This is a genomic window from Lysinibacillus piscis (genome assembly GCF_026012395.1).
In the GTDB taxonomy this organism is placed as follows: Bacteria; Bacillota; Bacilli; order Bacillales_A; family Planococcaceae; genus Lysinibacillus; species Lysinibacillus piscis.
Genome location: NZ_BRZA01000001.1, coordinates 692060 through 807402 on the forward strand (window position 1 = coordinate 692060; position 115343 = coordinate 807402).

The 115343-nt window shown below is 37.7% G+C and carries 101 protein-coding genes and 1 riboswitch (2 of these 102 running past the window's edge); of the genes, 29 read left to right on the forward strand and 72 right to left on the reverse strand.

Annotation, left to right across the window (positions count from 1 at the left end; translation table 11 throughout):
• The 3 genes in view from pyc to OPF91_RS03590 are tightly spaced (at most 59 nt apart) and all read right to left on the reverse strand, a layout consistent with a single transcriptional unit that may run on beyond the window.
• Nucleotides 1-3298: the 5' portion of a pyruvate carboxylase gene (pyc, locus tag OPF91_RS03580; RefSeq protein ID WP_264987310.1), read on the reverse strand. Its footprint begins 137 nt before the window's first position; the window shows 3298 of its 3435 coding nt (coding positions 1-3298); the start codon lies at nt 3296-3298; the stop codon falls past the left edge of the window.
• Between the two features lie 11 nt (nt 3299-3309).
• Nucleotides 3310-4491 carry an FtsW/RodA/SpoVE family cell cycle protein gene (locus OPF91_RS03585; protein WP_264987311.1) on the reverse strand — a complete coding sequence of 394 codons (1182 nt, stop codon included), beginning with the start codon at nt 4489-4491 and terminating at the stop codon, nt 3310-3312.
• 59 nt (nt 4492-4550) lie between these two features.
• Nucleotides 4551-4832 (reverse strand): Fpa/YlaN family protein, encoded by a 282-nt coding sequence (locus tag OPF91_RS03590; RefSeq protein WP_264987312.1) that lies wholly within the window; start codon nt 4830-4832, stop codon nt 4551-4553.
• Nucleotides 4833-5176: 344 nt separating this feature from the next.
• Here OPF91_RS03590 and OPF91_RS03595 point away from each other — a divergent pair, with 344 nt between their 5' ends.
• Together OPF91_RS03595 and OPF91_RS03600 are read left to right on the forward strand one after the other, a co-directional pair.
• Complete coding sequence (locus tag OPF91_RS03595; RefSeq protein ID WP_264987313.1) at nt 5177-5677, forward strand: peptidyl-prolyl cis-trans isomerase; 501 nt, start codon at nt 5177-5179, stop codon at nt 5675-5677.
• 11 nt (nt 5678-5688) lie between these two features.
• A complete protein-coding gene (locus OPF91_RS03600) occupies nt 5689-5895 on the forward strand; it encodes a YlaI family protein (RefSeq protein ID WP_264987314.1) in 207 nt (68 codons plus the stop codon).
• Between the two features lie 43 nt (nt 5896-5938).
• Here OPF91_RS03600 and OPF91_RS03605 read toward each other — a convergent pair whose 3' ends face one another.
• From OPF91_RS03605 to typA, 5 genes are all read right to left on the reverse strand, one after another.
• On the reverse strand, nt 5939-6706 hold the full coding sequence (locus tag OPF91_RS03605) for an ABC transporter permease (protein WP_373877032.1): 768 nt from the start codon (nt 6704-6706) through the stop codon (nt 5939-5941).
• A gap of 19 nt (nt 6707-6725) precedes the next feature.
• Nucleotides 6726-7493: an ABC transporter ATP-binding protein gene (locus OPF91_RS03610; protein ID WP_264987316.1), complete on the reverse strand. Its 768-nt coding sequence runs from the start codon at nt 7491-7493 to the stop codon at nt 6726-6728.
• Nucleotide 7494: 1 nt separating this feature from the next.
• On the reverse strand, nt 7495-8481 hold the full coding sequence (locus tag OPF91_RS03615; protein WP_264987317.1) for an ABC transporter substrate-binding protein: 987 nt from the start codon (nt 8479-8481) through the stop codon (nt 7495-7497).
• 128 nt (nt 8482-8609) lie between these two features.
• Complete coding sequence (locus OPF91_RS03620; protein WP_264987318.1) at nt 8610-9005, reverse strand: YlaH-like family protein; 396 nt, start codon at nt 9003-9005, stop codon at nt 8610-8612.
• 30 nt (nt 9006-9035) lie between these two features.
• A complete protein-coding gene (typA, locus tag OPF91_RS03625; protein ID WP_264987319.1) occupies nt 9036-10880 on the reverse strand; it encodes a translational GTPase TypA in 1845 nt (614 codons plus the stop codon).
• 114 nt (nt 10881-10994) lie between these two features.
• Between typA and OPF91_RS03630 the strand changes: the two genes are divergently transcribed.
• Nucleotides 10995-11180: a DUF5325 family protein gene (locus OPF91_RS03630; RefSeq protein ID WP_264987320.1), complete on the forward strand. Its 186-nt coding sequence runs from the start codon at nt 10995-10997 to the stop codon at nt 11178-11180.
• A 70-nt stretch (nt 11181-11250) separates the two neighbouring features.
• Here OPF91_RS03630 and OPF91_RS03635 read toward each other — a convergent pair whose 3' ends face one another.
• Together OPF91_RS03635 and OPF91_RS03640 are read right to left on the reverse strand one after the other, a co-directional pair.
• On the reverse strand, nt 11251-12045 hold the full coding sequence (locus tag OPF91_RS03635) for an inositol monophosphatase family protein (RefSeq protein WP_264987321.1): 795 nt from the start codon (nt 12043-12045) through the stop codon (nt 11251-11253).
• A 134-nt stretch (nt 12046-12179) separates the two neighbouring features.
• Entirely contained in the window at nt 12180-12377 is a 198-nt protein-coding gene (locus tag OPF91_RS03640; RefSeq protein ID WP_264987322.1) for a YkzI domain-containing protein, read from the reverse strand.
• A gap of 103 nt (nt 12378-12480) precedes the next feature.
• Here OPF91_RS03640 and OPF91_RS03645 point away from each other — a divergent pair, with 103 nt between their 5' ends.
• Nucleotides 12481-13107, forward strand: coding sequence for a YktB family protein (locus OPF91_RS03645; protein ID WP_264987323.1), 627 nt, complete (start codon nt 12481-12483; stop codon nt 13105-13107).
• A gap of 130 nt (nt 13108-13237) precedes the next feature.
• Here OPF91_RS03645 and OPF91_RS03650 read toward each other — a convergent pair whose 3' ends face one another.
• Together OPF91_RS03650 and OPF91_RS03655 are read right to left on the reverse strand one after the other, a co-directional pair.
• Nucleotides 13238-13525: a UPF0223 family protein gene (locus OPF91_RS03650; RefSeq protein WP_264987324.1), complete on the reverse strand. Its 288-nt coding sequence runs from the start codon at nt 13523-13525 to the stop codon at nt 13238-13240.
• 20 nt (nt 13526-13545) lie between these two features.
• Nucleotides 13546-14505: an NAD(P)H-dependent flavin oxidoreductase gene (locus OPF91_RS03655; RefSeq protein ID WP_264987325.1), complete on the reverse strand. Its 960-nt coding sequence runs from the start codon at nt 14503-14505 to the stop codon at nt 13546-13548.
• Nucleotides 14506-14649: 144 nt separating this feature from the next.
• On the opposite strand from OPF91_RS03655, the gene OPF91_RS03660 reads away from it, so the two are divergent.
• Nucleotides 14650-16119, forward strand: a complete 1470-nt coding sequence (locus OPF91_RS03660) for an aminotransferase class I/II-fold pyridoxal phosphate-dependent enzyme (RefSeq protein ID WP_264987326.1) — start codon at nt 14650-14652, stop codon at nt 16117-16119.
• 37 nt (nt 16120-16156) lie between these two features.
• Here OPF91_RS03660 and OPF91_RS03665 read toward each other — a convergent pair whose 3' ends face one another.
• The 7 genes from OPF91_RS03665 to pdhA all read right to left on the reverse strand — a co-directional run bounded on the left by OPF91_RS03665 (nt 16157) and on the right by pdhA (nt 23206).
• Entirely contained in the window at nt 16157-16837 is a 681-nt protein-coding gene (locus OPF91_RS03665) for an LrgB family protein (protein ID WP_264987327.1), read from the reverse strand.
• A gap of 3 nt (nt 16838-16840) precedes the next feature.
• Nucleotides 16841-17206: a CidA/LrgA family protein gene (locus OPF91_RS03670; protein ID WP_264987328.1), complete on the reverse strand. Its 366-nt coding sequence runs from the start codon at nt 17204-17206 to the stop codon at nt 16841-16843.
• A 43-nt stretch (nt 17207-17249) separates the two neighbouring features.
• Nucleotides 17250-18032 (reverse strand): SDR family NAD(P)-dependent oxidoreductase, encoded by a 783-nt coding sequence (locus OPF91_RS03675; protein WP_264987329.1) that lies wholly within the window; start codon nt 18030-18032, stop codon nt 17250-17252.
• Between the two features lie 102 nt (nt 18033-18134).
• Nucleotides 18135-19550: a dihydrolipoyl dehydrogenase gene (gene lpdA, locus OPF91_RS03680; protein WP_264987330.1), complete on the reverse strand. Its 1416-nt coding sequence runs from the start codon at nt 19548-19550 to the stop codon at nt 18135-18137.
• Nucleotides 19551-19554: 4 nt separating this feature from the next.
• Nucleotides 19555-20850, reverse strand: coding sequence for a dihydrolipoamide acetyltransferase family protein (locus OPF91_RS03685; RefSeq protein ID WP_264987331.1), 1296 nt, complete (start codon nt 20848-20850; stop codon nt 19555-19557).
• A gap of 259 nt (nt 20851-21109) precedes the next feature.
• A complete protein-coding gene (locus tag OPF91_RS03690) occupies nt 21110-22087 on the reverse strand; it encodes an alpha-ketoacid dehydrogenase subunit beta (protein ID WP_264987332.1) in 978 nt (325 codons plus the stop codon).
• Nucleotides 22088-22090: 3 nt separating this feature from the next.
• Complete coding sequence (gene pdhA / locus OPF91_RS03695) at nt 22091-23206, reverse strand: pyruvate dehydrogenase (acetyl-transferring) E1 component subunit alpha (RefSeq protein WP_264987333.1); 1116 nt, start codon at nt 23204-23206, stop codon at nt 22091-22093.
• 447 nt (nt 23207-23653) lie between these two features.
• Here pdhA and def point away from each other — a divergent pair, with 447 nt between their 5' ends.
• Nucleotides 23654-24211 carry a peptide deformylase gene (def, locus tag OPF91_RS03700; RefSeq protein WP_264987334.1) on the forward strand — a complete coding sequence of 186 codons (558 nt, stop codon included), beginning with the start codon at nt 23654-23656 and terminating at the stop codon, nt 24209-24211.
• Between the two features lie 49 nt (nt 24212-24260).
• Here the strand turns inward: def and phnX are convergent, their stop codons facing one another.
• Genes phnX through OPF91_RS03725 form a run of 5 tightly spaced genes read right to left on the reverse strand, consistent with a single transcriptional unit; the run spans nt 24261 to nt 29520 of the window.
• On the reverse strand, nt 24261-25067 hold the full coding sequence (gene phnX / locus OPF91_RS03705; RefSeq protein WP_264987335.1) for a phosphonoacetaldehyde hydrolase: 807 nt from the start codon (nt 25065-25067) through the stop codon (nt 24261-24263).
• On the reverse strand, nt 25057-26157 hold the full coding sequence (gene phnW, locus OPF91_RS03710) for a 2-aminoethylphosphonate--pyruvate transaminase (RefSeq protein WP_264987336.1): 1101 nt from the start codon (nt 26155-26157) through the stop codon (nt 25057-25059). The genes phnX and phnW overlap by 11 nt, the downstream gene beginning before the upstream one ends.
• A 12-nt stretch (nt 26158-26169) precedes the next feature.
• The gene (locus tag OPF91_RS03715) at nt 26170-27153 is read right to left on the reverse strand and encodes an extracellular solute-binding protein (RefSeq protein ID WP_264987337.1); all 984 of its coding nucleotides are present in this window, start codon (nt 27151-27153) and stop codon (nt 26170-26172) included.
• Nucleotides 27150-28775, reverse strand: coding sequence for an ABC transporter permease subunit (locus OPF91_RS03720; RefSeq protein ID WP_264987338.1), 1626 nt, complete (start codon nt 28773-28775; stop codon nt 27150-27152). The genes OPF91_RS03715 and OPF91_RS03720 overlap by 4 nt, the downstream gene beginning before the upstream one ends.
• The gene (locus tag OPF91_RS03725; RefSeq protein ID WP_264987339.1) at nt 28768-29520 is read right to left on the reverse strand and encodes an ABC transporter ATP-binding protein; all 753 of its coding nucleotides are present in this window, start codon (nt 29518-29520) and stop codon (nt 28768-28770) included. The genes OPF91_RS03720 and OPF91_RS03725 overlap by 8 nt, the downstream gene beginning before the upstream one ends.
• A 145-nt stretch (nt 29521-29665) precedes the next feature.
• Here OPF91_RS03725 and OPF91_RS03730 point away from each other — a divergent pair, with 145 nt between their 5' ends.
• The gene (locus OPF91_RS03730; protein ID WP_264987340.1) at nt 29666-30424 is read left to right on the forward strand and encodes a DeoR/GlpR family DNA-binding transcription regulator; all 759 of its coding nucleotides are present in this window, start codon (nt 29666-29668) and stop codon (nt 30422-30424) included.
• Nucleotides 30425-30581: 157 nt separating this feature from the next.
• On the opposite strand, the gene OPF91_RS03735 is transcribed toward OPF91_RS03730, so the two are convergent.
• Nucleotides 30582-31358 carry a Cof-type HAD-IIB family hydrolase gene (locus tag OPF91_RS03735; protein ID WP_264987341.1) on the reverse strand — a complete coding sequence of 259 codons (777 nt, stop codon included), beginning with the start codon at nt 31356-31358 and terminating at the stop codon, nt 30582-30584.
• A gap of 348 nt (nt 31359-31706) precedes the next feature.
• Between OPF91_RS03735 and OPF91_RS03740 the strand changes: the two genes are divergently transcribed.
• The 3 genes from OPF91_RS03740 (at nt 31707) to OPF91_RS03750 (ending at nt 34662) form a co-directional block, all read left to right on the forward strand.
• Entirely contained in the window at nt 31707-31916 is a 210-nt protein-coding gene (locus OPF91_RS03740; RefSeq protein WP_264987342.1) for a DNA-dependent RNA polymerase subunit epsilon, read from the forward strand.
• Nucleotides 31917-31921: 5 nt separating this feature from the next.
• On the forward strand, nt 31922-33589 hold the full coding sequence (gene rnjA, locus OPF91_RS03745; protein ID WP_264987343.1) for a ribonuclease J1: 1668 nt from the start codon (nt 31922-31924) through the stop codon (nt 33587-33589).
• A 296-nt stretch (nt 33590-33885) separates the two neighbouring features.
• Entirely contained in the window at nt 33886-34662 is a 777-nt protein-coding gene (locus tag OPF91_RS03750) for a serine/threonine protein kinase (RefSeq protein ID WP_264987344.1), read from the forward strand.
• A 41-nt stretch (nt 34663-34703) separates the two neighbouring features.
• Here the strand turns inward: OPF91_RS03750 and OPF91_RS03755 are convergent, their stop codons facing one another.
• Nucleotides 34704-35537: a TetR/AcrR family transcriptional regulator gene (locus OPF91_RS03755; protein WP_264987345.1), complete on the reverse strand. Its 834-nt coding sequence runs from the start codon at nt 35535-35537 to the stop codon at nt 34704-34706.
• A 99-nt stretch (nt 35538-35636) separates the two neighbouring features.
• Here OPF91_RS03755 and OPF91_RS03760 point away from each other — a divergent pair, with 99 nt between their 5' ends.
• Nucleotides 35637-38732 (forward strand): efflux RND transporter permease subunit, encoded by a 3096-nt coding sequence (locus OPF91_RS03760; protein WP_264987346.1) that lies wholly within the window; start codon nt 35637-35639, stop codon nt 38730-38732.
• 50 nt (nt 38733-38782) lie between these two features.
• Here OPF91_RS03760 and OPF91_RS03765 read toward each other — a convergent pair whose 3' ends face one another.
• The 4 genes from OPF91_RS03765 to OPF91_RS03780 form a co-directional block, all read right to left on the reverse strand.
• The gene (locus OPF91_RS03765) at nt 38783-42205 is read right to left on the reverse strand and encodes an InlB B-repeat-containing protein (protein ID WP_264987347.1); all 3423 of its coding nucleotides are present in this window, start codon (nt 42203-42205) and stop codon (nt 38783-38785) included.
• A 132-nt stretch (nt 42206-42337) separates the two neighbouring features.
• Nucleotides 42338-45586: an InlB B-repeat-containing protein gene (locus OPF91_RS03770; protein ID WP_264987348.1), complete on the reverse strand. Its 3249-nt coding sequence runs from the start codon at nt 45584-45586 to the stop codon at nt 42338-42340.
• Between the two features lie 106 nt (nt 45587-45692).
• Entirely contained in the window at nt 45693-46808 is a 1116-nt protein-coding gene (locus OPF91_RS03775; RefSeq protein ID WP_264987349.1) for a response regulator, read from the reverse strand.
• Nucleotides 46805-48535, reverse strand: a complete 1731-nt coding sequence (locus OPF91_RS03780; protein WP_264987350.1) for a sensor histidine kinase — start codon at nt 48533-48535, stop codon at nt 46805-46807. Before OPF91_RS03780 ends, OPF91_RS03775 begins: the two co-directional genes overlap by 4 nt.
• A gap of 407 nt (nt 48536-48942) precedes the next feature.
• On the opposite strand from OPF91_RS03780, the gene OPF91_RS03785 reads away from it, so the two are divergent.
• On the forward strand, nt 48943-50157 hold the full coding sequence (locus tag OPF91_RS03785) for an MFS transporter (RefSeq protein WP_264987351.1): 1215 nt from the start codon (nt 48943-48945) through the stop codon (nt 50155-50157).
• A gap of 316 nt (nt 50158-50473) precedes the next feature.
• Here the strand turns inward: OPF91_RS03785 and OPF91_RS03790 are convergent, their stop codons facing one another.
• The 9 genes from OPF91_RS03790 to OPF91_RS03830 all read right to left on the reverse strand — a co-directional run bounded on the left by OPF91_RS03790 (nt 50474) and on the right by OPF91_RS03830 (nt 58608).
• Complete coding sequence (locus tag OPF91_RS03790; protein WP_264987352.1) at nt 50474-51814, reverse strand: LLM class flavin-dependent oxidoreductase; 1341 nt, start codon at nt 51812-51814, stop codon at nt 50474-50476.
• A 12-nt stretch (nt 51815-51826) separates the two neighbouring features.
• A complete protein-coding gene (locus OPF91_RS03795; RefSeq protein WP_264987353.1) occupies nt 51827-52630 on the reverse strand; it encodes an ABC transporter permease in 804 nt (267 codons plus the stop codon).
• A gap of 4 nt (nt 52631-52634) precedes the next feature.
• Nucleotides 52635-53465, reverse strand: coding sequence for an ABC transporter permease (locus OPF91_RS03800; RefSeq protein WP_264987354.1), 831 nt, complete (start codon nt 53463-53465; stop codon nt 52635-52637).
• Nucleotides 53466-53491: 26 nt separating this feature from the next.
• Nucleotides 53492-54502, reverse strand: a complete 1011-nt coding sequence (locus OPF91_RS03805; protein ID WP_264987355.1) for an aliphatic sulfonate ABC transporter substrate-binding protein — start codon at nt 54500-54502, stop codon at nt 53492-53494.
• 34 nt (nt 54503-54536) lie between these two features.
• Nucleotides 54537-55313 (reverse strand): ABC transporter ATP-binding protein, encoded by a 777-nt coding sequence (locus tag OPF91_RS03810; RefSeq protein WP_264987356.1) that lies wholly within the window; start codon nt 55311-55313, stop codon nt 54537-54539.
• A 464-nt stretch (nt 55314-55777) separates the two neighbouring features.
• Nucleotides 55778-56257 carry a hypothetical protein gene (locus OPF91_RS03815; RefSeq protein WP_264987357.1) on the reverse strand — a complete coding sequence of 160 codons (480 nt, stop codon included), beginning with the start codon at nt 56255-56257 and terminating at the stop codon, nt 55778-55780.
• Nucleotide 56258: 1 nt separating this feature from the next.
• Nucleotides 56259-56921 (reverse strand): potassium channel family protein, encoded by a 663-nt coding sequence (locus OPF91_RS03820; protein WP_264987872.1) that lies wholly within the window; start codon nt 56919-56921, stop codon nt 56259-56261.
• Between the two features lie 624 nt (nt 56922-57545).
• Nucleotides 57546-57998 (reverse strand): TlpA family protein disulfide reductase, encoded by a 453-nt coding sequence (locus tag OPF91_RS03825; protein ID WP_264987358.1) that lies wholly within the window; start codon nt 57996-57998, stop codon nt 57546-57548.
• Between the two features lie 67 nt (nt 57999-58065).
• A complete protein-coding gene (locus tag OPF91_RS03830; protein WP_264987359.1) occupies nt 58066-58608 on the reverse strand; it encodes a peroxiredoxin in 543 nt (180 codons plus the stop codon).
• Nucleotides 58609-59163: 555 nt separating this feature from the next.
• On the opposite strand from OPF91_RS03830, the gene OPF91_RS03835 reads away from it, so the two are divergent.
• The 5 genes from OPF91_RS03835 to OPF91_RS03855 are packed head-to-tail and all read left to right on the forward strand — an operon-like array spanning nt 59164 to nt 63493.
• Complete coding sequence (locus OPF91_RS03835; RefSeq protein WP_264987360.1) at nt 59164-59706, forward strand: helix-turn-helix domain-containing protein; 543 nt, start codon at nt 59164-59166, stop codon at nt 59704-59706.
• Nucleotides 59707-59723: 17 nt separating this feature from the next.
• Nucleotides 59724-60830, forward strand: a complete 1107-nt coding sequence (locus OPF91_RS03840) for an ABC transporter ATP-binding protein (protein WP_264987361.1) — start codon at nt 59724-59726, stop codon at nt 60828-60830.
• The gene (locus OPF91_RS03845; RefSeq protein WP_264987362.1) at nt 60820-61629 is read left to right on the forward strand and encodes an ABC transporter permease; all 810 of its coding nucleotides are present in this window, start codon (nt 60820-60822) and stop codon (nt 61627-61629) included. Before OPF91_RS03840 ends, OPF91_RS03845 begins: the two co-directional genes overlap by 11 nt.
• Nucleotides 61626-62423, forward strand: a complete 798-nt coding sequence (locus OPF91_RS03850; RefSeq protein WP_264987363.1) for an ABC transporter permease — start codon at nt 61626-61628, stop codon at nt 62421-62423. The genes OPF91_RS03845 and OPF91_RS03850 overlap by 4 nt, the downstream gene beginning before the upstream one ends.
• Nucleotides 62420-63493 (forward strand): ABC transporter substrate-binding protein, encoded by a 1074-nt coding sequence (locus OPF91_RS03855; protein WP_264987364.1) that lies wholly within the window; start codon nt 62420-62422, stop codon nt 63491-63493. The genes OPF91_RS03850 and OPF91_RS03855 overlap by 4 nt, the downstream gene beginning before the upstream one ends.
• Nucleotides 63494-63556: 63 nt before the next feature.
• Here OPF91_RS03855 and OPF91_RS03860 read toward each other — a convergent pair whose 3' ends face one another.
• Nucleotides 63557-64870 carry an MFS transporter gene (locus OPF91_RS03860; protein WP_264987365.1) on the reverse strand — a complete coding sequence of 438 codons (1314 nt, stop codon included), beginning with the start codon at nt 64868-64870 and terminating at the stop codon, nt 63557-63559.
• A 33-nt stretch (nt 64871-64903) separates the two neighbouring features.
• Nucleotides 64904-65896 (reverse strand): metallophosphoesterase family protein, encoded by a 993-nt coding sequence (locus OPF91_RS03865; RefSeq protein WP_264987366.1) that lies wholly within the window; start codon nt 65894-65896, stop codon nt 64904-64906.
• Between the two features lie 195 nt (nt 65897-66091).
• Between OPF91_RS03865 and OPF91_RS03870 the strand changes: the two genes are divergently transcribed.
• The 3 genes from OPF91_RS03870 (at nt 66092) to thiW (ending at nt 68991) form a co-directional block, all read left to right on the forward strand.
• Complete coding sequence (locus tag OPF91_RS03870) at nt 66092-66739, forward strand: GntR family transcriptional regulator (protein ID WP_264987367.1); 648 nt, start codon at nt 66092-66094, stop codon at nt 66737-66739.
• Nucleotides 66740-66959: 220 nt separating this feature from the next.
• Complete coding sequence (locus OPF91_RS03875) at nt 66960-68153, forward strand: MFS transporter (RefSeq protein WP_264987369.1); 1194 nt, start codon at nt 66960-66962, stop codon at nt 68151-68153.
• Nucleotides 68154-68193: 40 nt separating this feature from the next.
• Nucleotides 68194-68301, forward strand: a riboswitch (TPP riboswitch).
• 99 nt (nt 68302-68400) lie between these two features.
• Nucleotides 68401-68991: an energy coupling factor transporter S component ThiW gene (thiW, locus tag OPF91_RS03880; protein WP_264987370.1), complete on the forward strand. Its 591-nt coding sequence runs from the start codon at nt 68401-68403 to the stop codon at nt 68989-68991.
• Here thiW and OPF91_RS03885 read toward each other — a convergent pair whose 3' ends face one another.
• From OPF91_RS03885 to ykzS, 20 genes are all read right to left on the reverse strand, one after another.
• On the reverse strand, nt 68992-71577 hold the full coding sequence (locus OPF91_RS03885; protein ID WP_264987371.1) for a VWA domain-containing protein: 2586 nt from the start codon (nt 71575-71577) through the stop codon (nt 68992-68994).
• Nucleotides 71561-73309 (reverse strand): vWA domain-containing protein, encoded by a 1749-nt coding sequence (locus OPF91_RS03890; RefSeq protein WP_264987372.1) that lies wholly within the window; start codon nt 73307-73309, stop codon nt 71561-71563. Before OPF91_RS03890 ends, OPF91_RS03885 begins: the two co-directional genes overlap by 17 nt.
• Before the next feature lie 8 nt (nt 73310-73317).
• A complete protein-coding gene (locus OPF91_RS03895) occupies nt 73318-74190 on the reverse strand; it encodes a DUF58 domain-containing protein (protein WP_264987373.1) in 873 nt (290 codons plus the stop codon).
• The gene (locus OPF91_RS03900; protein WP_264987374.1) at nt 74190-75185 is read right to left on the reverse strand and encodes an AAA family ATPase; all 996 of its coding nucleotides are present in this window, start codon (nt 75183-75185) and stop codon (nt 74190-74192) included. Before OPF91_RS03900 ends, OPF91_RS03895 begins: the two co-directional genes overlap by 1 nt.
• Nucleotides 75186-75196: 11 nt before the next feature.
• A complete protein-coding gene (locus tag OPF91_RS03905; RefSeq protein ID WP_264987375.1) occupies nt 75197-76615 on the reverse strand; it encodes a DUF8809 domain-containing protein in 1419 nt (472 codons plus the stop codon).
• 12 nt (nt 76616-76627) lie between these two features.
• Nucleotides 76628-77467, reverse strand: coding sequence for an ABC transporter permease (locus OPF91_RS03910; protein WP_264987376.1), 840 nt, complete (start codon nt 77465-77467; stop codon nt 76628-76630).
• The gene (locus tag OPF91_RS03915; protein ID WP_264987377.1) at nt 77464-78399 is read right to left on the reverse strand and encodes an ABC transporter ATP-binding protein; all 936 of its coding nucleotides are present in this window, start codon (nt 78397-78399) and stop codon (nt 77464-77466) included. Before OPF91_RS03915 ends, OPF91_RS03910 begins: the two co-directional genes overlap by 4 nt.
• Nucleotides 78399-80783, reverse strand: coding sequence for a DUF8725 domain-containing protein (locus tag OPF91_RS03920; protein ID WP_264987378.1), 2385 nt, complete (start codon nt 80781-80783; stop codon nt 78399-78401). Before OPF91_RS03920 ends, OPF91_RS03915 begins: the two co-directional genes overlap by 1 nt.
• A gap of 179 nt (nt 80784-80962) precedes the next feature.
• Complete coding sequence (gene ccpC / locus OPF91_RS03925; protein WP_264987379.1) at nt 80963-81850, reverse strand: transcriptional regulator CcpC; 888 nt, start codon at nt 81848-81850, stop codon at nt 80963-80965.
• Nucleotides 81851-81918: 68 nt separating this feature from the next.
• Nucleotides 81919-82359 (reverse strand): cyclic-di-AMP-binding protein CbpB, encoded by a 441-nt coding sequence (cbpB, locus tag OPF91_RS03930; RefSeq protein WP_264987380.1) that lies wholly within the window; start codon nt 82357-82359, stop codon nt 81919-81921.
• A 160-nt stretch (nt 82360-82519) separates the two neighbouring features.
• Entirely contained in the window at nt 82520-82759 is a 240-nt protein-coding gene (locus OPF91_RS03935) for a short-chain dehydrogenase (RefSeq protein ID WP_264987381.1), read from the reverse strand.
• 64 nt (nt 82760-82823) lie between these two features.
• Complete coding sequence (gene fadH / locus OPF91_RS03940) at nt 82824-83591, reverse strand: 2,4-dienoyl-CoA reductase (RefSeq protein ID WP_264987382.1); 768 nt, start codon at nt 83589-83591, stop codon at nt 82824-82826.
• Nucleotides 83592-84407: 816 nt separating this feature from the next.
• On the reverse strand, nt 84408-86420 hold the full coding sequence (locus OPF91_RS03945; RefSeq protein ID WP_264987383.1) for a sensor domain-containing protein: 2013 nt from the start codon (nt 86418-86420) through the stop codon (nt 84408-84410).
• A 233-nt stretch (nt 86421-86653) separates the two neighbouring features.
• On the reverse strand, nt 86654-88816 hold the full coding sequence (locus tag OPF91_RS03950) for an RNA degradosome polyphosphate kinase (protein ID WP_264987384.1): 2163 nt from the start codon (nt 88814-88816) through the stop codon (nt 86654-86656).
• On the reverse strand, nt 88794-90359 hold the full coding sequence (locus tag OPF91_RS03955) for a Ppx/GppA phosphatase family protein (RefSeq protein WP_264987385.1): 1566 nt from the start codon (nt 90357-90359) through the stop codon (nt 88794-88796). Before OPF91_RS03955 ends, OPF91_RS03950 begins: the two co-directional genes overlap by 23 nt.
• 114 nt (nt 90360-90473) lie before the next feature.
• Nucleotides 90474-91376 (reverse strand): chemotaxis protein, encoded by a 903-nt coding sequence (locus OPF91_RS03960; RefSeq protein WP_309297406.1) that lies wholly within the window; start codon nt 91374-91376, stop codon nt 90474-90476.
• A gap of 69 nt (nt 91377-91445) precedes the next feature.
• Nucleotides 91446-92786 carry an MFS transporter gene (locus OPF91_RS03965; RefSeq protein ID WP_264987386.1) on the reverse strand — a complete coding sequence of 447 codons (1341 nt, stop codon included), beginning with the start codon at nt 92784-92786 and terminating at the stop codon, nt 91446-91448.
• 59 nt (nt 92787-92845) lie between these two features.
• Nucleotides 92846-93718: an NAD(P)-dependent oxidoreductase gene (locus tag OPF91_RS03970; protein WP_264987387.1), complete on the reverse strand. Its 873-nt coding sequence runs from the start codon at nt 93716-93718 to the stop codon at nt 92846-92848.
• 262 nt (nt 93719-93980) lie between these two features.
• Nucleotides 93981-94157 carry an aspartyl-phosphate phosphatase Spo0E family protein gene (locus OPF91_RS03975; protein ID WP_264987388.1) on the reverse strand — a complete coding sequence of 59 codons (177 nt, stop codon included), beginning with the start codon at nt 94155-94157 and terminating at the stop codon, nt 93981-93983.
• A gap of 91 nt (nt 94158-94248) precedes the next feature.
• On the reverse strand, nt 94249-94437 hold the full coding sequence (gene ykzS / locus OPF91_RS03980) for a protein YkzS (RefSeq protein ID WP_264987389.1): 189 nt from the start codon (nt 94435-94437) through the stop codon (nt 94249-94251).
• A 121-nt stretch (nt 94438-94558) separates the two neighbouring features.
• On the opposite strand from ykzS, the gene OPF91_RS03985 reads away from it, so the two are divergent.
• The 3 genes from OPF91_RS03985 (at nt 94559) to OPF91_RS03995 (ending at nt 96170) form a co-directional block, all read left to right on the forward strand.
• Complete coding sequence (locus OPF91_RS03985) at nt 94559-94741, forward strand: YkvS family protein (protein WP_264987874.1); 183 nt, start codon at nt 94559-94561, stop codon at nt 94739-94741.
• A 79-nt stretch (nt 94742-94820) separates the two neighbouring features.
• A complete protein-coding gene (locus OPF91_RS03990; protein ID WP_264987390.1) occupies nt 94821-95438 on the forward strand; it encodes a CPBP family intramembrane glutamic endopeptidase in 618 nt (205 codons plus the stop codon).
• Nucleotides 95439-95498: 60 nt separating this feature from the next.
• Complete coding sequence (locus OPF91_RS03995) at nt 95499-96170, forward strand: hypothetical protein (RefSeq protein ID WP_264987391.1); 672 nt, start codon at nt 95499-95501, stop codon at nt 96168-96170.
• A gap of 88 nt (nt 96171-96258) precedes the next feature.
• Here OPF91_RS03995 and OPF91_RS04000 read toward each other — a convergent pair whose 3' ends face one another.
• The 3 genes from OPF91_RS04000 to OPF91_RS04010 form a co-directional block, all read right to left on the reverse strand.
• Nucleotides 96259-96705: a MarR family winged helix-turn-helix transcriptional regulator gene (locus tag OPF91_RS04000; protein ID WP_264987392.1), complete on the reverse strand. Its 447-nt coding sequence runs from the start codon at nt 96703-96705 to the stop codon at nt 96259-96261.
• A gap of 98 nt (nt 96706-96803) precedes the next feature.
• Nucleotides 96804-97493 carry a sensor histidine kinase gene (locus tag OPF91_RS04005; protein ID WP_264987393.1) on the reverse strand — a complete coding sequence of 230 codons (690 nt, stop codon included), beginning with the start codon at nt 97491-97493 and terminating at the stop codon, nt 96804-96806.
• Nucleotides 97471-98250, reverse strand: coding sequence for a PAS domain-containing protein (locus tag OPF91_RS04010; protein ID WP_264987394.1), 780 nt, complete (start codon nt 98248-98250; stop codon nt 97471-97473). Before OPF91_RS04010 ends, OPF91_RS04005 begins: the two co-directional genes overlap by 23 nt.
• Before the next feature lie 213 nt (nt 98251-98463).
• Here OPF91_RS04010 and OPF91_RS04015 point away from each other — a divergent pair, with 213 nt between their 5' ends.
• The 4 genes from OPF91_RS04015 to OPF91_RS04030 all read left to right on the forward strand — a co-directional run bounded on the left by OPF91_RS04015 (nt 98464) and on the right by OPF91_RS04030 (nt 102920).
• A complete protein-coding gene (locus OPF91_RS04015; protein ID WP_264987395.1) occupies nt 98464-100203 on the forward strand; it encodes a B12-binding domain-containing radical SAM protein in 1740 nt (579 codons plus the stop codon).
• Between the two features lie 173 nt (nt 100204-100376).
• On the forward strand, nt 100377-100745 hold the full coding sequence (locus OPF91_RS04020; RefSeq protein WP_264987396.1) for a BlaI/MecI/CopY family transcriptional regulator: 369 nt from the start codon (nt 100377-100379) through the stop codon (nt 100743-100745).
• Nucleotide 100746: 1 nt separating this feature from the next.
• Nucleotides 100747-102285: a M56 family metallopeptidase gene (locus OPF91_RS04025; protein ID WP_264987397.1), complete on the forward strand. Its 1539-nt coding sequence runs from the start codon at nt 100747-100749 to the stop codon at nt 102283-102285.
• Nucleotides 102286-102422: 137 nt separating this feature from the next.
• Nucleotides 102423-102920 (forward strand): hypothetical protein, encoded by a 498-nt coding sequence (locus OPF91_RS04030; RefSeq protein ID WP_264987398.1) that lies wholly within the window; start codon nt 102423-102425, stop codon nt 102918-102920.
• A gap of 74 nt (nt 102921-102994) precedes the next feature.
• Here the strand turns inward: OPF91_RS04030 and OPF91_RS04035 are convergent, their stop codons facing one another.
• From OPF91_RS04035 to OPF91_RS04070, 8 genes are all read right to left on the reverse strand, one after another.
• Nucleotides 102995-104350, reverse strand: a complete 1356-nt coding sequence (locus tag OPF91_RS04035; RefSeq protein WP_309297407.1) for a TrkH family potassium uptake protein — start codon at nt 104348-104350, stop codon at nt 102995-102997.
• Between the two features lie 88 nt (nt 104351-104438).
• Nucleotides 104439-105203: a TerC family protein gene (locus OPF91_RS04040; RefSeq protein ID WP_264987400.1), complete on the reverse strand. Its 765-nt coding sequence runs from the start codon at nt 105201-105203 to the stop codon at nt 104439-104441.
• Nucleotides 105204-105283: 80 nt separating this feature from the next.
• A complete protein-coding gene (locus OPF91_RS04045) occupies nt 105284-106861 on the reverse strand; it encodes a peptide chain release factor 3 (protein WP_264987401.1) in 1578 nt (525 codons plus the stop codon).
• Nucleotides 106862-107038: 177 nt separating this feature from the next.
• Complete coding sequence (locus OPF91_RS04050) at nt 107039-107797, reverse strand: ABC transporter ATP-binding protein (RefSeq protein ID WP_264987402.1); 759 nt, start codon at nt 107795-107797, stop codon at nt 107039-107041.
• Nucleotides 107797-110139, reverse strand: a complete 2343-nt coding sequence (locus OPF91_RS04055; RefSeq protein ID WP_264987403.1) for an ABC transporter permease — start codon at nt 110137-110139, stop codon at nt 107797-107799. The genes OPF91_RS04050 and OPF91_RS04055 overlap by 1 nt, the downstream gene beginning before the upstream one ends.
• On the reverse strand, nt 110136-111374 hold the full coding sequence (locus OPF91_RS04060) for an MFS transporter (protein WP_264987404.1): 1239 nt from the start codon (nt 111372-111374) through the stop codon (nt 110136-110138). The genes OPF91_RS04055 and OPF91_RS04060 overlap by 4 nt, the downstream gene beginning before the upstream one ends.
• Before the next feature lie 97 nt (nt 111375-111471).
• Nucleotides 111472-112107, reverse strand: coding sequence for a TetR/AcrR family transcriptional regulator (locus OPF91_RS04065; RefSeq protein WP_264987405.1), 636 nt, complete (start codon nt 112105-112107; stop codon nt 111472-111474).
• 157 nt (nt 112108-112264) lie between these two features.
• On the reverse strand, nt 112265-113053 hold the full coding sequence (locus OPF91_RS04070) for an ankyrin repeat domain-containing protein (RefSeq protein ID WP_264987406.1): 789 nt from the start codon (nt 113051-113053) through the stop codon (nt 112265-112267).
• 255 nt (nt 113054-113308) lie between these two features.
• Between OPF91_RS04070 and OPF91_RS04075 the strand changes: the two genes are divergently transcribed.
• Entirely contained in the window at nt 113309-115063 is a 1755-nt protein-coding gene (locus tag OPF91_RS04075) for an ABC transporter ATP-binding protein (RefSeq protein ID WP_264987407.1), read from the forward strand.
• A gap of 69 nt (nt 115064-115132) precedes the next feature.
• On the forward strand, nt 115133-115343 hold the 5' portion of the coding sequence (locus tag OPF91_RS04080) for a response regulator transcription factor (RefSeq protein ID WP_264987408.1). Its footprint extends 467 nt past the window's final position; only the first 211 of its 678 coding nucleotides appear in the window; the start codon lies at nt 115133-115135; its stop codon lies beyond the right edge, outside the window.

Here is a 115343-nt window from a genome sequence, read left to right on the forward strand (position 1 = left end):
CTCGTTTGACTGAGCTACCTTTCGACACAACAACTTTTAATACCGTACCTGGCATTGTTGCACCAATTTGATTTGGATTACTTGAATCTGCCTTTAATGCTAGGCTACCATCTACTTCTACTGTCATATCTTGAATAACTAGCTCACGAGATTGACCGTTTAGCTCAAAGTACATAACACGTGTACCATCATGCTGTGGCTCACCAATCGATACCAATTTGATAATAAGTGTTTTTCCTTTTTCAATCTCAATCTCAATTTCTTCACCTAGCTTTAAGCCATATAAGAATGTTGGCGTATCTAAGACAGAAATATTGCCAAATGAATTTAACGTTACTGCATATTCCTCAAATACCTTTGGATATAGTGCATATGCTAAAACATCACGCTTTGTCACAGGTCGATCTAATTTTTCTTCCAATACTGCCTCTAACTGCTCAAAATTCACTGGCTCTAATAGCTCACCAGGACGAACTGTAATGGCTTCACGATCTTTCAAGACCACTTTTTGAAGCTCTGTTGGGAAACCACCATGTGGCTGTCCTAAATAGCCTTGGAAAAACTCAATCACAGAGTCTGGGAAATCAATTGTTTGCCCTCTTGTTAACACTGTGTTTTCATCTAAATCATTCTGCACCATGAACAATGCCATATCGCCAACTACTTTAGAGGATGGTGTTACTTTCACAATATCACCAAACAACAAGTTGACACGTGAGTACATGCGTTTCACATCATCCCAACGGTCCCCAAGTCCAACTGCTTTCGCTTGTTGCTGTAGATTGCTATATTGACCACCAGGCATTTCATGAACGTAAATTTCTGAATGTGGACTAATCATGCCACTTTCAAAGTCATTGTAGTATTTACGCACATCTTCCCAATAATAAGATAGCTTTTCAAGTGAATCGATGTTTGCACGGATTGAACGTTTACCGCCATTTACTGCATAGTATAACGAGTTGGCACTTGGTTGTGATGTTAAACCTGCCATAGAGCCTAGCGCTGTATCAATAATATCTACACCCGCTTCAATGGCTTTAGCATATAGATAAATACCATTGCCACTTGTATCATGTGTATGCAAATGAATCGGTAGACTCGTTGTCTCTTTTAATTCGGAAACTAAACGATACGCTGCTTCTGGCTTCAAAAGACCTGCCATATCTTTAATTGCTAAAATATGTGCACCAGCCGCCTCTAATTCTTTCGCCATATCTTTGTAATATTGCACCGAATATTTTGTGCGGTTTGTATCTAAAATATCACCTGTATAACAAATTGCAGCTTCCGCAATTTTACCTGACTTGCGTACTTCATCAATCGCTACTTCCATTCCTTTAATCCAGTTCAAGCTATCGAAAATACGGAATACATCCACACCTGATGTTGCCGATTCAGCAATGAATTCACGGATTAAATTATCTGGATAATTTGTATAACCAACCGCATTGGCACCACGCAATAACATTTGGAATAAGACATTCGGAATTTGCTGACGTAATTTTGCTAATCGCTCCCATGGGTCCTCTTTTAAGAAACGATAAGCTACGTCAAATGTCGCCCCACCCCACATTTCAAGCGAGAAGAAATCATGCATCATCTGTGCTGTTGCATCAGCAATTTGGAACATATCTTGTGAACGCACACGTGTTGCAAGTAGAGACTGATGGGCATCACGGAATGTTGTATCTGTTAATAACACATCTTCCTGTGCTAAAATCCACTTCACCAATCCGTCTGCACCTTGTGTATCTAAAATTTGCTTTGTTCCTGCTGGAGGAACAATAAGCGTGTCCACCTTTGGAATGCTTGGTTGTACAAAAATTGGTTTTGCTTTCTTTTCTACACCTGGGAAACCATTTAATGTCACATTGCCAATATAGCTAAGCAATTTTGTTCCACGGTCTTTACGCACTGGGAAATTGAATAATTCAGGTGTTGTATCAATAAAACTTGTATCAAAAGTACCTGTTAAAAACTTTTCATGTGTGACTACATTATTTAAAAATGGAATATTCGTCTTCACACCTCGAATACGGAATTCTTTTAAGTTACGGTCCATTTTTGCAGCCGCTTCTTTAAATGTCATACCCGATGTCGAAATTTTCACTAGCAATGAATCATAGTATGGTGTAATCACGGCACCTTGGAAGCCATTCCCTGCATCTAAACGAACGCCAAAACCACCACTTGAACGATATACCATCAATTTCCCTGTATCTGGCATAAAGTCGTTTGCTGGGTCTTCTGTTGTGACACGTGCTTGAATCGCATAGCCAATCATTGGGATTTTATCTTGTTGTGGGATATGAATTTCTTCACCATGCAGTGTATAGCCAGCAGCTACTTTAATTTGAGCATGAACAATATCAACACCCGTAATCATTTCTGTAATCGTATGCTCAACCTGAATACGTGGATTTACTTCAATAAAGTAAAACTCTTCACCTGCCACTAAAAACTCAACCGTCCCTGCATTTATGTACGAGACATTTTTCATTAATTGTACAGCGGCATCACAAATCTTATTTCTTAAATTTTCTGAAATCGAGTTCGATGGAGCAATCTCAACAACCTTCTGATGACGACGTTGAATCGAACAATCTCGCTCATATAAATGCACAATATTACCATGCTTATCACCGATAATTTGTACTTCAATATGCTTTGGCTTAATAATCGCCTTCTCTACATATACTTCATCAGAGCCGAATGCTGCTTTTGCCTCTGATTTTGCACGCTCATAGGAGGAAGTTAAATCCTCTTGTGTATGAACAAGACGCATACCACGACCACCGCCGCCTAATGCTGCCTTAATCATAACAGGATAGCCGTATTCGCTAGCAAAAGCTTCTACCTCTGCTAAATCAGCAACGGGTCCATCTGTGCCTGGAATAACAGGAATACCTGCCGCAATCGCCTGCTCACGTGCTTTTACTTTATCACCAAACATATCCAAATGTTTTGAAGTTGGTCCAATAAAGATAATACCTTCTTCTTCACAGCGGCGTGCAAATTCCACGTTTTCTGATAAAAATCCGTATCCTGGATGAATAGCATCCACATGTGCATCTTTAGCAATGGCAATAATGCCCTCAATATCTAAATAAGCATCAATTGGTTTTTTACCAGCACCTACTAAATAGGCTTCATCTGCTTTAAAGCGGTGGAAGGATGCGATATCCTCACGTGAATAGATTGCGACTGTAGGAATATTTAACTCCGTACAAGCACGAAAAAGACGAATTGCAATTTCTCCTCGATTGGCTACAAGGATTTTGTTGATTGATTCCATATGGTTCCTCCTTATGACTGTAATTTCTTTCTCTCTACCTTTTCAAACATAGACACATTTATCAATATACCCATAGCTAGAGATAACACTATTATAGATGTCCCACCATAACTAATAAAAGGTAGCGTGACACCAGTTAACGGGATTAACCCAGTTACACCCCCAAGATTAATAAAGGTTTGCCAGCCAATCCAGCTCGCAATACCCGCCGCAATCATGCGTGCTAACGGATCCTTCGTACGTAATGCTATTGAGAATCCTTTATATATAATAAATCCTAAGCCACCTACGACGATTAAAGCCCCCCAAATACCGAGTTCTTCTAAAATAATCGCCATAATAAAATCGGTTTGTGGCTCAGGCAAATATCCTAATTTTTGAATAGATTGGCCAAGTCCTCTACCAGATACTCCTCCTCCACCAATCGCATAATAACTATTTACTACTTGCTTTCCAACATTATCTTCATAATCAAATGGATTAAAGTAAGATAAAATTCGCCCTTTTCGACTTCCTGTAAGTAGGTCGCCTTTAAACAACAGCAATATACCAATAATGGTAGCACCAAATACGCCTAATACACCTAAAAATTTCCAAAATATTTTAAATGGAATGCCACTTGCTGCTACAACTGAGACAGCAATTCCACATAGAATAATACTAGCTCCTAAATCTGTTTCAAAAGCGACACCTGCTAAAACAAGTATCCATAAAAAAATAGGATAGAAGATTTCCGTTGGCTGTAGTTTTTCAAACGTATATTTTTGTGCCTTGCGATAAAAGGCAGCGGCAAAATATAAAATAACAAATAATTTCGCATACTCAGATGGTTGGAAATTTCCTAATCCAGGTATCTTTATCCAACTTTGTGATCCTACATCTTCTGCACCATGCCCCCATATTTTTAGCCATGTAAACAGGATGGCTAGCACAATCGTTAATAACAGCATAATACCTTTGCTTGCATAGTGTTTGTAAGGAAAAAAGGCTGTAACAAAAAAGCCAATGGCAGCAACGATTAAATTTTTCACTTGTCTAATGTAATAATAATCTGGCCCTTCTCCTTCTCTCACAACAGAGACCAACATACTTGAGCTATAAATCATGACTAAGCCAAATAAACTAAGCCCGACAACTGTAAAAAATAATGGGTAATCAAAGTTTTGCATGTAGCGTTTTATATATTGTTTCATCCCGAAAACCTCGTTCTAGTAAAAAAACTCAAATCGCATATTGCGTTTGAGTTTTTCTTTTATTTTTCTGTATACGCGTCGTGTAGCAAGGAAAGCTCTTTTTCCAATGAATCAAGAATGGCTTTTCCTTTTTCGCGTTCAATTAGGCCAAGCTTCACCGCAAAATCAATTTCACGTGAAAGACCAAACATTTGTGTATCTAATACTTCCTCATATAAAGGGCATTGTGGCATTGTTAAATTATCCATTTGTACTCGAATGAGACGAGCTATTTTATCTGCATCGACAATTAAAAGCTCCAAAGCCTTCTCTTGAAAAGAAGTTTGAGATTTCGTATCCATGAGGACGCCCCCATTACATGATATTTCTTCGATTCTATCTTAATAAAGTTTATCTTTTAGTCGATAAAAATGCAAGTGTCTTTATTGGAAAATAGAGAATTTGAATGATATTTCTTTATTTTTCTGCACAAATTAGCGTAAAGACCTGTATAAAGTGAAATTACCAACCTTAATTTTTACAGGCTGTTGATCCTCACTTATACAGTTTGTTTCCACTCTCTATTTTGAAGTAGGGTCTTACAGCCTGTTAATATGGGATAAATACTAGAAAGTAAAATTGATTAATCGTTCCTATTAGCGTTATACTAGGACATGTCTATAAAGTTTAGAGGAGGTATTCATTGATGGAAACCATTATTCCAATCAAAGGTGCTGTTGCATTTCAATTAACATTAGATCCTACTGTTTGGATTTTTGATGATCGCAAATTAGATTTAACGACTTATTTCACTTCACAATCAGTTGAAGAAGATATGGACATCAAATATATGCGCGAAGTAGGCGCACATTGGTCACGTGAAATTATGGAGGGTGCTACTTTCCCACCTACATTAAAATCTGAGCGTAAATTTGATCGTAAAGGCATGGAGACAGGGACATTTGGTATCGAATTAAGTCATTTTTTGAAAAATGCTGAGCCAAAGCCTGAAGCGACAAAAATCGTCATTGAGTGCCAAGAAAATAAGGAATATTCATTTACATTAGAGGAAGCCAAAACATTAATTTTTAAATATAGTCAAGATGGCAAACCACTAGTAGAAGATGGCCCTGTGCATGTTTTATTAGGTGATGGCTCCAATGTTCATGAGCCAATTACGCATGTAACAGCCATTCGTGTAGAATAGGGGAGAAGAAGATGCGAGTGAAATGTGTAATTTGTGATCGTATTGACCATTTAGAGGATAATTTGCCATTAGCAAAAAAGCTACGCAATCGTCCTATCCATACGTATATGTGCGAGTCTTGTCATGAACGTATCGCTCAGAATACTGCAGCACGGATTGAAACAGGTAACTTCCGCTTTTATCGTACAACATTAGAAATGGATAAAGATTTTATCTAAATGAATTTTATGAGAGGAGATGGCTTATTGGCAGCCATCTCCTCTAGTCATTTTGCTTCACAATCCGTCTTTCCACTAGCTCCACTACTTGATACATCAATGTAGCAAAAAAAGCGATGATCAGCAAGGACATCAACACGAGATTAAAATTAAATACTTGGAAACCATAAATAATTAAATAGCCAAGCCCTTTGGAAGCTACTAAAAATTCACCTACAATGACACCAACCCATGATAAACCAACATTGACCTTTAATGTTGAAATAATTGTTGGAAAGGAAGCAGGTAAAATGACTTCTCGAAACACTTGCCACCTTGTTGCTCCAAACGTTTGCAATACTTTACTATAATTAGGGTCTACACCTTTAAAAGCCGTATAAACAACAATCGTCGTAATAATAATCGAAATTAACGCACCCATTGCAATAATAGAAAAATAGCCTGGACCTAAGGCGACAATCAAAATGGGACCAAGCGCTACTTTTGGCATAGCATTTAAAATCACTAAATATGGATCAAGCACTTTAGATAATAAGGACGACCACCATAATAACGTGGCTAGCAACGTGCCGATAAACGTGCCTGCGAGAAAGCCGATAACCGTTTCTATAAGTGTCACATTTACATGTAACAATAAGGAGCCATCCACGATTTTATCATGCAATGTCTGCCATACCTTTGTAGGTGAGCTGAATAGTAAAGGATCAATCCAACCTAAACGAGACAGGACTTCCCAGCCTATAAAAAACAGCAGTAGAATGGTTAGTTGATAAAAGCGTACCATACGCTTTTCCTTTTTCCGTGCCTGCATAAATTGCTGCCATGTTTGATTAGCCAAGGCTCTCCAGCTCCTTCCAAATCATCTGGAATACGCTCGTATACATCGCATGTTGCCTTACTTCAAAGGGTGATAATTGACGTAATTCTTTCGGTATGTCAAATATCCGATGTATTGTACCTGGATTAGCCGATAATAAAATCACTCGCTCACTCATCGCAATGGCTTCTCCAATATCATGTGTCACTAGAATAGCCGTTTTTTGATGATTTTTTAATGTCGCTCCAACAAAATCTTCGAGCTTCAATTTTGATTGATAGTCCAATGCTGAAAATGGCTCATCTAACAATAAAATTTTCGGATTCACCGCCAAGGTTCGAGCAAGTGCAACACGCTGTCTCATGCCTCCTGAAAGCTCTCTTGGATAATGATTACCTACATGTGGTAAGCCAATTTCCTTCAATAGTGCATTAACGGTCACTTTATGTGCTTTTTTACTATGCTCCATCATGTTTAAACCAATGGTGATATTCTCCGCAATCGTTTTCCATGGAAATAAATAATCTTGCTGAAGCATATAGCCAATAAGTGGTGGCTGTTGTACCGTCATTTTTTCTCCATGCACATAAATATTCCCCTCTGTCGGTGTTACTAATCCTGCAATAATTGACAATAACGTCGTCTTACCACAGCCACTAGGACCAATCAATGACACAAATTCGCCCTCATGAACAGTGAAATCAATATCACGTAATACTTCTTTCGCCTGTGTAGTAGAAAAATAGCTATGACCAATATGCTCTACTGTTAGAAAAGCCATATTACTCAACAGCCTTTTGTGCAAAGATTGTATTCACCAACTTCTCATAAGCCACACGCTGTGGTAGCTCACCAGCCGTTTCCATAATCGTCTGCAGGTTCTCCCACTCTGCTTCATCTAATATTGGATCTGTCGCATAGGACCCCTGTGATTTATAACGTTCCACCACTGTTTCAATTAATTGAACATCCACGTTTTCAAAATAAGGCTGAATCACCTTTGCCACCTCAGCAGCACTTTCTTGTTGCACAAAATCCTGTGCACGTTTTAAAGCATTTGTAAAGCCTTGTACCGTTGTAGCTTGTTGTTCTAAGTAACTATTTTTTGCCATAAATGAAGTATACGGTAAAGTGCCTGATTCTGTACCAAAGGATGCCACAATATGCCCTTTGCCTTCTTGCTCAAAGATGCTCGCTGTTGGCTCAAACAATTGGACAAAATCACCCGTACCAGAAGCAAAAGCTGTGGAAATATTAGCGAAATCAATATTTTGAATCAATGTTAAATCGTTTGCAGGATCAATACCATGCTTTTTTAACACAAATTCCCCTGCCATTTGCGGCATGCCACCTTTGCGCTGTCCTAAAAATGTAGAGCCTTTTAATTGTGCCCATGAAAAATCGTCCATTTGCTCACGTGCCACTAAAAACGTACCATCTGTTTGTGTAAGCTGAGCAAAATTACGAATCGGGTCATTTGCCCCCTGTAATGTCACATAAATAGATGTCTCTGAGCCAACGAGTGCTATATCAATACCGTCAGAAAGCAAAGCTGTCATCGTCTTATCGCCACCAGCAATCGTTTGTAGCTCGACAGCTAAGCCTTCCTCCTCAAAGAAGCCCTTCGCTAGTGCAACATACTGTGGTGCATAAAAAATAGAGCGTGTCACCTCTCCCACCTTCACCGTTTCTAATGACTCCTGTTGACAAGCTGCTAAACATAGTAACGCAATTACACTAATATACAAGCTCCTTATAAACCAACGCATACGATTTCCTCCTTTATCACTGAAAATAAGCCTATCGCCATTAACTTATTCAGCTAGGAGAAATTCGGTTCCACTACGAAAAAAACAGCCCTAATGTTTTCACATTAAGACTGCTTTCTTGATCTATATTATTGATTGGTAGCCTGCTCTTCTTTTTTCTCTTTTCGTAATCGAGCTTTATAGATGATTAAAATTAACGCTGCTACAATTAGCCCCTCCACCATCGGAAGATAAATGGCAAAAAACGTTAAGATAATACAGCCTAAAAATAAGAACACATAAATCACAATATTTTGAGATAGTTTTAGCTTTTTAGCAAAGCCTAGTTTATAAACAACTGCGGAAAGTGCGAACACAAGGAAAAATAGAACATAGCCAGCTATTTCATAACTTGGTAAATTTTCATATAAAAAACGAGTGATACCTGCCATTTTTTCATATGCATCTGTCGTTTCCTTTACATTTGCTTGTGCAGCAACTTGCATAACAGGTAATTCACCTAATAAAGCAGATTTTATATCCAAGACTTCTCTTCCTTTCATGGAAGCAACAAATTATTGTTCAGCGTTTTTTAATCTTTTCGCTGCTTTTTCACGTTCATTTTTATCTAGAATTTGTTTACGTAGACGAATTGATTCAGGTGTGATTTCTAAATACTCATCATCATTTAAAAATTCTAATGCTTCTTCTAATGTTAATAAACGTGGCTTTTTAATAACGTTTGTTGCATCTTTTGTCGCAGAACGAATATTCGTTTTTTGCTTCATTTTTGTAATATTTACTGTAATATCATTGTCACGTGTATTTTCCCCAACAATCATACCTTCGTAAATTTCAGTACCTGGCTCCACAAATAGTGTACCACGGTCTTCTACTTGCATCATACCATAAGTTGTGGATTTACCTGTTTCCATTGACACAAGTACACCTTGGTGACGTCCACCAATACGACCAGCAATATATGGTTGGTAGCAATCGAATGTATGGTTAATAATACCGAAACCTTTTGTCATTGACATAAATTCTGTCGTATAACCAATCAAGCCACGAGCAGGTACTAAGAATGTTAAGCGAACTTGACCACTGCCATTGTTCACCATATCTAACATTTCACCTTTACGTGTACCAATTGATTCAATGACAGAGCCAACATTTTCTTCTGGTACATCGATTTGTACACGTTCAAATGGCTCACATTTCACGCCATCCACTTCACGAATGATTACTTGTGGTTTTGATACTTGTAGCTCAAAGCCTTCACGACGCATATTTTCAATCAGAATAGATAAGTGAAGCTCACCACGTCCTGAAACTGTCCATGCATCTGGTGAATCTGTATCTTCTACACGTAAAGATACGTCTGTTTGAAGCTGTGCACGTAAACGCTCTTCTACTTTACGAGCTGTTACCCATTTCCCTTCACGACCTGCGAATGGTGAGTTGTTCACTAGGAATGTCATTTGCAATGTTGGCTCATCAATACGTAATGGTGTAAGTGCCTCTTGGTGCTCAACAGGACATACTGTTTCTCCAACGTTGATGTCTTCCATCCCTGATACGGCAATTAAATCACCAGCTTTTGCTGATTGAATTTCTTCACGCTTTAAGCCGAAGAAGCCGAAGATTTTTGTGACACGGAATTGTTTCACAGTACCATCTAGTTTCATTAAAGCTACCTGTTGACCAACCTCAATTGTACCACGGAATACACGTCCGATACCGATACGACCAACGTAGTCATTATAATCTAGTAATGCTACTTGGAATTGCAATGGATCTGCTGAATTATCAACTGGTGCTGGAATTGTTTCAATTACTTTTTCAAATAGACATTGCATAGTTTCTTCTTGCTTTGTTGGATCTGCATCAAGAGAAGCTGTCCCATTTACACCTGAAGCATAAACAACAGGGAAGTCTAATTGATCATCATCTGCACCTAGCTCGATAAATAATTCTAATACTTCATCTACTACTTCTAATGGACGTGCTGAATCTTTGTCCACTTTGTTTACAACAACGATTGGCGTTAATTTTTGCTCCAACGCCTTTTTCAACACAAAACGTGTTTGTGGCATACAACCCTCATACGCATCGACAACTAGTAAAACACCGTCTACCATTTTTAAAATACGTTCTACCTCACCACCAAAGTCGGCGTGTCCAGGCGTATCAAGGATGTTGATACGAGTTCCATTATAATTAACTGCTGTATTTTTTGCTAAAATCGTAATACCACGTTCACGCTCGATATCATTTGAGTCCATTGCACGCTCTTCTACATGCTCATTTGAACGAAATGTTCCAGACTGCTTTAATAATTGGTCAACCAAAGTTGTTTTCCCATGGTCAACGTGGGCGATTATTGCGATATTGCGAAGATCTTGACGTAAGTTTGTCATTATTCCACTCCATATTCTTTTTTCGAATGTTTAACTGTGATATTATAGCACATGAAGGGAAGAAATGTCCTTATTAGAATTAAAAATCTTATATTAATTATAGGAGGATTCATCATGAATCGTGCAAAATTCGTCATGGCTATTTACGCATTAGCTGCTATTTTAGCGATGTGCTCAATTGGCTATTCTGTTGCTGCTGGTAGTGTTCTTGGCATTATTGCAGGGATTATCGCAGTTTGTGTCGTTTTTATGACAGCTTTCAAAATGAAGAAAAAATTTCGTGATCAGGGGCTTTTGTAAAGAATACTTGTCTCTGTTCTGACAAAGCAATAAAGAGGAAGGAGCCGTCTCTTGTAGACAGGCTCCATTTTTATTCGTAAGGAATAATATAGTTTTCTAATAATTCTTGATGAATGGAAGGATTGGCAATAATAAAAGTGTCAGCATGAAGGAAATCAAAGCCTTGCCCATGTAAATTAGTTGCAATCGCTCCTACCTCATTGGCAATAATCGTTCCACCTGCGATATCCCATGGTGACAGACGCATTGACACATAGGCATCTAATTTACCACTCACAACAAACGCAATTTCCATAGCAGCAGAACCATAAGAACGTGTACCACGGATTTTACGAATCAATTCAATCACTTTCTCATGATGTACACGACGATTCGGTGCTACCCAGCTAGCGTTAATACCAATCATTGCTTCCTTTAATGGTACAGCCTTTAACTTGCGCAATGGCGTGTCATTATACCATGCGCCTTGTCCTGCAATTGCATGGAATAAATCTTCACGCATCACATCAAATATGTATCCCAATTCCCCAATGCCATCCACAAAAATGCCAATGGAAATCATAAAATGACGATGCTGTTTCACAAAATTCATCGTGCCATCAATCGGATCAATAATCCATACGACACCATCTAGGGATTCCACTTTTTCGCCCATACCTTCTTCACCTAAAATTTTGTGCGTGGCATCAAACGCTTTTATTTTTTCGATAAAAAATAATTCTGTTTCACGGTCAATATTTGTCACGAGGTCGTTGGCATCTGACTTTGTCTCTACTTTTAAATCATATGTAAAAGCCTCTCGAATGCGACGACCTGCTTCAAAAATAATACTTTGTGCAAATTGATCCATTTGTTGTAAATCCATAAGACCCCACCTTTCAACCATCTATTGCTTATTTTCTCACAATAACATATTTTCATTTTACTCTTTTTTACACAAAAAATCACCTGCTGTCTGAATATTCAGCAAGTGATTTTTAGATGTCGTCTACGCTGCACTCATACATAGGCGTGCAAACTTTCTAATTCCATTTGAATTTCTGCTAAACGTGCTTTACATTTTGCAATTTCGGCTTCGTTCTTTTCATTCATAGCAAAGAATAGTGATGCTAATTCATAGTCTAGTTCCAATTGTAAAATGCGTTCGTATTGCTTTTCTACTTCAACTTTACTTATAATTTTTACAGTCGGTCTCATCTTAATCACTTCCTTTTTATTTTTTAGAAAAGGTGTTGTTATCAAATTTTTTCCCATTTTCGCAGTAATTTAAACCTAATTCATTGAAAGGAGTAAATTTAAATTGTCAAAAATAAAATGGACAAAAAAAGATTTTCAAGTTTTTCAAATTGATGGCTTAGAGCAACGAATGGAGGCTTTAACGGCCTTAGTACGACCTAAATTTCAACAATTAGGCGAGGAATTTTCTACTTATTTTTCCACTCAGCTTGGGGAAGAATTTTATCCACATACCGCAAAGCATGCACGCAGAACCGTCAATCCCCCAAATGATAGCTGGGTTGCCTTTGCACCATATAAAAGAGGCTATAAAGCATTACCTCATTTTCAGATTGGTCTATGGAGCACACATTTATTCATCGTCTTTGCAATTATTTATGAAGCTCCACAAAAAAACGTAATGGCTGAGCGTTTATTGGCACAAAAACATCTACTAACACAACTACCAAATGATTTTATCGTGTCTGGCGATCATATGTCTCCAGAGTCTATTTCACTACAAGAGGCAAAAGACCAACAGCTAGATGAATTGCTCTACCGTTTACGAGATGTGAAAAAAGGGGAGTTTTTAGTAGGGCGACATCTTTCACAGGAAGAGGCTGTGAAGCTATCCGCTAAACAACTTTATCAACTCATTGAGGAAACATTCGACCAACTGGTACCTATCTATAAGGCAGCCACCCTTAATTGAGGAATCTATCCGTCAGTTTAGGAGTTCCATCCGTCAGTTCGGCAAGTCTATCCGTCACTTTAAGCATTCTATCCGTCAGTTCCCTTCAATAAAGACAAAACGGATGTGAGCTCAATACTCACATCCGTTTTTAATGACGTTGCTTCGGTGCTACTTTTATAATTGTACCATCACTTGCATCTTTCATCTGCTTGACAACAGGGTAGCTCACATAACCGCTTGCCTCCTCAAATTCTCGGAAAATCGACTTTTCCTCAGCCTGCGAAGGGACAATTTCTTTGAAGCGGCGATATTTAGCTAACATCACTTCACGTTTAATGCCCTTTTCATATGCTTTTTCAATGCCTTCAAAAAATTGAATAACATCCACGATTTCCTCTGTTGACCAATCGACTGAAAACGGATAAGAATACTCCATTCACTCTAACCACCTTTACGTTATTGTCCCCATTGTAATCGGATTTGCTTTGCTTCTGCAACCATACGCTGCATTAACTCCGCAACAGTTGGTATATCATGAATCATTCCCGTTACTTGACCAGCCCAGCCAAAACCTTTATCATGTTGCCCTTCATAAATAAAGCGTTTATTTGCTGTGCCACTAATATAATCTTTCAATGCCTCATAGGTTGGTGTCACCTGTTCAATTTCTATTATTTTATTCGTAAAATCATTGCGTAATGCTCTAGCTGGTGCACCAATAGAGCGCTTAATAATCGTTGTATCTGTCTCAGAGCTTGCCAGTAAAGCAGCTTTATAGACTTCAGATGCATCCACACATTCTTTTGTCGCAATAAAGCGTGTACCCATCTCAATGCCTTCAGCTCCAAGTGCATGTGCGGCCATCCAGCCACGACCATCGCCAATACCTCCTGAGGCAATAACAGGAATTTTTACACTATCGACAACTTGTGGTACAAGCACCATCGTTCCTACATCATCACGCCCTAAATGACCACCACCTTCTTGCCCAACGACCATGACGGCATCGGCTCCTAATTGCTCTGCCTTTTGCGCTTGTCTACGTGCTGCTACTAATACTAGTTTTTTGATATCAGTGCCATCTAAAAGCTCAAAAATCGGTGCAGGATTTCCTCCTGTCATCGTCACAACAGGCACTTTTTCCTCAATTGCCACTCGTACCATATCCTCATAGCCTGTACCATGCATACCAATCGCAAAGTTCACACCAAATGGTTTGTCAGTTAATGTACGTACTTTGTGAATTTCAGCACGTAATCGCTCTGGCTCTCGTAAACTCATCGCTGTAATTTGCCCTAATCCGCCAGCATTCGACACCGCTGCCGCTAAATCAGCATAGGCCAAATAAGCTAGTCCTCCTTGAATAATAGGATATTGAATCGTTAACAATTCTGTCACACGTGTATGCCAATTCATCGAAACGCCCCTTTCATACATAACTAATTTCTCGAAGATTGTAAAAAATCCTTTTATTTTTTATGTAAAGTCTATTCTTTCATGTCTTAAGGTGCTATAATTCATTTGTTTTCTGAAATATTATAAAGTGAGGTGGTACCTGCGTTGTCACAATTAGAGACTCCATTGTTCGACGTGTTATTAAAACATCGGAACAGACATCCAATTCAATTCCATATTCCAGGTCATAAAAAAGGACAGGGCATAGATCCTGCTTTCCGAGAATTCGTCGGCGACAACGTTTTATCGATTGATTTAATTAATATTGCTCCACTAGATGATTTACATTCACCAAAGGGAGCTATAAAGGAAGCTCAAGCTCTTGCTGCAGAGGCCTTTGGTGCTGATTATACATTCTTTTCCGTGCAAGGTACTAGTGGCGCCATTATGACGATGATTATGACTGTCGTTGGTCCAGGTGATAAAATTCTAGTACCACGGAATGTTCATAAATCGATTATGTCAGCGATTGTTTTCGCTGGTGCAATTCCTATTTTTATTCATCCTGAGGTTGACAGTGAATATGGCATTTCTCATGGTATTTCACCTGAGGCTGTTGAAAAGGCTCTAAATGCCTACCCAGATACAAAAGCGGTTCTTGTTATTAACCCAACTTATTTTGGCTTTACAGCGGATTTAAAGCGTATTGTCGAACTTGCCCATAATCGCAATATACCAGTCGTTGTCGATGAGGCACATGGTGTACACATTAAATTCCATGATGATTTACCTTACTCAGCAATGGAGGCAGGCGCAGACATGGCTGCAACGAGCGTACATAAGCTAGGTGGTTCAATGACACAAACATCTGTCTTAAATGTACGAGAAGGTCTTGTGTCAGCTAAGCGTGTACAAGCTGTCTTTTCTATGCTGACAACAACATCAACATCCTATCCATTGCTAGCTTCACTGGATACTGCACGTCGACAGCTAGCCATTCATGGTTATGATTTAATTGATGAAGCACTGCGCTTAGCGAGAGATGCTCGTAAACGCATTAATCAAATTCCACATTTAAAATGTGCTGGCAAAGAAATATTACACTCATCTGCAACCTATGATATGGACCCACTAAAGCTACTAATTAGTGTGAAAGATTTAGGGATTACAGGTCATCAAGCAGAGGAATGGCTTCGTCAAAATGCCAATATTGAAGTAGAATTATCTGATTTATATAATATTTTATGTATCGTGACATTAGGAGATACGAAAAAAGAGGTAAATCTTTTATTAAATGCACTTGGTCGTATGTCAAAGGCATTTGATTCTGAGGCTGCTGTCACAGAAACAGTAGTCAATGTACCTGATATTCCAGCGCTTGCCATGTCACCACGTGATGCTTTTTATGCAGATACAGAAGTTGTACCTTTAGCAGAAGCTGATAACTGTATTTGTGCAGAGTTTATTATGGTGTATCCACCTGGTATTCCTATTTTTATTCCCGGGGAAATTATTACGAAGGAAAATATCGAATATATTCAGATGAATATCGAAGCAGGCTTACCTGTTCAAGGTCCAGAAGATACAACGTTAAAAACCATTCGTGTTATCAAAGAACGCAAGCCTATTATTTAAAGCAAAACTACCTTCCATAAAACAGGAAGGTAGTTTTTTAGTGTATAAAGAGATAGACAAATAACGGACATAAAATTGCACCAATAATAGCGGATAAAGTCATTGCTAATGAACCCATCGATAGCTCTTGCTCTCCATATTCCTTTAGCTTTGTCAATCCCACGCCATGTGAAGCACTGCCTATTGCAACACCTCGTCCAATCGCTGAATGAATACGACCATATTTGATAACAAACGCACCCATTAACGCCCCTGTAAAGCCCGCAATCATCACAAAAACAGCCGTCAATGATGGAATCCCACCAATTGTTTCACTGACCTGCATCCCGATTGGTGTTGTTAATGATTTCGGTAATGCTGCCAATAACCATTCTTGTTTCACGTCAATCCACTGCAACATAAAAAATACTGTGATTAAGCCTGTTAACATGGCAATCAAAGTACCTGATACAATCGCATACTTATATTTGATAATTAATGCTCGTTGATTGTACAGTGGATAAGCTAAGGCTACAACGGCTGGTCCCAACATTCTTTGAATCCATTGTCCTCCTGTCATATAAGTAGTATATGGAATAGCAAACACCATCAAAATAACGACCGTCAGTACAGTTGTTGTCACAATGGGCATCATAAAAGGAAATGGCCATCTTTGATACAATTTGGTTAGCAAAATAAACGCTATAATCGTACAAAGTATTACGCTAATCGCAATCATTGCTTATTCCTCTTTTCTTTCTCTTTTTTCAATGAACTGCGTCACTACCCCTGTTACATAAATAGCAAGTAATGTACTGACAATCACTGAGATGACTACTAGCATCCCTTTGATGGATACAAGTTCGGGATAATCGATAATCCCAACTGTTGCTGGTATAAAAAATAAGGTTAAAATACTAATTAAAAAGCCTGCTCCATCTTGTATATATTCTACCTTCACTATTTTTTGCATTAATGCTGCTAATAACAATAAAAGCCCCACAATACTAGCTGGAAAAGGTAGATGCCATAACGATACAATGCCTACACCCATATAATAAAAAACATTTAGTATCGCTATTTGTATAATAATTCTAATTACATTCATTTTATCTATAGCGAAATAATGAATCGCTCGTATTCCCTCCTACTTATAATGCGTGACCAGCGCCACCATCAATATTAACCGTTGTTCCTGTTACATAGCTTGCTGCCTCAGATACTAAAAAGGTAATGACATTTGCCGCTTCCTGTGTATCTCCAACACGCCCTAGTGGAATCGTCTGTCCAACCTGCTGTGAGTATTCTTCCCATGATAGCTGTGACGCTTCCTTCTTCCACTTTTTCTCGATTTGGTCACTACGAATTAAGCCGATACAAACAGCGTTAACACGAATATTATCTTTCCCTAAATCCTTGCTCATCGCCTTTGTTAAAGCTAAACCAGCTGCACGACTAACTGTAGTTGGTAAGGAGCTTGCAGGTGGCGTTTTTGCCATTACAGCTGTCACATTCACAATTGCTCCCCCACCAACTTTACGCATATGTGGAATAGCATATTTAGTACAATGAATTGCTCCAAAAACCTTTAAATCCAAATCAGCCTGCCATAGCTCACTACTTACAGACTCAAATGGATTTGCTGAAGCTGTTCCTGCATTATTTACTACAATATCAAGACGACCATAATGGGTAATTGTTTGCTCAATCAGACGTTGGCAATCCTTCTCTTTTGTTATATCAGTTGGAACAATTAAAACCTCTTTCCCCGTTTCATTTTTAATGTAGTCTGCTGCTACTTGTAGCTGCTTCTCACCACGTGCACAAAGCACAACATTTACTCCCTCTTTAACTAGCTGCATTGCTGTATAATAGCCAATGCCCTTGCTTGATCCTGTAATAATAGCTACCTTCTCGTTTAAACCTAGCTCCATTTCACTCACCTCAAACTATCAAAATATTCATTCAATAGTTCTACTTTATCAAAAAATAGAAAAAACGGCTACAAAGGCAAATGCCTTATAGCCGTTTCTTGATTATTTTTTCGTTACGATATGGATTGGGTTGCCAAGTAATACTTCAGCTGTTTCCATCGTAATTTCACCTAATGTTGGGTGAGCATGGATTGTTAAAGCTAAATCTTCAGCTGTCATACCTGCTTCAATCGCTAATGCCATTTCAGAAATCATATCAGATGCGCCAGAACCTACGATTTGTGCACCGATTAATAAACCATCTTCTTTACGAGCAAGAAGTTTTACAAAGCCTTCTGTTTCATTTAATGCAAGTGCACGACCATTTGCTGCATATGGGAATTTCGCTGCTGTATAGTCAATGCCCTCTTCTTTAGCTTGATCTTCATTGTAACCAACCGTTGCCATTTCTGGATCTGTGAAGCACACAGCAGGGATTGCTAAATAATCAACAACTGATTTTTCACCAGCGATTGCTTCAGCTGCCACTTTTGCTTCATAAGATGCTTTGTGTGCCAATTGTAGACCAGGTACTACATCACCAATTGCATAGATGTTTGGAATGTTTGTACGGCATTGTTTGTCAACTTTAATTAAGCCACGTTCACCAAATTCAAGACCGATTTCCTCAAGACCCATTTCATCTGTGTTTGGACGACGACCTACTGTTACTAATACGTAGTCAGCTTCAACTTTCTTCTCTTCGCCACCAGCTTCGTATGTGATAACAACGCCATTTTCTGTTTCTTCAACACCTTTTGCAGATGCGTTAACCACTACTTCAACACCTTTGTTTTTAAGGCCTTTTTTCACGATTTGTGTTAATTGTTTTTCAAAGCCAGCTAAAATATCTTTACCGCCTTCAATAATTGTTACTTGTGCACCTAGGTTTGCATAAGCTGTTCCTAGCTCTGTACCGATATAACCGCCACCGATTACGACTAGTTTACCTGGCACTTCTGGTAAAGCAAGTGCACCTGTAGAGCTTAGTACACGTGTTGAGAATTTGAATGTTGGAATTTCCACTGGGCGTGAGCCTGTTGCAATAATAACATTTTTGAATGAATATGTTTGCGCAGCTTCACCGTTGATAACACGTACTGAATTTGTATCTACGAAATAAGCTTCACCTTGTACGATATCTACTTTATTTCCTTTTAGTAAGCCTTCAACACCGCCTGTTAATTTTTTAACAACGCTGTCTTTAAATGCTTGTGCTTTTGAAAAGTCTAATTTTACGTCAGAAGCGATAATTCCCATATCATCTGAATGTTTCGCTTTCTCAAAACGATGACCTACTGAAATCAACGCTTTTGATGGGATACATCCAACGTTTAAGCAAACGCCTCCTAATGTATCACGCTCAACGATTGTTACTTTTTGACCTGTTTGAGCGGCACGAATTGCTGCTACATATCCTCCAGGACCTGAACCAATGACAAGAGTATCTGTTTCGATTGGGAAATCTCCTACTACCATTTTGTTACGCCTCCATTAATAATAATTCTGGCTCACTTAACAAACGCTTTAAATGATTTAAAGCATTTTGTGCAGTGGCTCCATCGATCATACGATGGTCAAAGCTCAATGATAATGCTAACACAGGTGCGGCTACAATTTCACCATTTTTTATTACAGGTTTTTCTGCAATTCGACCAATTCCTAAAATCGCTACTTCTGGATGGTTGATTACTGGTGTAAACCATTGGCCACCTGCTGAACCAATATTTGTAATCGACATAGAAGCACCTTTCATTTCATGTGGTGCAAGTTTGCCTTCACGTGCTTTTGTTGCTAATTCGTTAATTTCATTTGATACATTGAATACAGATTTACGGTCAGCATGTTTAATCACTGGTACAAGTAAACCTTTTTCTGTATCTGCGGCAATACCGATATTGTAGTAATGTTTTTGAATGATTTCTTGTGTTGCATCATCCAATGAACGGTTAAATTCAGGGAATTCGCGTAATGTTGATACAAGCGCTTTTACCACATATGGTAAGTACGTTAATTTCACGCCTTTTTCAGCTGCAATATCCTTGAATTTTTTACGATGTGCTACAAGTGCTGTTACATCTACTTCATCCATTAACGTTACATGTGGCGCCGTTTGTTTTGAATGTACCATTGCCTTTGCAATTGCTTTACGGATACCTGACATTTTTTCGCGTGTTTCTGGGAAGTCTCCTTCAAGAACAACTGGCGCTGCTGCTTTTGCTTCTTGTTGAACAGCTACTTCCTCTGTAGCAACTGATGCTTCTTCAGCTTGTACTGATCCGCCACCATTTAAGAAGTTTTCGATATCTGATTTTAAGATACGTCCATTTTTTCCTGTACCTGTTACTGCTTGAATATTAACATCATGTTCTCTTGCAAATTTACGAACAGAAGGCATTGCAATGACACGTTTTGCTTTTTCAGCTACTGGTGCTTCTGCCACTTCTTTTGCTACCTCTTGTCCAACTTCTGCTGGTGCTGGTGTCGCCTCAGCTTTAGCTTCTGCATGATCGTCACCTTTTAGTTTCATGTCCTCATAGCCAGGAGCATCTAGGCGAATTAAAACATCACCAACAACGGCTACTGTTCCTTCTCCTACTAAAACTTCTTGTACTGTTCCTTCTACTGGAGAAGGAATTTCAACTACAGCTTTATCGTTTTGTACTTCACAAAGAATATCGTCTTCTTTAACTGTATCTCCAGCCTTCACGAACCACTTTACAATTTCGCCTTCATGAATACCTTCTCCGATATCTGGTAATCTAAATTCAAATGCCATCTGTGTACCCATCCTTTCTGTATCATCACATTTAAGATTTTTTATATTTAGATGTTCAAGTGCAAATACATATCAATGATGCCCCAGCGTCATTATGTACAGTTTTTTTCAAGTTCGTTTGAAAAATCTGTGACATCCGCTGGGGCCTTTATTTTGGTTCCATGTGCATTTGCACAAAAGAGAAATAAGCATTCATCTCGCCGCCTATAACGGAAGGAGCCTTCTACTGAACCAAGATAAAGCATTCACTGCGAGAACATTAGAATGTTAAAACTTTTTTCGCTGTTTCCATTACATCTTTATAGTTTGGTAACCAAACACCTTCTGCTTGTGGGAATGGGTACACAGTATCTGGTGCAGCTACACGAAGTACAGGTGCTTCTAGACTTAAAATCGCACGCTCTGTAATTTCTGCTACAACATTTGCTGCAATACCAGCTTGTTTTTGTGCTTCTTGTACAACGATTGCACGACCTGTTTTTTCAACAGAAGCAATAATCGTTTCAACATCGATTGGTTGAATTGTACGTAAGTCAATTACTTCTAAAGAGTAGCCTTCTTTTTCTAGCTCTTCAGCCGCTTTTAAACTTTCGTGAACCATTAAACCGTAAGCAACGACTGTTAAGTCTTTACCTTCACGTTTTACATCCGCTTTACCTAGTGGAATTTCATATGCTTCCTCTGGTACTTCTTCACGGAATGAACGGTATAATTTTAAGTGCTCTAAGAACACAACTGGATTGTCGTTACGAATGGATGAAATTAATAATCCTTTTGCGTCATATGGTGTTGATGGTACAACAACTGTTAAACCTGGTTGTGATGTCATTAAGCCTTCTAAGCTATCAGAGTGCATTTCTGGCGTATGTACACCACCACCGAATGGAGAACGAATTGTAACTGGTGCATTGTAAACACCACCACTACGGTAACTTAAACGTGCTAATTGACCACTAATTGAATCCATTACTTCATAAACGAAACCGAAGAATTGAATTTCAGGAACTGGACGGAAACCTTGTAGAGAAAGACCGATTGCTAAACCACCAATACCTGACTCTGCTAATGGTGTGTCAAATACACGGTCAACGCCAAATTCTTTTTGTAGACCTTCTGTCGCACGGAATACCCCACCGTTGACACCTACATCTTCCCCGAATACAAGAACGTTTTCATCATTCTTTAATTCTGTGCGAAGTGCATCTGTAATTGCTTGAATCATCGTCATTTGTGCCATAGGTTATTTCGACTCCTTCTCTTTGTAGATTTCATACTGTTCTTTTAAGTTAGATGGCATTTCGCCTTTGTACATATTTTCCATTAACTCTGTTACTTTTTGTTTTGGTGCTGCATCTGCTTTTTTGATTGCTTCTTTAATTTCTTCTTTTGCACGCTCGATAACAGCTTCCTCTTTTTGCTCGTCCCATAAACCTTTTGCTTCAAGATACTTACGGAAACGTACAAGTGGATCTTTTAATGCCCATTCACTATCTGTGTCTGCTGTACGGTAACGTGTTGGGTCATCCCCTGCCATTGTATGTGGACCATAACGGTAACATAGTGTTTCGATCAATGTTGGACCTTCACCATTCACTGCGCGCTCACGTGCATCACGTGTTGCTACATAAACAGCAAGTGCATCCATACCGTCTACTAAAATACTTGGAATACCAGCTGCTACACCTTTTTGTGCAATTGTTTTTGCTGCTGTTTGTAATTCACGTGGTGTTGAAATAGCAAATTGGTTGTTTTGTACGATGAAGATAGCTGGCGATTTAAATGCACCTGCAAAGTTAATACCTTCATAGAAGTCACCTTGTGATGAACCACCATCACCTGTATATGTTACAGCAACCGCTTTTTTACCGCGTTTTTGAAGACCCAATGCAACACCCGCTGCTTGAATATATTGTGCACCAATAATAATTTGTGGTGATAATACGTTCACGCCTTCAGGAGCTTGGTTCCCTGCAAAATGCCCACGTGAGAATAAGAATGCTTTATCTAATGGTAAGCCGTGCCATACGATTTGTGGCACATCACGATAACCTGGTAAAATCCAATCTTCTTTATCTAATGCAAAGTGTGATGCAAGTTGTGAAGCTTCTTGACCTGCTGTTGGTGCATAGAAACCTAAACGACCTTGACGGTTAAGTGAAATAGAGCGTTGGTCTAAAATACGTGTATAAACCATACGCGTCATTAATTCTACTAATTCCTCATCTGATAATTGTGGTTCTGCTTCTTTATTTACAACTTCGCCTTCTTCATTCAAAATTTGAAACAGTTCAAACTTGTCTTCGATTTCAGCTAATGTTTGTTTTGCATCAAAAATATTGTTGTTTTTCTTGCTCATTTGTCACATCTCCCTTTCAACTGTATTAAAATAAATTACCTTCTCAACTAGTACAACTTATTCTCAGCCCTCAGTATACTGAATAAAATACAGCCGGTCAATCATATAATACGCTTATAAATAAAGATTTTCATTAAATTTCTTTATTTATCCACCTGTCCTATACTGTATCACAATATACCCAATTCTGTATTATAACAAAATGGTGAAAACGCTTAATTTACAAGGTTTCTTCACATCGAAATGTCTTATTTTCGCTCGAAAAAAGAAGAAATCTGTTATGTTATCCTTTACAATACCTGTCGAAACATTTACAAAACAAAAATCATTTGTCGCTTCTCGCTCTACTTGAAGTAACAAAATTTTTTTGAGCAACTTCATATGATTTTTAGCAATGTCATGTATACTAAAAAGTAAGAAACACAAATGTGAAAGGAAGTTTTACCTATGATTTTGATGGATGATATCGTTCGTGAAGGACATCCAACATTGCGTTTAAAAGCAGAAGAAATAAAATTCCCTCTAACAGCGGAAGTAAAACAGCTTGCAGAGGATATGTTGCAATATTTAATTAACAGCCAAGATCCTGAAATCGCTGAAAAATATCAGTTACGCAGTGGTATTGGTCTAGCTGCTAACCAAGTAAATAGTTTACACCGTATGTTTGCTTTGCATTTACCTGATGAAAACGGTGAGCAGCTTAGTTTTGTTGCCATTAACCCTAAAATTGTTAGCCATTCTGTGGAAAGTACATTTTTAACAGGCGGTGAAGGCTGTTTATCTGTCGACCGTAATGTACCCGGTTATGTGCCACGTTATGCACGTATCACAGTGAAATTTAAAACAGTCGATGGTGAAGAAAAAAAGATGCGTTTAAAAGGATTACCAGCTATTGCCTTTCAACATGAATTAGACCACTTAAATGGCGTCATGTTTTATGATCGTATCAACGAAAGTAATCCCTATGCCGATATCCCAAATGCCATTCCATATGAGCGTGATTAACTACTGAAAAAAGAGCATGTCAGTGTCCACTGCTAACATGCTCTTTGCTTTATACAAATACAACTTCCTGCTGTAAACGTGTATTAATCGTATCCAGTAATGCTGGTAATTCTGCCATCGTTTGAATTGTATAATGTGCCCCAGCTTGCGCAAACACCTGTACTGTCTTTGCTATAATTGCCCCCTGCTCTTCCACAGATAGTGCATGAAACTCTGCTTCAGATAAACCCATTTCAGAGCTACCAATCACGACACCCACAGCCCATACACCTGCATTGCGAGCCTCTTGAATATCTGATGTTGTATCGCCTACCTTCACGACTTGCTGTGTTGCTTGAATATTCAACAACTCCATATTTCTAAAAATCATATACGGATATGGTCGCCCTTTATCCTGTAGCTGTGTAGGTGTTACTAATGTGTCAGGAGCATAGCCTTTTAATGCAGCATGATGTGTAACAACCTCCATCATTTCTGCTGTATAACCTGTCGTTGAGCCAATTTTAATATTCGCTGCTCTTAATGTCGCTACCGTCTCTTTCACATACTGAATCGGATCTGTATAGGTTGCTAATGATGCCATTAACTTTTCTTCAAACTGTCCATATAAAGTTTGTACATCCTCCTCTGTAAAAGCTCGACCATACACTGCTTGCCATGCCTCAGCAATTCTTGGCATTTCCAGCATTGTACGGATATGGTCGATTTTCAGCATCCCCATCGGCTTACGTGCTTCCTCTAATGTCACCGCTACACCAGCATCCTCAAAAATCGTTAAAAAAACATTCACAGGTGCAAAACAGCCAAAATCTACTGCTGTACCAGCCCAATCAAAAATAACCGCTTCAATTTTCATTACTTGTCACCGCCATATAGTTTTCAATTACATCACATAAAACCTGAATATCTGCTTCATGAATATCTCCAATATTCCCCACACGGAACGTATCCATATCTGTCAGTTTCCCTGGATAGAGCACGAAGCCTGCCTTCTTCACTTCTTCATAAAAATGTGTAAAGGAGAAGCCATCATATGGGAATAAAAACGTTGTAATAATCGGTGATTGCCAAACCTCCGTAATATATGCCTTAAAGCCAGCAGCATTTAAACGTGTGCGTAATAAACGATTATTATGCAGATAACGCTTATAGCGTGTCTCCACGCCTCCCTCTGTTAACAATTCCTCAAGGGCTTTAGCAAAGGCTGCCACCACATGTGTTGGTGATGTAAAACGCCATTTACCATCTACATTCATCGCCTGCCATTGGCTATATAAATCAAGTGCGACACTTCTAGCTTGTCCCTGACATTTCTGTAATTCCTCCATTTTTGCAATGACAAAGCCAAAACCAGGCACACCTTGAATACATTTATTCGCACTACTAATTAAATAATCAATCTGTAATGCTGCAATATTCATCGGTACACCACCAAAGCTACTCATTGCATCCACAATCCAAGTTTTATCAAATGACTTGACAACCTGTCCAATTTCTTCAATCGAGTTTAAAATACCTGTTGTCGTTTCACAATGGACCATTGCTACATGTGTAATCGCTACATCTGCCTCTAAAATCGCTTGCACTTCTGTAGGTGATGGCTGTTCATCATAAGGCACACTATAAACAACATGTGACAGTCGCATAACCTGTGCCATTTCTACAATGCGCTCACCATAAGCACCATTGGTAATGATTAATACTTTATCTTTCTCACCGATTGCTGTTGTTAACACAGATTCCACAACGAAGCTTCCACTTCCTTGCATTAAAACCGCTGTATACGTAGCTTCATTGACCTGTGCTAATTGTAGTAATTGCTTGCGAATAGTCTGTGTAATACTTTTATAGTCATCATCCCATGTACAACGGTCTTTTAGCATCTCTTCCTTGACACTTTTCGTCGTTGTTAATGGACCTGGTGTTAATAATTTATAATCATTCATCGATGTCACTCCTTATTGTTGTGCAGCCTTAAAGAATTCTTGATGCTGTTCAAGTAAATCCACAGTTAATGTTGTATCCCATTTTTTCAAATGCGCTGGAATGTACTCTGACTGTACCTCTTCCTTCGGATACAATGCGACTGGGTATTGCGTTAATAAATCAGGACGTGCCTCTGTTGCAATCACTTTAGCAATTTCTTTTGCTAGTTTTTCATCATCCTCTTTATCCACAACAGCTACTGACTCTGTTAAAGTAAAATTCCCTTCTGTCGGGTCAATGTACTCAATTGGTAGCCCCTCTTTTTTAGCATTAATCGCCTGAATACGTAGTCCAAAGCCAGCCGCTACCTCACCCGTTTTTACTTTTTTGATAGGACCTGAACCTGAGCTTTCAATATGTGGCCCAGCATTTTTAATTAAATCCGCTAACACCTGTTTTCCTTCTTGCTCACCGTATTCATTAATAATTGCTTGTACTAATAACCAAGCTGTAGAAGAATCCATAATATTCGGGAATGAAATAAGATTCTTAAAAGCAGGGTCTGTCAAATCTTTAATCGTTTTTGGCATTGGTAACCCTTTTTGTTTCATTAGCTCTGTATTGACAAAGATTGAGCCAACATTCCCCAAAATCGGTAACGCATATGTTGTACCATCCTCAAGGGGTTGTACATCTGCCTCTAAATCAACAAACATGTCTTGCTTTTGCTGTGCACTTTCAATAAAGTATGAAGCCATTGTAATGACGTCTGCTTCAATATCCTTGCCTTCAGCCATCATTTTCCCACCTAACTCCGATGTACCAAATGACTGAATCACATACTTCCCTTCATATCCTTTGCTATCTAACGTCTTTTCCATAATTGCCACTGCTTCATCATCAGCATTTGAATAAATAATGACTTGATCTGCTGGTCCAGCTTCTGCACCTCCACATGCTGCTAATACGATTGCTGAACTCACTGTCCCTAACATCATTGCTGTTGATTTTTTCATTTTTTCATTTCTCCTTTTTTATGTGTAGTTATATAATCACAACCTAATTTCACAATGAGGTTTGTAGCTAAAATAAAGATAGAAAGTACAAAAATTTCTGTATATTTGGCAAAATGCTGTAGTTCTTTAATGCGTGTGGATACAAGCATCGTCTTTGTGCTCACTAGGAAAATAACTCCACTTACTGTAACCATCGCATTTAAGAAATAATAGCTAAATATTTGATAAATTGTTGCACGTATATTCGGTAAGATAATCCTGATAACTGTTTGCAGCCATGAATCCTGTAACAAAGCGGCTGTAACCTCCCAAGTAGGGTCCATTTTTAACAAGGAATTTTTAGCCATTAAATACGGTGTTGTAAAGAAATGCACTACATTACAGGCAATAATAATGAAAAATGTGCCTTTTAATGAACTGCCATTAAAGAAAAATAAATAGGATAAACCAAGCACCATACCTGGCACAGTATTCGTAATCATCGAAGCCATATCGAATGCCTTTCTCCCTTTAACTGGTGTACGCACATTCAATAGAGCAGCTATAAATGTGACTACTACCCCTAGCAAAGCTGTAGCAAAAGCGACGATTAAGGAATTGATGTACACTTGCGTTAAATTTTTCTCTGCTAACACACTTTGTACATGCTCTAGTGTCAATCCAAAATCATATGGATACCCTTTCGTGAATGGTACAAGGAACATTGTTGAAAAGATGATGAAAATACCTACTACACTAATTAACGATAGCAATGTAAAGAACCAGTCACGCCCACGAGCAGGAATAAGTTCACTATCACTAACTTGTTTATATTGAAAATTAAAGCGCTCTAAAATCGTCAATATCACAACACCTAACACAGCAGGCAATAGCATTAATACGGAAATAACTGCACCACGTTCAAAATGAACAATAGAGCCTAACATAGCACGATATAGTTCTGTTGCAATCACCTTATAGCTACCACCCACAGATGCAGGAATACCAAAGTCCGTAAAGCTTAAAATAAAAGATAGAATAAAGGCACCACCAATTGTCCCAATCATTGGACGAAAGACCGTATGATAAAATCTACGCGGTGGCGAATCATGCATGAGCATAGATACAAGAACAAAACGTTTATCAATATATTGCATTGAATTTTGCATTAAAATAAAAGCAACGGGCAATGTGTACAAAATATAGCCAATTACTAAACCATTAAAGCCATAAATCGTAAACAAAGGCTGACCAAGCAATCTTGTCACAATGCCTTGATTACCAAACGTATAAATAAGGACAAAGCCATATGTAATCGTTGGCAATAGCATTGGCAACGTAATACCCACCTGCATTATTTTTTTTATGGAGCGATGCATGCGTGTAAAATGAACCGCATAAGCCAATAAAAAGGCGAATATCGTCGTAATAAGAGCTGAGACAAGTGATACAGCAAAGCTATGCATAAATGCCTCACGAATTTCTATATTGCGCAGAACTTCTACATAATTTTGCAATGTAACTGTGTCCCCCATTTTGAAGGACTGCCAAAACATATACAGTAGTGGCACAATTAAAAAACAGAGTAAAAAAGCAATAATAGGAAAAAATAACAATTTCATTACTTTCGTTGTTTTAAGCATATATTTCTCCAAATAGTTGATAAATATTGTGTCGCTTAATATGTAGCTGCTTTAAAATGAAGTCTTCAATAAATGGATTGTTTGGCTTTTGCACAATATCACTCGGTGTGCCAAACTGTGCTATCGTTCCTTCATTTATAATCATTACTTTATCTGACAATGTTAAGGCTTCCTCTGGATCATGTGTCACAATAATTGTTGTTAAATGAAACTGACGTGCAATCGACTTAATACGCTCTTTAATGGACTCTTTGATAACACCATCCAATGCGCTTAATGGCTCGTCCATCAATAAAATATTCGGCTGCATCACGAGCGTCCTTGCAATCGATACACGTTGCTTTTGACCACCAGAAAGCTCATGTACTTTTTTCTGTAAATGTGGTGTTAGCTCTAAAAAATCAATATACTCTTGCACCTCAGTCGCTGACATTTGTGTTTTTTTATTTTTTAAACCGTAGACAATATTGTCATAGGCATTTAAATGTGGAAATAATGCAAAATCTTGAAATACGATATTAAACCCTCTATCTTGCATCGATTGCTTAGAAATATCTTGTCCATTGTAAAAAAGCTGTCCTTTTGTTTGCTGTGTAAGCCCTAAAATAATATTGAGTAAAGTCGTTTTACCACAGCCACTCGGTCCTAATAATGATACAATTTCACCTGCCTCAATCGTGACATTTATATCTGCTAATACTTTTTTATTTTCATAGCTTTTGGAAATATTCCGAAGTTCTAACACACTAGTCACCTCTTTCAGTTGATAACTTTAGTATAATAGTGATTTGTAAAGAACATTGCGTTTTTTTGTAAATGTTGAGTAAATTAAGACAAACTATTGACAAAGTTATGGTGAATTTGAGTAAATATCGAGTAGAGGTGATCGAATGCTAACGATGGAAAGACAGCAACAAATTTTGCAGTTTGTCAGGAGAAATAAAGTAGTAAAGCTAGTCACGCTGACACAGCAATTCAATGTATCAATGGAAACCATTCGCCGTGATGTGCAGCAGCTTGTACAAAATAATAAATTGGAAAAAGTATATGGTGGTGTCAAATATATTGAACCTGTTGAAGGCTTCATTGACCAACGCTTTCATGAACAATTAGATGAAAAAATTGCGATTGCCAAAAAATGTGCCTCATTTGTCCAAAACGGGGATTGTATTTTTATTGATAGTGGGACAACAACCTATCAAATGACACCATTTTTAAAAGACAAAGAAAAGTTGACTGTTGTGACCAATTCACTGCCTATTGCTTTTGATTTAATTGGTTCTCCGATTGAAGTCATTATTATCGGTGGTAAAGTACGCCATTCAGAGAAATCCGTCACATCCAATGAATTTCTGTTTCGCTTTGAACATTTGAATATCACCAAGGCATTTATTTGCGCTAGCGGTGTATCAGTTAATAAGGGGATTTCCGATTTTAGTTTAGAAGAGGCTATTACCCGTAGACAAATTATCGATATTGCTGAAACGGTCTTTGTAGCGGCAGATTCCAGTAAATTTTTAAAAGATGTCGCCATTCAAGTATGTCCTATTCATGATATTGATGTCATCGTGACAGACGACGCCTTATCAGAAGAATTATGTCAACAATTCGCAACAACAACTATTAATCTATCCTTAGTCAAAAAATAACGATAAAGTGAACCTTCAATCGGGTTTTTACAGGCTGTTGGTTCCCTACTTAAACAGTTCATCTCCACTCACTATTTTGAAGCAAGGATCTTACAGCCTGTTAATATGGGATAAAAAAGGAATGTTCCGCAATTTTTGCAGGACATTCCTTGTTATTTTAATCAATTATTTTCAATTCGCGCAGCATCTTCGCTATGCCATCTTGGTCAATATGATCCGTGACATATTTTGCAACAGCTTTTACTTCATCTTCTGCATTGCCCATCGCTACACTTGTTCCAACTGCTGTTAACATTTCGATGTCATTCAAGCCATCACCAAAGGCAATCGCATCCTCCATCGTAAGACCCATTTTCTCTAGCACTTTTTCAATACCTAACGCCTTTGAGCCGCCTAATGGTAAAATATCGCAAGAATATGGATGCCAACGCACTAAGCGCACATTCGGAAACTTTTCTCGATAAAGGGGCTCATCTTGCTCTGTTACAAAAGCCAATGTTTGATAAACAGGGTTCTGCATATAATAAGTAGCATCAATCTTTGGATAATCATGATGCATCAATGTGGCTAAACTATCCGATACCATATGATGTGCTGGTGCTGTGGCAACCATATGCTTATCATCTAGAAAAACAACTGGCTCATCACGTGATGCACTAAATTCTGCAATTTTTGCTAAGCTTTCTTTATCAATTTCATTTGCATAAATCACTTCATCTTGATAAACAACATACTGTCCATTAAATGTCACATATGTGTGAATATCTAATTCCTCTAATATCGGTTTAGCCATAAACGGCGATCGCCCAGTAGCAATGGCAATTTCATAACCATTACGTCGTGCAGCTAATACCGCTTCCTTTGCTGATTGAGGTATTTTTTTCTCATCATTGTACAGTGTGCCATCAATATCAAAAAAGATAATTTTATCCATTTCTCTAATTCCTTTCTATTTTGAACATGCAAAGGCAAATGACTTTACATACCGAGAAATTTCTACTATAATTAACGTAAGGAGTGATGTGCCATGCTGAAGAAATTAAAACGCAAATTATTGAAGCAGCTACGTGGCGTACTCGGGAAAAAATCAATTGCTTAACATGTGCCCTTCATTAATTTCGAAGGGCTTTTCTTTATTTTAAAGGAACTGCATGATAATATAAAGGAAATACTTTTATTTGGCTAACATTCCACATTCACGCAACTTCACTATGCTGCGATAAAATGGAGAGACTTAGCCCATAATAAAAGAGAATGTACGCAATTAAAAGGAGAGCAAACGATGATTTACAAAGTTTATTATCAAGAAAATGCAAATGAGATTCCAGTTCGCGAAAACACTAAAAGTCTATACCTTGAAGCTACTTCAGAGCGTGAAGTACGTCAAAAATTAAAGGATCGTCATTACAACATTGAGTTCGTTCAATTGCTTGAAGGTAATTATTTAACTTATGAGCAAGCTAGCCCGAACTTTGTCTTGGAGGAAATTTAACAAGCATGAAGTTTGTTAAAAATGACCAAGCAGCTGTTTTCGCACTCGGCGGACTGGGCGAAATCGGCAAAAACACATACGCTGTGCAATTCCAAGACGAAATTATTTTAATTGACGCTGGTATCAAATTCCCAGAGGATGACTTACTCGGCATCGACTACGTTATTCCAGATTACACATATTTAGTGCGTAATGTGGATAAAATTAAAGGTTTATTTATTACACATGGACATGAAGACCATATTGGTGGTATTCCGTATTTATTGCGTCAAGTGAATATCCCTGTATATGGTGGCAAACTGGCACTTGGACTACTTCGCAATAAATTAGAAGAACATGGTTTATTACGCACAACTAAAATGATTGAGATTAAAGAAGAAGATGTCATCAAATTTAGAAAAACGTCTGTTAGCTTCTTTAGAACAACACATAGTATTCCTGATGCTTATGGTATTGTTGTCAAAACACCACCTGGTAATATCGTGCATACAGGTGACTTTAAATTTGACTTTACACCAGTAGGCGAGCCAGCCAACTTAACAAAGATGGCAGAAATCGGACGTGACGGCGTACTATGCTTATTATCTGATAGTACAAATGCAGAAAAGCCAAACTTCACGATGTCTGAACGTACAGTTGGTAAAAGTATTGATGAAATTTTCCGTAAGGTAGATAGTCGTATTATTTTTGCAACATTCGCCTCTAATATTCACCGCTTACAGCAAGCAACAGATGCTGCGGTTAAATATGGTCGAAAAATTGCGGTATTTGGTCGTTCGATGGATAATGCGATTACAATTGGTCGTGAGCTAGGCTATATTACTGCACCAAAGGATACGTTTATCGATGCCCAAAGCATTAATCGACTTCCAGCAAATGAAGTCATGATTTTATGTACAGGCTCGCAAGGTGAACCAATGGCAGCCTTATCTCGTATTGCCAACGGTACACATCGTCAAATTCAAATCCAACCTGGTGATACAGTTATCTTTTCATCTTCGCCAGTACCAGGCAACACGGTTAGCGTAAATAAAATTATTAACTTGTTATTCCGTGCAGGTGCCGAAGTGATTCATGGTGCACTAAACAATATCCATACATCTGGTCATGGTTCGCAGGAAGAGCAAAAACTAATGCTCCGCTTGATGAAGCCAAAATTCTTTATGCCAATCCATGGTGAATTCCGTATGTTAAAAATGCATACGCATTTAGCTGAGGACTGTGATGTACCATTAGAAAATACGTTTGTGATGGAAAATGGTGATGTGCTGGCATTAAGCGCAGAGACAGCACATGTAGCAGGTCGTATTCCTTCTGGAGATGTTTATATTGATGGTAATGGCATCGGAGATATCGGCAATATCGTTCTTCGTGACCGCCGCATTTTATCAGAGGAAGGCTTAGTCATTGTAGTCGTTAGTGTGGATAAAGAAAATCAAAAAATTGTCTCTGGTCCTGATATTATTTCACGTGGCTTTGTCTATATGCGTGAATCGGGTACGATGATTAATGAAGCACAAAAAATGCTAAATCGTCATTTGAATGGCATTGTGCAAAGCAAAACACCACAATGGGCAGAGCTGAAAAATGAAATTTCTGATGTATTAGGTCCTTATTTATTTGAAAAAACAAAGCGTCGCCCAATGATTTTACCAATCATTATGGAGATTTAATCGTGAATATACAATGCACATGACAATGCTATTACTGTCATGTGCATTTTCTTTTGGACATTTTGAAACTACATGCCTTGCTTATACGTATACAAATCATACCGAATGAAAAGGAGCATTTTTATGTTAGATAAAATTTTGCGTTCTCTATTGAACAATAAGCATCATCGTCATTCATCAAGTAGTCGAAAAAAATATTCCAAGCGTCATAATTATTATGGACATAAGCATTACAAGCGCAGTTATGGTAAGAGCTCTCGCAGTTTTTTCAGTTCTAAGAGCTTCTTCAGTAGTTAATGTGGTGGCAACGAAGTGAAAAAAAATTAGATACCATCGTACAACAATATGTAACTGATCATCCTAATTTTACTTTCATCCAATTTCTTGGATATGGCTCCTATGGGCGAGCCTATTTAATTGCAGAAATGTCATCTCAAAAGCGCTATGTTTTAAAATGCTTACGTCCTAAGCATCATCGACATACAAAAACTGTGCAAAAGTTTATGCAGGAAATTCAAATAATGCGACAATTATCTCTACCAACTGTTCCTACCTTTCAAATGACAGGAACCATTCAAAATATACCTTTTTTCATTATGGACTATGTGGATGGTCAAACCTTTGAAGAATTGATTTTTCAAAAGGGGCAAAAATTTACTGTATCGCAATCATTAGCGATAACAAAGCAGTTGCTAGAACAAGTCGTTTTATTGCACGAGCAAGGTGTCGTCCATCGAGATTTGCGTATACCGAATATATTACTTGTCAAACAGCAGCTGTATATTGTCGATTTTGGTCTTGCTACACTGCTGAAACAGCAACATGTATCAGCTATTCGTAATCCAAAAAAAGCTGAAAATCATATTAGCGATTTATACTTTATTGGTCATTTTTTATTATTTTTGCTTTATTCAAATTACACACCAGTAAAAGGCAAGGAAAAGCCATGGCAAGAGGAATTAGCCTTACCATATGAGGTACAGCACTTTCTTGAACGCTTACTATGGATAGGTGAGCCTTTTCATCATGCTCTAGATGCACTACAATCCATACCTTCCCCTATCAATCAATAGAATTGTTCACCACTCATGATGAACAATTCTATTCTAATTGGCTACACATGGAAATATTTAGCTAATACGTAGGCAACCCAGCTACTTTCTGGATGCTGACGAATATTTGCTAATAATCCTTTTAAAATAGCTCTGTTATATGTGGTTGTCTCAATTTGTTCTTTTAATAATTGTAAAGACTCTCGTGCAATCGAATCCTCAATACTAGCGATACTTTGCTCAATAAGTTGTACTAAAGTATTTTGGGCAATTTCTTGTTCATAAGGGGCTGCCATGATTTGCACAAGGCTTTCTGTTATAAATGGTGTCGTTGTGTGCTCTGCAATAATTCTCGTTTTTTCTGCCAATGATTTAGCTAAATGCTCTAAATCTAAAGGGATATTTGAGAAAATCACAAGCTCTGCATACGTTTTAATAAACCCTTTCATACAATACATCACATCATATTTTGTCTCTTGCAAGTTATTTGGATATAACTGTTCAAGCATATATAACATTGCCTGTGACATTTCTACCTCATAAACACTAATTTTATAAAAAAGCTCCTGTTTAGAAAGAAACACTTTTTCATTGAAAAATACACGTACAGATATTGAATGTTTTTTAAATAGTTCAAAGATATTCTTATAAAATTCCACCAATAAAGATTCATGCTGATATGGACCTTTGACTGCTTGGTCAATATCCATAATAAATTGTTGTAAATAATAATCTATCATTGAGACAACAAGTTCATCCTTCGTTTTAAACGATAGATAGAACGCGCCTTTCGATATTCCACATCGCTCTGTAATTTGCTGTACAGATGTAGCTTCATAGCCTTGTTCAGAAAATAATTCTAAGGCTTTATCCATAATTAGTTGCTTTTTTGACATATTTTTTATTCTCTCCTAGTGCATTTCGTTGACATCTGACCGATTAGTCATTAGTATATGTAATTGAATTAAGATAGTCAATAAAGGGTAGGTGTCGACGTGAAAGGTTTAGTAAACTTCGTATTGAAAAATAAGCTAGCCGTTTGGTTACTAACGATTATTATCACTGTTTCTGGTATTTATTCAGGAACTAGAATGAAAATGGAGTCCATTCCAGATATTTCAATTCCATTTTTAATCGTTATGGGTGTTTATCCAGGAGCAACACCTGAGCAGGTCATGAATGAGCTCTCCATTCCATTTGAAAAGGCAATTGAAAGTTTAGAAGATGTCAAAGCAGTTTCTTCTACATCCTCTTCCAATATCACACAAGTGCAGGTGGAGTACGATTATGGTATTGATATGGATGAGAAAAAGCGTCAGTTAGAGTCAGCATTAGATAATGTGAAAGTCCCTGAAGGCGCACAAGAACCAACGATTATGGCAATCAGCATGAATATGATGCCAGTTGTCGCATTATCAGTTAGTAGCTCAAAAGAAGATATTGTTGAGTTAACATCGACTGTAGAGGATATGTTATTACCTAAAATTAATAAAATTGATGGTGTTGCCTCTGCTACAATAACAGGTCAACATATTCAACAAATCTCCTTTAAATACGACGAAGAAAAAATGGCTGCACTTGGTTTAACAGAGGATTCTGTCAAAGAAATGATTCAAGCGAGTGATATGTCATTATCTCTTGGGTTATACCAATTTACAGTTGGTGAGCAAGCTGTCTCTGTAGACGGTAAAGTGAAATCTATTGAGGAACTAAAAGATTTATTAATTCCTGTAACACCTTCTGCTACAAATCCTTCTCCATTCGTACGTTTAGGCGATATTGCTAAAATTGAAGTAGAAGGTAAAGTACAATCGGTATCCCGCACAAATGGTAAAGATGCTATTGCGATTCAAATCGTCAAGGCACAGGATGCTAATACAGTAAAAGTTGTTAATGCGGTGAAAGACCTTATTAAAGACGAAGAAAAGCGCATTGATGGTCTAAAAGTAGATATTTCACTTGACCAAGGAAAACCAATTGAAGATTCTGTTTTCACAATGATTGAAAAAGCTGTATTTGGTGGCGCAATTGCCATATTAATCATTTTACTGTTTTTACGTGATTTCAAATCAACGATTATTTCCATTATCTCCATTCCTGTTTCTGTATTCATGGCATTACTGCTGCTGAACTGGATGGATATTACGCTCAATATTATGACGCTTGGTGCGATTACCGTCGCCATTGGACGTGTTATCGATGACTCCATCGTTGTTGTAGAAAATATTTATCGTCGTATTCACTTAAAAGGTGAAAAATTGACAGGTCGTGCATTAATTCGTGAAGCAACGATTGAAATGTTTAAACCAATTTTATCTTCAACATTAGTAACGGTAGCTGTATTTGCACCATTAATTTTTGTTGGTGGTATGGTTGGTGAATTGTTTATGCCATTTGCCTTAACAATGTCATTTGCTTTAGGTGCATCATTACTTGTAGCAATTACAATTGTGCCAGCTTTATCGCACTTCTTATTCCGTAAAAAGCTATATGGTGCGAAACAAGAAAGTCAGCATAAGGAAGTTGGTAAGCTAGCTACTTGGTATCGTGGTGTGCTTGAAAAAACATTAAATCATAAAATCATTACATCTGTGATTGCTATTTTATTATTGGTGGGCTCTCTTGCATTAACACCACTAATTGGCTTTAGCTTCATGGGCTCACAAGAAGAAAAAGTGATGTATTTAACATACACACCTGCTGTTGGTGAATTAAAAGACGAAACAGCAGCTAATGTAGAAAAAGTGGAAAAAGAATTACTGAAACGCAAAGATGTAGATATTCTACAAGTGTCGATTACAGATGCTACAAATGCCGATCCGTCTTCTATGATGATGGGTGGTAGCGCTGGTGGTGCATTAATGTACCTTATTTTCGATCCAGATATGAAGGATTTCCCGAAAGCACGTGAGGAAGTTGAAGATTATGTTTTCAATATCGGTCAATCAGGTGAATGGAAATCTCAAAACTTCGCTTCAATGGGTACTGGTTCTTCTAATGAAGTTAGCTACACATTATATAGTGAAGACTTAGATAAATTACGTGATGCTGTCAAGCAAGTGGAAGGCGCATTAAAAGATGTTGATGGCTTAGAAGATATTAAGTCAAACAATGAGGATCCATATGTGGAGCATGTATTAAAAGTTGCCCAAAAGGATGTCCTGCAATATGGTTTAACAACAGCACAAATTGTTATGGCTTTACATTCAAATACAACGTCAGAAACATTAACAACTGTCGAGCATGATGGCAAAGATATTGATGTAATTGTGCAACGTGATGCGAAAGCCGCTGCCCTATCGCTTGATGATGTGTTAAACACAGAAACCAAAACTGCTTTAGGAACAACAATGACCATTGGTGAATTAGTGAAAGTCGAAGAAGGCACAACATTAAATTCACTTACTCGTTCAAAAGGTGAATATTTTGCAACAGTATCTGGTACGATTACAAGTGCCGATATTTCAAAAGCTACCTCAGCTGCTGATAAAAAAATTGATAAGCTTGATTTACAAAAAGGTGTAACGGTTGATGTTGCGGGTGTTGCAGCAGATATGCAAGAAACATTCACGAAGCTTGGTATAGCAATGTTAGCAGCCATTGCGATCGTCTACTTCATCCTTGTTGTGACATTTGGTGAAGGTTTAGCGCCATTTGCTATTCTCTTCTCATTACCATTTGCTGTAATTGGTGCATTTGTTGGTTTATTCGTAACAGGACAAACGATTTCTGTATCTGTTATGATGGGGCTATTGATGTTAATTGGTATCGTTGTAACGAATGCCATCGTATTAGTAGACCGCATCATTCATATGGAACGTGATGGACTGGTGATGCGTGAAGCGATTTTAGAAGCAGGCGCAACACGTTTACGTCCAATCCTAATGACTGCTATTGCAACAATCGGTGCAATGATTCCGATGGCTGTTAGCAATAGTGCTGGTGGCGGTTTAATCTCTAAAGACTTAGCTATTACCGTAATCGGTGGTTTATTATCTTCTACATTATTAACATTAGTTGTTGTACCAATCGTGTACGAAATGCTATCCAAAATGCTGAAGAAAAACCGTAAAGATACAGAAGAAAACTAAATGAAAAACAGCCACTCTTGCGGGTAATCGCTTGAGTGGCTGTTTTTGAATTATAAATGTAATGCCCGATACATAAAGGCTACGAACTGTGCACGTGTGACAGGCTCGTCTGGCTTAAAATTGCCATTGTCTCCAAGTGCGATACCATATTCCCCAAGTGTTGCAATATAATCTTTTGCCCAATGTGTTGCAGGTACATCTTGGAATGTTGCTGTACCTGTCCCATTCGTATCTAAGTCAAATGCTAAGACGAAAACCTTTGCCATTTGTGCTCTTGTGATATAGGCATTCGGTTTAAATTGACCATCTGTGCCATCGAAAATACCTGCCTGATATACTTTCATAATGGCATCGTAATATAGATGCTCTGCGGGAATATCATTGAAGGATATGATTTCTCGTGTAGGCGCTAACTCAAATGTTCGTGCAAATAATACCGCTACATGCTGACGCTGGATCGGTGCATCTGGTTTAAATGTACCATCTGGATAGCCCTTGATAATACAGCGCCCTGCAATATCCTCAATCATCGACTGTGCCCAATAAGATGTAATATCTGTAAATGTAGCGTTACATGTAGGCGGTAGTGATTCCTCCTGCTCTGTTGTATCATCTGTATTTTCCTCTACATCAGTGGGTTCTTCTACATGTTCAATCCATTTTGCATACAAAATTACATTTCTCTCAACTGTATTTGTAGAAAAATCCCATTTATTGTTGAAGACACTATCAGTATACCAACCTGCAAATATATAACCTGTCTTTGTAGGTATTGGTGGTTCTGTAAGTTTGTTATTCTTATCTTGTTTTTGTGAAGCTACTGTTGTACCGCCATTAGTATTAAATTCTATTATATAAGTCTCTTGCCTTTCATCTATAGGTGGAGATATAGATGGTGGTGGAGATTCATTCACTAGCCATTTCGCATATAATGTCAGATGATTTGTGACTTTATCTATTGCAAAATTCCATTTAGTAATAAAATTCATCTCCTTATACCAACCAGCAAATGTATGCCCTATTCGGATTGGTGCGGATGGCTCATCTATCATTCCTTCATATGCAATGCTTTGCTCCGCTACTGTGTCCATACCGTCTGTGTTAAAGGTTACCTTATAGTTATTTTTTGTCCACTTTGCATAAAGCGTTATCTCATCTGTCACTTTATCATTCGTAAAATCCCACTTGGTATCAGCAGCTGTATACCAACCAGCAAATGTATGCCCTATTCGGATTGGTGCGGATGGCTCATTTACCGTTCCTTCATACGCAATGGTTTGCTCCGCTGTTTCTGTTCCTCCATCTACATTAAAAGTTACTTTATAATTATTTTTTGTCCACTTTGCATAAAGCGTTATCTCATCTGTCACTTTATCATTCATAAAATCCCACTTGGTATCAGCAGCTGTATACCAGCCAGTAAATGTAGAACCTGCTCTAGTTGGCTCTGCTGGCTCATTTACCATTCCTTCATACACAATGCTTTGCTCCGCTACGGCTGTTCCTCCATTTGTATGAAAGGTTACTTGATAAAGAGCTCTCTCCCATTTGGCATAGAGTATCGCATCAACCATCCCCATTATATAGGAGCTACCTATTGCATAATTCGTTCCATTGCCATCTGCTTGTGTATTCCATCCATTAAAAGTAAAGCCTGTTTTAGTAAGATTTCCTTCACTAGCGACGGATACAGTATCATATATGTCATACTCATTTGAATCGATTGGCGCAGCTCCCATTGCACCGTTCTTATCGTATGTTATTTTGTAGAAAGGAAACTCATAGGCTCCTACATCAATTGTTCCTTTCAAACGCGCTTTACCATCAAGATCGGTTGTTTCATTATTGTAAAGGTTGTTCCCTTTATCAATGGCTGGTGAACCTACCTTCAATCGGAAATCAGTAAAATCCTTGAAAATATCGCTTGCTTTATATGTGTCTACAGTAGCAATGCCAGCATTATCATAAAATTTTATATTGTCAAGTTTCCCCACAAAACTATTATTTCTAGTTAGTGTATATGGTCTTGTTTCTGAAGCAATTATATTATCTCCTATAATTAAACTGTTTTGGATGCTTAAATTAGTAGAACCTGCTAGATCACTATTATAAATTAGTGATCCTGCTGTTCCGTTATCCACTATTGTTACATTGATTAAACTTACTTCTGTTTCCATATTGCGGATTGTATGCCCCATAGTATTTAAAGCATTATTTTTTTTGAATAATACATTGATTAATTGAATACTACCATAGTCGCTGGATAGACCTCCCCCTGCATTAGATGCTATATTCCCTATAAATTGGCTATTTTTTATTATTGGGCTACTACTATAATTATGCATACCTCCTCCATTTTGAGCCTTGTTGTCCTCAAATCGCACGTTGGTTAATATTGGGCTACTCACCCAATTCATCATACCACCTCCAAAGTTAGCAGCCTTATTGCCTATGAATTGCACCTTTTCTAATATCGCTTTACTATTACTACTATTTTGCATACCACCTCCACTATCCGTAGAAATGTTTGAGCTAAATTGCACGTTGGTTAATGTAGGGCTACTTCCATCGTTGTGCATGCCCGCTCCTCCATGAGCTCGATTATCTCTAAATTTCACATTTGTTAATGCTGGGCTACTCGATTTGTTATACATACCCCCACCTAAACGTTGCAAACCCGTACCATCACTTACATTATCAGCATTACCACCTTGAATGGTAACACCATCTAGAATTGCAGTACTATTCACATTTTCGTTGTATACTACATGATAGCTATCATCATCCGCTGCATCAATATCTCCACTTAAAACAGTTTCATTGCCTACAAAATTGCGTGTTTCTTTTGTCTCCGTTTCTATCGTTCCATCAAAGCCACCATAAATGGCAACATTATTTTTCATTTGAAAGGAAATGGTACGGTCTGTGCCTGTAGTTGGCTTATATGTCCCTTTAGCTATCCAAATTTCCTCTCCCCCTACTGTAGCTCCTAAAGCTGTCTGCAAATCTGAATAAGCATTTGCCCAGCTTGTACCATCTCCACCTGTCACAGCTTCATTGACATAAATAATGGCAGTCGGTGGTGTCGTTAGCATCAATGTCTGTATGGCGACAGGCTTTTGTGAGGAAGCAATACTAATTTCTCTCTTTTCAATCGTACCTTGCTCGCCAATCCGTAGCCATACATGATGTGTACCTTCATCGGTCAAGAACAGTGGTGTATTCACATCAAATGGCTGCCATGATATTCCTAAATCCTGTGATAGTTGCACAGAGGCGCTATCGGAAGAACTAACCGTTACTTGAACGCTTACAGGTTTTGTAGCAACATCGCCTTCATTGTAAGGCTGTCCATTTGTTTGTAGATCGACTGTCAGTGTTGTTGTAGCAGAGGCAATTTCGATAGGAAAGCTACCGAAAAAGGCTTGTGCTACTAAAAAATAGACTAACAGCATCGATATAGATTTTTTCATCTTCTTCCTCCTCCAATTTTATCTCCTTGTTGATTCCCTCTAAAAAAGGCTACCATATCGCAATGAAAGAAATATGAACAACTAGAAAAGCTAGTTAATCGGAACATTCGACTAACTAGCTTTCTCTCTATTTTATAAATGTAATGCCCTATACATAAAGGCTACAAACTGTGCACGTGTGACAGACTCGTCTGGCTTAAAATGACCATTGTCTCCAAGTGCGATACCATATTCTGCAAGTGTTGTAATATAATCTTTTGCCCAATATGTTGCAGGTACATCTTTGAATGTCGCTGTGCTTGTTCCATTTGTATCTAAGCCAAATGCTAAGACGAAAACCTTTGCCATTTGTGCTCTTGTGATATAGGCATTCGGTTTAAATTGACCATCTATGCCATCGAAAATACCTGCCTGATATACTTTCATAATGGCATCATAATACAGATGCTCTACAGGAATATCATTGAAGGATATGATTTCTCGTGTAGGCGCTAACTCAAATGCTCGTGCAAATAATACCGCTACATGCTGACGTTGGATGGGTGCATCTGGTTTAAATGTGCCATCTGGATAGCCCTTGATCATACAACGCCCTGCAATGTCTTCAATCATATCTTTTGCCCATGATGTTGCAATATCGGTAAACTCTGCTGTACATGCTGGGGCTATTGGTTGTTCAATTGGCACAACTTCCTTCTCTTTTTCCTTCTCTACTGGCTTTGTTTTTTCTTCCTCTACCCATTTCGCATACAATGTCACATTGCCTCGCACGTAATCTGTGTCAAAGTGCCATTCTTTTGTGAGCGCACTATCTGTATACCAACCTACAAATGTGTAGCCTTCTTTCACAGGTATTGGTGGAGCTGTAAGTTTATCATTATAGCTTTTTACTTGCTTATCAATTGCTGTGCCACCATTTGTTTCAAATTGGATATCGTACATGCTTTCTGTACTAGAACTACTACTTCCTCCGCTAATTGGTGGTGATGTTGGCGGTATCACAACTGGGTTTGCTGCCCAGTTTGCATAGAGTGTAAGACTGGCTGACCCTATCGTGAATTTTTGACCGACAGCGTAATTGTCGCCTGTACCATCTAATTTTGTATTCCAACCTTTAAAAGTATAGCCATTTCTAATCACACCCATATTCCCTAATACCTCTACTGCATCACCAACTTCATATCGATTGGAATCGACTGGCGGCGTACCGATTGCTCCATTTATATCATAAGTCACTGTGTATGTCGTAATTGGACTACTTTCATACGCACCTAAATCAACAATACCTCCTTGAATACGTGGATTTCCTGCAAGATCGGTTAACACTCCGATGTAATTGAAAGGGTCATTATTCCCTTTATCAATCGCTGGTGAACCTGCCTTCAACTCAAAATTGCCATTGTCGAAGTCTTTGAAAATAGTCGCTATAGGTATCGTTCCTTCTACTGGGTTTTTGTCTTTATCAAAGAATGTACCCTCTATCAAATCGCCAACCAAACTATCATATATTACCGTTTCGCCATCTGTTCCAGCTTTTATCAAACCTTGATTACCGATAATAATACTATTACCAATTGCTACTTTACTAAATGGATTGTAAATCGTTGCTTCACTAGTAGATGTCCCGTTACGCCCCATTGTGACATTTGTTAAGATAGCCTCAATACCATCATTAGTAGCTAACGCATCTCCCTGTACCGCTTCATTGTTTTTGAATAAAACATTTGTAAATATTGCACTACCAGCATTATTACTACTACCCCCACCAATATTCGCTCGATTCCCATCAAATAGGACATTGATTAAATTTGAATGGCTTTGTTCCGCATACAGTCCACCACCACTGTCAGAAGGATCATTCTCATCAACAAAATTAGCCTTAAATAGCCCCTTTGTCAGTGTCACTGTACTAAATACATTATACATACCCCCACCATTATCTTGCGCGGAATTATTGATAAAATCTACTCTTTCTAGCGTTAAATTCGTTGCTCGGTGGTTAAAGATAGCACCTCCATTACCTTCTGAACGGTTGTCTTCAAATCGGACATCTGTTACTACAGGATTACTGTCCTCTACATTCCACATACCTCCGCCCTTCTCGTCTGTTGTATTATTCTTAAATACCACATTGCTTACTATAGGGGTGCTACTCGCATTCCACATACCTCCCCCACCAGATTTAGCGAAATTATCCTTAAATTCTCCTCCCTCTATGGTCGGATTACTGTCAGCAACGTTAGCTAAACCGCCTCCACCGCCTTCATCTGTTATGTTTTCCATAAACGATACATTCTGTAATGTGGGGCTGCTACCATTAAAATTGTACATCCCGCCTCCATTCCCAACTGCATAGTTCCTCTCAAATAGGACATTCCTCAATGTAGGGCTACTATTCGATTTATTATACATACCGCCACCATTAAAACGATTGCCTGAACTTGAGTCTGTGGCATGTCCTCCAAAAATCGTGACACCGTCTAATACGGCTGTAGCGTCTAGGTCGATATTGTAATCATGATAAAATACATTGTGGCTATTATCACTACTAACCATCGGGTCACCAATATTGCCACTTAAAATCGTTTTATTCGTTATCAAATCTCGTGTTGCGATTGTTTCTGTCTCTGATACCCCCACAAATCCACCATAAATCGCCACATTGTTTTTCATTTGGAATGACTTTGAACGGTCTGTACCTGTTGTCGGTTTATACGTCCCTGCCGCAATCCAAATTTGCTGTCCTGCTACAACGTTTGTTAAAGCAGCTTGCAAGTCGGTATAGGCATCTGCCCAACTCGACCCATTATTTGCACCTGTCGCCTGTTCCTTTACATAAATGATAGGGTTCATCAAATTTGTATATCTTGCATATACTGTTCTTGGACCTGTAACGTCACTATTCCAAGGTAATGTATATACAATATTTGTAAACCAACCATGATACATCATTGCAGGCTTTGATTGCGTGCCTATTTGGGCTGTGTCTACAGTTGTTGTTCCTTTAAGTTCAACTTCTTCTAATTGATTGTTAGCAAAAGCAGCATTTCCTATTACTTGTACATTATCGGGAATAACAACCTTTGTTAGTTGATTGTCACGAAAAGCATTTGCTCCAATCATTGTGATACTAGAAGGAATCGTCACACTGGTTAAACCTTTATTGGCAAAAGCATTGTCCCCAATTCTCGTTACAGTTGTGCCATTTAATATGCTAGGAATTGTCACATTTCCTCCTGTTCCATGATAGGCATCAATTGTCAATATACCTGGGTCTATATGGTACTCAAAATCCCCCTCTCTGTCGGCATATACAGCAACCTTACTAAATGGGAATAATAAAAGGACAATCATTATGACGAACGACCCTATTTTTCTCAAAAAACCACTCCTCTCTTTTTTCTCTAACACCCTACCATACACAAATGAACAACCAATGAACAAAAAAAGCACTCACTACCCAAATTGCTTTGGGTAACGAGTACTTTTATTGTCTATATTGCTGATAAATTTTTTGCATCGCCATTGATGGTGGCATATGTAATTCTTGTTGCATTCTTTGTACATATTGCTGGTAGTGCTGCTTTAAAGCATAGATATCGCCCATTGCCCCGTATAGGTTGAGCAAGAGCTGATTCGCCTCCTCATCAAAGGCATCTCGCATCACTATTTTTCTCATAATTTCCACAGCCTCTGTATAGCGTTCGCAAGCCAATAGCCAGCCTGCAAGACGCTTGGCAAAGGAAATGTACACAAGGTTCATGCTTTCCTGTTCTAAAGCAGCCCATGAAAACGATTGTCCTTCAAACAGCTCACCAACAACTTGTTTTTCTAACTCTATAGCAACGGTTTCATTATCTTTGTTGATATGGTTCAGTAATGCCACTCCTTGCTCAAATTGCATAAAGTCCACATCCACCTGATTTAGCTCTAACCGATATTTTTCCTGCCCCGATATGATGTTTTCTTTAAAACCGTGACTGTTCAATGCTGTTCGTAATTGATAAACAGCTGTATTCAAATAACCTTCCGCATTTTTCACAGGCATATCAGGAAAAATATCCTCTATGACTCTCATTTTCCCAACACTTCTACCTCTATTAAAAAGCAAGTAGGCGAATAGCTCTTTGCTCTTTTTAGAACGCCACTTTACTTCCCCTTGTTGTGTGCTACTCACCTCAAAACAGCCGAAAGTTTGAACTTTGAGACGATTTAGCACATGGTTATTAACAGTTGAAGTGTTGTGACGTCTGTTAAACGCCCTTGTAATAGTTTGCATCAATCGGCTTTTGGAAATCGGTTTTATCATATAGTCTAACGGATACACATCATAGGCCTGCATTGCATAGTCAGTATGTGAGGTCGTAAAAACAATATCAATCTCTGTGTTATTTATTCGTAATTGACGTGCTAATTCTATCCCATTATCATCTGCTATCTCAATGTCCAAAAAGGCAAGGTCCACATCATTCTTATAAAGAAAGGTATATGCCTCTTCTATCTGTTGAAAACTACCAACAAGCTCAATACCTTCTATGCCAGCTAACATGCGCTTCATCGCTAGTAACATAATCGGCTCATCGTCTACAATCAACACTTTCATTGCTCTCCACCTCTCAATGTAAAGTAAAATACACTGCCCTGCCCTACTTCACTTTCTGCCCACATACTCTCTCCACTTAATTGTATAAACTGCTTACTAACTAACAGACCAAGACCTACGCCTTTTTCGCCAGCCGTGCCCATAGATGATTGTATCTGGTTGTTAGTAAATAACCGCCCTATTTGCTCATTATCCATACCAATGCCATTATCACGTACCGAAACAATGACCATTTCTCCTGATAATTGAGCATCTACATGTATAGCGCCCCCTGCTTGTGTAAACTTCATCGCATTGGACAATAAATTGCGTAGAACGAGTAGCACGACTTCTCTGTTGGCATAAACATATAAATCCTTTGCAACCACATTCGTTATTTGTAAATTCTTCAGCTCGCTATTCATGGCTAATAGCTGACAACATTCTTCCACTGCCTCTGATAATGCCAATACTTGGGGGTGAAGCACAACGTCCTCTCGCTGACTACGAAACCATTCTAGTAAATTATTCGACATATCAAGTGTATGACGTGTTTGCTCTCCAAGCTTGGTGATGATTTCTTGATGTTCCTCACCGAAGCAATCGAGATCCTCTTCTAACAACGTTATCAATTGAAACTGCATTGCTAATGGACTACGTAAATCATGTGAAATAATCGTAAACAATTGATCCTTTAGCTGATTCAGTTGAGCAATTTTCTCTAAATGCCCCTGTTGCTCCGTAATATCCATGATAAGCGAAACACTGCCCTGCCCTTGCTCACCTAATGTACGTAATGGATAAACATTCACACGATATATTTTTCTCACCTTATGTATCCAAACCTCGATATCAATGGTTCCTTGCTGGAAAGACTGTGCCAAATGATACCATGCTGGCCACTTTGCTAACAGCTTTGACATCGGTTTATCATAAATATCGACTTCACCTAATTGAGCAAAAAATTGCGTAGCCTTTTGATTGCCCTCAATCACCTTACCAGTAGCATTCATAATCAAAATGCTTTCTGGAAAATAATCGAATACAATATTTTTAGCGATTGGAATAATGGAAAAAAACTTCTTTCTAATAATGATGAGGGTAATAATCATACCTGTCATTCCACAAAAAACAGAGAATGTACTTAGCTGTGTGGACCATTGTGGCTGTGTAAATCGCACAAGCTCCGAAATAAATGGTAATGACATTAATAGTAAAACAAGCAGTCCTGGTTTACGGAAATCATGACGGATTGTCCATACATAACGAACTAGTAAATAAATACATACAGCCAAACTACTATAGCAAATAATGTTAAAAATATTGGCATACATCGTTCTTGTCATGATTAATTGACCATCTAGTAATTCAGTTGTGTTATACACCACATGCAAATAAGGATTCAGCCATATCAACAATGACCATACTAGCCCAACTCCTAAAAGTGAGACTTGCCATTGTTTTTTTATGTTTTTACGCTGACTTACTAATGTATAGACAAATAAATTAAACAAGACTACAACAAAAATAAGTGCCGTTTGCTGTATATTCCGAAAAATCATTTTCTCAACTAATAAGTAACTACTTTTCTCTAAAATCACATTGCTAGCATAAATGATTCGACAAGCAACCAAGCCCATCAAATATTTGACACCTGCTACTTTTCTAAAACGATATAATGTAAAAAAAATAATACTCATCATAAGAATGGAAAATATCATCAATATAAGCTCTAAGCTGACAATCATAGTAGAACCTTCTTTCTTAACAGAAGAAAAGCGAAAACTCATGTATCGTCATTGTACCACGAGATGAATTTTTCGCCTTATAGTTCAAGTTTATCAATTTGACTTTCGCTTTGCTATCTTTTTCAAACTCCTTTTTGCTGATTGTTTAGTCTTTGCGCACTAGTAAACTTTATGCTACAATCATCACAACTTATATAGAACGGAGGTATTCCTGATGACAGCTTCAATGAGACTACGATTTCATACTGCCAACTAAATATGTGCACACTTTGCCTGCTGTGCAAAGGAAATGGAATTAGTCTGTCTGTTTTAGGAATACAGGAAAAGAGGGGCTTCTACTCCCCTCTTTTTTCATGGTCTTCCATCTTTCCACACAGGCACTACTGTTAGAAAGGGATGACGATATATTGGAACATTGGAAACGGAATACGATACTTTTTTTAAGCAGTCAAACCATCTCACTGTTTGGCTCTGCACTCGTGCAATATGCGATTACTTGGTATATTACACTCACAACACAGTCAGGTATGATGATGACTGTTGCGATTATTTGTGGCTTCGTGCCAACCTTCTTCTTAGCACCGATTGCAGGTGTATGGGCAGATCGCTATAATCGCAAATGGCTCATTATTTTAGCTGATGGTATGATTGCCTTTTCGACGCTTATTTTAGCGATTTTATTTTTAATAGGCTATGACGAGCTTTGGTTACTATTTGCTATATCCGCTATTCGGGCGGTTGGTGCAGGTATCCAAACACCCGCAGTAGGAGCGATTTTACCCCAGTTTGTACCTGAGGAGCATCTAATGAAGGTCAATGGTGCAAACAGCAGTATTCAAGCTTTTATTATGATTTTGGCACCAATGGCAAGTGGTGCATTGCTGACAATGGCTTCCATCGAATCTATTTTCTTTATTGATGTCATTACAGCCGCTATTGCCATTGCGATTTTTTTACTATTTTTGCATATCCCTGCACATGCAAAAGCAGCACAACCACAAACAACAAGCTATTTTGCCGACATGAAACAAGGGTTTATCTATATTAAAGAACATGCTTTCTTAAAGCAAATGTTTCTATTTTTCGCCTTTTTCATGCTACTTGCAGCCCCTGCCGCTTTTTTAACGCCATTGCAGGTCACACGTAGCTTTGGTAATGATGTTTGGCGTTTAACTGCTATCGAAATCGCCTTTGCGGTCGGCATGTTAATCGGTGGAATTGGTATTGCTACATGGGGTGGCTTTAAAAATAAAGTGCATACGATGACATTATCCGCCATCTTATTTGGTCTTTGTACATTGGCGCTTGGCATTATCCCTAATTTTTGGCTCTACCTTGCAATCATGGGTGTGACAGGTGTCGCTATGCCAATTTTTAATACACCAGCCACTGTATTATTACAAGAAAAAATAGAGGGCGATTACTTAGGACGAGTATTTGGTATAATGAGCATGATTGCTACTTCTATGATGCCTTTAGGAATGCTCATTTTTGGTCCAATCGCTGATATCATCGCTATTGAATGGCTATTGATTGCTACTGGGCTACTATTATTTATCCAAGCCTTTTTCTTACTAGGCAGTAAAACATTAATGGCAGCAGGGAAACCACAACAATCATAATAGTAACAGCCAGCCTTCATGCTAAGGTTGGCTGTTTTTATTAACTTCCCTTTAAGAAAATATAATGTAATCAATTGGAATTTGGCATCCTATTATCCTTATGAATATTTTTTCTATTCAGCATCTTGATGAAGTCACACGATATTTTCAATAATTTTCATTGATAACAAGCTGGCGACAATCGCTGGCTTGTTATTTATTTACGAAGCGATAAACGGATTTCTTCTTCATACTAGCAACTCATGTTATTTGCTATCCAATCATAAAAAGGATAGTCACTGTAGCAGACCATCCTTTTATGCTACCCTCCTATATATTAAACGACTTGCCCCTTCTTAAAATGTGCTGGTGCTGGGCGCTCTAATCCTAAATGCTCACGCAATGTCGTTCCTTCATATTCTTTACGAAATAGTCCACGTTCTTGTAGTACTGGAATCGCTAACTCGACAAAAGTCTCTAAATCTGCTGGCAATATAGGTGGCATAATATTAAAGCCATCACATGCATATTCATTGAACCATTGTTCAACCAAGTCTGCAAACTGCTCAGGTGTGCCGACAAACTCCAAATGTCCACGCGCACCATGCATTTTTCTACCTAATTCTACAATCGTTAATTTTTCAGCATGTGCTGTATCAATAAATAGCTGAATACGACTTTTCATTGCATTGGAAGCACCAGCTAAATCTGGCAACTCTGGTAATGGACCATTTGCAGGATAGGCGGATAAATCATACTTTAAAAAATGAGATACCGCCGCCACCGCATCTTCCTCTGAAACTAATGCGTTTAATTCTTCGTATTTTGCCCATGCTTCCTCCTCAGTAGATGCAAGAACTGGTGAAATCCCTGGCATAATTTTAATGCTATCTTTATGACGCCCCTCTTTCTCCAATTGTTCATGAATCGCTTGATAAAAGGCTTTAGCCCCTTCTAATGATTGCTGTGCTGTGAAAACAACTTCTCCTGTTTTCGCTGCGAAGTCAATGCCAGCTTTGGAAGCACCAGCTACTACTAATACAGGGTAGCCTTGAGGTGGTCTAGGAACATTTAATGGCCCCCTTGAGCTATACCATTGTCCTTCATAATGAATTTCGCGTACTGCACCAGGCTGTGTAAAAATGCTATTTTCTTTATCATTGACAAGTGCATCATCATGCCAGCTATCCCAAAGCTCTCTCGTTAAATCTACATATTCTTCTGCCATTTGATAGCGTAAACCATGCTCTGGATGCTGCTGTCGTCCGAAATTTTGTGCCTCAATATCATGCTGTGAAGTGACAATATTCCAAGCTGCACGACCATTACTAATATGATCAAGTGTGGCATAGCGACGTGCAAGATGGAACGGCTCATTATATGTTGTTGAGCCAGTAGCGGTTAACCCTAATTTCGAAGTGTGTGTAGCAATAGCTGATAATAGTGTGACAGGGTCAAGCATACCAGCAGCCGTATGTTCGACACCTGCAAGATAAAGATAATCCGCTAAGAACATCATATCGAATTTTCCTCGCTCAGCTATTTGAGCCGCTTTTATATAATAATCCACTGAAAAAATATCTTTCCCATTTGCTAACGGATGACGCCAGCTAGCACTATGATGTCCACTGTAGTAGATAAATGCCCCTAATCGAAGTTTGTCTTGTCTTTTTCCCATATTCTACCCCTCTTATCCTTTAAAAGTATCCTGCCATTTTAAAACTCGTCGTTCAATTGTATAGACAAATGAATCTGATAATTTACCTAATAAAGCAAACATCACTAATCCTACAAAGACAATATCTGTTTGTGAATATGCTCTGGCATCTTGAATCATATAACCTATTCCTGCGCTTGTGCCCATCATCTCACTCACAACTAACACAAGCCATGATGCACCTAATGCCAATCGAATACCAAGTAAAATATTTGGCATGGCAGATGGAATAATTAATGTTGTTAAACGTTTTTTAAATGAATATTGTAATAATCCTGTTACCTCATATAATTGTATATTCACTAATCGTATACCTAAAAATACATTTACATATACAGGGAAAAATGCACCTAAGGCAATCATTAGCACTTTCCCAAACTCGCCAACACCAAACCATAAAATAAACAATGGAATTAATGCCAATAATGGTACAGTTCTAAGCATTTGAAGAGATGGATCAACAATTTCTTGCAATAGTTTACTAAAGCCTGTAACAATCCCAAGCACGATACCTACAGAAGCCCCTAGTAAAAATCCCACTAATACACGCTCACCACTTACTATTAAATGATTCAATAAGTCACCATTGGATAGGAGTAGCCAAAATGTAGCGATTATTTGAGTTGGTGCGGGTAAAATATGTTGGGCTACTAGCTTTAAGCTACTGATAATTTGCCAAATCCCCACAATCGCTAATGGCACAAGCCACGGAGATAAAATCACAGACAAATTCCACTTCTTTTTTGTTTGTACTATATTTTTAGACGTAAGGATCATTTCATCACCGCCCTGTAAAATTGTTATGCCAGCGTAGACTTTTTCGTTCAATCGCTAAAACAAGTGCATCTGACAGCTTGCCTAATATCGCAAAAATAATAATACCTGCAAAGACTGTCGCAACAATGGACATGGACCTTGCATCATTAATTAAAAAACCGATTCCTTCAGTAGAGCCCATCATTTCAGCAACCACTAAGCCAACCCATGCAATACCAAGTGACAAGCGAATTCCTAAAAAGATATGTGGCAATGCTGATGGAATAATTAGTTTCGTTAGTAAATCCCATTTTTTAAATTGAAGTACTTTTGCTACCTCAAACAATTTAGCATCTAATGAACGAATGCCTAAAAATGTATTTACATAAAGAGGAAAAAATGAACCTTTAGCAATCAACAATAACTTAGATGTTTCATCAAACCCAAACCATAAAATAAACAGGGGTGCTACTGCTAAATGTGGTAACATTCTCAGCATCTGAAAAGTTGGGTCTAGTAATTTTTGTGTTTTATAAGAAAACCCTACTAACACTCCGAACAGTAAACCAAGGCCTCCACCAATAGTAAAGCCTGCTAATGCTCGCCATACGGAAATCTGTAAATGACTAAGTAAGTGACCATGCTGCCATAAATAAATGAATTCATTGATTATGATAGATGGTGTGGGCAATAATAAAGGATTTAATAGTCCATTACGCCCTGCCACCTCCCAAACAATGATTAATAACACAGGTAATAACGAGCCCAGTGCTACTTTTCGCCAATACTCGCGATGAAAGCGAACTGATTTACTGTTTGACTTAGCCTGCACTGCCTTATTTGTAAGAGATACCATTAAATCCCCTCCTATCCTACTATTCTTTACTGTAATGCTTTTTCAATATAGCGATTATCAAATACTTTTGTGACATCAATTTTTTGACGAATTGTACCAATTTCGTATTGAAAATCAGCTGTTTTTTGATGTTCTTGAATAATTTCATCTTTTACTGGAATATTAATTTGTGATGCACGTTTACGCGTTTCTTCTATTAAAGCTACTGGCAAATTACGCTCCTTGGCATAACGCTCTACTGCTTCTTTTTCATTAGCCGACTCCCATGCCAGCAACTCATTTAATGTTTTTAAATAAGTGACAACAAGTTCTTCATGTTCTTCTGCAAATTTTGTACGTACAATATTATAAGAAGGTGATAATAATCCAATTAATTCACCGTCTGCAATGATACGTCCCTTTTGTGATAATGTATTAATCGTTAAATACGGCTCCCATATTGCCCATGCATCAACACCTTTGGAATCAAATGCAGCTTGCCCTTCATCAGAATTTAAATTAATTAGCTCAATATCTTCTACTGCAATATTTTCCTTTGCTAATGCACGTAAAAGAAAATCATAAGCATTCGTTCCTTTACCTACTGCTACTTTTTTTCCCTTTAAATCTTGTAATGATTGAATCGTGCTTTCATAATTTACAACAATTCCAACATTTTTATTTCCAGCTAAAGTTTGGGAAATAATCGTAAACGGAATATTTGCAGCCTGTGCTGTAATAACGGGCATATTGCCTAAACCTGCAAAATCTAATTTATTAGCAGCAATCGCCTCTGTCATTGGTGGCCCACTTTGAAATTCCACCCATTCTACTTTTGCTCCATATTGTTCAAATGCCTTCTCAAATGTTTGTTCTTCTCGTGCTTTACCAAATAATCCACCACTACCTTGTACTCCAATTCTCACGACAATATCTTTAGCGGATTTTTTGCTTGAAGTATCATCTGTTGATGTGGTTGAAGCTTGATTCTGTGCACAGCCTGTTAAAATAGCAAAAATAAGTGCCAATAGTATTAGTATCTTTGAAAAATTTTTCATCGTTTGTTCTCCTTTTTTTAGGGATTGTCATTATCTATATACCTGCTCCAACGGTATATGTCTCTTCCTCTACTTTTTCAAATTCATTTAACACAGCTCGACGCATTTCTTGGAATCCAAGTGAGGAACGTTTGCGTGGAAACGATAAATCAATTGGTAAAACGGATTTAATATGACCTGGTCTCGGGTTCATAATCACAACACGTTGACCTAAAAATACGGCTTCATCAAGATCATGTGTAACGAAAATCATCGTTGTTTTATTCGTCTGCCAAATATTTAATAGTACCTCCTGCATATGCGAGCGTGTAAAGGCGTCTAATGCGCCAAAGGGTTCATCTAATAATAAAATCGCTGGATTCCGTAACAATGCTCGTGCAATGGATACCCGCTGTGCCATCCCTCCTGATAATTCACGAGGATATGCCTTTTCAAAACCTTCTAACTTTACGAGTTTAATAAGCTCTGTTACTTGCTGCTTAATATTTGGATCTCTTAGTGATTGATCTCCTGCAATATTCTTTTCAACCGTTAGCCAAGGAAACAGGCGTGGCTCTTGAAAAATAAATCCCTTTTCCAAACTCGGTCCATTGATAACCTGACCATTGAGCTCCACTTTCCCTGTATAATCAACATCCAACCCTGCAATTATTTTTAATAATGTACTTTTACCGCATCCACTGGGGCCAATAATAGTTAAAAACTCTCCTTGTTCAACAGTTAACTCTACATTTTTTAATGCAACGACTTGTTCATTAGGTGTTGCAAAAACCTTGTTTAAATTTTCAATAACTAATGCATCTTTACTCAATATAGCTCCTCCTTTTTGTACATTAGAAGACAGTCAATAATCACCCCATATACGCTTGAATAACAACGCAAAGACCCTTAAGTAAAAATCACTTAAGGGCCTCTAGTTTTCCAGTCAGCTACAGAATATGAAATTTCAAAACCAAGTAAACTTATATACATAATAATATTACTAAACTTACTTGTCAATTGATTTTTAAAATTTTCATATGAAGGTCCAACAAAATGAAAAGGACTGTGAGAAAGTTAAATAAAATCTAACTTTCTCACAGTCCTAACTAAAATATCATCAAAGGTCATGCTCAAGATGAGGTTCAACTTTTCATTCCTGTAATAGCCAACTCTCTACACAAGTAACCCGCCTCACACTGGCATCTTCACTGCTAGCTTTTCTAATCAACATATGTACATACCTCCTAAATAAAAGAGCTAGTATAGCTACTTTTCCTAGCCCTACCAACTCTTTTATTTTACATATTGCTCGAGTAATTTTTGCGTATTGCTTGACTGCTCTAATACTTTCTTTTGCTTCGCCCAATATAAAACATATTGCTGTTCATTCATAGTAAAAACCATGTCCTTTAATTCACCCTCTAATTCAGAGTTAATGGCTACTCGTAGCACATCCACCTCATATAAAGGTTTTCCCTCTATCAAATAGACAAGATGATAGGCTGGTTTTTCTTCAAAAATTGCTCGTTCCTTTTTATTTAAGGTTTTGATATGGCTTAATGGATAAGCTTCCATATAAGTTACCGCTTCATTACCGGTTAAGTTAGCTAAAACTTGCTCTCCTTGAGATAGCTCAAGTCCATCGCGTTTGACGGCATTATCTAAAATAGCAGCAATCGCATCTTCTGCACTTTTTTCACGTTGCTGCATTGTAAAGCCAATGATCAATATGATGGCGGCAAAAATCAATAATCTCCATCTACGTTTCGTCATCTTAGTCATTCATCGCCTTTTTCACAAAGCGATTAATATCAACATCGGCTCCAATCACTAGCATAATATCGCCTAATAAAATGCGTTCACTTGCCTGTGGTGACACAATAATGTCTGCGCCTCGTTTAATACCTACAATATTAATCCCGTATTTCGCACGAATATCTAAATCAATAATGGAATAGCCTGCAATCACATCATTCGCTTTAATCTCCATAATCGAATGCTCATCTGAAAGCTCTAAATAATCAAGCACTGTATTCGATAGCATATTATTGGCAATCCGAATGCCCATATCTCGCTCAGGATGCACAACAAAGTCGGCTCCAATTTTGCGTAGTACCTTTTCATGATAATCATTTTGTGCCTTAACGGTAATTTGCTGTACACCAATTTCTTTTAAAATAATGGTCGTTAAAATACTAGCTTGAATATTTTCACCAATGGCTACAATCACATGCTCAAAATTGCGGATACCTAATGAATTTAACACCGATTCATCTGTCGAATCTGCAGCAACTGCCTGTGTCGCAATCGTAGCAAATTCATCTACACGCTCAGTTGAACGGTCTATCGCCATTACTTGTGCCCCTTGATTCATGAGTTCACGTACAATACTGCCACCAAAACGCCCTAATCCGATGACGGCAAATTCTTTTTTCATCATAAAAATCCCTCCATCTATCATTATAAATCTTTTCCACATTCCTGTCGCTTTAAGTCTCAGTGTAGCTAATCAAAATTGTAAAAATTCATAAAAATGATACATTAGGAAAAAATGAATAGAGGCAAAATTATGAGTGATTCTAAGCATTTAAGTAAAGAAGAAATTTTAGATATTTAAAAAAACACCAACCGAGGAACATTTATGCCGAAAGTGAAGGTTACAAGATAGTCCTACTTTACAAGAGAGGTTAGAACAAGCACTAGAGACATTTCAAATGAAAAAACACTAAAAATATTGAACTTTTCAATGATTTATTAGAAAATTTCGATAATACCATCTTTTATATAAACTATGCAGATTTTCATTTTATTTTTTACTCTTTTTAGCGTGTTCAAAAATCTGCGCATCATGATATAAAAGACAGTATTTTTTTCAAACTCCCAAAATAAAAAAGGCAATTTATCACCAATACTTCTCTAGTGCTATCCGTCACTTTGAGAATTCTATCCATCACTTTGAACGTTCTATCCGTCAATTCAGCCACTCTATCCATCACTTATATTCACAGCAAGCAAAAAGGCGAGGAAAATAAGCATCCTCGCCTTTCGTTACTGCTATTGATTATGCATTACGCATTTCGTCAAGTACACGATTCACACGTTTTTCTAGCATTTTCATACCGCTACCACCAGCTTGCATATGACGAAGCTGACCGTCTTTATCAAATACGAAATAAGCAGGTACATATTGGTTTTCAAATGCATCTGTTAATTTCAATTCGCTATCAACAAAAATTGGCTGTGTAATATCATGCTCTGCTGCCACTGCTTTAATCGTTTCTAAATTTGTATCTTCTTCTGAGCGTGGCATATGCACCGCCACTACATTTAACTCGTCTTTGTATTGGTCACGGAAATTGTTGATATCTGGCATTGCCTCTTTACAAAGATAGCAGCTTACAGACCAAAAATGAATTAATGTTGGCTTTTCTCCAACTAAATCTGCCTTCGTTACCTCACCATTTAACCATGTTGTTGCACCTGCAAGCTCAGGCATTTGTTCACGTAATTTCATGTCAAAATCCTCCCTTTCAGTAGAAAATCTCCACAAATGAATCGTGGAGATTTCATAGCACTCTAAATTATAGAGTTGCTTGACCTGGACGCCAGTTTGCTGGGCAAAGACCACCCGTTTGTAATGCTTGAAGTACACGTAATGTTTCATCTACATCACGACCGATATTGTTATCAAATACAGTTTGGTATTTTAATTCGCCTTCTGGATTGATGATGAATAAACCACGTAATGCGATACCTTCTTCTTCGATTAATACGCCATATTCTCTTGATACTTGGTGATTTGTATCTGCTGCTAATGGGTATTTTAATTCGCCAAGACCATTTTTCGTGCGCTCTGTGTTAATCCAAGCTAAGTGTGTGTGGATTGTATCAGTAGAAACACCGATTACTTCTGCATCTAAATCTTCGAACTCATCATAACGATCGCTCATTGCTGTGATTTCTGTTGGACATACGAAAGTGAAGTCCATTGGATAGAAGAAAAGAACTGTCCATTTATCTTGTGCTTTTAATTCTTCTAAAGATACTTTGCCAAATGATTTGTCTGCAAGTACTGCCTCCATTGTAAAGTCAGGTGCTAGTTTGCCTACCATGCGTTCTGCCATTGTAAATCCCTCCGAATAGTATGTAATATATAAGTTTATCCCGTATTAACAGGCTGTAAAATTCCCACTTCGACACATGAGGTAAAACAAAACTGTTTAAGTGGGAATCAACAGCTTGTAAATCCCGATTGGTGAAACTACCAATCAATAAGAGTGAAGAGCCTCATTGATTGAAGATTCACTTTATCTGCTCATGCGAACCCGTCTTCTACAATAACAAAGTCATTCCTGTTTTTCAAATAAGTTAGCTTCGTTCTTTTTGTCATTTAACAAACTCCGACAAAATTTCGTCAAATCCTATAATAGCTTACCGTTTTTATGCTGTTATAGATGGAAGCTTTCGGTACAAAAAATATATGCTGGAATTACTATACAAACAAATGACAAGTATAGATTTTAGTGTTGGCTTTTTTACAAAAAATTAAATTGAAAAGCATTGCAAATTCATTATTATTTTGTATAATTGTAATGGTTTTAGTAAACTTTAAGTTTAGCAATCATAAACTTTCTATTTCAGAAGTTTATGATTGCTAAACTTCTTCTAGGAGGGACAAGATGCAAATTGGAGCAAAAATCAAAGCGCTTCGTTTAAAAAAAGGTCTTACCCAAGAGGAACTTGGTGAACGTACTGATTTAAGTAAAGGCTATATTTCTCAATTGGAACGTGACCTCAATTCACCTTCCATTGAAACTTTATTTTCATTGCTAGAAGTATTAGGCTCCACGCCAAAAGATTTTTTCGATGACGATAAACTTGAACAAAAAGTAGTCTATACAAAAGAGGACCAATCTACTTTTGCAGATGAAGACAAAAAATATGCTATTCAATGGTTAATCCCTACATCGAATGAAAAAGAAATGGAACCCATCTTTTTAACGTTTGCTGCTGAAGGTGCATTTAAGCAATTTGAGCCATCCTTATCGGAAACATTTATCTATGTTGTGAGAGGACGTATTCGACTTGTTTTAGGTGATGAGCAATATATTGCCAATGAAGGCAACTCCCTTTATTTTGAAGCAACAGCCCATCATCAAATTTTTAATGCTCATACGGCTGAAACACAAATTTTACTCGTTGCAACCAATTCATATTTATAACATAAGGAGGCGCACATATGACGACAAATACCATTATCCGCTTTGAACATGTATCTAAAACTTATAATGACGGAACTGTTGTGCTGAAAAATATCAATTTAGAATTAGAAAAAGGAAAATTTTATACATTGCTTGGTCCTTCAGGCTGTGGAAAAACAACCATTTTACGTATGATTGCTGGCTTTACAGAGCCTACTACAGGCAATGTCTACTTCCATGATAAAAAGATGAACAATGTGCCTGCGAATGAGCGTCAAGTCAACACCGTATTTCAGGATTATGCACTCTTCCCACATCTCAATGTTTTTGAAAATGTGGCATTCGGGCTACGCATAAAAAAACTATCTGAAAACGATATTAAAGAGCGTGTCGCAGAAGCATTGAAATTCGTCAATTTAGAGGGCTATGGCAATCGTGAAATTTCTGAAATGTCTGGTGGTCAACGTCAGCGTGTTGCTATTGCTCGTGCCATTGTCAATGATCCAGAGGTTATTTTACTAGATGAGCCACTTTCTGCACTTGATTTAAAGCTACGTACGGAAATGCAATATGAGCTACGTGAACTACAGCAACGACTTGGCAAAACCTTTGTCTTTGTTACACACGACCAAGAAGAAGCACTTGCTATGAGTGATGAAATTTTTGTATTAAGTGAAGGCACTATTCAGCAATCTGGCACACCTGTTGATATTTATGATGAGCCAATTAACCGCTTTGTTGCTGATTTCATTGGAGAGTCGAACATTGTGCATGGTGTGATGATTGAGGATTTCAAAGTGGAATTTGCAGGGAAAGTATTTGAATGTGTCGATAAAGGGATGAAGCCCAATGAAAAAATTGATATTGTGATTCGTCCAGAAGATTTAGAAATGACAACTGTCGAAAATGGGAAGCTCATTGTTAAAGTAGATACACAGTTATTCCGTGGTGTACATTATGAACTATCCACCTATGATAAAGATGGAAATGAGTGGCTTGTGCATTCATTGAAAAAAGCTGAAGTAGGGGCAAAAATCGGCTTAGACTTTGATTCAGAGGCAATCCATGTCATGCGTTTAAATGAAACAGAAGAAGAATTTGATAAACGTTTAGAATCTTATGGAGATGACGAAGATGCAAGCTAAAACAGCCAAATCATCCTTATTCCCATACCTTTTATGGATTGCCTTTTTCGTTATTGCACCTATTGCCCTTGTGGTGTACTATTCGCTGCTCGATATACATGGTCATTTCACATTTAGCAATTATCAAGCATTCTTTTCATCTGTTTATTTAAAAATGACATTAAGCTCATTTTGGTATGCATTACTTATTACGTTTTTTACATTATTAATTTCTTACCCAACTGCTTATTTTTTAACGAAAACGAAAAATAAACAGCTTTGGTTATTGCTTATTATTATTCCATCTTGGATTAATTTATTGTTAAAGACGTATGCCTTTATTGGAATTTTCGGCTTGTATGGTCCGATTAATGCCTTTATCGAAATAATAGGGTTTGACCCACAGCAAATGCTTTTTACAGACGCTAGCTTTATTTTCGTATCTGTCTATATTTTTATTCCATTTATGATTTTACCAATTTTCAATTCATTGGATCGATTAAATCCAACATTAATAGATGCTTCACGTGATTTAGGAGCATCTTCCTTTACAACATTCCGCCGTGTCGTTTTACCACTAACGATGGACGGGATCAAATCTGGCATTCAAGTGGTCTTTATTCCTGCATTATCCTTGTTCATGATTACACGCTTAATTGCAGGAAACCGTGTGATTACATTAGGTACTGCTATCGAGCAACAATTCCTTGTCACACAAAACTGGGGAATGGGCTCCACAATTGCTGTCTTTTTAATTTTATTTATGGTCATTATTATGCTGATTACAGGGCAAAAGGATAAAGGAGGACGTGTGCGATGAATAAATTATCTACTTCAGCGAAAATCTATTTAACACTTGTTTTCATCGTGTTATATGCGCCCATCTTTTATCTAATTTTCTATTCCTTTAACAGTGGTGGCTCAATGAATAATTTTGAGTCCTTTACATTGGAACATTATCAGGCTGTGTTTGAGGATTCACGACTGATTGTTATTTTAATTAATACTGTTATTGTTGCATTGCTGTCTGCCTTTATTTCCACTGTTATCGGCACATTGGGGGCAATCGGTATTGTGTCCTTAAAGGATGCTAAAATGCGTAATACATTATTATCCTTAAACAATGTCTTAATCGTCAGCCCAGACGTTATTATTGGGGCGAGCTTTTTAATCTTATTTACGATGATTGGTATCAAATTAGGCTTTGTTTCTGTGTTATTAGCACATGTTGCCTTTAGTGTACCCATTGTTGTGCTAATGGTTTTACCAAAGCTATTAGAAATGAATAGCTCTTTAATCGATGCCGCACTTGATTTAGGGGCAACCAAAAAAGATGTCATGATGCGTGTTATTTTACCGTATATTCAACCAGGAATTTTTGCTGGTTTTTTCCTTGCCTTAACCTATTCACTGGATGATTTTGCCGTTACATTTTTTGTCACAGGCAATGGCTTTAGTACATTATCCGTGGAAATCTACTCAATGGCCCGTGCAGGAATTTCCTTAACCGTCAATGCTATTTCTGGTCTTGTATTCTTGGTGACAATCCTTGTCGTGATTGGCTACTATGTCATGACAAGCCGTACACGTAAACGAACGGAGGGGCGACCATGAAGCAATTAATTCAAGCTACCATCGCTATCCTTGTCGTATCCGCTCTATTATTTTATGCAGCACATACGCTAAGTGCCAGTGGTGGAAACAGTGGGAAAAATACTGTCACTATTTTTAACTGGGGTGAATATATTGACCCCAACCTGCTCAAGCAATTTGAAAAAGAAACAGGTATGCGTGTCATTTATGAAACCTTTGATTCTAATGAGGCGATGATGACTAAAATTCAACAAGGTGGAACAGCCTATGATATCGCTATCCCCTCTGAGTATATGATTGAAAAAATGAAGGAAGAAAAGCTATTACTGCCTTTAGATAAAAGTAAAATTCCAAATCTAAAAAATATTGATCCCTATTTTTTAGATCTGCCATTCGACGAAGATAATCAATACTCGATTCCTTATTTTTGGGGGACAGTTGGTATTGTTTACAACCCTAATTATGTTGGGGATTTAGATTTTTCATCTTGGAATGATTTATGGGACCCTTCTTTAAAACGTAAAGTCTTTTTAGTAGATGGTGCGCGTGAAGTAATGGGTATGGGCTTAAACAGTCTAGGTTATTCATTAAATTCATTGGATAACCAACAATTACGTCAAGCTACAGACAAATTAATTACATTGGCTCCTAATATTAAAGCCATTATTGGGGACGAAATTACACCATTAATGATTAATAATGAGGCTACCGTTGCCCTAACATGGTCTGGGCAGGCAGCCGATATGCTATCTGAAAATGAGGAACTAGATTTTGCTGTCCCACAGGAAGGCTCTAACTTATGGTTTGATAATATGGTCATTCCCAAAACATCTAAAAATTTAGAGGGTGCCCATGCCTTTATTAACTTTATGTTGAAGGCTGAATCGGGTGCACAAAATGCCGATTATGTAGGCTACTCCACACCAAACCTTGCTGCTATGGCTTTAATGGATGAGGAAGTAGTAACTGATGAGCGTTTCTATCCATCTGAGGAGCAACGTGATACATTAGAAGTCTACAAAAACTTAGGACCTGACTATTTAGGCAAATACAATGAGCTATTTTTAGAGTTTAAAATGAGTATACGATAACATCTAAAAGGTCTGTTGAGAAAATAGCTTCTCTCAACAGACCTTATTCATTATCTTATAAGTTTAGCTTTCTGGGAGTGCCTCACCTATGATTGGCTGTTTCTTTTCCACATAATGTGTCGGTACTGCGGGTGGTTTCGCTGCCCATGCTAGTACAACACCCACTAAAATAATAACTAAAGTAACCGTAAATGCCGCAGTATAAGAACCTGTTTTATCTGCCAACCAGCCTGAAACGAGTGGGCTTGCTGCACTAACGAATGATAATACCCATATAACAGAGCCTTGAATAGCCGCAAAGTTTTTATTGCCAAAATAAGAAGGAATCATTGTTGATACTGCTGGCGTATTCATTCCTGTGGCAATTCCTAAAAAGATAATCGTCATCCATAAAGTATATGTGCTTGAAGCTGTAATAAAGAGTGCATAGCCAATTGCTAGTAACACTTTAGATGAAATCAAGATGATTCTTGGACCATAGCGGTCAACCAGCATACCAGCTCCTACTGAACCAATAATCGTCATAATCCCCATGGCACCCATCGCCGTAGCGACAAATGTATTTGAAAATCCTTGATTCGTTAAATGTGTAAAGCCAAATACAGTCAATGTTAGAAATGCCCATGTACTTGCTCCCCACGACAACACAATACACCATAGTGGGAAAGAGCGAATAGCATCTTTCACATGCCAATCTACAGGACTAAAATAATACTTTTTAGGCTTTACTGCTTTTTCAACACCAACAATGCCCCCATCCTTTTGAAGCCCTAATTGCTCTGGTGTATTTTTAATAAAAATAAATTGTGGTAATACACCAATCACAAATAAAATAACCGTCATCGTTAGGATAGCACCTTTAAAATCCATGATCACTAATAGCCATGTAATCAATGGCAGGAATAATAGTTGTCCTACACCTCCTGCGCCATTGACTATACCAGTCATTACTCCTCGTTTTGCTTCCCACCAGTTATTAATGAGTGTAAAGACGCCTATATTTTGCGTAAAAATCATGGCGATTCCAAGACCTACGCCATAGGTTAAAACAAATTGCCATGGCTGTGTGACATATGCTGTTAAACCAAAACAAATCGTTGTTACAATACCGCTATACCATAAAACATTTCTTGGCCCCCATTTAATGATGGCGATACCAACAAGGGGTGATAAAATACCGACTAACCCTTTAATAGTGAATGCCATACCGATTTCAGTATTCGACCACTCAAAGCTCTTTATTAATTCGTTGACAAGAGGGCCAGCTCCATATAAAAGAATCCCCGATTTAGCGCAATATGTAAGAATCGCTAAAAAAGTAATGACATATCCATAGAAAAAACGTGGCTTTTTAGATGCATTGACTGATGTTTTCACAGTGTTACTCCTTCTTATTTTAGGATTTTATAGTCAGTTATTGCTATTTTTTCTAAAATGCTCAATTGCATAAACGCCATCTAAATCAATTACTGTAAAGGATGGTTCATGCCCTTCTTTCGCAGACACCAACATAATATGATTTAAGTCATGCTTGCCTTCACCATGCGGTATGGAACCTGTGCGCCCCATTTGAATTCGATTGCCGCCCTCTTTTTCATGTAATTCAAGCTGATGCAAATGCCCTGCGAAAATAGTATGTTTACGTGTACTTAATAAATTTTCTAATTGCTTAAATTGCGGACTATCTCCTCTCCATGCAGGTGTATGAATTGTAAGAAATGTCCAATGAACATCTTTGTTTTCCTCAAGCACTTTTTCAAAAAAGCTTAACTGCTCCTCCGATAAATCTGCTCTTAGTAAATTAGGGTTTGCTGTATGATTGAACTCTGAGTCATCCTCCAGATTTCGATATGCCGAACGAACAATATCAACAGCCTTTTCTGGATTCGCCTGTGCTAATTTAGCAATACCTCTAAAGCCTTCTTCATCTTGCGCTGACATAGTTTTTAACGTTTCTTCTGAATTGGCTACTAAAAATAAATGATTTGCATAACGGAATGCGTAATATTCAAATCCTCTTCTCGCACGCCATACCTTTACCATCAATTCATTCCCATAATCATGATTCCCAACAGTAAAGAAAAACGGTAATTCCATTTCTTGCAATAAAGACTCCATTTGCTCCCATTCAGCATGTGCCTCCTCCTCTTGAGACCAATAACCTTCAATCAAGTCTCCAACACTTAAAACAAAATTTGGATTTAATTGTTTTGTTAATTCAAGTGCCTTCTCAAAAATACCTGGTAATGCAATACCACATCGGTCACCTAAAACAACAAATCGAAAGTCTTTACCCGTAAACTCAGGTAATGTACCAAGCCATGGTCTTTCATCCGTAGTAAAACGCTCGTTGTCATAAAAAAAGTCTGTGTTATTTTTTAAAGTAGCTGCATGATTCGTCATTTTGTTCCTCTTTTCTATAATTTTTCGATTTTCCAATGCTAGAAAGATATCCTACTATAAACATTTACCTACAGATTGCGTTATGATAGTTATAATAGCTTCATCAAAATCTGTATACAGGTAGTATATAGCTTGAATATTAAGCAAGTGTAAATTTAAAATAAATAAATTATGAATATACGGAGAGGGTTTATTATGAAGAAAACAACTTTGGAACAAACTGCTTATACGTCAATACGTGAGAAAATAATAAGTGGTCATTATATGCCACAAACTATTCTGTCTGAAACAGAAATTGCGAATGAATTAAATATGAGCAGAACACCTATACGCTCTGCACTTTCACGTTTGGAGTCTGAGGGCTATACCGTTACATATAATGGTCGAGGAATACTAGTCAAAGATATTACTCATAAAGAGCATATCGATACACTGGAAGTCATTTATGCCTTTCAATCGACTATTTTGCATACCGCATCTGACAGAGGAATTTCCTTTGATTTAATCGCTTTAGAGGAATTATTAAATTTGCAAATTACAGCCTCTACTGCTAATGATTATCGAAGTTATATCGAACATAATCTGCTTTTTATACAAACATTTATAGCTGTTGCAAATAATGAGGTGATGAATACGATTGTCAGCAATTTAAAGGATCGAATTATCACAAAGTCTGTCACAACTTGGAAGGTGAATCCGAGTCTCACAAATTATAGAGCCAATAAAATTAATACGCTATTATTAGAAGCGTTAAAGGCACAGGAATATAAAAAGGCAGCTGCTATTTTAGAAGAAGCGAGTGCATTTGTGAAAGAGCAACTGATCAATAACATTCTCTTTTAGCAAAACGTCTCAGCCCTCTAAATGTTTATATTTACTGGGGGAACGTGATGACTAACAGATAGAATAGAATAGAAGACAAAGAAATTATCCTTTCAATAGTAAGGCTAGTATGTCCATTTCGACATACTAGCTCCTCCATAATTCAGACTTTTAACGGATGTAAAGAAAGAACACCTTATGCTAGACTAGATAAGATTTGATTAGTAAAGGAGGGCTATAAATGCCCCAACAAAAGTCTAATAAGGCGGCTTTATATATTTTAATGTTTAATATGTTTATCGCGATGGGCAGTATCGGTATTATTATTCCTGTGATGCCCAAATATTTGCAGTTATTCGGTGCAGCTGGACAAGTGCTTGGTTTATTAATTGCCACATTCGCCTTCGCACAATTTATCTTTTCCCCAATAGCTGGTAATCTTTCTGATCGGTATGGACGTAAAAATTTGATTATTATTGGCTTGGTCATTACAGGGCTTGCACAAATCGGCTTTGGTCTCTCAACTGATGTGTGGATGCTCTTTGTTGCTCGTTTTTTAGGTGGGCTTGGCTCGGCTTTTATTGCACCACCAATTATGGCCTTTGTAGCAGATGTCACAACCTATGAGGAACGTGGGAAAGGAATGGGCTTGCTAGGCGCTGCTATGTCCTTCGGCTTTATGATTGGACCTGGTATTGGCGGCTTTTTAGCAAAAGTGAGCTTGCATTTTCCATTTTATGTTGCAGGTATTGCTGCCATTATCGCCGCAGTGCTCTCTGTTTTCCTCTTACCATCAACAAAGCCAGCTACTACACAGCAAGCTCGAAAGCAGGACAATTTAGCTCAACAAATGGCACAATCCATACATATGCCGTACTTTGTGATGCTGATTATTATGCTTGTATTCTCGTTTGGTATTGCTAATTTCCAAACAACATTATCGCTGTTTGTGACAGAAAAATTCCATTACACGCCAACAGATATTGCCATTATTTTAGTTGTAGGTGGTGCTTTTGGTGTAGTAGTACAAATGTTTATCATTACACCACTCTTTAATCGTTTTGGTGAAATGAAAGTCGTGCTCGTTAATTTATTTGTAGCAGCCATTGCCATTTATGTAATCCTATTTGTATCGGGCTTTGCGCTTATTTTAGTTGTGGCAACGATTTTCTCAACAGCTACGACGCTTATTCGCCCAGCAGTCAATACGCTCATTTCCAAATTGGCTGGTGAAGGACAAGGCTTTGCGGCTGGCTTAAACAATGCCTATATGAGTCTTGGCAATATGATTGGGCCTGCTCTAGCTGGTATACTGTTTGATTGGAATATGAACAGCCCTTATATATTCGGCGCTATTATTTTAATGGCTTGCTTCTTGCTAGCCCTGCTTTGGACAATGAAAAAAGCACCACATCTTATGCAACCAGATGTTTAATAAGGATTGACTATTTTAGAAAAATACGACATGATAGAAAAGATATCACTAGGGGAGTCTTTAAAAGGCTGAGACGTATATGTGCATATACGGACCCTTTGAACCTGATCTAGTTCACACTAGCGGAGGGAAGTGGCGCAAACTTGTTTTTTGTTATGCAAAAATACAAGCCCACTTCCTGTAAAAATAAGGAGGTGGGCTTTTTTCTATTCATTCTTCACATTCATTTACAAAGGAGCGTACTATCATGTCCATTCGTACATTAACAATCAGTGCTTTACTCGTAGCGATTGCTGTCGCTGGCTCTACATTTGTCTCTATTCCAACAGGTGTGGCTCGTGCTTATCCAGTACAACATGCTATTAATGTGGTGAGTGCCATATTGCTTGGCCCTATCCCTAGCATCCTAATTGCTTTCACAACGGCTATCATTCGTATTTTGACAGGCACGGGCTCATTACTAGCAATTCCTGGCAGTGTGATTGGTGCTTGCTGTGCATCATTATTTTATCAATTACGCCCTAGCGTAATTGTGTCCGGATTTTTTCGAGCTTGCTCGAAAAGCTCCTCTTCAAAATCCGTGACATCCGCTGGGGCTTTTATCTTGCCGAAGCAAGATAAATATGGACGTAAAATGTGGCTTGCAAGCATTGGCGAAATAGTTGGCACAGGCATTATCGCCTCGCTCGTTGCCGTGCCATATGCACAGCTCTTTATGGGGACAACGGTTGCAGCATTCTTCTTTATGCCAGCCTTCCTTACCTCTAGTGTCATTGGTGCTTTTTTAGGCATTATCATTGCAAGCAGCATCCAAAAAAGTGTCACGCTACAATATTAGCTAGCGCTTTTTCATCCCTTTTAATAATTGTGCTACATTTGTCTCTTGCTCTTGAACAGGCTGAGACGGCTCTTGTTGCTTTGGCTTCATTACAAGATGCCAGCCAAAGCGACGAATCGTAATATCAATAAAGAACAATAACATCGCTGTTAAAACAAGCCATGTTGCAATAGTTTGTCGCTCTACCCCTTTAGCAGTAAAATCACGGAATACATCCGCAGGTTCTTTCAGTATCGTCCCACCTGTCGCTGTCGTTAACTGCTCGAGTAACGTATCATTCACAGGGCGCAACTCGTATTCCGCACTATAGGGAACCGTTAAACCTGCCTGATAAATGGCTTGCTCCTCATCCGCAATACGGAAAAAGATTAGCCCTGGCTCTGCCTGTACAACAGCTCGAACTTGTGAGGCAGAGATAGAGTCAAGTTGGATATCAAGGGGCTCCCCTGCTTCATTCACAGCGACAATATCTAAAAATGCTGCTTCATTTGTTGGATCTGTAATCATGAAAGAACCATCTGCCTCTAAACGCACATCATAGACAATATCATTATAGCTTGGTAACATTTGCGAAATAAGTGTTTGCCAAAATGAGCCCCACTGCTGCCATCTTGCCCAATCACCTGTCCATTTCCCTGTCGAATCTGATGTAAAAGCAAATGTTTTACCAAGCCCATATTGCCAGCCTGCTAATACAGGATCTTGTTTTTCACTTTCTGCAATCACTGTAGCTCCTTGCTTCGCTGTAGTCCCGATGTAAGCATTCATTTGCGGTACACCCTCTGCGAACAATGGATTCCAGCCAGTCGCCTGATAAATAGTTGGATAAAATGGATTATCCTCAATATATGTTCGAGAAATCATCGCTGTCTCACGTGATAATATCGAAGGAATGGTTTGTTCATCTACTACATCATAAAAACGTCCATTCCCTATGTTACTTAAGTGCTCTAATAGCTGTACATCTGCCCCTTCTCCAATAGCTACTGTTGATAATGTCACACCTGCTTCCTTACCGCCTTCCAATAAGGTTTCATAATCTGCTGTGGCGGATTGTCCGTCTGTCAGCAAAATAATGTGTTTGCGTTGTAGCTTTAAATCGGCTAAGCTTTCATAAGCTAGTTCAAGTGAGCTATATATTTCCGTACCTCCACCTGGTGTCACAGATAAAATCGTATCAACAGCCTTTTCTTTATCGCTCAGTGGCGCTGCTTCAATAATTTCCCACGGTCGGTCATCAAAGGCGATAAAGCCAAGTGTGTCCTCTTCACGAAGCATTTCCACTGAACGAGCCGCCGCTTCCTTTGCTAGCTCCATCTTCGTGCCAGACATACTACCTGAACGATCAAGTACAATGACCAGCCCTAATGATGGTAATTGCTCCTTACTCTTTATTTCCATTTCCACAGGTAGTATGGTTTCAATTGGTGTTTTAAAATAACCACCTAAGCCAAAGCTATTTTCCCCACCAACCATCGTAAAGCCAACACCGAAATTTTTCACAGCCTGCTCAATCACTGTCATTTTTGCCTCACCTACTAAATGTCCTGACACATTATCAAAAATAATCGCATTGTAGTCCAAGTAGCTTGAAAGTTCATTTGGTAAATGCTGTGGTGTAATAACATCATAGGCAATGGCTTGGCTACCAAGCGCTGCGGCAATCGGTGAAGCTGCATCATAGCCATTGACAATTAACAATCGTGGCTCACTTTGCACCATTGTAACACTCGTCAATTTATTATTTTCATACATCGCATCTTGTCCAACCTGTACAACGGCTTCATATTTCACAAGCCCTTCTGCTGTAGCTGTATGCTTATATGTAAATAAATTCGTACCTGCGACAAGCTCTACCGTTTCTTGGTGAATCAACTGATCATTTTCATAAAGTAATAGCTCTGCCTCACCAGCGGCTGTCGCCATAATTTCTGTTTGCAATGGCTGTTGCTCACCTACATAGGCGAGCTGTGGTGTCTCGAAGCCCTTTACAGCTACATCATGGACAATAGGCTGACTAAACGGCACAACATCCACAGACATATTAGAGCCTTTGAGCTTCGTCGCAAATGCCAATACATCCCCCTTCGTTTCATTGCCATCTGTCAACAATACAAAGCGAGTAGCCTTTTTTGGGTCAACGATACCTGTCGCTACTTGTAAGCTTTGCTCTATATTCGTTTGATTAGTATTCGGCATCGTCGTAAATTTTGGCAAGTCCTTCAATGTCTTAGACAAAATAGCCTCTGCTTGAAGTGTTGTAGAAAATGAATAAACCCCTGCTAGCTGATGCTCCTTTTTCGCTTGCAGGCTCTCCGTAACAAATTGAAGCATCTCCTCCTCCGCATTTGTTATAGAGGCAGAACGATCTAGTAAATACACCACCTGTTCTTCTTTAATAGCTAATAAAAGATAAGGTCCTGCGAGCGCAAAAATCAAACAGCTCACCGCTAGTATGCGGAGACTAAGTACAACGATATGACTCTTTTTTAAACGCTGACGCTCTCGCCAATATGTCCATAAAAAATAAGCAAGTGTTGGTAGTAAGAGCAATAAAACAATTGGTAAGTCAATTCGTAAATCCACGGCGTCTTTGCACCTCCCACTCTATAACAAGTATCAGTACTATAAGGACAATGAACCATGGCATCATAGACATTTGTGTGGCTTGCTCTGTATCATGTACCTGCAATTTCCCCAGCGTATAGCTAGTGCCTTGTTCAATCATGCGTTCTTGTGGTTGCAGTTGAACAATGAATGGCTTTTCTTCACCAGTAGAACGTGCCATATATATATCGGGCTTCATCGGTGCTAGTAACAACCCATTCGTTATAGCAGACAGAAATTCATCTTCCTGTGAATAAATATTCCACTCACCTTGTGCTAATGATACAACACGCTGCTCATTTGGTGAAAACACGCCCAATGAATCCATTTCTGTAGAAAGCTGTTGATGCACACTCCATAAAAATAAAGGGAAAGACGGGTGTAACGGCCAATCAGTATCCTCAATATCCGCCAATACGATGATGTCACCCTGTGGAGAGCGCTGAATAAATGGTTGATCTCCAACAGAGGCAATTGTTGTAGCATTTGGATAAGCGGGATAAATAGCGCCTACATAAATGTCCTTTAAATGACTAAAGGCAAATAAAGCATCATTTATTGTTGTTACATGACCATTTACCGCTACTTTTTCTACATCATCACGCCCAAATAATACAACTGGCTTGTCCATTTGCTGCAATAAAGCCGTTTGATTTGTGATAACAGTCGTATTCGATAACTCGTTTAATTGGGAGGCAGGCATTAATTTCACTGTACTATCAACCGTTTGAACGCCTTTTTGAATAAGTTGATGCAAGCCTTGATCTACAACGATTGTGGACGTAGCTGCTTGCAATAAAATGGTTTGCTCATTATCCAACGTATAATCATCTTGACTATCAATTGTAGCCGTCAGTCGATTAGTCAACGGCAAATTTTTCAGCGTTTTTATGACCGTTTCCTTTGGCGGTATAGTCAGTGTTTCTTGTGCTATTTGCTCCTTTTGTTCATTATGCAACAACAAGTTGACGGTTTGTTCTTTCTCTGTATCATTATGCAGTTGTACAAGTGCCATCACCATTTGTCCATCCGTTGTTGCGGCAAAACGAGTAATGGCCATATTGATTAAGTCAGTTGCTGCCCCTTGTACAATCCATTTCACCGACTCTTTTTCTATTGGCAATTGCTTTTTATCCAGTGCATCTGTCCATATATAAACAGACGTTAACGCCTCACCGATAAATGCTTGTGCCACATCGAGTGCTTTATTGATTTCTGCGGTTTCATATGTGACTTGCAATGCTTGGATGGCTTGTTCAATCACTTTGCTATTTGTTTCTTGCTGTAAAATACTTTGTGGTGTATGACCTGTTGTAATAATGGTAACAGGCCTCCCTTGAAGCTCTGGTAATAGTGCCAGCATGTCCTGGCGGTGTGCTTCAAATGTGGACTGCCCTTTCCCAGCAAGCATTGTGGCAGATGTATCCACAATAAAAATCACTTGTGAGCCTACAATGGTTGATTTTTTGATATAAGGATTCATTAATGCTAGAACAAGTAAAAACAGGGCGAGAAGCTGTAAAAAAAGCAAAGCATTTTTTTGTAAATGCTTTAAATAGGGTGAAACACGGGTTTCCTGCATCAGCTCCGCCCAAAACAATGTAGATGCTACTGTTTGCTCTGTATATTTTTTACGAAAAAAATAATAAAGAAGGACAATCATCGGGATTATGGCTGCCCAGCTAAACATCATTTGACTAAAGCCCATCATGATTCACCTCACCTAATCCAATGTGCTTTGATGAATTGCTGAAAGATAGCGGTCTGCAAACCATCTTCAACTTTCACTTGTAATTTTCGTACACCAAAACGCTGACAAATTGCTGTAAATTCCTTTTCATGTGCTAAACGTCTTGCCAAATAACCCTCCACCACTTTTGTAGACATGGTAACATTGACATTTTGCGCTGTTTCACTATCTAAAAGTCGCACATCTCCCATATACGGTGGCGCTAATTCCTCCTGTGTAACAACTTGAACTATACGCATATCACCTGCAAAGCGTGGTAGGCGCTTTAATAATTGCTCCCATTCCGCAATCGCTTCTAAACCATCTGTCACAATAAACAGCACCGTACTATCCTTTGGTAGTGCCGCTAAAGCACCTTTGGTAAAGCTATCTGTATATGTTGCCTCTTCAATCATCGAAACCATGTGTAAAAAAGCACGTCTATAGATAGCCCCTTTACGCCGAAAGGGTGGCTTCCTATCATTTTGCACAACAGAAAAAGATAATCGATCGTCACGTCCAAGTACCATCAAGCCTAGTGATGCTACTAATTGTCGTGCAAAGGTCCATTTAGCTGGATTGCTCATCGATTTGGTCGCATCCAATAAAATATGCACACGCATTTCCTGTTCATCTAGGAAACGTTTAATAAAATATTTATCTGTCCGTGCAAAAACATTCCAGTCCACCTGTCGCACATCATCCCCTAAATGGTATTCACGAAAATCAGAGAAATCGAGTGATGCACCAAAGCGTTGCGAGCGATGTGAACCTTTGTGCTGTCCACGTAATTTGGAGGTTGTAGCCACTTGAAAGCGACTAATTTTCGCAAGCCAATCCTCAGGTAATAATGGCTTTGTCATTACTTACGAACACCTTGCTTTACCTTTTCTAAAATACAATCAATCAAATCATCTGTTGTTTTACCTGAAGCCTCCCCTTCATAGTTCAACAACATGCGATGACGCAACACAGGCTTCGCCACTGCCTTCATATCTGCAACAGATACATGGAAACGACCATTCATTAAGGCTCTCGCTTTGGCTAGCTTGATTAGACTTTGTAAACCACGAGGCCCACTGCCATACATAGCATATTGCTTTACCTCCTCAATTGGCTGACTTTCTTCTGGATGTGTAGCTACCACTAAATCTGTCGCAAATTCTAGCATTTCATCTGCTATCAATACTTCCTTAACCATTTGCTGTGCTTCAAGCAATGTTGATGTATCCATTATTTTTTGCAAGCCAATTTCTTGTGCACCTGTCGTTCGTTTCATAATTTCCATTAACTCCGTTTTCGTTGGATAGGGCACTAAAATTTTGCATAAAAAACGGTCCATTTGTGCCTCTGGTAAAGGATAGGTTCCTTCCATTTCAATCGGGTTTTGTGTGGCTAAGACGAAAAATGGACATGCCATTTTTTTCGTATCACCTAAAATCGTGACGGTTTTCTCTCCCATCGCCTCTAATAAAGCACTTTGTGTTTTCGGTGTCGCACGATTAATTTCATCAGCTAATACCATCTGACTAAAAATAGGTCCTTGCTGAAAGGTAAATTGCTGCTTTCCATCTGCTGTCCGTTCAATCATACTCGTGCCTGTAATATCAGCTGGCATTAAGTCAGGCGTAAATTGAATACGTGAGTAAGACAAATCCAATACTTCAGAGATGGTACGAATCAGCATCGTCTTTCCTAATCCAGGCAAGCCTTCAAGCAGCGCATGTCCATCCGCTAAAATGGCATAGAGTGTATAATCAATCGTCTCTTCCTGCCCTACAATAAAGCGATGAATTTCTGCTTTTACTTGTTGTAATGTACTACTCATGTCAGCATATTGCTGCTCTGTAAATGCCATTATGATTCCCCCTATTGCGATTCAATTGATGTGAAATAGGATTGCACCACATGCTGTAAATCTTTCGGTAGCTGCAATCGCTCTGAGCTTTCTAAATAGCTATCTTTATAAGCACCAATAACCTCTTCATATGGACGAATAGAGCCTTTTGTAATCGGTCCATTCCCTTGCTGTGCTGAAGCAGGAGAGCCTTCTCCTAATTTGCCACCATCCACAGATGTTTCACTTGAACCACCAATTCGATTCGGTGTCGTGACTAAATTTCGACTCCCCTGTCCTATGCCTGCACCTTGTCCACCAGGTTGTGTTCCCTGACCTTTACCTGTTCCACTGCCCTGTCCACTACCACTTCCCATACCTTGGCCGTTAGACTGTGCCCCTTGCCCTGCTCCAGTACCTTGTTGTTGACCATTGTCATTTTGTCCTTGTGTAGTGCCCTGCTGCTTTGTCCCTTGTTGAGCTCCTTGCTGACCATTGCTTTGCTGTTGACTGTTACTTGATGTAGCACTCTGATTGGACTGTCCAGATGAGGAAGTCTGTGCTTGATTCGCATTGGCAATAGCCTTTTGTAGTGCACTACTTGCTGGTTTACCAAGCTTATTCATTGCTGTTTGAGTAGTATTAGCATTTTGGGCTAGTTGCTGTTGCAATTGGGCAAGCTGCTGTAATTGCTCACCTTCTTCCTTTGATAAAGGCTCACCTGCTGTCGCATCCTTTTTATTCACTGCTTGCTTATCCTTCAGTTGTTGCTCTTTTAAAGCAAGCTCTTTCTGCTTTTTCACTACTTCTCGTAATGCCGCTTCTGCTGTTTGTGCCTCTTGTAATTTTTGTTGTAATTCTTGTAACTGCTCTTTCACTTCTTTTGTTTCGGCTTTTTGTTCTAGCTTTGTTACGTCTTTTTTGATATCTGTAATAACAGCCTTTTCTTTTTCCACGTCAATTGCTTCCATTTGTGCTGTCGCAGGAAATATATACAAAATACCTAACACCATCATTGTGATAAATAAACCAATACATGCTTTTGGTCGAAATACATGTTTCTTTCGTGCTTTAAAGCTCGTAAATGCCATGTCCATACGTTGTACCGCTTTCAGTAACAGTGACTGAACAAGTGGATGCTCCTGTGCAAAGGATAATGCCGTAACAAGCTCATTATGTGGGAAAAAGCTATCGAGTACATGACAGGCCTCTTTATCTCGTACACGCTTCCACCACATCATAATAACTGTTAGCACTAGACCAACTGCGAACATAGCAATCGCTATTTGGCGATAATAAGGCCAAATAAATAGCCTTGAAACGAGTAGGATGGATGCACTCGCAAGCAATGCGAAAAACAAGCCATACTGTAAAATCGGAATACTTTTTTCCATTATCAAACTTCTTTTGGCACGCTGTATATACTTTCGTAATTGCTTACGATGCTCCATAGCTATTCCTCCTCATCGGTTATTTTTCATATTGGCACGCAATTTTCGGATGGCAATGGTCAAGCTAAATACAATGATAAGACTATAGACAATTAAATATGTTACCCATACAGGTAAGCTTACACCTGATACCTCTGTTAACCCCTCACCCATTTCTGGTGAGATTAACGTCAGCATTAATGCGCCTGGATTAATAGCAGCCCAAAAATAAGACATCCAAGAGTTACCAACAGCTGCTGTCATCCCATGAAATGCGATGGTTAAAAAGAAGAAAAAGGCTGTAATACCACCTAAAAAGATAATCGAACCATATGTGGCAATCATCGCAACAATCGTACGTTTCGTAATCGTCGAAAACATCACGCCGATACTACCAATAGCTAAAACCGTTACTAAGTAAAAGAGAAAAATCGAAACAACTTGTGATGGTGCTACACCACCAAATAAAAACACTAAGCTATACAATGGTAGTCCTGCAATCAACATCAGCACTAAGAAAGCGACAGATGATAACAGTTTACCGATAATAATTTGCGTAGAGCTTTGGGTAGTTGTTAATAAAATCGGTAATGTTTGTCGTTCACGTTCACTACTAATTGCTCCAGCTGTTAAGCTTGGTGTAATAAATAACACTAAGGCCATTTGAACAATGGAAAGTACCGCAAACATAATAAAGCTAATATCAGGTTTAAAAAATCCTCTTCCTGTAAATTCAGTTGTTACAAGTAAAAAACCGACAATAAACACACATAGAACGGCTAAATAAAACATCAAGCCTGAAAAGCTTTTAAATGAACGGAAACGTAATTTCAATTCTTTTACGAATACAGGATTATACACTCGTTCCATCATGGACTATCTGCTCCTTTCGTAATCGCCATAAATACATCCTCTAAATCCTTTTCTTCCTCTGATACTGCATAAATCGGCAAATCTGCCATTACTGCTTTTTTCAACAAAGCGACTTGCTCCGCATCTGTCCCACGATAGTTAAAGACAATTTCTAAACGATTCTCCACCACATCAATAGCTGAAATCAGTGGGTCCTCCTCTAAAAAGGCACGCACTTCGACAAGCTTTTCTGTTACCTTTATGGCAATTCGTTTTTCACCCTGTAGCTGTGCCTGAATTGCTGCCACATTACCATGTGCAATCAATTTACCATTATCAATAACACCAATTTCATCACACATCTCGGCAAGCTCTGGCAAAATATGCGAGGAAATTAAAATCGTTTTCCCCATTGTTTTTAAATGACGTAAAATATCACGCATTTCCACACGTGCACGTGGGTCTAAGCCAGATGCAGGTTCATCTAAAATCAACACGTTTGGATCATGGATTAAAGCACGTGCCAAGCATAATCGTTGCTTCATCCCTCTTGACAATAAATCCACATATTCATAGCGTTTTGTCGTCAAATTCACAAGCTCCAACAACTGTGGAATCAACAATTTCCGTTCTGCTGATGGAATACCATAACTTGCACCATAAAAATCTAAATATTCATCTACCTTTAGCTGGTCATACACACCAAAAAAATCAGGCATATAGCCAATTTGCTTACGAACTTCTGTTGGCTCTTTAATAATACTTTTGCCATTAATGAAGGCATCACCTGTTGTTGGTGATAACAAGGTAGCTAAAATAGAAAATGTTGTCGATTTTCCTGCACCATTCGCACCAACAAAGCCAAATACAGTGCCTTCTGTCAACGTTAAATTAAGATGATCCAGTGCTGTAAAGGAGCCATATTTTTTCGTTAAATCCCGAATTTCAATCATTATTTTGTCACTCCTTTCAGCTCAATATCTGGCAATTTAGCTATATCACCTGTTTGTCCTTGCCCAAATGTTAATTCAAGTAATACTTCACCACGATCATTCAAATAATCTGTTACATGCTCAGTTAATGTTTCCTCTTTATGCTCAAGTGGCTCAAATTGCTTTGTGACATTATTCCAAATAGCAAGCTTCATACGATATATATCTTTATTCGTAATCGTTAATTCATGTAGTTCTTGTATAACACCTAGAAAATTTTCTGGCATTGTCATTGTGACATCAAATATACCATCTGATAAATTCCATTGATTCAGTTGTTCATCCATTGGGCTAGCAAATGTATTAGTAGAGCGTGGTTCTACTGTATACGTAAAATTATTACGTTTCATTGTAAATGGACCTGTTAGCTCTACTTTGCTATCAAATGGTTGTACAAAATAAGAGATAGGTGCTATCGTCGCACTTGTTTCCAGTTCAACACCAGCCAATGCTTGTTCTGCCCATGCACTAATGATAGGTTTCTTATCTTCCTGTATCATCTGTAGCGCTAATGGCTCCATTTGTTCAAGCAAGTACTTATGAATATCCTCTTTTTTACTTGGATATTGATATATATAATTATTGAAATAAGGTGGGCTTTGCAAAATAGCTGTTTTGAGCTCCTTATCTACCTGTAAAGTAGCATTTGCCTCAATCGTACCAAGTCTCACCTTTTTTGTTCCTGTTTGGATAGTTACATCATGTAATGCAAATGGGAAATTATTTTTAATAGTCCCTGTCAATTTTTCATCTTTTAATAGTAAATCGATATCCATTTTCCCACTATTTTCTACAGTTGTTTTTCCTGTAAAGGATGTCACAGACCAATAGCTTAAATCACGCATTATTAATGTAGAGCCCTCTGCATTTTCTTTGCTATAAGCAAATTCATGTGCATTATTCATACCATTTGTAAGACCATTATTGCGATGTAAAGCCATTGCCGTTGTTTTTTTATCTGCATGAACGATAAAATCACCGCTACGATTCGTTAAAATCGATTCGACATAATAGCCTCTCAAGCTACTATCTTCATTAATTTTATAAATAGCGGCTTGCTGAACCTGTGGCTGAAGAATACGATCCTTAGCGCCTATGACGAATAAAGCAATGGACATTACAATCGATAAAGCAGGGATAATCCACCAAGCATGTTCTCGTTTGTCTAGCTTTTTCAATACGATATAAAGAATTGGTCCAATCAATACAATATAAAGAATAATGACAGCTATGATATAACCGACTGACACTTCAAATGATGGAAATAATTCATTGATTGAACGCATATTATTTGCTATTTGATTGATCATAGGTGGGCTATTCACTGCTTGTGCTGACACGTTTGACATACCTACGATTTTTGATGCTAACGCTGAGTAACCAGTCATTGATGCTAGTGGCTCATCACCTAATGAGAAGGTTGTTTGCATGATTTTACCATTACCTACTGTTTTCATAGCCGTTAAAATCGTTTGGTCGTCTGTTAGAATGGGCACGCTGCCTGCATTTTGTGTAGCTACATATACTGTCATAGCTGCTGTAAATTGGTCACCAGATAATGTCGTTAAATGCTCTGCGGATACAGATGTTGTTTGCTGTGATAATGTTAATGGTAAATACTCCTTAAAAATACCTGCTGTTGCATTAACTTGTTCACCACCACCAACAACTAATGTCCCCCCATCTTGTACCCATGCTAATAGTGCTTGCTGCTGCTTTTCTGATAAATCAGCAATAGACACCTCATCAACTATCACCATATTGGCCTGTGCAAAACCTTTGGCATCCTCAGGTAACATGTAGTCCTTTATTTGATTGAGATGAAAGACTGTCACCCCTCCACCATTAGACATTGCAGATATGTGAGAATATGCGGCTAAGCGATCACTTTTGTCTGTTAATGTATAAATAAAGGTCGTATTTGGATCCACATAGTTAGCTTGTAAATTTTTGGATCCTTTGTAGGCTATTTTTTTACCTTTTTCGATACCCCCTTCATAAAAAGCAAATGCATTCCCTTCCAAATAACCAGAATTTTCTAAACTATCTAAATAAAAATCAAATGTTTTTTCTTCTCCTGCTGCTATGGAAATCGGATAAACAGGTGCTGTTTCGATTAAATAGGAGCGACTCAAATTAATGACAATATCCCCAGTAAAATCGGCACCATTATTTTTGATTGTGACACGAAGTGGAGTAGCGACACCTTCTTTTACTTTACCCATTAGTCCTATTTTCGCTTGAACTTCTAGTGTCGCTGCTGCACTTGCCTCCCCCATTGGCAATAACAAGCCAATGACAAATGTTAATATGAGTATCAGTACACTTATCTTTGTCTTTTTCAAAATTTCAACCCCTTTTTTCTATCATTTTACTAACTACCTAATAGTACGCTTTAATTTGCTTTTTGTTCCATTCAGTATATAATCATCCTCTCTTCCCTCAAATAATATTGTCTTTATCAATTATGCCTCATTGCCATTGCATAAAAAATACCCCCGTTATCTGGGAGTATTTGTACGTTTTATTTTGTATAATCAAACAAACAACTCGCATGCTCTTGTACTACTTTCACAAAGGCATCTACTTGACGTAATGCTAACGAGGATTCATAACCAATTAGCCATGTATCACGTGTAATGCCGAATTCCTTTTCATTATTGGCTAGTGGAATTTTATTAATACCATCATGCTCATTCAACGTAATTGATGGTAAAATAGCGTAGCCGATACCATTCAATACCATTTGGCGACAAATTTCTATTTGGTCTACTACAATTTGTTTACCTGGATTGGATGTAAAATGCTGCTGCCACCATTGTTGAATTTCCTGATAATAATTGGAATCACTTTTATATTGAATAAAGGGGCGTTCTGTTGTTAACACATCTTCAATTGTTTTTAGCTGCTTATCCACTAAATACAATGTATCTCGAAAAAGGTGAATTTTTTCTCCTTTCCAATCCACCTGTCCCCTTACGATACCAACATGTGCCTCTCCCTCATACAAGGCTTTAATAATCTCTGAGCTCCATCCTGTCATAAGGGATATTTTCGCTTCAGGGTACTGCGTGACAAAGTCTTTTAATACATTCGGTAGCCAGTTTTGTCCAACAATAGATGCACAGGCAACTTTTAATGTCCCATTCACTTTCGTTGTTAAAGATTGGATGGTTTCCACTACTTCTTCTTTTTTAAGTAATGTTTCAATGGCATAGGCAATGACCATTTCACCTGCTGGCGTTGCCGTCAATCCTTTTTGAGAACGAATAAAAAGCTGTGTACCCCAATCCTTCTCAATCGTTTGTAAACGCTGTGATAAAGCTGGCTGTGATAAAAATAAACGCTCAGCCGCTTTTCTCATATTGCGCTCCTCTGATAATACCTTTAAAATTTCAGCTTCTGTTGCCATCTGCTCTAACACTCCTCTATATACAAAGAAGGGCTCAAATGAAATAACTTTGAGTCCTTCTGCAAGCATTATTCTTTTTGATAAATATATTTTTTTAATTGTTTCAAAATCACACGTCTTGTTAAAATTCCTGCAAATGTACCTTCTTCATCCACAATACATAAAAAGGCATGGTTAATCACTAAATCTAAGGCTTTTTGAAAGGTATCTGTTAAATTTAACACTGCTATGTCTTGGTCCATAATTGTATCTACTTTAATTTCCGCTAACTTTTCATATTCGATATGTTCAAGTCCAAGGATGGATTCTGTAATCATTTTCATACTAAGTAAGCCTTGTAAACGATATTTCAAATCTAACACAGGTATCGATGAATATCCTGTACGTGTTAATACAAGAAGTGCATGTTCTGCACTATTCCCCATTTGCACATGCGCCACTTTCTCAGAGGAAATGATAAACTCTTGAATAGGCATTGCTAATAAATCTTTTGTATTCGTTGAAATCATAAACATATTCTCCCTTTCTGTCCTTTTCTGCAGAACAGGATGCTTCCCTTTTATCATATCATATTTTTTCCTTTTAGGGCACGGCAAGGCACAGGGGAGTTTTGCAACAACATAAAGAAAGCACCAAACCTGTCACAACAAGTTTGATGCTAATCATCTTCTAATAGCCCGTCTTGCTCCAATAATAAAAAATAACAATCCCTAAAAACAATAAAAATAACGCATATGCCCATATAATTGGATTTAGCATTGTTGGAGATTCTTCAATGGCATCAGCGATTGGTGTATCTTTTTCTGATTCACGCTTAGATGTCATTTTGGCAATTCTCAAAGTAGAGATAAATGAAATCACTAAAATTAAAAGCATCGTAATAATAGCTGGTATGAACCACATGCCCATCGGTAAAACTCCTTCCTTTACCTTGTAGTATGTGTCATCCAAGCTCGTTATTATACAATACTAATTAAAATGGATATTGATTTAACCATTGTCCACCATCTAGTGTGACACACTCACCATTCATATAGCCTGCCTTATCTGACATCATAAATGTCGCTAAATCTGCTATTTCCTCTGGTGTCCCTAAACGGCCTAATGGCACAGAATTGAGTGTACGTGTCGCTGCTGCCTCAGATTCCCATAGTTTATCCGCACCGCCTGTACGTTCAATTGGTCCAGGGGCAATAGCATTCACACGAATTCCATATTGTTTTCCCCACTCAACAGCTAATGTTCTCGTTAATGATAGCACACCTGCTTTCGCCGCTGCTGAATGAATAACACCTGCGCCTGCGTTCCAAGCATAGGTCGCTACCATATTGACAATAGAGCCCTTCACCTTATTTTCAATCCAATATTTTCCTACTGCACTTGAACAGTAGAAAGTTCCATTCAATACAATATCAATAACAGCCTTCCACCCATTTGGCGATAGCTCTTCTGCACGTACAAGGAAGTTACCTGCTGCATTATTCACAAGACCATCTACTTGCCCAAATTTTTCTACAGCAAAAGCTACCATGGCTTCTGCTTGCTCTGGTACACGCACATCCATTTGGAATGTTTCAATCGTCTGACCAACAGCCGAAATAAATGTTTTTGCCTCTGTTAATCGTTCCTCATTACGTCCTGTAATAACTACATTGGCTCCCTCTGCAACAAATTGCTTCGCCATATACAGTCCCATCCCACTAGAACCACCTGTAACAATAATCGTTTTCCCCTTCAACATCTCATTTCCCCCTCATCAAAATGAATGAACATTCACTTTTATCATACTATATTATTGGGGAGCTGTCATAATATTCATTCAAAATAAGCGATTTTTATAGCAAAGATGATACTAATAACGGAAAAGCATTAATTAGCCAAGCAAGGGGTTGATTTCCGTTTCGTCAGCGTCCTTTGCTGCTGACGTTTCACTTTCGCGCAGAAAAAGATATGTTGCTGTCGCTACGTTTCACTCACGCTTTCGCACAGAAAAAGATATGTTGCTGTCGCTACGTTGCACTCACGCTTTCGCACAGAAAAAGATATGTTGCTGTCGCTACGTTTCACTCACGCTTTCGCACAGAACAGAGTTTCCAGGGGGCGTCCGATGAGCCGCTTCACTCACTGCGTTCGCTCCAGGGTCTCATCTGTGACGTTCATCCCCTAGGAGTGACCTGGCTCCACTCCAATCAACCATACTGCTAAAGTGGGTTTCTTTACTTTCTTCTCCTAATGGATAGAAGTGAGCTAAATAACGTATCTTTCCACTACTTCGACAAAGAATATTGAATGATTTTTCTATTTAAAATGTGTAAAAATAGCCCCTATGACAACCATAAATAGAAGGCTACTTAATTCCTATGGGATAGCAAGTCATATGAGACCTTGAAGTAGTCACAAAGGCGTTGCCACAGGACGTGACACTCTTAGCCTTTATTTCTTTATTAAGGAGATGGCACGGAAATCCTTTCACAAAAATACTATTGAAATTTTTGTTTTCAATAATATAAAATGCCCAAACGCTGTTCAATCAACATTTGGACATTTTACATTTGAGTTAGTTTAAAAAATATTGTTCAACAATTGTGTCGACAGGTAATGGTTTATTGTATAAATAACCCTGACCTTTTTGACATTGATAACGTTTCAAAAAGTCGGCTTGTGATAAATCTTCTATTCCTTCTGCCACTACTTCCAGCCCTAGATTATGGGACATTGAAATAATAGCTTTAATAATAGCCTCATTTTTATCATCTTTTTCAATATCCGCAATAAACGATTGGTCGATTTTAATAATATCGATTGGATAGCGCTTCAAATAACTTAGCGAGGAGTAGCCTGTACCAAAATCATCTACAGAAACATACACACCTAATTGCTTTAATTCGGATAGGATGGAGATTGTTTCATGCACATTTGTCATGGAGCTTTCAGTGATTTCTACCTCTAATAAGCCTGGTAAAACATTGTATTTTTCTAAGGATGCTTTTATTTTATTGGCAAAATCCTCTTTTCTAAATTGGGTTGGAGATATGTTGACGGCAATTCGTACAGGACGATAGCCTTTCATACGCCATTCTTGCTGATAACGACAGACTTCATCAATAATCCAATCACCAATTTCCACAATTAAGCCTGATGCCTCCGCAATTGGGATAAATTGTGCTGGTGTCACAAAACCAAACTTACGATTATTCCAACGTAATAAAGCCTCAAAGCTATCAATTCGATTATTTGTTAAATCCATCTGTGGCTGTAAGTGAATGCTTAATTCATTAAATTCAATTGCTCGTCGCAAATGTGCCTCCATTAATGCTTCATTTGGAAAAGCATGCCTCATTTCCTCACGATAATAGCGATGATGTGAACGGCCATGCTCTTTTACTGTAAATAAAGCTTGGTCTGCTTTTCGTACAAGTGTCTCTAAATCATAGCCATCTGTTGGACTATTCGCAATACCAATCGATACACTAATAAAATATTCTTGTCCATCAATCATAAATGGCTCTTTCAGCATATCAAAAATAGCCGTTACGACGTCATCAATCATCTCTACATCTTCATTTTTGACCAATAAAATAAATTCATCACTATTATAACGATAAGCAGAACAGTGAGCACAGCAAAGTTTACGAAGTCTTTGACCAAACATTCGCATCAGTTCATCACCCCTGCTTTCGCCAAGAGATTCATTGAATTTTTTAAAACGGTCAATGTCGATTAACACAAGTGAGGTTTGTTTACTGTGAGATGTTTTTTGCGTTGTATAAAGCTGCCAATGTTCTTTAAAAGCTTTACGATTCCATAGACCTGTTACTTCATCCACTAATGCCAATGAATAGGACATGTCTGAATCATTACCAAAGGCATTTGCCTCTTTGATGAACAAATGGATACCAACAATCACATTTTGAAAATAAGTAGGCTGTGCTTTTAAATAAAAGGGATCTGCGCTTAATAATTGATGCTTAAATAAACAATTTTGCATACCAAATGCCATGCCTTCAATTGTTTTATCGAATACTAGCCTGAATTCATTAAGGTAATCTTCTTCAATCAATGAAAAAATATCTAGCCCTATTAGGCATTGCTGTTCCTTTGCTAATAATGCTGTAGCTGTATGATTTTGATAAATAATTTTTCCTTGCAAATCAATCGTTAACACAGGGGTTACATGTTGCTCGACAAATTGTAAAAGCGGTGTAACTTCTTGCTGTTTTTCACGTAAAATAATCGCAATCATTGATTGTTCTAAGTGTTGTATAGAAACCGCAAATATTTTCTCCTGCGGTGCAGCCCTCATTACCATGTATTGTTCTACAGTCATTATCTCTTGTTGTAACATGCTTACTAATTGTTGCCAACATGGCTCAGTAAAAAACTGCTCTGCTGACAGGGCTTGTACATCATGCAACTCAATTAACAGTGGTAGCTTATCATTAAAATCCATAACCTCAAATGCTTGAGTATTTACTTTTTTTAAAAGCACTACACCATCAAATGGATTCAATCGCACTAAATGATTGAAATCTGTTAATTGTGTCACATCTTGTTCATATTTTTTCATCATAATAGGCGAGGAGACTCCTTCCTCTAAGCAAACGCATAGAGAGGGGAGGAATCGCCTTCTCTCCTTCCAAATTTAAACTTTACTTTATTTTGCGTAGTGTGCGTGAAAAAATCACGCACTGCTCGCCAGCGTCACTATCCCTATGTTACTGTTAAAAGGCTTGTGCTGTCTTAGCAAAAACATTAGCTAAGTGATAGGGATTAATTCTATATTTCACTAAATAACGTGCCATTTTATTCTTCGTCCAATGCTGTCTTTCTAGCTTCCTGTAGGAAAATCTCTTGACTATTCAGTGGCGCTTCACTACGGTCAAACTCTTTATAATGATATTTACCGTTCAAATCTTGAATACGTCCTTTTGCTGTATCCATTAATTGCGTATTCATGATGTTAATAATACGCTCTTTTGCATCATTTGCATATATAGGGAATAAAATTTCTACACGTTTAATCATATTACGTGTCATCATATCTGCTGAAGATAGATAAATTTTATTTTCACCATTATGATGGAACCAATAGACACGTGAATGCTCAAGGAAGCGACCAACAATACTTGTCACCGTAATATTCTCGCTAATTCCTTGAATTCCTGGTCGAATACAGCAAATACCACGGATAATAAGGTCAACTTTTACACCTGCGATAGATGCCTCATATAATTTCATCATCAAATCTTTATCTGTTAGAGAGTTCATTTTAGCACGAATAAAGCCATTGCCATGCTTTTTATGACAAGCAATTTCCTCGTCGATTAATTCAATAAATTCATCACGAATATCAAATGGTGCTACAACTAAATGATTAAATGTTGGCTTTTCTGTATAACCACTTAAAAAGTTAAAGAAGTTCGTGGCATCAATACCAAATTCCTTATCAGACGTGATAATCCCCATATCCGTGTAAATTTTCGCCGTTGCATCATTATAATTTCCTGTGCCAAGATGCACAAAGCGTTCAATTGCTCCGTTTTTACGACTCACCACTAATGTTATTTTGGAATGTGTTTTTAAGCTGTTCATTCCATAAATAACAAGACAGCCTGCTTGCTCTAGTTGCTTCGCCCAATGCACATTGTTTTCCTCATCAAAGCGTGCTTTTAACTCAACAAGTACTGTCACCTGTTTACCATTTTCCGCCGCTAACTTTAATGCTTGGATAATTGGTGAGTTACCACTTACACGATATAAAGTTTGCTTAATCGCTAACACATCTGGATTGACTGCCGCTTCTGCGACAAAATCAACAATCGGTGCAAAGGATTCATATGGATGATGGAAGAAAATATCTTGCTGTAATGCTTTTTCAAAAAGACTTTCATCTGATTGTAAATCCAATGGTGGTTGTGGGATAAAGCTTTCATACTCTAAATGCTCTAGTCCAACACCAATTTTTTTCACAAATGAAAACATAAACGTTAAATCCAGTGGTCCATCAATATGGAAAACATCGGATTCTTCAATTTCAAATTCATCCAATAAATATTTTAAAACGTCTTCGTTCATTTCACCTTCACGAACTTCTAAACGGCTACCTACGCCCCATTTACGTTTCTTCAGTTCTTTTTCGATTTCAACAAGTAAATCCCTTGCGCCTTCTTCATGAATCGTTAAATCAGCGTTACGTGTTAAACGGAAAGCTTGAGCTGATTTTACACTATAACCGTAAAATAACTTCTCAATATGCGCAACAATCACATCTTCTAGTAGGACAATCTTTTTTTCCCCATCTGTGGAAGGTACTTTAATATAGCGATCTAATACAGATGGTACTTGGACAATCGCTACTTTGTCTCGCCCTTCTAAGTCTGTCCCATCTTGCTCTAATAATACAAGTAAATTTAATGTTTTTCCAAGTAATATAGGGAATGGACGATACGCATCTACTGCTACTGGCGTTAAGACAGGGAAAATAGTCTCTGTGAATAATTCATTGATAAAGTTTTTTTGTTCACCGTTTAGGTCTTTTATATCGGCAATATGTACATGATGTTGAGGCAATAAATCATAAACTAAATGTTTGTAAATTTCTGTTTGACGACGTACTAATGCTTGTGTACGCTCAGCAATTTTAGCTAATTGCTCTTTCGGTGTTAAGCCCGACTTATTTTCAGGCTTATGAAAACCCGCACGCACCTGATCCTGCAAGCCCGCTACACGTACCATGAAAAATTCATCTAAGTTAGAGCTAAAGATGGCTAAAAATTTAAGACGCTCTAGCAGCGGATTATTTGTATCTTCCGCTTCTTCTAGCACTCGTTCATTGAAAGCTAACCAGCTTAACTCACGGTTATTATAATATTGTGGCTTAGCAATTTCCTCTAATAATTGCTTGTAATCATCGTCTTGAGACACTTGTTCCTCTGTTACTTCATTATTCGTCATTTCTGTTGTCATCTGTATTCAACCCTTCTTCAATAAAGTTTATTTGGATAGGAAGCTTTAATACACGCTCTAAATGTTTTTTATGACGATTCACCTGATATTTTTCTGCCACTGCATTGCGTTTCGTTGTGATATCGACCTGTACATACCCCTCTGCACTATGTAACTCAATATGCTGTACAATATTTCGTTTGGAGACGTTTAATGCATAAATGAATTTTAATAATGCGCCAAAATCACGAATTTTCCGTAGCTCATCACGACTAATCCATTCAATAAATGGTGCTGCAAAGCGTTGGAAATAATCTTTATTTTTATAAGATGCTAACAGTGCTAATTTCACACGCTCTACATGGTTCAAGCCATCAATCGATTGATTAGCAATTAAATAAAACGTATGTTGACTAGAAGAGCCTAATTCAATATATTCGCCTATATTAAATACCTTTGCTCCTCTTTTTAATAATTCCAAATCAGCCAAATTATATGGTAAATAACCAAAGTGACAGCATTGCTGATAGAGCTGCTCTACTAAGCCTAATAAATAATCTACCTCTTTTTCTGTACGTCCATACTGCCGTGCTAATTTTCGAGCCGTTCCTTCAAAAACATCATAACGATCAAATGCATTTTCATCTGTTTGTAAAATACGTTGGATAATCAGCCCTTCACGCAAGCCGTTTTTCGTCAATTGGAATGTCGGGCTCTCTACAACCTCCATTAAGACACGAAACACTTCTAATGCGGGAACAATTATGTCTGCACGATCCACTGAAAGACCATCTAGCAATTTTAAATCATTGAAATTTAAATTCCCTAAAAATCCACTTAGCTCATCAAGACTAGCTTTCTCCATCTCATAGCCATGTACACTCGCTATCGGATATGCTCGTTGTTGCTGATGAATTTGTGCAATATTACGAGCACTTCCTCCGATTGCAATCACAGGTAAGCCTGTATTTTGAATCCATGGCAGCGACTGAAATTGCTCTCTAACAAAAGCAACTAACTCTTGCTTCTCATCGTTATTAATTGTATCGCCTTTCACAAAGCGCTGTTTTAAAGACACCGTACCGAATGGAAAACTATGTGATTTTTGAAGTTTTTTATTTTTAAATAAAGTAATTTCCGTACTACCACCACCAATGTCAATGGTCACAGCCGATTTTGTACCTAATGAATGCACCACTGCTATAAAACCGTAGTATGCCTCTTCTTCTTCTGATAAAAGCTCAATTTGTATGCCTGTGCGCTCTTTCATTTGTGTAATAATTTGCTCTCGATTAGAAGCCTGACGAATGGCAGCCGTTGCCGCAGCCTTTACATCAAATACTTCAAAATCATCCAGCATCGCTTTAAAGGTTTGCAATGTCTCCGTCAATACTTGTATACCTTCCTCAGACATCTCACCAGAAGGCAATAAATACGTGCGCAAACGTGCGACCGTTTTAATATTCCCTAGCTCACGAAGTCCCTCTTCCTGATCGTACTGATATAATACTAATCGAATTGTATTTGACCCTATATCGATAATCGCTGTTTTTAATTTTTCCAATAAGCTCACGTCCTTATCCATGTTGAGATAAATAGAAAAGCCAGATACCTAGTACAAGGGTATCTAGCTTTACTGATTTATTAATGATACCCATTATTAATATGTGCAGTATCTTTATAAAATCAATTGATCGACGCGCAAAATAAGTTCTGCAATTTCTGGTTTACTAATTTGGTCTTCCGCACCAACTTGGTCACCTTTATGGCGAAGATCATCTGTAATTAAACTTGAGAAAATGATAACAGGTAATTTTTTCAACTCAGGATGTTCTTTAATTTTACGTGTCAGATGATGTCCATCCATTTGTGGCATTTCGATATCTGTTACCACCAGTTGCACATGCTCTGCTATGTCACTACCATTTTTAGCAATCGATTCTAAATATTCGTAAGCATCTCGTCCATTTTCAAAAAATTCAACATTGTCATAGCCTGCTTCGTTCATTGTATCGAATAATAGCTTGCGTAATAACGGTGAATCCTCTGCAATCAAAATACGTTTCTCAGAACGCTCACGTTTACCTAATTTTTTAACAGACTCTACACTAATACCTGATTCAGGGTTAATATCAACCATAATTCTTTCAAAGTCTAGTAATAAAATCATTTGCTCATTTTGCTTAATTACGCCAATAACCTGCGATGTACCACCTTGATACATATCAGAAGGCTTCTCAATTTGATTCCAAGATATACGATGGATTTGTGTCACATTATCCACATGGAATACAACACGCTGCTTATTAAATTCAGCAACGATATATTTTTGTTGTGGATTGCGTTCCATTCCTTGAATACCTAGTACCTTTAACATATCAACAACAGGTAAAACCTCACCACGTAATTGAATAATTCCTTCCACATGAGGATGTGCGTGAGGAATAAATGTTACTGGAATTGGCTGAATAATTTCTTTGACTTTAATTACGTTTATACCAAACTTATTATGACCTACTTCAAATTCAACGATTTCTAGCTCATTTGTACCACTTTCTAATAATATCCCTTTATGTTCCACAGCAATCCCAACCCTTTCTCTTTCGGTATCTACTTATATAGCAATTGTATCATAGCTATTATATTTCTCCTACTTGCTATTTTTATCCTTTACGGTTAAATGGACAAATAAGCCGATAACAGTCAGTACAATTAATGTAGACAAAGCGACCCTACTAGCTAATGTGCCGTAATCCTTTAGCCATAGTGTCACTGTTCCGTAAATAGCTGGTCCTACAATGGAGGATACTTTACCTGAAAAGGCAAATAACCCAAAAAATTGGCCACGTTTTGCAGTTGGTGATAATTCCATAATATAGGTTCTCGATGTCACCCACATAGAGCCCAATGATACACCGAATAAACTACCAGCAATCCAAAACATCCACTGCTGTGTGGCTAGTGCTGCCAATGTTAAAGCAACAATCATTAATAATGCTACCCATGTTATAGCCCGCTTTGCACCAATGGATTTTGTAATATAGCCAAAGGCAAGGGAGCCAATAATGGTTGAAATCGTCGATACTAAGTACAAGATGATAAATTGGCCTGATGAAAAGCCAACAATAGCCGTCGCATAGACAGCCATCATTGCAATGGTTGTGGAGATGGCATCATTAATGAAAAAATATGCAATCATAAAGGTGAAAATGGCTTTATGTTGCCGCATATCTTTAAAAGTTTGAAAAATCTCCTTATAGCCATCTATAAATTTTACTGTTTTACGCTGTGCTTTCGGCAATGGCACATCTTTATTAATGAAAAATAAAGGCAATGAAAATAGTAAATATAAAATAGCGGTTGGAATAAAGGCTCGATGAAATCCACTATCTCCTACATAAATATAAACAAGTAGTCCAAAAATCGTTCCTAAATAACCAACTGCTACACCGTAACCAGAAATAAGTGGCATTTCCTCTTTTGTCCCTAAATCACCCATCATTGCATCATAAAAAATAAGGCTAGAGTTGAAGAAAAACTTTGCAATGACAAAGCTAGCAACGACTAAAAATAAATTGAACGGTACACCTGAAGAATGAATAGGTGTCTGCCAATTTGCAAAAATCCCCATCATAAAGGTGAATAAAATTGAAATGGATGCAAACCAGACAATATATTTCTTTTTATAACCTGTACTATCTGTCCATACGCCAAACAGTGGAGAAAAGATTACTAAAAAGAAACTCGCTATTGCATTGGCATAAGAGATAAATGTACTGGCAACTTGCTGCATGGTTTCATTTTTTCCTAATACTTCATCCATATAAAACGGGAAGAACACCGTATTAATATTAGAGGAGAATATTGTATTGGCAAAATCATAAAATGCCCATGATAAAATTGGTAGGGATAAATATAATGCTAACTGACTGCGATGCTGTACTTGTCCAGTATGATTTTGCAACTGGCTCACCTCCACTCTCCTAATCATAGTGAAAAAAATTTTTTTCGCATTAAAAATAGCGTTTCTTTAAATAAACTTAATATTATTTACAAAACATCATAGACTTTCATTAATGCCTGTGTCCCATTTTCACCGTAGCCAGCCTCAACTAGTTTTTCATACATGTCATACGCTAGTGCTAGGCCTGGTAATGTAATGCCCATTTTTTGCGATTCATCTAAAGCAATTTTCATATCTTTTACGAAATGCTTGATATAAAAACCTGGTGCATAATCCCCTTTCATCATGCGAGGTGCTAAATTACTGAGCGACCACGACCCTGCCGCACCTGCTGAAATGGATTGTAAAACCGTCGACAGTTCTAATCCAGCCTTTAATCCATAGGCTAATGCCTCACATACGCCAATCATCCCTGAGGCAATCGCAATTTGATTGCACATTTTCGTATGTTGACCTGCTCCCGCCTCACCTTGATACACAATATTGCCGCCAAAATGCTGCATTAGTGGTAGTACTTTTTCAAATGTTTCCTGTTTACCACCAACCATAATGGATAATGTTCCATTTTGTGCACCAATGTCCCCACCCGAAACAGGTGCATCTAACGCCTCAATCCCCAAGCTATCAGCATAATCAAAAATTCGTTTTGCTAAAGTTGGCTCAGAGGTTGTCATATCGATGACAATACGTCCCCTTGTTGTCTCCTGTAACAAACCATGTTCCCCAAAATAAATCGCTTCTACATCTGCTGGATAACCGACCATTGTGAGCGCAATCTGTGCATCCTTAAATGCTTCTGCTGGCGAATCTGCCCACTTTGCTCCCATTGCTAAAAGTGATGTTGCCTTTTCTTTCGTGCGTGTATACACAGTTACCTCATTTCCATTTTGTAATAAATGTTTGACAATGCTTGCCCCCATCACGCCTGTACCAATAAATGCAATTCGTTCTTTTTCCATATGTAATTGCCCCTTTTCATCATATATTTTCAGTGTAGTAGAACAAATGCAATAATTCAAACTCTTCTTGTAGTTATATTACCTACCTATTACAGCGCACTATTTTTAGGCTTACCACTGCTTTTAAATCAAAAAAAGAGCAAGTGAGAAAGTTCTCACTGCTCTAATGAGGAATGCGAATGTTATACAGCTTTTAAAAAGCCTGCTAAAGATTTTGATACAGTCTGTACAATAATGGTTAACTAAAATCAGTCTATACTCGTTACTCACTCTCATGTTTCTCTTCTTCAAGTGCCATCTGCCTATAATACGTATTCATTAGTTGATCTAGTCGGCGACTCAGTTGAATGGTCTTCACATTTTGCAACCCGTTTTCCACACCAGAACGAATCATCATTTCACGTGTTTTCTCCATTTGCTTCAAAAGTAGTTTACCCATTCACACACCCCTCACATTCAAATAGTCGTACCATTATTATACAATTATATTTCATTTCTTACAGCATTAACTTACGACAATATTCGACAAATTAACTTCTTGGTATGTCTTGGTATGTGTAAATAATATAGCCACCTTGCTTGGCCTCTCCTCTAAAATGTTTAAACAGTGGATGTTTAACAAGTATTTCTCTAAATTCATAAAATTGTTCTTTTGTTATTTCAATTTGCTGTAGTTCTCCTTTTTCTAATTGCAGGAGCATTTCTTCGTATTTTTCCATGTTATCGATTCCTTTTTATTCATTTTTACTCAATTTATGATAATTGATACAAAAAAACTTTACGTTTTACAATTTTTAATACAGGCTATATAATATTAAGCAATGGAGGTGCGGATTGTCTGTGAAAATAGCTGAAGTTGGTAATATTATCGAATTAAAAAACGGTTTTCAAGGTATCGTCGAAAAGGTAAATGAAAATTCAGTAATTGTCAATCTAACATATATGAAAGACTTCGACTCTCTTGGAATTGAAGAAAGAACAGTGGTCAACCATAAACGCTACAAAATTTTAAACGAAGCTTAATAGTCTGAATAGCCCTAATTATCTTTATAGATGATATAGGGCTTTTTTTTTGATAAAATTAAAATATGGAGGTCGGATAATGCTTACAAATTCTAAACATACAATAACACTACTCCTTTCTTTATTATTTGTTTATGGTATGCTTGCTTTCACCTTTGCTAACCCACCAGTATTTTGGTATTTATATGCGTTCACATTGTTAGTATGTATTGCCGTAGCAATTTTAGCAGGGAATATTGAAGATCAGCTACCGACATGGCAATTTTTACTTTTCGGTATAGGATACGGTACAATTATTTATGGTATTGTACGGTTTGGCTATTGGCTCACACCTTATATTAACAATTCATTTGTTCAATCTGTTCACAATTTCTTAGTAAAATATGGACCCCAAAATATTTGGCATTATATTTTACTTGTTTTTATTATCGCTATTGGCGAAGAATTATTTTGGCGTGGCTATATTCAGCAACAGTTAAAACGCTTCATGCGTCCTGCTTTTGCTGTGATTACAACAGCTATTCTATGTGCACTCTCTATTGCGCTTAGCGGCTTTTTGTTAGGTGTGATAGCAGCCTTTATAGCAAGCATCGTCTGGGGCTTTTTATACGAATGGCGCAAAAGTATGCCACTCATTATTGTAGCTCATGTAGTGTTCATATTACTATTATTTTTAGTATTACCTTTAACATCATAACATTAACATTTGGCAACCGTTTCTTATGCTAGACGTTTAATGTATAAAGGAGGGCTTTTCATGCAAAAGAAATTATTATCATTACTTGTATTACTGTTAACAACGGTATTAGTAGTCGGCTGTAACACCACTGAAAAAACAGAGAACTCTGGCTCAGAGAAAAATGATCCTGCCAATACACAAATTGAGCAAGAGCCAACTAAAGAGACTACCGATGAAAATGAAGCGTCTACTGATGAAAGCACAAAAGAAGAACCTGCTACTGAATCACAGCAAGAAGTAACCTATGTACAAAAAGGTGTGGATAAAACGGAAGAAACAACATTAGTTGGTAGTGAGGCACAGAACTTTCAGCTTCAACAACTACCTGCATTCACATTGACACAAGAAGAGCCTGGTAAAGATCTGTTAGTGTCTAAAGAAAATGATGAGGTCTTTATGCGTATTGAAACATTTGATGCTTCCCAAACAAACTTTGATACGATTAAAACATCCATGCAAGATTATATGAATGCCGTTGGTAGCACAATTGATCTACCTGCCGAAGAACTATCGATGTTCAAAGATGTGAAAAATATCGTAGGCACTGTTGTTGATTTTGACACTGAAAAAGTAGTAAGTGTTGTATTTGAAAAAGATCAATTAATTACAAAATTAACTATTCATGATAACAGTGAATTAGACTTAACAAATGCGATGTTAACGATGGCAACAACGATTTCAAAAAAATAATAAACGCTTCAAACAACGCATTTTTCTGTGCGTAAGCGTAGTACAACAAAAGGCTGTTGGGAAAGTAAATTACTTTCTCAACAGCCTTTTAATAAGACAAATCTTTAATAGATAGACCTAGTTTTTTTAAGAGCGCAATCGCCTCATCTTTTTCTTCACTCGTTAAAGCACTCATTAATTCATGTAAATGCTGCTCATGCTTCGGGAATAGCTCATCCATAAACGTAGAGCCTGCCTCTGTAATTTCAGCATATGTCACACGACGGTCTGATGGACAAGACACACGTGATAAATAACCTCTTTTTTCAAGTTTATCAATGACATACGTGATAGAGCCACTTGCTAATAATATTTTATTGCCAATTTGCTGTAGTGGTTGTCGCCCTTTATGATAAAGCAACTCCAATACAGCAAATTCTGTAGGGTTTAACCCATTATTTTGAAAAAATTGATGTGTTACTTCATTAATGGCTTTATGTGCACGCGACAATACAATGTATAGTTTTAATGATTGTTTGATATCCTCTGATTTCATGCTTCTTTTCCTCTCAATTCGCTCATCTATAAATGCCATTATAGCGATTTTAGAAAAGAATTGTCAAAAGTCGCAACATATTTCTTCATTTTTTCTTGTTATGTTAATAAATAAGCAGACTCATCCATAGAAATATCAATTTTATTAAACGTACAGCTTGGGAAATACAATTGGAATGCTGTTCCCTTCTGTAGCTCACTATCCACACTAATAAAACCTTCATGGTCCTCGATTACTTTCTTCACAAAGGCTAGTCCCAATCCAGTACCTGTCGATTTTGTTGTATAGAATGGCTGGAATAGATTTTGCAGTGTTTGGCTATCCATACCCATTCCTTCATCTTTGATTACTACTGTTACCATGGAACAATCTATCTTTTTCAATTCAACTGTAATGGTTCCACCAGTGTGCATTGACTCCATGGCATTTTTGATTAAATTAATAAATACTTGCTTCAGACGCCCACTATTGCCACCAATATATATGGGACTAGTTGCGGAATATTGAATCATAATATTTTTCATAATCGCATCTGGTAGCATAAATTCAATTACTTGCTTCATCAAGTAATCAAGCTCCACCAATTCAACTTTCATATTAGCTGGCTTAGATAATACTAGCAACTCTGATAAAATTTGATCCATGCGCTGTAGCTCAGTATCAATCACAGATAAATACATGAGTGACTCATTATCCGCATTCAGCTTAAGCAACTCTGTAAAACCTTTTAAAGATGTAATCGGATTTCTTATTTCATGTGCAATACTAGGCTGCCATTTGTCCAACAACATTTAAGGCTTGTTGATGCTCTATCTCATGCTCTAATTCCTTTTTCTCTGTTTCATCTTGAATGACTGTGACAATAATATTATTATATTCATCAAAAATGCTCGAAATTTGGTAGTAACAAATTTGGCGATTGGCTGTTTCATCTACAACATGAATGCTCGCATGCTTCTCACCCATCAGCTTTGCAAGATATTCTGTAATTTGCTCCTTTTGAAGCGAAAAAGTATCGAATATATGCTGATGGGCTTTATTAAGTAGCTGTGATTTTTGAATTTTCAAATACATTTCAGCCTGATCGTTTAACATGCAAATAATACCGCTTGCATCACTAATAATAACGGCATATGGCAAATGATTATACGCATTAAATGTTGGTGCCGTTCTCTGTCTTTTATAGCCATATTGCTCATGTACAATACCGTAATGTAATTTTGAAATTTGTGCCACAATTCTTCCTGTACGTGCTTCATATACACAGTGAAAAGATAGCATAACATATTCATTATCATCCGTTATAATATTAAAATTTTCCGTTAATTCTATGTCATTTGATAAACGATTAACGAATTTCTCCCACTTTAAAGTGGATGGCTCGTCCATTATTAAACGATCCATGTAGGCAAAATTGGCATTAATAAGCTCAATTGCAGCCTCATTAGCAATTAAAATTTTTCCTAGTTTATTCAGTATAAGCGTTGGTGACGAAGTACTTTTCTCAAGATTTTCAAAACATTGATTAATATCATTTTGCTTCAACTTTCTCACCGAACCTTTCAAAGGAGTAAAAACTTTCATTTTTAAATCTTTATTATACTCTATGATAATTTTATTTTATTATTACAAAATTTAGTAAATTCAAGTATTTAAAATTATTTCATGAACTATTGACAAAATAAATAGGTAAAAAGGATTATATTGTATGATAGCTACTTGACTGCTACAATAATATGTTGAAAGGAAGATTATTGTATGAATATTATTTTAACGACTTTAAATGCGAAATACATTCACACGAATTTAGCATTACGTTATTTAAAAGGTGCTGCATTACCTGAATTTAATCCAATTATTGCAGAATATACGATTAAAGACCCTGCATTTAACATTGTAGCAGATTTGTTTCAAAAAAATCCAGATATTGTTGGATTCAGTTGTTATATTTGGAATATCGAAGAAACTCTTCATGTTGTCAAAATGTTAAAAACGGTTTGCCCACATGTCAAAATCATATTGGGTGGTCCAGAAGTATCTTACGATGTACATCATTGGCTACGTCGTATGGAGGAAGTTGATTTTATTGTTATGGGTGAAGGCGAAACATCCTTCAAGCAATTGCTACGTCATTTAGCTGGTGAAATTGCATTAGAAGATGTACCTGGCATCTGTTATTTAGAAGACAATAAAGTGAAAATTCATATGCAACCTCCTAAAATTGATTTACGAGAATTGCCTAGCCCATTTCGCTTTGAAGAGGATTTACCACATTTGGGTAAACGAATTCAATATATCGAAACAAGCCGTGGCTGTCCCTTTAGCTGTCAATTTTGCTTATCTTCTATCGAGGTAGGTGTACGCTATTTCCATCGTGAAAAAATAAAAGAAGATATCCGTTTTTTAATGGACCATGGCGCTCGTACTATCAAATTTGTTGACCGTACCTTCAATATTAGCCGCAGCTATGCTATGGAAATGTTCCAATTTTTAATTGACGAGCATCAACCTAATGTCGTGTTTCAATTTGAAATTACAGCAGATATTATGCGCCCCGAAGTCATTCAATTTTTAAATGACAATGCACCAAAAGGGTTATTCCGCTTTGAAATCGGTGTACAGTCTACGAATGACTTAACCAATACACTCGTTAAACGTCGCCAAAATTTCGACAAGCTCAAACGTACAGTGACAATGGTCAAGGATGGTGGAAAAATCGACCAGCATTTAGACTTAATCGCTGGTTTACCTGAAGAAGATTACCAAAGCTTCCGTCAAACATTTAACGATGTTTTCGCCATGCGCCCTGAAGAATTACAGCTTGGCTTCTTAAAATTACTGCGAGGCACAGGACTGCGTTTAGAGGCTGAGAAATTTGGTTACACCTATGTCGATATAGCACCTTATGAAATTTTCTCAAATAATATGTTAACTTTTGACGAAATTGTGCGTATCAAGCATGCAGAGGATGTTTTAGAGAAATATTGGAATGCCCATCGCATGGATTATACGATTGAATATTTAGTGACAGAAGTATTTGAAACACCTTTTGATTTTTTCCAAAATTTCGGAACGTATTGGGAAACAAAAGGTTGGTCACGTATTGGTCATCAGCTTGAGGATTTATTCCGTCGATTATTAGATTTCTTAGAAACAGTAGAAGGTGCTAATTTAGCGATTATTCAAAGTTTAATGCAGCTTGATTATTTGGCAGCCCAACAATTCCAACCCCGTAAATTATGGTGGGAAGAACGTCCAACACTGGAACAACAAAAGACAATCTACAATGCTTTACGTGAAAATCCGACAATTGCTGGACAAGAATTTGCCGATTTCAACTTATCAGAAAAAGAGCTATTTAAGCATACACTCGTTGTGCCACACCATTTTGACTATACTAATTTTACAAAAGGTCGAATTGTGCCAAATGCAGGCTATCTACTCGCCTATTTCCGTCAAGGTCAACAGCCATATTTCGCCACATTACAAATGAATTAATTGACTAAATTCCTGTGAACAATCGTCACAGGGATTTTTTATCTTATCGGTGGTACATGTTATGGATATTGAAAATTCTTATTCCATTTCTTCCAAATATTATATTGACATTCATTTAAGACGTTTGTATTATATAATTAATACAAACGTCTTAAATAGGAGTGGATGCTATTATGAAAAGATTACCTGAAACAGAATTTAAAATTATGAAAATTGTTTGGGAAAGCTCACCTCCCATCACAACAAGCTTCATAATGGAAAAGGTCGGCAATGAGAGTGGATGGAAGATTCAAACCGTTGTATCCCTTATGAACAGGTTAATAGAACGCGGATTTCTTCGTAGTGAGAAAAGAGGAAAAGAGCGATTGTATTATCCATTAGTAGAAGAAAATGAATACTTACAATTTGAAACAACTCATTTTATGAAACTCTACCATAAAAACTCTTTTATGAATTTAGTAGGCACGCTTTATAAGGCCGATACCATTTCTGATGAAGATTTAAATTCTTTGCTTAAATGGGTAGAAGAAAAGGAGGATTAGTATGCAAAGTATCATGGTTGGTTTGTTATTTAGAACTGTAGTAATGACTGTTATTGGATTACTTTTTATGAGTATCACACCTATCCTTTTAAAAAGATATCGTGCTAAATGGCTCTATTATGGTTGGCTTAGCATTCTCTTAGGATTTATTTTTCCCTTTACATTCAATAGTACAACTAAGTTTGTCCAACTAACAGAACTAGAACCAGTACCATCTAAATCAGTCCTTGTACCAGCTACCAGTAGTAAAATAACGCTTATATCTTCCTCTGTAGAAACAGTGGCAACACTTTCTATATGGCAACTAGGAGCAATACTATGGATTATAGGAATCATTGTATTTGTGGTCATTCATCTTATACGACATTATCGTTTTCTAAGAACGGTTAACCGATGGGGACAAACCTTAACTGCATCTAGCACCCTTCATTTGCTTGAACAAGTGAAAAAGGAGCTGCATATTAACAAAGAGATTACCTTAAAAGAATCTCATTGTATCCATTCACCTATGTTAGTCGGATTTTTCAAACATACGATTTGGCTGCCTAGTAATGACTATCAAGAAGCCGAGTTACACATGATCATCAAACATGAGTTAGTCCATTTGAAACGACAAGATTTATGGTATAAAGCCTTTGTATTATTCGTTCGTAGTATTCACTGGTTTAATCCACTGTTTTACCTATTTGCTAGAGAATTGGACAACCTTTGTGAACTTTCCTGTGATGCGGCGGCGACAAAAAATGCAACGATTGAATCAAAAAAAACGTACAGTCAAACGATACTGCGTACTGAACAGCTAAAAAGAGCGACTAGTGTCTTTTCTACAAATTTTATAGGTAGCACACAAGGTTTAAAAAAGAGAATAGTTTCCATTATGGATACGAGCAAAAAAAAATCAGGTATTATGATACTGGTACTACTGATGCTCTTTACAACAAGTGGCATAATGGCTAGTTCCGTTTTCGCTATCTCCAGTAAACCTCTAAATTATTTAGACGACACATTTATGAAAGACTCTATTTTAAAAGGAGCATCTAGAGGTAACTTTGCAACAGATAAATTCATTATTTATCCAAAGAATATGGTGGATAGAAAAGCTGTACCACATGAGCCTACTATCAACAAAAAGCTCTACCATGATGTGACACCAGGTGCAGTTGCGACTGAAGCAAGATACCACTATCCAATCGAAATTATACATGAGCAATATGAGGAAAAATATACAACAGTCATCAATATTGAATATGATTATGAACTACTTGCACCAATCGAATATGATGAACTCAATGCACTTATTGAAGCCTATTTGTTACCTTTTAACGAGTTGAAATCTATACCATTTAAAGATTTCACCAAACCAAACTACTTGGAAAGTAAATTAAAAGCTTATGTACGGGATATTGATAAAAAGAATACAGATGAACGAGTAGAATTTACATTTCGTTTTACTGGCTGGGTAACCAACAATAATCATCTACCCTTTCCAAGCTTGAACCCTATAGGTACTACACCGCGTTATATGAAATCTACACCATAGTAATTCCAATGCAGTTTTCTCTCTTATACTAATAAATCACTTATACTATCGCATACAGCAAGATTTACTTTAAGGATGTGATGGCTACTTCAAAATCGAAGTAATTATTGAAAAAATGAAAAGAGAGGAATTTAACAATGAAAAAATGGATACTAAGTATATTGACAATGATTTTATGTATGGTAACACCAGTTGCTGCTTTTGCACAAAATACAGAAACTGAAGAATTCTCAGAAGAAGGTTTCCACCTCACACTTGATGCTACAGACACTTCCGAGCAAGTTTACGAAATCAACGGGATTGAATTTAGAGTTCTTCCAACATTAACTCAAGCACAAATACCTGCATCTAAGACTGTTATAATGACTGACCTTTATAATAACGCTAACCTTGGTACAATGTTCATAACTGCAACATGTATATCTGATGGCAAAATAGTAGGTGCTACAAGTTATTCATCTAAGATAATTAATAAACCCACTTCTTCGGATTTGAAAGTAACAGGAACTACTGTTACTAATAATAACACTGTTATGTTAAGGGTTAACTCTAGTGTATCGTATACTAGTTCAACAGGAACAGCAAGCGGAGGCACCATCACTATGTATGTGTATGCTAACGGCGTTTATAACTAATCGAATACAAAATGCTGAAGCGTTAGTAAATCAACGTTTCAGCATTTTTCATTTTCAATAATTCTCAAAATAATCTATCCGATAATAACACGTTCTTTTGGATAATGATAATTTGGTTTTTTGCCTCTTCCACCGCCACCAAGCGTATAAAGGAATGAGATGAGCCCTACACGTCCAACAAACATGAGCAAAATAATAATCAATTTGCCAACAACAGACAAATCAGATGTAATCCCTAAAGACATTCCACACGTTCCGAACGCCGATGTAATCTCAAAAATAATTTGAATTAATGTGGCATGTGACTCGGTAACAAGTAGAATCATCGTTGCTGTTAATACCATAAAGAAGGCAAGGAAAATAACGACAAACGAACGGAATACATCAATTAAATGAATTTCCCGCCCAAATATTTGAATATCCTCTTTCCCTCTTGCAAAAGTAATTAAAAATAAAATGGCAATGGCAAATGTCGTTGTTCGAATTCCCCCACCTACTGAACTTGGAGAAGAACCAATGAACATTAAAAAACTCATAAAAACATCAGTTGCTTCACTAAATGTTGTAACATCGTATGTTGTTAACCCTGCGGATCTTGTCGAAACAGAGTGAAACATAGCAGAAAATAGCGCTTCATGCCATGACATTTCTTTAAAAGAGTGAAAAGATTCCAATACTAAAATGACGATGGCTCCGACGACAAATAATAATGCATACGTTACCGTTGTAATTTTAGTAAATAAACTGAAGCGAAAATTTGTACGGCGGTGTAATAAAAAGCTTTTCACTTCGATTAATACTGGGAAACCAATTGCTCCTAATACAATAAGAACCATTGTAATAAACTGCACAAAATAATCATTATGGAATGGCAATAAGCTCATTCCTGTAATATCAAAACCACCATTTGTTGTAGCAGAAATAGAGGCAAACACACCATGAAATAAGGCCTCTTTCCATGTATCAAAATAGTTCAAAAAGTGGATAGTGAGAATGAGCGCGCCTATGACTTCAATCCCGATTAAAATTTTTAATATTTCACGTATTAAGTACACAACACCTGATAAATTATATTGATTATGATCAATCATAATCAATTGACGTTCACGCATACCAATTTTTTTCCCTACAAGCAACCAAACAAACGTACCAAGTGACATAATACCAATTGCTCCAAGTTGTAAAATAATTAACAGCATGACCATACCCAATGTTGTATAACTCTCTGCAATATTGATAGTCGTCAAACCTGTTACACTTACAGCACTAACCGCTGTAAATAAACTATCCAATAATGAAACCTCTATTCCTGGTCTATGTACCCAAGGAAGTCTTAGTAATAGGAAGGAAATAGCAATGGCTATAAAATAATAGGAAACCAGCACTTGAAAGGGTGTAACAAGTCTGCTCGTTGTTTTTTTCCAAGGCACTTTTATCATTCCTCCCTTTCATGATTAATTACTTTGATTCAATTAGTATAAGAAAATCCAGCAAGAAAAGAAAGTAGAATCAAAAATTCTATTCTTTCTTATTATTCGCGCGAACTCCAAATAAATAGCCGAGGAAGGCTATCGCTAGTAAGACAATCCAAAATGTTAATTCCCATGCTGTGGAATGCGGAAATTCTGTTGGTAAAATCCCTACTTTTTCATGTGATAAAGTTAATACAACTAATTTCACACCAACCCAACCGACAATTAAAAATGCAGCTGTTTCTAATGACGGATATTTATTTAAAATCTTCACAAACCATTGTGCTGCAAAACGCATCATAATGACTCCGATAAAGCCCCCAACTAACATGACGGTAAATTGTCCACCATTAATACCACCAATTTGAAAATCGCCTAGCTTTGGTAATGTTACGGCAATTGCAACGGCAGCTAGCATGGAATCAATGGCAAATGCAATGTCTGCCACTTCGACTTTTAACACCGTCATCCAAAAACCAGAACCTTTTTTAGCCGTTTTCTCTGTAGTTTGTTCTTCCTCATCGTCTTTATGACGCAAATCATAAATATTTTTAGCTGACATAAATAATAAATAAGCTGCCCCTACCGCTTGAATTTGCCAATAGTTCACTAATATCGTAATAACGAATAAGGCTGAAAAGCGGAATATCAGTGCGCCGAATAAACCATAAAATAATGCTTTTTTCTGTAGCTTCTCTGGTAAATGTTTCACCATAACCGCCATAACGACTGCATTATCTGCTGCTAACAAACCTTCTAAGACGACGAGTACAATTAATACCCAACCATATTGCAATAAAATGGCTTCCATTCATACTACCTCTCTTCTATATTGAGCCTATTTGATGATAAAAAACACGAACTGCCAATAAAGGCAACCCGTGTTTCTTGTTATAAAAGGCTATATAATTTAATATGCTCATTTTTATCTGCAAACCAGCGCATCGCAAATTCATTTTCAAATAAGAACACTAAATTATCAAAGCGATCTTTCACAAGCATTGAACGGCTAGAAGACATGGATTCCTTCACATCTTCTTCATTTTCAATCCAACGTGCAATTTTAGAACCGATTGGCTCCATCCTTACTTCCACATTGTACTCGTTTTTCATTCGATGCTCAAATACTTCAAATTGTAATTGTCCCACTGCACCAAGAATAACTTCTTCTGTATGCAATGTTTTATAATACTGAATCGCGCCTTCTTGCACTAATTGTAAAATCCCTTTATGGAACTGCTTCGATTTCATAACATTTTTCGCTGTCACACGTACAAATAACTCAGGAGTAAACTGTGGTAATTTTTCAAATTGTAATGTTTTTTTACCACCAACTACTGTATCCCCAATTTGATATGTTCCTGTGTCGTATAAACCGATAATATCGCCTGCCACCGCTTCATCCACGGTTTCACGGTCATCTGCAAGAAATTGTGTAGATTGTGTCACTTTAAAGGATTTACCTGTACGAGATAATGTCATATTCATCCCACGCTCAAATTTCCCTGATACAATACGCACAAAGGCAATACGGTCACGATGAGCAGGGTTCATATTTGCTTGAATTTTGAAAATAAAGCCTGAAAATTCATCATGTTCCACTGGATCAATAATTTGATCATCCTCTGTTAAACGAGGTTGTGGCGTTGGTGCAAATTTTAAATACGTTTCAAGGAATGTTTGTACCCCAAAGTTTGTTAAGGCCGAACCAAAGAATACAGGCGTTAATTCACCACGGCGAATTTTTTCCTCAGAGTATTCATTCCCTGCTTCCTCTAACAGCATAATATCATCCATTGCCTGTGAGTAATAGGATGTTACCTTCATCGGATGCTCTACTGCTAGTTCACCATTATCATCAATTGGTAAGAATCGTTCGCCTTCTTCTGTACGGAATTGTTCGATTCGTTTATTGTAACGATCGTAAATACCTAAAAATTCTTTCCCCATACCGATTGGCCAATTCATTGGGTACGCATGGATGCCAAGCACTTCCTCAAGCTCTTCAATCAGCTCAAGTGGCTCCTTCCCTTGACGGTCCAACTTATTAATAAATGTGAAAATAGGAATACCACGCATTTTACAAACTTTGAAAAGCTTCAATGTTTGTGCCTCAATCCCCTTTGCAGCATCGACAACCATCACCGCACTATCCACAGCCATTAATGTACGATACGTATCTTCCGAAAAGTCTTGGTGTCCAGGTGTATCCAAAATATTGACACGTGAGCCATTATAATCGAATTGCATCACGGAAGAAGTAACCGAAATACCACGCTGTTTCTCGATTTCCATCCAGTCAGATGTTGCAAATTTTCCTGTTTTTTTCCCTTTTACCGTCCCAGCATCGCGAATTGCGCCACCAAATAGTAAAAGTTTCTCTGTAATCGTCGTTTTCCCTGCATCAGGGTGACTAATAATCGCAAATGTACGACGCGATAATATTTCATTTTCTAAATTAGCATTCATGTTGTTACGCTCCTTTTTTCATACTCTCTAATCATAAAAGAAGTTCCACCATTCGTACAACCTTTTTAATAAAAGAAATTGAATAGAAAATAACCCTACTACTAATAAAGGTCTATCTCTGAATAAATAAAAAGACAAAAATGGCATAATTCACATTTTTGTCTTTACCTATCTATGTTAAAATCCAAGCTGCGACAGCCAACCGACAAGTCTTTCTTCCCTTGCTTTTAACTGCTCCTTCTTATACGTCCCTAAAGTGTGCTCCGCTACAATTTGCCCATCCACCATAAAAAGTACCCGCTCTGTTTTAGCAGCTACTTTTATATCATGGGTAACAAGCATAATCGTCGTACCCGATTGATGGATGTCTGCTAAAATATCCATCACCTCTATGGCTGCATTTGTATTCAGTGCACCTGTAGGTTCGTCAGCAAAAAGCATACGGGGATTATTCATCAATGCTCTACAAATGGCTGCCCTTTGTAGCTGACCACCCGATACTTGTGTAATCATGTGATTAGCTAGTTCCTCTATCCCCATCCCCTTCATTAACTCCAGTGCTCTTCGATTAACTGTCTGTCTATTTTCTATTTTGGCTAAATAGGCTGCTAAAATAATATTATCGAAAATCGTTAAGTTTTTTAACAAATGACTTTGCTGAAAAATAAAGCCCATTGTTTGTAACCGTAATGCTGCTAACTGCTCCTCTGTTAAAGCCGTTAACTCTTTATCTTGAAACAGTACACGGCCAGAGGTTATTTGATCCATCCCACTAACGGCATAAAGCAATGTAGATTTTCCAGAGCCAGATGGTCCCATAATGGCGATAAACTCGCCCTCTTTAATGGCTAGCTCGATATTTTTCAACACATGTTGCTGTGTTTCCCCCATTTTATACACTTTATTGACATGCTGTGCACTCACAATTGTTGTCATCATTCTCCCCCTAACTTCATCAACATTTTTTGTTGCTTAAGTCCTTTACTACTTAACCATACAGCTATTAGCACAATGCTTAGTAATAACAATGGACAAATCAAGTAAGACATATATGGATGGGTTAGTAACGCTATATTAGGTGCGCCCATAATAGCACCTAATTGACGAAGCAGCACTTGCCCTATTGTTTGAGCAAGTATCATCCCACTAACAATGGCTAATAGCACAACACAGACAATACGAATTGTATATTGTAGGCGTAGTATCTGCACAGTAAATCCTAGACTGCGCATAATAGCAATTTGTGTAGCCTCTTTAGCTAACAGCATTTTCATAAACATCATGGTCATTAAGCTGGCGATAGCAAGTGCGAGCACTATTGCAAATTTAGTCACGAGCTGTAACTGTGCAATGGTTGTACCAAAGGTTTGAGCAAGATAATGTGCTACATCAGTCACTTTCGCTGGATAGAATGCATCCCTATATGCCTCTAATTTATCATCAAGTATGATACTCTGTTTCATATCCACATTCACCGTGTACCAAAGAATATTAGTTGGTGGAACATCAAGATAAGCCTTTGCTGTTTTACCACCATTTGTCATATCTTGATAAATGCCCGAAATAGTCAATCGATGCTTTTGGTGATTAATCAAAAGTACTATATCATCACCAATATCTTTTTCTAATTCCTTTGCCTTTAAAACCGACAGCGCTATATCTCCTAATTGCTTGGGCGCTTTTCCTTTCAAATAGCTGAGTGGAAAAATTGAAAAGTCACCCGTCTCTACATGAATGCTGTCATATTTACCATCCTGAAGCTCAACCTTATAGCCACTTGTTATAAAGGATGCATATTTGACAATATCAGGATCAGTCCTTAACGTTTCTTGCATGTGCAGAAAGCGCTGTTCAATATCCACTGTTTGCTGTAAATCAATACGAATTTGACTATGCCCTGCTCCCATATAAGTAATAAAGCTTGGTGATTGTATCGTATACAGGAAATTGACTGGTACAATCATCATAAATAAACACATCATATAAACAATCCCGATAACACTATACATATTCAATCTTGCCCAAATATCCTTTATCCCCAAAAACACATGTATATTTACTTTTTTACTACGATGCAGCAATAGTCCCTTTTTGCTTGAAGATTTTTCTGTTAAATGGCCTGTACGCAAAGCCTCTACAGTAGAAATATGCTGATATTTTCGTAAAATAAGCTGACAATAACCAATAATCAACAAGGCAATAACAAATACGCCAGCACATGGGATGATATAGTGCCATACAGACTGTTTCCCCACCCCCATATATAGTGCTATATTTTTGGTCAATAATGGACTGATGAATAAAGCCAAAACATACCCAGCTGTACTCGCTGTAAATGCAAGGGCTATATATTTGGTTAAATAAAGCTTTTGAATCTGTTTACGAGGAATACCTATTGCCTTCATTACAGCTATTTCTCGTGCATCTTCCTCTAATGCTGCCATCATTATAAAGCGTATACATAGCAAGGCAATAAATATCAATAAAGCGCTGATTAACATAATAACAAAAGCTATCAGCCCTTCTGTAGCCGCATTTAACACCTTATATAGCGTATAAGTAATCGTTGGACCCTGCTGTGGTAAATCCATAGATTGATACATTTGTTCAAACTCATGTAGTTGCGCTGTATCCTTCAATAAAAATTCCAACAAATATTCACTTTGCCCCATATGAGCTTTAATCATTTGCCAGTCCATGTCATTGACTACAAAACGCTTTGAGCTAACGAGAGAAGGGTTCATTTGTGCATCACGTATAAAGGTTGAGATGGTAAACGCCATTTCAAACTCATCAGTTGCCAGCCAAATTTGATCGCCAATATGCAAATCATATTTCTTCATATAATAAAGTGGTACACCAATTTCTCCCGAAGCCATTTCTACCTTTTCATTGTGCAAATTTAATAAGAAATCGAAAGACTGATTTTGTTTAACAAAACTCACGTCCATCACACTATTGTGGTCAATTTGTTGCCGATTTTTCAAAAATAAAGTTGTTTGATCAATGTTAAGCATCTCCACCGTTTGTTGTGCCTGAATAAGTGGCTGCTTTTTCGTAAAATCGTCAAGTCGTTGCTGATCAATAGAACCTGCATGCATCTGGACAAAATGTGGTACTTTCGCTTGCTGAAACAAACGGTCTACAGATGCCCATACATCCACCACCATGCTCATGGCACTAGCCATTAATAATGAGGACAATGTTATAAATGTCAATAAAGTAAAGGTAATGGTCTTATTGCGAAGAACATCTCTTTTCAACATATGCCCAATCATTTTACAAGCCCTCCCTCTGCATATCTCCATATTTTCTTCATGGCAATGGCAAGTAGAACAAGCAACAGACCAATGATTAAAATAGGAATAGATACTGTATCATTAAATTTTGCAAATAATAGACCATATAAAATCTGCCCTATTGGTGCTACACATTGTGAAACCATCATAATAATTGCCATCACTTTTCCTAGATATATATTCGGTGTCTCTTTTTGCACAAGTGTCATGACATAGATAGAAAGGATCGTCAAAATAATGGCAATACATAAGGCACTTACCACTAATAGAACATAGGAGGAATAAAAGCCGCTCTCTAGCATCAATGGCTGTAACGATAGCCCCATTGGAATCGTACATATAGCTGCTACTAGTAGCCAATAATATAATTTATGAATAGCAAGTTTTTTCGCAAAGATGCCCATTGATAAAGCACCTAAAATAGTAGCAAAATCAATCAGCCCCATCCCAACGCCATACAATGTTTCACTGCTTTGCATCGTCATGCGTAGAACAATCGGTATACCTACAATAAATAATGGTGTTAAAAATAAATTCAATAATGCGGCAAACACCATACATTGTAAAATAAAAGATTGCTTTACCACATAGTGAAAGCCTTCCTTCATATCATTAATAAGTGTTGGTAGCATATGCCTGCTCTGTTGACGCTGTACAAATGGTATATACAGAAATAGCTCCAGTACAGCTGACAGTAAAAAGAAAATCCCACTTACTAATACAAGTATTTTCAAGCCAAGTATCCCATATACTATCCCTCCTAATATTGGAGCTGCTGTATTGGATAATGCTTGGATGCCATTGACAATACCATTTGCCTGCTCCAGTTTCTTTTCTTCTACAAGTAATGGAATACTAGCTAATACAGTCGGCGCATACAACGTGCTTAAAATAGCAAGCAAGATCATCACAATAGTAATTAAAAAAATTGAGCTATGATTTATTAGCAATGCCGTATAAAAAGTAAAAACGACGATACTGCTCAGAAAATCAAACACAACCATTAAATTGCGCCGATTAAAACGATCTGCTAATGCTCCACCAAATGGCGCAAGCAAAACAGGCACACTTGATATAGCGAGTAGCAATGCAAACAGATCTGCCCGTCCTGTCTCATCTAATACATACAGTGATAAGGCAAAGCGTAGAAGAGCTGCTCCTAAAACAGAAATAATTTGACCAATCACCATAATAACAAAGTTTTTATTCGCCAATTTTCTACACCCCTCCAAACAGACCGACCGTCGGTCATTAAATGATGAAAATAGAAGTAGAGATATTTGCTCTATACCTCTACAATCCATCCTACTTTTATTGCCCTTTTACTAATAGTTGAAGCAGATAAGCAAAGCTATCCTTTTTAGCCCCTAAAACCTTCTCCATCATGCTAATAAATGCTTGTGCTTTTTGTAGTGTTTCCTGCGGCTGCCATTGAAACAAGCCTTCATCAAAAATAATTTGTGAGGAGGCAATTAAAAACTCCACCGTTTCCTGAGGATAGGCTGTTTCAAAAATTCCTTCCTCAATCCCCTGCTGTATCACTTCAGTCAAAATGGGTGTGAGGTGGATAATTGCTTGAACAAGCCCTTTTTGATGCATTTCCGCATTATTAGGCTGATGAAATTGCTCAATCCATTGCTCCTTGCGCTCACCCGCTTTCGGTGCTTGTGCCATTAATATTTGCTGTATCTTTTCAATTGCAGGGATATCAGGATTGGCAGCAATATTTTGTGCTATTGCCACATCCTGTTGCACAATGCGCATAATAATAGCATCCATCACTTCTTCTTTTGACTTAAAATAATGATAAAATGTCCCTTTTGCTATACCGATTTCCTGTAAAATATCATTGATCGTAGCTTTGGTATATCCCTTTGTCAAAAAAAGCCTCTCTGCTGTATCTAAAATTTCATTTCTGCGCTCTTCATGCTCTTTTACAGTTCTCATAGCAAACAACCCTTCTTTCAGACCGACTGTCGGTTTAGTAAAGTATATGCTATTTTTATCAAAAAAGAAACCACTTTTCTGAAAATTATTTCTTTCATTCGAAATCCCTATGATTTAATACAATCTAACTTTCAAAACCAATACTACTGAAGATATATCATTTTGCACCCGCTGCTTCTAACAATCGCACAATATTTATATAGCCTTTCTTTTTAGCATGCTGCAATGGTGTTACCCCTCTCGCATCCGCTTTATTTGGATCCGCTCCATATACTAATAGTTCCTTTACAATTGCTTGCTGTACTTGATCGCCATCACTTAATACAATCGCTTCTAAAAGAGCTGTCCAACCAGAGTTATTCATATGATCGATTGCCGTTCTACCATCCGCTAATAGCAATTGGACATTTTCTAAATGCCCCTTCTCAGCAGCTGGAATTAAGCCTGTCCCACCAAAACGATTTAAAATAGCCGTATCGATATCATATGCCAGCATAAATTTTAAAATTTCTGTCCTACCTTCAGCACTTGCGTAGAGAAATGGGCTATCTTGCTTTTTGTCTTGTATATTGACATTTGCTCCATGTTCAATCAGCAGTTTAGCTAGCTCAACATAATTTAAATGCGTAGCTATTAATAAGGCTGTTTCACCTTTATCATTCTGAATATCTATATTAATGGTCTGCTGAACAAGCTGTTTTACTTTTTCTATATTATTAGCTGCTACTGCGTCTAAAATTTCCGTCGTTTGAATTAGTTCTTCCTTTTTCACATCTGTTATCACTTCTGTGTAGTTATCCTGTATATGCTCTTGATTGACTTCCTCTATAGCTTCAATTTGTTTTGTTTGTTCATCCACTGTATGGCTTATATCTTCAATGCCTGTATTGGAGCACGCTGTCAACAGCATTCCTATACTCAACAAGCTTAGTAATGTTTTATACATTGAAATTCCCTCCACTTAACCTTAATGGCCTTCATCTTTAGCTACATCTAGCCTAACGAAAATATATAAACGCCAGCTAAAGAGAAGCTTAAAAAATATTAAATTCATCTTAAAATTTTACATACTAACATTTATTACTTTTATTGACGCCAAATCGTTAGCTGTGTAATTTTAAAATACGATTTCACATTCAGTTCATAAAGGCATGCTATAGTCATAAGCATAGAAAATACGATTGCAGGGGGAACATTAATAATGTCAACATCAACCAAACAACCAGCAAACCTAAAAGATTGGCGACGCTTTGTTCAATTAATTAAACAAGCAGAACCACCTATTTGGTTATTAGTTATTGCCTTAGTGATGAGCTTAACAACAACAGGCGTAGGCTTTATCGTACCATTATTTACAAAAAAACTAGTGGATGGCTTTTCACTAGAATCACTTGATTATTGGCAAATTATCGCCTTAGGAGTTGCCTTTATCGCCCAAGCTATTGCTAGTGGGTTATCCATTTACTACTTGAATCGTGTAGGTCATCAAGTTGTAGCTAAATTACGTGACCAGCTATGGCGAAAGCTACTACACCTGCCAATCCCTTATTATGATGAAAATGATACGGGCGAAACATTAAGCCGTGTAACAAATGATACAGCGGTTGTGAAAGAACTGATTACCGAGCATCTTGCTAACTGTTTATCAGGTGTTATTTCCATTATTGGCTCTATTATTATTTTGTTAGTTTTAGATTGGAAAATGACTTTAGTGATGCTCATTGCTGTCCCATTAGCAATGGTCATTTTAATGCTGCTTGGTAGAAAAATGTTTGTTATTTCAAAGGGAATGCAGGATGAAACAGCCAAATTCACTTCTATCCTCAATCAAGTATTACCTGAAACACGTTTAGTAAAGGCTTCTAATGCAGAAGCAATTGAATATGAGCGTGGCAAAAAAGGTATTAACAATCTTTTTACATTTGGTTTAAAAGAAGCAAAAATCCATGCACTTATTTCCCCACTGGTTTCGTTTGTATTAATGTCTGTGCTCGTTGCCATTATTGGCTATGGTGGGGTACGTGTATCGTCAGGAGAGCTTACAGCTGGCGATATGGTAGCGTTTATTTTATATTTAATCCAAATCATTATGCCAATGACACAGTTAACTATGTTCTTTACACAGCTTCAAAAAGCGATGGGTGCTACAGAGCGTATTAGCACATTACTTGAATATGAGGTAGAACATATTGATGAAGGGATAACACTGGAAAAAATTGACCAACCGATTTATGTGAAAAATGTCGATTTTGCTTATGATGAAGAGCCCATTTTATCTGATATTAATTTCACAATTGAACCTGGGAAAGTCACAGCGATTGTTGGACCAAGTGGTGGTGGGAAAACAACGACATTCTCTTTATTAGAACGTTTTTATCAACCAACTAACGGTAGTATTACACTAGGTGATACACCAATTGACACCTTCTCTCTGCACTCTTGGCGAAGTCAAATCGGCTATGTAGCACAGGAAAGCGCCCTATTATCGGGAACAATTCGAGAAAATATATGCTATGGTATTGAACGAACAGTATCAGATGAGGAGCTTGAAATGGTTGCTAAAATGGCTTATGCTGATCAATTTATCAACGAACTGCCAGATAAATTTGATACAACAGTAGGTGAACGAGGTATCAAATTGTCTGGTGGGCAACGTCAACGCATTTCCATTGCACGCGCTTTATTGCGTAATCCACAAATGTTAATGTTAGATGAAGCAACATCCAGCCTTGATAGTAAATCAGAAATTTACGTGCAAAAAGCATTAGATAATTTAATGCAAGGTCGTACAACACTTGTCATTGCACACCGCCTCTCTACCGTTGTTGATGCAGACCAAATTCTTTTTGTAGAAAAGGGTCATATTACAGGCTGTGGCACACATGAAACGCTTTTTGAAACGCATGAGATGTACCGTGAATTTGCGAAACAGCAGCTACGAATTAAAGAAGTATAAATAAAGGCTTATGCGGGGCGTTGTTAAATTCTCTGCATTATCTCTTTTTAGAAGAAAGGATGAATCGTCATGGCCAAGGTTTTAATTGTAGATGATGATGCACATATTCGAGAATTAGTAAAAATTTTTTTACAAAATGAAGGTTTAGACACAATAGAAGCGATAGATGGCGTGGATGCACTAGATAAATTGGCTACAGATAAGGTCGATATGGTCATTTTAGACATTATGATGCCACGAATGGACGGTTGGACTTTATGTGAAGAGATTCGTTCCTTTT

What these genes read in the sequence shown, in the direction of transcription:
- OPF91_RS03585 (WP_264987311.1), bottom strand. Translation starts at nt 4,491, where the DNA reads ATGAAACAATATATAAAACGCTACATGCAAAACTTTGATTACCCATTA.
- OPF91_RS03590 (WP_264987312.1), bottom strand. Translation starts at nt 4,832, where the DNA reads ATGGATACGAAATCTCAAACTTCTTTTCAAGAGAAGGCTTTGGAGCTT.
- OPF91_RS03595 (WP_264987313.1), top strand. Translation starts at nt 5,177, where the DNA reads ATGGAAACCATTATTCCAATCAAAGGTGCTGTTGCATTTCAATTAACA.
- OPF91_RS03600 (WP_264987314.1), top strand. Translation starts at nt 5,689, where the DNA reads ATGCGAGTGAAATGTGTAATTTGTGATCGTATTGACCATTTAGAGGAT.
- OPF91_RS03605 (WP_373877032.1), bottom strand. Translation starts at nt 6,706, where the DNA reads ATGCAGGCACGGAAAAAGGAAAAGCGTATGGTACGCTTTTATCAACTA.
- OPF91_RS03610 (WP_264987316.1), bottom strand. Translation starts at nt 7,493, where the DNA reads ATGGCTTTTCTAACAGTAGAGCATATTGGTCATAGCTATTTTTCTACT.
- OPF91_RS03615 (WP_264987317.1), bottom strand. Translation starts at nt 8,481, where the DNA reads ATGCGTTGGTTTATAAGGAGCTTGTATATTAGTGTAATTGCGTTACTA.
- typA (WP_264987319.1), bottom strand. Translation starts at nt 10,880, where the DNA reads ATGACAAACTTACGTCAAGATCTTCGCAATATCGCAATAATCGCCCAC.
- OPF91_RS03630 (WP_264987320.1), top strand. Translation starts at nt 10,995, where the DNA reads ATGAATCGTGCAAAATTCGTCATGGCTATTTACGCATTAGCTGCTATT.
- OPF91_RS03635 (WP_264987321.1), bottom strand. Translation starts at nt 12,045, where the DNA reads ATGGATTTACAACAAATGGATCAATTTGCACAAAGTATTATTTTTGAA.
- OPF91_RS03640 (WP_264987322.1), bottom strand. Translation starts at nt 12,377, where the DNA reads ATGAGACCGACTGTAAAAATTATAAGTAAAGTTGAAGTAGAAAAGCAA.
- OPF91_RS03650 (WP_264987324.1), bottom strand. Translation starts at nt 13,525, where the DNA reads ATGGAGTATTCTTATCCGTTTTCAGTCGATTGGTCAACAGAGGAAATC.
- OPF91_RS03655 (WP_264987325.1), bottom strand. Translation starts at nt 14,505, where the DNA reads ATGAATTGGCATACACGTGTGACAGAATTGTTAACGATTCAATATCCT.
- OPF91_RS03665 (WP_264987327.1), bottom strand. Translation starts at nt 16,837, where the DNA reads ATGATTGCGATTAGCGTAATACTTTGTACGATTATAGCGTTTATTTTG.
- OPF91_RS03670 (WP_264987328.1), bottom strand. Translation starts at nt 17,206, where the DNA reads ATGAATGTAATTAGAATTATTATACAAATAGCGATACTAAATGTTTTT.
- OPF91_RS03675 (WP_264987329.1), bottom strand. Translation starts at nt 18,032, where the DNA reads ATGGAGCTAGGTTTAAACGAGAAGGTAGCTATTATTACAGGATCAAGC.
- lpdA (WP_264987330.1), bottom strand. Translation starts at nt 19,550, where the DNA reads ATGGTAGTAGGAGATTTCCCAATCGAAACAGATACTCTTGTCATTGGT.
- OPF91_RS03685 (WP_264987331.1), bottom strand. Translation starts at nt 20,850, where the DNA reads ATGGCATTTGAATTTAGATTACCAGATATCGGAGAAGGTATTCATGAA.
- OPF91_RS03690 (WP_264987332.1), bottom strand. Translation starts at nt 22,087, where the DNA reads ATGGCACAAATGACGATGATTCAAGCAATTACAGATGCACTTCGCACA.
- pdhA (WP_264987333.1), bottom strand. Translation starts at nt 23,206, where the DNA reads ATGAGCAAGAAAAACAACAATATTTTTGATGCAAAACAAACATTAGCT.
- def (WP_264987334.1), top strand. Translation starts at nt 23,654, where the DNA reads ATGATTTTGATGGATGATATCGTTCGTGAAGGACATCCAACATTGCGT.
- phnX (WP_264987335.1), bottom strand. Translation starts at nt 25,067, where the DNA reads ATGAAAATTGAAGCGGTTATTTTTGATTGGGCTGGTACAGCAGTAGAT.
- phnW (WP_264987336.1), bottom strand. Translation starts at nt 26,157, where the DNA reads ATGAATGATTATAAATTATTAACACCAGGTCCATTAACAACGACGAAA.
- OPF91_RS03715 (WP_264987337.1), bottom strand. Translation starts at nt 27,153, where the DNA reads ATGAAAAAATCAACAGCAATGATGTTAGGGACAGTGAGTTCAGCAATC.
- OPF91_RS03720 (WP_264987338.1), bottom strand. Translation starts at nt 28,775, where the DNA reads ATGCTTAAAACAACGAAAGTAATGAAATTGTTATTTTTTCCTATTATT.
- OPF91_RS03730 (WP_264987340.1), top strand. Translation starts at nt 29,666, where the DNA reads ATGCTAACGATGGAAAGACAGCAACAAATTTTGCAGTTTGTCAGGAGA.
- OPF91_RS03735 (WP_264987341.1), bottom strand. Translation starts at nt 31,358, where the DNA reads ATGGATAAAATTATCTTTTTTGATATTGATGGCACACTGTACAATGAT.
- OPF91_RS03740 (WP_264987342.1), top strand. Translation starts at nt 31,707, where the DNA reads ATGATTTACAAAGTTTATTATCAAGAAAATGCAAATGAGATTCCAGTT.
- rnjA (WP_264987343.1), top strand. Translation starts at nt 31,922, where the DNA reads ATGAAGTTTGTTAAAAATGACCAAGCAGCTGTTTTCGCACTCGGCGGA.
- OPF91_RS03750 (WP_264987344.1), top strand. Translation starts at nt 33,886, where the DNA reads ATGTGGTGGCAACGAAGTGAAAAAAAATTAGATACCATCGTACAACAA.
- OPF91_RS03755 (WP_264987345.1), bottom strand. Translation starts at nt 35,537, where the DNA reads ATGTCAAAAAAGCAACTAATTATGGATAAAGCCTTAGAATTATTTTCT.
- OPF91_RS03765 (WP_264987347.1), bottom strand. Translation starts at nt 42,205, where the DNA reads ATGAAAAAATCTATATCGATGCTGTTAGTCTATTTTTTAGTAGCACAA.
- OPF91_RS03775 (WP_264987349.1), bottom strand. Translation starts at nt 46,808, where the DNA reads ATGAAAGTGTTGATTGTAGACGATGAGCCGATTATGTTACTAGCGATG.
- OPF91_RS03780 (WP_264987350.1), bottom strand. Translation starts at nt 48,535, where the DNA reads ATGATTGTCAGCTTAGAGCTTATATTGATGATATTTTCCATTCTTATG.
- OPF91_RS03790 (WP_264987352.1), bottom strand. Translation starts at nt 51,814, where the DNA reads ATGGGAAAAAGACAAGACAAACTTCGATTAGGGGCATTTATCTACTAC.
- OPF91_RS03795 (WP_264987353.1), bottom strand. Translation starts at nt 52,630, where the DNA reads ATGATCCTTACGTCTAAAAATATAGTACAAACAAAAAAGAAGTGGAAT.
- OPF91_RS03800 (WP_264987354.1), bottom strand. Translation starts at nt 53,465, where the DNA reads ATGGTATCTCTTACAAATAAGGCAGTGCAGGCTAAGTCAAACAGTAAA.
- OPF91_RS03805 (WP_264987355.1), bottom strand. Translation starts at nt 54,502, where the DNA reads ATGAAAAATTTTTCAAAGATACTAATACTATTGGCACTTATTTTTGCT.
- OPF91_RS03815 (WP_264987357.1), bottom strand. Translation starts at nt 56,257, where the DNA reads ATGACGAAACGTAGATGGAGATTATTGATTTTTGCCGCCATCATATTG.
- OPF91_RS03820 (WP_264987872.1), bottom strand. Translation starts at nt 56,921, where the DNA reads ATGAAAAAAGAATTTGCCGTCATCGGATTAGGGCGTTTTGGTGGCAGT.
- OPF91_RS03825 (WP_264987358.1), bottom strand. Translation starts at nt 57,998, where the DNA reads ATGAAATTACGTGAACAAATGCCTGAGCTTGCAGGTGCAACAACATGG.
- OPF91_RS03830 (WP_264987359.1), bottom strand. Translation starts at nt 58,608, where the DNA reads ATGGCAGAACGCATGGTAGGCAAACTAGCACCTGACTTTACAATGGAG.
- OPF91_RS03835 (WP_264987360.1), top strand. Translation starts at nt 59,164, where the DNA reads ATGCAAATTGGAGCAAAAATCAAAGCGCTTCGTTTAAAAAAAGGTCTT.
- OPF91_RS03840 (WP_264987361.1), top strand. Translation starts at nt 59,724, where the DNA reads ATGACGACAAATACCATTATCCGCTTTGAACATGTATCTAAAACTTAT.
- OPF91_RS03845 (WP_264987362.1), top strand. Translation starts at nt 60,820, where the DNA reads ATGCAAGCTAAAACAGCCAAATCATCCTTATTCCCATACCTTTTATGG.
- OPF91_RS03850 (WP_264987363.1), top strand. Translation starts at nt 61,626, where the DNA reads ATGAATAAATTATCTACTTCAGCGAAAATCTATTTAACACTTGTTTTC.
- OPF91_RS03855 (WP_264987364.1), top strand. Translation starts at nt 62,420, where the DNA reads ATGAAGCAATTAATTCAAGCTACCATCGCTATCCTTGTCGTATCCGCT.
- OPF91_RS03865 (WP_264987366.1), bottom strand. Translation starts at nt 65,896, where the DNA reads ATGACGAATCATGCAGCTACTTTAAAAAATAACACAGACTTTTTTTAT.
- OPF91_RS03870 (WP_264987367.1), top strand. Translation starts at nt 66,092, where the DNA reads ATGAAGAAAACAACTTTGGAACAAACTGCTTATACGTCAATACGTGAG.
- OPF91_RS03875 (WP_264987369.1), top strand. Translation starts at nt 66,960, where the DNA reads ATGCCCCAACAAAAGTCTAATAAGGCGGCTTTATATATTTTAATGTTT.
- thiW (WP_264987370.1), top strand. Translation starts at nt 68,401, where the DNA reads ATGTCCATTCGTACATTAACAATCAGTGCTTTACTCGTAGCGATTGCT.
- OPF91_RS03890 (WP_264987372.1), bottom strand. Translation starts at nt 73,309, where the DNA reads ATGATGGGCTTTAGTCAAATGATGTTTAGCTGGGCAGCCATAATCCCG.
- OPF91_RS03895 (WP_264987373.1), bottom strand. Translation starts at nt 74,190, where the DNA reads ATGACAAAGCCATTATTACCTGAGGATTGGCTTGCGAAAATTAGTCGC.
- OPF91_RS03900 (WP_264987374.1), bottom strand. Translation starts at nt 75,185, where the DNA reads ATGGCATTTACAGAGCAGCAATATGCTGACATGAGTAGTACATTACAA.
- OPF91_RS03905 (WP_264987375.1), bottom strand. Translation starts at nt 76,615, where the DNA reads ATGGAGCATCGTAAGCAATTACGAAAGTATATACAGCGTGCCAAAAGA.
- OPF91_RS03910 (WP_264987376.1), bottom strand. Translation starts at nt 77,467, where the DNA reads ATGATGGAACGAGTGTATAATCCTGTATTCGTAAAAGAATTGAAATTA.
- OPF91_RS03915 (WP_264987377.1), bottom strand. Translation starts at nt 78,399, where the DNA reads ATGATTGAAATTCGGGATTTAACGAAAAAATATGGCTCCTTTACAGCA.
- ccpC (WP_264987379.1), bottom strand. Translation starts at nt 81,850, where the DNA reads ATGGCAACAGAAGCTGAAATTTTAAAGGTATTATCAGAGGAGCGCAAT.
- cbpB (WP_264987380.1), bottom strand. Translation starts at nt 82,359, where the DNA reads ATGATTTCAACGAATACAAAAGATTTATTAGCAATGCCTATTCAAGAG.
- OPF91_RS03935 (WP_264987381.1), bottom strand. Translation starts at nt 82,759, where the DNA reads ATGGGCATGTGGTTCATACCAGCTATTATTACGATGCTTTTAATTTTA.
- fadH (WP_264987382.1), bottom strand. Translation starts at nt 83,591, where the DNA reads ATGTTGAAGGGGAAAACGATTATTGTTACAGGTGGTTCTAGTGGGATG.
- OPF91_RS03945 (WP_264987383.1), bottom strand. Translation starts at nt 86,420, where the DNA reads ATGATGAAAAAATATGAACAAGATGTGACACAATTAACAGATTTCAAT.
- OPF91_RS03950 (WP_264987384.1), bottom strand. Translation starts at nt 88,816, where the DNA reads ATGACAACAGAAATGACGAATAATGAAGTAACAGAGGAACAAGTGTCT.
- OPF91_RS03965 (WP_264987386.1), bottom strand. Translation starts at nt 92,786, where the DNA reads ATGATTAGGAGAGTGGAGGTGAGCCAGTTGCAAAATCATACTGGACAA.
- OPF91_RS03970 (WP_264987387.1), bottom strand. Translation starts at nt 93,718, where the DNA reads ATGGAAAAAGAACGAATTGCATTTATTGGTACAGGCGTGATGGGGGCA.
- OPF91_RS03975 (WP_264987388.1), bottom strand. Translation starts at nt 94,157, where the DNA reads ATGGGTAAACTACTTTTGAAGCAAATGGAGAAAACACGTGAAATGATG.
- ykzS (WP_264987389.1), bottom strand. Translation starts at nt 94,437, where the DNA reads ATGGAAAAATACGAAGAAATGCTCCTGCAATTAGAAAAAGGAGAACTA.
- OPF91_RS03990 (WP_264987390.1), top strand. Translation starts at nt 94,821, where the DNA reads ATGCTTACAAATTCTAAACATACAATAACACTACTCCTTTCTTTATTA.
- OPF91_RS03995 (WP_264987391.1), top strand. Translation starts at nt 95,499, where the DNA reads ATGCAAAAGAAATTATTATCATTACTTGTATTACTGTTAACAACGGTA.
- OPF91_RS04000 (WP_264987392.1), bottom strand. Translation starts at nt 96,705, where the DNA reads ATGAAATCAGAGGATATCAAACAATCATTAAAACTATACATTGTATTG.
- OPF91_RS04015 (WP_264987395.1), top strand. Translation starts at nt 98,464, where the DNA reads ATGAATATTATTTTAACGACTTTAAATGCGAAATACATTCACACGAAT.
- OPF91_RS04020 (WP_264987396.1), top strand. Translation starts at nt 100,377, where the DNA reads ATGAAAAGATTACCTGAAACAGAATTTAAAATTATGAAAATTGTTTGG.
- OPF91_RS04025 (WP_264987397.1), top strand. Translation starts at nt 100,747, where the DNA reads ATGCAAAGTATCATGGTTGGTTTGTTATTTAGAACTGTAGTAATGACT.
- OPF91_RS04030 (WP_264987398.1), top strand. Translation starts at nt 102,423, where the DNA reads ATGAAAAAATGGATACTAAGTATATTGACAATGATTTTATGTATGGTA.
- OPF91_RS04040 (WP_264987400.1), bottom strand. Translation starts at nt 105,203, where the DNA reads ATGGAAGCCATTTTATTGCAATATGGTTGGGTATTAATTGTACTCGTC.
- OPF91_RS04045 (WP_264987401.1), bottom strand. Translation starts at nt 106,861, where the DNA reads ATGAATGCTAATTTAGAAAATGAAATATTATCGCGTCGTACATTTGCG.
- OPF91_RS04050 (WP_264987402.1), bottom strand. Translation starts at nt 107,797, where the DNA reads ATGACAACAATTGTGAGTGCACAGCATGTCAATAAAGTGTATAAAATG.
- OPF91_RS04055 (WP_264987403.1), bottom strand. Translation starts at nt 110,139, where the DNA reads ATGATTGGGCATATGTTGAAAAGAGATGTTCTTCGCAATAAGACCATT.
- OPF91_RS04065 (WP_264987405.1), bottom strand. Translation starts at nt 112,107, where the DNA reads ATGAGAACTGTAAAAGAGCATGAAGAGCGCAGAAATGAAATTTTAGAT.
- OPF91_RS04070 (WP_264987406.1), bottom strand. Translation starts at nt 113,053, where the DNA reads ATGTATAAAACATTACTAAGCTTGTTGAGTATAGGAATGCTGTTGACA.
- OPF91_RS04075 (WP_264987407.1), top strand. Translation starts at nt 113,309, where the DNA reads ATGTCAACATCAACCAAACAACCAGCAAACCTAAAAGATTGGCGACGC.